This window comes from Terasakiispira papahanaumokuakeensis, from assembly GCF_001709345.1.
GTDB classification, from domain to species: domain Bacteria; phylum Pseudomonadota; class Gammaproteobacteria; order Pseudomonadales; family Halomonadaceae; genus Terasakiispira; species Terasakiispira papahanaumokuakeensis.
In genome coordinates, this window is the sequence record NZ_MDTQ01000001.1 from 3,715,694 (window position 1) to 3,831,036 (window position 115,343).

97 protein-coding genes, 2 tRNA genes and 1 other RNA gene (2 of these 100 running past the window's edge) are annotated in these 115,343 nt (G+C 53.6%); 47 read left to right on the forward strand and 53 right to left on the reverse strand.

The genetic code is table 11. The features are described 5' to 3' along the window. On the forward strand, positions 1-3,097 hold the 3' portion of the coding sequence (locus BFW38_RS16230) for a beta strand repeat-containing protein (RefSeq protein WP_068999831.1). Its footprint begins 1,667 nt before the window's first position; the window shows 3,097 of its 4,764 coding nt (coding positions 1,668-4,764); its start codon lies off the left edge, out of view; it ends in the stop codon at positions 3,095-3,097. Between the two features lie 113 nt (positions 3,098-3,210). Here BFW38_RS16230 and BFW38_RS16235 read toward each other — a convergent pair whose 3' ends face one another. Beyond that, complete coding sequence (locus BFW38_RS16235; RefSeq protein WP_068999832.1) at positions 3,211-4,014, reverse strand: SapC family protein; 804 nt, start codon at positions 4,012-4,014, stop codon at positions 3,211-3,213. Between the two features lie 81 nt (positions 4,015-4,095). Next, positions 4,096-5,232 carry an acyltransferase family protein gene (locus BFW38_RS16240; protein WP_175401004.1) on the reverse strand — a complete coding sequence of 379 codons (1,137 nt, stop codon included), beginning with the start codon at positions 5,230-5,232 and terminating at the stop codon, positions 4,096-4,098. Between the two features lie 228 nt (positions 5,233-5,460). On the opposite strand from BFW38_RS16240, the gene BFW38_RS16245 reads away from it, so the two are divergent. The 3 genes from BFW38_RS16245 (at position 5,461) to BFW38_RS16255 (ending at position 8,535) form a co-directional block, all read left to right on the forward strand. After that, positions 5,461-7,101, forward strand: a complete 1,641-nt coding sequence (locus BFW38_RS16245) for a hypothetical protein (RefSeq protein ID WP_068999834.1) — start codon at positions 5,461-5,463, stop codon at positions 7,099-7,101. Continuing rightward, a complete protein-coding gene (locus tag BFW38_RS16250; protein WP_068999835.1) occupies positions 7,101-7,466 on the forward strand; it encodes a DMT family transporter in 366 nt (121 codons plus the stop codon). The genes BFW38_RS16245 and BFW38_RS16250 overlap by 1 nt, the downstream gene beginning before the upstream one ends. A gap of 82 nt (positions 7,467-7,548) precedes the next feature. Further along, a complete protein-coding gene (locus tag BFW38_RS16255; RefSeq protein WP_068999836.1) occupies positions 7,549-8,535 on the forward strand; it encodes a glycosyltransferase in 987 nt (328 codons plus the stop codon). A 24-nt stretch (positions 8,536-8,559) separates the two neighbouring features. Here BFW38_RS16255 and BFW38_RS16260 read toward each other — a convergent pair whose 3' ends face one another. Next, positions 8,560-10,077: a choice-of-anchor L domain-containing protein gene (locus BFW38_RS16260; protein WP_068999837.1), complete on the reverse strand. Its 1,518-nt coding sequence runs from the start codon at positions 10,075-10,077 to the stop codon at positions 8,560-8,562. A gap of 289 nt (positions 10,078-10,366) precedes the next feature. On the opposite strand from BFW38_RS16260, the gene hemE reads away from it, so the two are divergent. Beyond that, positions 10,367-11,431: a uroporphyrinogen decarboxylase gene (hemE, locus tag BFW38_RS16265; protein ID WP_068999838.1), complete on the forward strand. Its 1,065-nt coding sequence runs from the start codon at positions 10,367-10,369 to the stop codon at positions 11,429-11,431. Between the two features lie 78 nt (positions 11,432-11,509). Here hemE and yhbY read toward each other — a convergent pair whose 3' ends face one another. Further along, on the reverse strand, positions 11,510-11,824 hold the full coding sequence (gene yhbY / locus BFW38_RS16270; RefSeq protein WP_068999839.1) for a ribosome assembly RNA-binding protein YhbY: 315 nt from the start codon (positions 11,822-11,824) through the stop codon (positions 11,510-11,512). A gap of 196 nt (positions 11,825-12,020) precedes the next feature. Here yhbY and rlmE point away from each other — a divergent pair, with 196 nt between their 5' ends. The 15 genes from rlmE (at position 12,021) to pnp (ending at position 28,269) form a co-directional block, all read left to right on the forward strand. Continuing rightward, positions 12,021-12,641: a 23S rRNA (uridine(2552)-2'-O)-methyltransferase RlmE gene (gene rlmE, locus BFW38_RS16275; protein WP_069000554.1), complete on the forward strand. Its 621-nt coding sequence runs from the start codon at positions 12,021-12,023 to the stop codon at positions 12,639-12,641. 124 nt (positions 12,642-12,765) lie between these two features. Further along, a complete protein-coding gene (gene ftsH, locus BFW38_RS16280; protein WP_068999840.1) occupies positions 12,766-14,745 on the forward strand; it encodes an ATP-dependent zinc metalloprotease FtsH in 1,980 nt (659 codons plus the stop codon). Positions 14,746-14,920: 175 nt separating this feature from the next. Then, a complete protein-coding gene (folP, locus tag BFW38_RS16285) occupies positions 14,921-15,790 on the forward strand; it encodes a dihydropteroate synthase (RefSeq protein WP_068999841.1) in 870 nt (289 codons plus the stop codon). 106 nt (positions 15,791-15,896) lie between these two features. After that, positions 15,897-17,237 (forward strand): phosphoglucosamine mutase, encoded by a 1,341-nt coding sequence (gene glmM, locus BFW38_RS16290; protein ID WP_068999842.1) that lies wholly within the window; start codon positions 15,897-15,899, stop codon positions 17,235-17,237. A gap of 68 nt (positions 17,238-17,305) precedes the next feature. After that, the gene (gene tpiA / locus BFW38_RS16295) at positions 17,306-18,052 is read left to right on the forward strand and encodes a triose-phosphate isomerase (protein WP_068999843.1); all 747 of its coding nucleotides are present in this window, start codon (positions 17,306-17,308) and stop codon (positions 18,050-18,052) included. Positions 18,053-18,057: 5 nt separating this feature from the next. Continuing rightward, on the forward strand, positions 18,058-18,609 hold the full coding sequence (secG, locus tag BFW38_RS18400; protein WP_068999844.1) for a preprotein translocase subunit SecG: 552 nt from the start codon (positions 18,058-18,060) through the stop codon (positions 18,607-18,609). A 161-nt stretch (positions 18,610-18,770) separates the two neighbouring features. Next, a tRNA-Leu gene (locus BFW38_RS16305) sits at positions 18,771-18,857 on the forward strand. 199 nt (positions 18,858-19,056) lie between these two features. Beyond that, positions 19,057-19,133 (forward strand) — tRNA-Met (locus BFW38_RS16310). 81 nt (positions 19,134-19,214) lie between these two features. Next, entirely contained in the window at positions 19,215-19,703 is a 489-nt protein-coding gene (gene rimP / locus BFW38_RS16315; RefSeq protein ID WP_068999845.1) for a ribosome maturation factor RimP, read from the forward strand. Next, positions 19,700-21,187, forward strand: coding sequence for a transcription termination factor NusA (gene nusA / locus BFW38_RS16320; RefSeq protein ID WP_068999846.1), 1,488 nt, complete (start codon positions 19,700-19,702; stop codon positions 21,185-21,187). The genes rimP and nusA overlap by 4 nt, the downstream gene beginning before the upstream one ends. A gap of 98 nt (positions 21,188-21,285) precedes the next feature. Further along, positions 21,286-24,072 carry a translation initiation factor IF-2 gene (infB, locus tag BFW38_RS16325; protein ID WP_068999847.1) on the forward strand — a complete coding sequence of 929 codons (2,787 nt, stop codon included), beginning with the start codon at positions 21,286-21,288 and terminating at the stop codon, positions 24,070-24,072. A 15-nt stretch (positions 24,073-24,087) separates the two neighbouring features. Continuing rightward, positions 24,088-24,498: a 30S ribosome-binding factor RbfA gene (gene rbfA / locus BFW38_RS16330; RefSeq protein WP_068999848.1), complete on the forward strand. Its 411-nt coding sequence runs from the start codon at positions 24,088-24,090 to the stop codon at positions 24,496-24,498. Further along, the gene (truB, locus tag BFW38_RS16335; protein ID WP_068999849.1) at positions 24,491-25,486 is read left to right on the forward strand and encodes a tRNA pseudouridine(55) synthase TruB; all 996 of its coding nucleotides are present in this window, start codon (positions 24,491-24,493) and stop codon (positions 25,484-25,486) included. The genes rbfA and truB overlap by 8 nt, the downstream gene beginning before the upstream one ends. 145 nt (positions 25,487-25,631) lie before the next feature. Further along, positions 25,632-25,901, forward strand: coding sequence for a 30S ribosomal protein S15 (rpsO, locus tag BFW38_RS16340; RefSeq protein ID WP_068999850.1), 270 nt, complete (start codon positions 25,632-25,634; stop codon positions 25,899-25,901). Positions 25,902-26,148: 247 nt separating this feature from the next. Beyond that, entirely contained in the window at positions 26,149-28,269 is a 2,121-nt protein-coding gene (gene pnp / locus BFW38_RS16345) for a polyribonucleotide nucleotidyltransferase (RefSeq protein WP_068999851.1), read from the forward strand. 189 nt (positions 28,270-28,458) lie between these two features. Here the strand turns inward: pnp and BFW38_RS16350 are convergent, their stop codons facing one another. The 4 genes from BFW38_RS16350 to BFW38_RS16365 form a co-directional block, all read right to left on the reverse strand. Beyond that, positions 28,459-29,637 (reverse strand): acetyl-CoA C-acetyltransferase, encoded by a 1,179-nt coding sequence (locus BFW38_RS16350; RefSeq protein ID WP_068999852.1) that lies wholly within the window; start codon positions 29,635-29,637, stop codon positions 28,459-28,461. A 177-nt stretch (positions 29,638-29,814) separates the two neighbouring features. Continuing rightward, on the reverse strand, positions 29,815-32,985 hold the full coding sequence (locus BFW38_RS16355) for an efflux RND transporter permease subunit (protein ID WP_068999853.1): 3,171 nt from the start codon (positions 32,983-32,985) through the stop codon (positions 29,815-29,817). Continuing rightward, positions 32,982-34,184 carry an efflux RND transporter periplasmic adaptor subunit gene (locus BFW38_RS16360; protein ID WP_068999854.1) on the reverse strand — a complete coding sequence of 401 codons (1,203 nt, stop codon included), beginning with the start codon at positions 34,182-34,184 and terminating at the stop codon, positions 32,982-32,984. Before BFW38_RS16360 ends, BFW38_RS16355 begins: the two co-directional genes overlap by 4 nt. 147 nt (positions 34,185-34,331) lie before the next feature. Next, the gene (locus BFW38_RS16365; protein ID WP_084004724.1) at positions 34,332-35,381 is read right to left on the reverse strand and encodes a lipid A deacylase LpxR family protein; all 1,050 of its coding nucleotides are present in this window, start codon (positions 35,379-35,381) and stop codon (positions 34,332-34,334) included. Between the two features lie 335 nt (positions 35,382-35,716). On the opposite strand from BFW38_RS16365, the gene purE reads away from it, so the two are divergent. Both purE and BFW38_RS16375 read left to right on the forward strand, forming a co-directional pair. Continuing rightward, positions 35,717-36,208, forward strand: coding sequence for a 5-(carboxyamino)imidazole ribonucleotide mutase (gene purE / locus BFW38_RS16370; RefSeq protein ID WP_068999855.1), 492 nt, complete (start codon positions 35,717-35,719; stop codon positions 36,206-36,208). A 148-nt stretch (positions 36,209-36,356) separates the two neighbouring features. Then, positions 36,357-37,490 carry a 5-(carboxyamino)imidazole ribonucleotide synthase gene (locus BFW38_RS16375; RefSeq protein ID WP_069000556.1) on the forward strand — a complete coding sequence of 378 codons (1,134 nt, stop codon included), beginning with the start codon at positions 36,357-36,359 and terminating at the stop codon, positions 37,488-37,490. A 150-nt stretch (positions 37,491-37,640) separates the two neighbouring features. Here BFW38_RS16375 and BFW38_RS16380 read toward each other — a convergent pair whose 3' ends face one another. Both BFW38_RS16380 and crcB read right to left on the reverse strand, forming a co-directional pair. After that, positions 37,641-38,057, reverse strand: coding sequence for a CoA-binding protein (locus tag BFW38_RS16380; protein WP_068999856.1), 417 nt, complete (start codon positions 38,055-38,057; stop codon positions 37,641-37,643). Positions 38,058-38,215: 158 nt separating this feature from the next. Continuing rightward, positions 38,216-38,605, reverse strand: coding sequence for a fluoride efflux transporter CrcB (gene crcB / locus BFW38_RS16385; protein ID WP_068999857.1), 390 nt, complete (start codon positions 38,603-38,605; stop codon positions 38,216-38,218). A gap of 300 nt (positions 38,606-38,905) precedes the next feature. Between crcB and ligB the strand changes: the two genes are divergently transcribed. The 8 genes from ligB to BFW38_RS16425 all read left to right on the forward strand — a co-directional run bounded on the left by ligB (position 38,906) and on the right by BFW38_RS16425 (position 49,325). Beyond that, complete coding sequence (ligB, locus tag BFW38_RS16390; protein WP_068999858.1) at positions 38,906-40,735, forward strand: NAD-dependent DNA ligase LigB; 1,830 nt, start codon at positions 38,906-38,908, stop codon at positions 40,733-40,735. Positions 40,736-40,973: 238 nt separating this feature from the next. Beyond that, positions 40,974-42,464, forward strand: a complete 1,491-nt coding sequence (locus tag BFW38_RS16395) for a DASS family sodium-coupled anion symporter (protein WP_218186440.1) — start codon at positions 40,974-40,976, stop codon at positions 42,462-42,464. A 91-nt stretch (positions 42,465-42,555) separates the two neighbouring features. Beyond that, complete coding sequence (gene bfr / locus BFW38_RS16400) at positions 42,556-43,023, forward strand: bacterioferritin (protein ID WP_068999859.1); 468 nt, start codon at positions 42,556-42,558, stop codon at positions 43,021-43,023. 50 nt (positions 43,024-43,073) lie between these two features. Then, entirely contained in the window at positions 43,074-43,949 is an 876-nt protein-coding gene (locus BFW38_RS16405; protein ID WP_069000558.1) for a diacylglycerol/lipid kinase family protein, read from the forward strand. A 239-nt stretch (positions 43,950-44,188) separates the two neighbouring features. Beyond that, a complete protein-coding gene (locus tag BFW38_RS16410; RefSeq protein ID WP_068999860.1) occupies positions 44,189-45,619 on the forward strand; it encodes an amino acid permease in 1,431 nt (476 codons plus the stop codon). After that, the gene (mmuM, locus tag BFW38_RS16415) at positions 45,616-46,581 is read left to right on the forward strand and encodes a homocysteine S-methyltransferase (RefSeq protein WP_068999861.1); all 966 of its coding nucleotides are present in this window, start codon (positions 45,616-45,618) and stop codon (positions 46,579-46,581) included. Before BFW38_RS16410 ends, mmuM begins: the two co-directional genes overlap by 4 nt. 374 nt (positions 46,582-46,955) lie before the next feature. Then, the gene (gene eat / locus BFW38_RS16420; protein ID WP_068999862.1) at positions 46,956-48,323 is read left to right on the forward strand and encodes an ethanolamine permease; all 1,368 of its coding nucleotides are present in this window, start codon (positions 46,956-46,958) and stop codon (positions 48,321-48,323) included. Between the two features lie 156 nt (positions 48,324-48,479). Next, complete coding sequence (locus BFW38_RS16425; protein ID WP_245686179.1) at positions 48,480-49,325, forward strand: prepilin peptidase; 846 nt, start codon at positions 48,480-48,482, stop codon at positions 49,323-49,325. Positions 49,326-49,342: 17 nt separating this feature from the next. Here BFW38_RS16425 and fhuB read toward each other — a convergent pair whose 3' ends face one another. From fhuB to BFW38_RS16505, 16 genes are all read right to left on the reverse strand, one after another. Next, entirely contained in the window at positions 49,343-51,325 is a 1,983-nt protein-coding gene (gene fhuB, locus BFW38_RS16430; protein WP_068999864.1) for a Fe(3+)-hydroxamate ABC transporter permease FhuB, read from the reverse strand. Further along, positions 51,322-52,242, reverse strand: a complete 921-nt coding sequence (locus BFW38_RS16435) for an ABC transporter substrate-binding protein (protein WP_175401005.1) — start codon at positions 52,240-52,242, stop codon at positions 51,322-51,324. Before BFW38_RS16435 ends, fhuB begins: the two co-directional genes overlap by 4 nt. A gap of 244 nt (positions 52,243-52,486) precedes the next feature. After that, positions 52,487-54,223: an alkaline phosphatase D family protein gene (locus BFW38_RS16440; RefSeq protein WP_068999866.1), complete on the reverse strand. Its 1,737-nt coding sequence runs from the start codon at positions 54,221-54,223 to the stop codon at positions 52,487-52,489. Positions 54,224-54,415: 192 nt separating this feature from the next. Then, a complete protein-coding gene (locus BFW38_RS16445) occupies positions 54,416-55,135 on the reverse strand; it encodes a hypothetical protein (RefSeq protein WP_068999867.1) in 720 nt (239 codons plus the stop codon). Beyond that, positions 55,135-55,686, reverse strand: a complete 552-nt coding sequence (locus BFW38_RS16450; RefSeq protein WP_068999868.1) for a hypothetical protein — start codon at positions 55,684-55,686, stop codon at positions 55,135-55,137. Before BFW38_RS16450 ends, BFW38_RS16445 begins: the two co-directional genes overlap by 1 nt. After that, a complete protein-coding gene (locus BFW38_RS16455; RefSeq protein WP_068999869.1) occupies positions 55,683-57,077 on the reverse strand; it encodes a hypothetical protein in 1,395 nt (464 codons plus the stop codon). The genes BFW38_RS16450 and BFW38_RS16455 overlap by 4 nt, the downstream gene beginning before the upstream one ends. Further along, a complete protein-coding gene (gene gspK / locus BFW38_RS16460; RefSeq protein WP_068999870.1) occupies positions 57,074-58,216 on the reverse strand; it encodes a type II secretion system minor pseudopilin GspK in 1,143 nt (380 codons plus the stop codon). Before gspK ends, BFW38_RS16455 begins: the two co-directional genes overlap by 4 nt. A gap of 11 nt (positions 58,217-58,227) precedes the next feature. Beyond that, positions 58,228-58,905 (reverse strand): PulJ/GspJ family protein, encoded by a 678-nt coding sequence (locus tag BFW38_RS16465; RefSeq protein WP_175401006.1) that lies wholly within the window; start codon positions 58,903-58,905, stop codon positions 58,228-58,230. 11 nt (positions 58,906-58,916) lie between these two features. Continuing rightward, positions 58,917-59,315, reverse strand: a complete 399-nt coding sequence (locus BFW38_RS16470; RefSeq protein ID WP_068999872.1) for a type II secretion system protein GspI — start codon at positions 59,313-59,315, stop codon at positions 58,917-58,919. A gap of 18 nt (positions 59,316-59,333) precedes the next feature. Next, positions 59,334-59,846 (reverse strand): prepilin-type N-terminal cleavage/methylation domain-containing protein, encoded by a 513-nt coding sequence (locus tag BFW38_RS16475; RefSeq protein ID WP_068999873.1) that lies wholly within the window; start codon positions 59,844-59,846, stop codon positions 59,334-59,336. 2 nt (positions 59,847-59,848) lie between these two features. Continuing rightward, entirely contained in the window at positions 59,849-60,313 is a 465-nt protein-coding gene (gspG, locus tag BFW38_RS16480) for a type II secretion system major pseudopilin GspG (RefSeq protein ID WP_218186441.1), read from the reverse strand. A gap of 67 nt (positions 60,314-60,380) precedes the next feature. Further along, entirely contained in the window at positions 60,381-61,586 is a 1,206-nt protein-coding gene (gene gspF, locus BFW38_RS16485; protein ID WP_068999874.1) for a type II secretion system inner membrane protein GspF, read from the reverse strand. 111 nt (positions 61,587-61,697) lie between these two features. Beyond that, positions 61,698-63,176, reverse strand: a complete 1,479-nt coding sequence (gspE, locus tag BFW38_RS16490) for a type II secretion system ATPase GspE (protein WP_084004728.1) — start codon at positions 63,174-63,176, stop codon at positions 61,698-61,700. Further along, complete coding sequence (gene gspD, locus BFW38_RS16495; protein ID WP_245686180.1) at positions 63,173-65,260, reverse strand: type II secretion system secretin GspD; 2,088 nt, start codon at positions 65,258-65,260, stop codon at positions 63,173-63,175. Before gspD ends, gspE begins: the two co-directional genes overlap by 4 nt. Beyond that, a complete protein-coding gene (locus tag BFW38_RS16500) occupies positions 65,257-65,610 on the reverse strand; it encodes a type II secretion system protein N (protein WP_175401007.1) in 354 nt (117 codons plus the stop codon). The genes gspD and BFW38_RS16500 overlap by 4 nt, the downstream gene beginning before the upstream one ends. 93 nt (positions 65,611-65,703) lie before the next feature. Beyond that, positions 65,704-67,467 carry a bifunctional UDP-sugar hydrolase/5'-nucleotidase gene (locus BFW38_RS16505; RefSeq protein ID WP_068999876.1) on the reverse strand — a complete coding sequence of 588 codons (1,764 nt, stop codon included), beginning with the start codon at positions 67,465-67,467 and terminating at the stop codon, positions 65,704-65,706. Between the two features lie 261 nt (positions 67,468-67,728). On the opposite strand from BFW38_RS16505, the gene BFW38_RS16510 reads away from it, so the two are divergent. Next, positions 67,729-69,867 (forward strand): PhoX family protein, encoded by a 2,139-nt coding sequence (locus BFW38_RS16510; protein ID WP_069000562.1) that lies wholly within the window; start codon positions 67,729-67,731, stop codon positions 69,865-69,867. A gap of 97 nt (positions 69,868-69,964) precedes the next feature. Here BFW38_RS16510 and pyrC read toward each other — a convergent pair whose 3' ends face one another. The 5 genes from pyrC to smpB form a co-directional block, all read right to left on the reverse strand. Then, positions 69,965-71,008, reverse strand: a complete 1,044-nt coding sequence (gene pyrC / locus BFW38_RS16515; RefSeq protein WP_069000563.1) for a dihydroorotase — start codon at positions 71,006-71,008, stop codon at positions 69,965-69,967. Between the two features lie 99 nt (positions 71,009-71,107). Beyond that, positions 71,108-73,264: a putative bifunctional diguanylate cyclase/phosphodiesterase gene (locus BFW38_RS16520; protein WP_068999877.1), complete on the reverse strand. Its 2,157-nt coding sequence runs from the start codon at positions 73,262-73,264 to the stop codon at positions 71,108-71,110. Positions 73,265-73,424: 160 nt separating this feature from the next. Then, positions 73,425-77,183 (reverse strand): ATP-binding protein, encoded by a 3,759-nt coding sequence (locus BFW38_RS17865; RefSeq protein WP_068999878.1) that lies wholly within the window; start codon positions 77,181-77,183, stop codon positions 73,425-73,427. A gap of 132 nt (positions 77,184-77,315) precedes the next feature. Further along, positions 77,316-77,676, reverse strand: a transfer-messenger RNA (tmRNA) gene (gene ssrA / locus BFW38_RS16530). 116 nt (positions 77,677-77,792) lie between these two features. Beyond that, positions 77,793-78,278 carry an SsrA-binding protein SmpB gene (gene smpB, locus BFW38_RS16535; protein ID WP_068999879.1) on the reverse strand — a complete coding sequence of 162 codons (486 nt, stop codon included), beginning with the start codon at positions 78,276-78,278 and terminating at the stop codon, positions 77,793-77,795. A 76-nt stretch (positions 78,279-78,354) separates the two neighbouring features. Here smpB and BFW38_RS16540 point away from each other — a divergent pair, with 76 nt between their 5' ends. Both BFW38_RS16540 and BFW38_RS16545 read left to right on the forward strand, forming a co-directional pair. Next, positions 78,355-78,792, forward strand: coding sequence for a type II toxin-antitoxin system RatA family toxin (locus tag BFW38_RS16540; RefSeq protein ID WP_068999880.1), 438 nt, complete (start codon positions 78,355-78,357; stop codon positions 78,790-78,792). Between the two features lie 58 nt (positions 78,793-78,850). After that, complete coding sequence (locus tag BFW38_RS16545) at positions 78,851-79,144, forward strand: RnfH family protein (RefSeq protein ID WP_068999881.1); 294 nt, start codon at positions 78,851-78,853, stop codon at positions 79,142-79,144. A 9-nt stretch (positions 79,145-79,153) separates the two neighbouring features. Here BFW38_RS16545 and BFW38_RS16550 read toward each other — a convergent pair whose 3' ends face one another. Next, positions 79,154-79,588, reverse strand: coding sequence for an outer membrane protein assembly factor BamE (locus tag BFW38_RS16550; protein ID WP_068999882.1), 435 nt, complete (start codon positions 79,586-79,588; stop codon positions 79,154-79,156). A 96-nt stretch (positions 79,589-79,684) separates the two neighbouring features. Between BFW38_RS16550 and fur the strand changes: the two genes are divergently transcribed. Beyond that, complete coding sequence (fur, locus tag BFW38_RS16555) at positions 79,685-80,098, forward strand: ferric iron uptake transcriptional regulator (RefSeq protein ID WP_068999883.1); 414 nt, start codon at positions 79,685-79,687, stop codon at positions 80,096-80,098. Between the two features lie 179 nt (positions 80,099-80,277). On the opposite strand, the gene recN is transcribed toward fur, so the two are convergent. Further along, entirely contained in the window at positions 80,278-81,945 is a 1,668-nt protein-coding gene (recN, locus tag BFW38_RS16560; protein WP_068999884.1) for a DNA repair protein RecN, read from the reverse strand. 221 nt (positions 81,946-82,166) lie between these two features. On the opposite strand from recN, the gene grpE reads away from it, so the two are divergent. From grpE to dnaJ, 3 genes are all read left to right on the forward strand, one after another. Continuing rightward, positions 82,167-82,742, forward strand: coding sequence for a nucleotide exchange factor GrpE (grpE, locus tag BFW38_RS16565; protein WP_068999885.1), 576 nt, complete (start codon positions 82,167-82,169; stop codon positions 82,740-82,742). Positions 82,743-83,038: 296 nt separating this feature from the next. Continuing rightward, complete coding sequence (gene dnaK / locus BFW38_RS16570; protein ID WP_068999886.1) at positions 83,039-84,979, forward strand: molecular chaperone DnaK; 1,941 nt, start codon at positions 83,039-83,041, stop codon at positions 84,977-84,979. Between the two features lie 163 nt (positions 84,980-85,142). Continuing rightward, positions 85,143-86,282, forward strand: a complete 1,140-nt coding sequence (gene dnaJ / locus BFW38_RS16575) for a molecular chaperone DnaJ (RefSeq protein ID WP_068999887.1) — start codon at positions 85,143-85,145, stop codon at positions 86,280-86,282. Positions 86,283-86,376: 94 nt separating this feature from the next. Here dnaJ and BFW38_RS16580 read toward each other — a convergent pair whose 3' ends face one another. The 6 genes from BFW38_RS16580 to BFW38_RS16605 form a co-directional block, all read right to left on the reverse strand. Beyond that, the gene (locus BFW38_RS16580) at positions 86,377-86,817 is read right to left on the reverse strand and encodes a universal stress protein (RefSeq protein ID WP_068999888.1); all 441 of its coding nucleotides are present in this window, start codon (positions 86,815-86,817) and stop codon (positions 86,377-86,379) included. Positions 86,818-86,947: 130 nt separating this feature from the next. Next, on the reverse strand, positions 86,948-88,231 hold the full coding sequence (locus BFW38_RS16585; protein ID WP_068999889.1) for a TRAP transporter large permease: 1,284 nt from the start codon (positions 88,229-88,231) through the stop codon (positions 86,948-86,950). Positions 88,232-88,336: 105 nt separating this feature from the next. Further along, entirely contained in the window at positions 88,337-88,915 is a 579-nt protein-coding gene (locus BFW38_RS16590) for a TRAP transporter small permease (protein WP_068999890.1), read from the reverse strand. Positions 88,916-89,153: 238 nt separating this feature from the next. Continuing rightward, positions 89,154-90,173: a TRAP transporter substrate-binding protein gene (locus BFW38_RS16595; RefSeq protein WP_068999891.1), complete on the reverse strand. Its 1,020-nt coding sequence runs from the start codon at positions 90,171-90,173 to the stop codon at positions 89,154-89,156. A gap of 495 nt (positions 90,174-90,668) precedes the next feature. Further along, the gene (gene bamJ, locus BFW38_RS16600; protein WP_084004730.1) at positions 90,669-91,388 is read right to left on the reverse strand and encodes a BamJ family beta-barrel-assembly machinery protein; all 720 of its coding nucleotides are present in this window, start codon (positions 91,386-91,388) and stop codon (positions 90,669-90,671) included. 120 nt (positions 91,389-91,508) lie between these two features. Next, positions 91,509-92,081, reverse strand: coding sequence for a TIGR02444 family protein (locus BFW38_RS16605; protein WP_068999892.1), 573 nt, complete (start codon positions 92,079-92,081; stop codon positions 91,509-91,511). 73 nt (positions 92,082-92,154) lie between these two features. Here BFW38_RS16605 and BFW38_RS16610 point away from each other — a divergent pair, with 73 nt between their 5' ends. Further along, positions 92,155-94,086, forward strand: coding sequence for an ABC-F family ATP-binding cassette domain-containing protein (locus BFW38_RS16610; protein WP_068999893.1), 1,932 nt, complete (start codon positions 92,155-92,157; stop codon positions 94,084-94,086). 38 nt (positions 94,087-94,124) lie between these two features. On the opposite strand, the gene BFW38_RS16615 is transcribed toward BFW38_RS16610, so the two are convergent. Both BFW38_RS16615 and dtd read right to left on the reverse strand, forming a co-directional pair. Beyond that, positions 94,125-94,904, reverse strand: coding sequence for a glucose 1-dehydrogenase (locus BFW38_RS16615; RefSeq protein ID WP_068999894.1), 780 nt, complete (start codon positions 94,902-94,904; stop codon positions 94,125-94,127). Beyond that, on the reverse strand, positions 94,901-95,353 hold the full coding sequence (dtd, locus tag BFW38_RS16620; protein ID WP_068999895.1) for a D-aminoacyl-tRNA deacylase: 453 nt from the start codon (positions 95,351-95,353) through the stop codon (positions 94,901-94,903). Before dtd ends, BFW38_RS16615 begins: the two co-directional genes overlap by 4 nt. Before the next feature lie 280 nt (positions 95,354-95,633). On the opposite strand from dtd, the gene BFW38_RS18380 reads away from it, so the two are divergent. From BFW38_RS18380 to BFW38_RS16640, 5 genes are all read left to right on the forward strand, one after another. Beyond that, positions 95,634-95,759, forward strand: coding sequence for a hypothetical protein (locus BFW38_RS18380; protein WP_281180436.1), 126 nt, complete (start codon positions 95,634-95,636; stop codon positions 95,757-95,759). Between the two features lie 8 nt (positions 95,760-95,767). Further along, positions 95,768-96,511, forward strand: a complete 744-nt coding sequence (locus BFW38_RS16625) for a metal ABC transporter ATP-binding protein (RefSeq protein ID WP_245686181.1) — start codon at positions 95,768-95,770, stop codon at positions 96,509-96,511. After that, positions 96,508-97,380: a metal ABC transporter permease gene (locus BFW38_RS16630; RefSeq protein ID WP_068999897.1), complete on the forward strand. Its 873-nt coding sequence runs from the start codon at positions 96,508-96,510 to the stop codon at positions 97,378-97,380. Before BFW38_RS16625 ends, BFW38_RS16630 begins: the two co-directional genes overlap by 4 nt. Before the next feature lie 16 nt (positions 97,381-97,396). Further along, on the forward strand, positions 97,397-98,296 hold the full coding sequence (locus BFW38_RS16635; protein WP_068999898.1) for a metal ABC transporter solute-binding protein, Zn/Mn family: 900 nt from the start codon (positions 97,397-97,399) through the stop codon (positions 98,294-98,296). Positions 98,297-98,545: 249 nt separating this feature from the next. Further along, positions 98,546-100,282 (forward strand): potassium/proton antiporter, encoded by a 1,737-nt coding sequence (locus tag BFW38_RS16640; RefSeq protein WP_068999899.1) that lies wholly within the window; start codon positions 98,546-98,548, stop codon positions 100,280-100,282. On the opposite strand, the gene BFW38_RS16645 is transcribed toward BFW38_RS16640, so the two are convergent. Then, positions 100,236-101,231, reverse strand: coding sequence for a helix-turn-helix transcriptional regulator (locus BFW38_RS16645; RefSeq protein WP_068999900.1), 996 nt, complete (start codon positions 101,229-101,231; stop codon positions 100,236-100,238). The genes BFW38_RS16640 and BFW38_RS16645 overlap by 47 nt on opposite strands. A gap of 238 nt (positions 101,232-101,469) precedes the next feature. On the opposite strand from BFW38_RS16645, the gene BFW38_RS16650 reads away from it, so the two are divergent. Together BFW38_RS16650 and BFW38_RS16655 are read left to right on the forward strand one after the other, a co-directional pair. Next, a complete protein-coding gene (locus tag BFW38_RS16650; RefSeq protein ID WP_245686182.1) occupies positions 101,470-103,617 on the forward strand; it encodes a TonB-dependent siderophore receptor in 2,148 nt (715 codons plus the stop codon). 75 nt (positions 103,618-103,692) lie between these two features. Further along, a complete protein-coding gene (locus tag BFW38_RS16655) occupies positions 103,693-104,673 on the forward strand; it encodes an alpha/beta hydrolase (RefSeq protein WP_068999902.1) in 981 nt (326 codons plus the stop codon). Here BFW38_RS16655 and BFW38_RS16660 read toward each other — a convergent pair. From BFW38_RS16660 to thiD, 3 genes are all read right to left on the reverse strand, one after another. Beyond that, on the reverse strand, positions 104,670-105,278 hold the full coding sequence (locus BFW38_RS16660; RefSeq protein WP_068999903.1) for a chalcone isomerase family protein: 609 nt from the start codon (positions 105,276-105,278) through the stop codon (positions 104,670-104,672). The two genes, BFW38_RS16655 and BFW38_RS16660, sit on opposite strands and share 4 nt — an antisense overlap. A gap of 189 nt (positions 105,279-105,467) precedes the next feature. Further along, entirely contained in the window at positions 105,468-106,418 is a 951-nt protein-coding gene (locus BFW38_RS16665) for a hypothetical protein (protein WP_139116656.1), read from the reverse strand. A gap of 161 nt (positions 106,419-106,579) precedes the next feature. After that, positions 106,580-107,383 (reverse strand): bifunctional hydroxymethylpyrimidine kinase/phosphomethylpyrimidine kinase, encoded by an 804-nt coding sequence (gene thiD / locus BFW38_RS16670; protein ID WP_068999905.1) that lies wholly within the window; start codon positions 107,381-107,383, stop codon positions 106,580-106,582. A gap of 50 nt (positions 107,384-107,433) precedes the next feature. Here thiD and BFW38_RS16675 point away from each other — a divergent pair, with 50 nt between their 5' ends. Beyond that, positions 107,434-107,886, forward strand: coding sequence for a YqaA family protein (locus BFW38_RS16675; protein ID WP_068999906.1), 453 nt, complete (start codon positions 107,434-107,436; stop codon positions 107,884-107,886). A 70-nt stretch (positions 107,887-107,956) separates the two neighbouring features. Here the strand turns inward: BFW38_RS16675 and BFW38_RS16680 are convergent, their stop codons facing one another. From BFW38_RS16680 to BFW38_RS16695, 4 genes are all read right to left on the reverse strand, one after another. After that, entirely contained in the window at positions 107,957-109,081 is a 1,125-nt protein-coding gene (locus BFW38_RS16680; protein ID WP_068999907.1) for a TRAP transporter substrate-binding protein, read from the reverse strand. Between the two features lie 246 nt (positions 109,082-109,327). Next, positions 109,328-110,041, reverse strand: coding sequence for an endonuclease/exonuclease/phosphatase family protein (locus BFW38_RS16685; RefSeq protein ID WP_245686183.1), 714 nt, complete (start codon positions 110,039-110,041; stop codon positions 109,328-109,330). 100 nt (positions 110,042-110,141) lie between these two features. After that, positions 110,142-110,765 carry a thiol:disulfide interchange protein DsbA/DsbL gene (locus BFW38_RS16690; protein ID WP_068999909.1) on the reverse strand — a complete coding sequence of 208 codons (624 nt, stop codon included), beginning with the start codon at positions 110,763-110,765 and terminating at the stop codon, positions 110,142-110,144. Between the two features lie 287 nt (positions 110,766-111,052). After that, positions 111,053-111,667: a c-type cytochrome gene (locus BFW38_RS16695; RefSeq protein WP_068999910.1), complete on the reverse strand. Its 615-nt coding sequence runs from the start codon at positions 111,665-111,667 to the stop codon at positions 111,053-111,055. A 302-nt stretch (positions 111,668-111,969) separates the two neighbouring features. On the opposite strand from BFW38_RS16695, the gene yihA reads away from it, so the two are divergent. Then, positions 111,970-112,758 carry a ribosome biogenesis GTP-binding protein YihA/YsxC gene (gene yihA / locus BFW38_RS16700; protein ID WP_068999911.1) on the forward strand — a complete coding sequence of 263 codons (789 nt, stop codon included), beginning with the start codon at positions 111,970-111,972 and terminating at the stop codon, positions 112,756-112,758. Here the strand turns inward: yihA and BFW38_RS16705 are convergent. The 4 genes in view from BFW38_RS16705 to dapF are tightly spaced (at most 8 nt apart) and all read right to left on the reverse strand, a layout consistent with a single transcriptional unit that may run on beyond the window. Then, positions 112,745-113,440: an HAD family hydrolase gene (locus tag BFW38_RS16705; protein WP_068999913.1), complete on the reverse strand. Its 696-nt coding sequence runs from the start codon at positions 113,438-113,440 to the stop codon at positions 112,745-112,747. The genes yihA and BFW38_RS16705 overlap by 14 nt on opposite strands. Beyond that, positions 113,425-114,339 (reverse strand): tyrosine recombinase XerC, encoded by a 915-nt coding sequence (locus tag BFW38_RS16710; protein WP_068999915.1) that lies wholly within the window; start codon positions 114,337-114,339, stop codon positions 113,425-113,427. The genes BFW38_RS16705 and BFW38_RS16710 overlap by 16 nt, the downstream gene beginning before the upstream one ends. A 4-nt stretch (positions 114,340-114,343) precedes the next feature. Next, on the reverse strand, positions 114,344-115,030 hold the full coding sequence (locus BFW38_RS16715; protein WP_068999917.1) for a DUF484 family protein: 687 nt from the start codon (positions 115,028-115,030) through the stop codon (positions 114,344-114,346). Positions 115,031-115,038: 8 nt separating this feature from the next. Continuing rightward, positions 115,039-115,343, reverse strand: partial view of a diaminopimelate epimerase gene (gene dapF / locus BFW38_RS16720; protein WP_068999918.1) — the 3' end only. Its footprint extends 526 nt past the window's final position; 305 of the gene's 831 nt are visible here — the last part of the coding sequence; its start codon lies off the right edge, out of view — the gene reads right to left on this strand; the stop codon is at positions 115,039-115,041.

Below are 115,343 nucleotides of genomic sequence, written 5' to 3' on the forward strand. Positions count from 1 at the left end.
TGACTACAAGCTGGGCGCCAACAACAACAACCTGACTCTGAATGTGGCTCAGGAAGCCGTCGGTCATGACGACTTCAACCTGAACATCACCGGTACAGGTAACAACGCCATTGTGGTTGACGTGGCCGATAACGGTTACAACACCCACAATGTGAACTGGTACAACAACCAGTCCAACCTGGATAACATCAACGTTAACACTGGCTCTGGCTCAGACTTCGTTTGGACCCAAGGTTGGGGCGATGCCAACATCAGCACTGGTGCGGGTAACGACACTATCGTCACCGATAACACCGGTGAAAAAGCGACCTGGATCTTCAATGGCACAGGTGCACCGGAAGATGTGAATGGCAACCCGACTGGTTTTGGTTTTGCTTACACCAACAATGGCGTAACAAACTCAATTGTCTACAAAGGGTCTGTCACCGTCACCTTGTCTGACGATGCGGCCGCTGCCCTAGGTGACGAAGGCTTTGAAGCCACCGTTCAACTGGATGACAGCATCATCTTCGGTAGCGCCAAAGCGCTGAACGATGCGATCAAAGAAGCGATCAACACGCCGACCCTGAACGGTGAGCGTAATGAGCTGAGCAGCCTGCTGACCGCAGAAGACGGCCCGAATGGCAGCTTGATCATTCGTTCCAACATCGATGGTCAGGTGGTGAATGAGAACCTGCAAGTCGCCTTCACGCCGGTCGACACGACTGATGCGACCGCTTGGAACTCCAGCAATGCCTCCACTTTGACCAATGCGATTGCTGAAGCGACCCGTCAGTCTGATTATGCGCTGCCTAACAACCTGGAGACTGTCCTGGGTGATCCGGCCACACCCACTGCGTTTTCAACTGATCCAAACACCGGTCAGCAGAGACTGGCCAATGCCGGTACTGACAGCACCGCGGTCAGCAGCAACGTGGTGAATGCCGGAGCAGGTGATGACCTGATCGTACTGGGGTCAGGCAACGGTGCCGACACTCTCGTGATCGACGGCACTCACCTGGGTCAGAACACCATCGTCAACTTCAATGCGGCGCAAGACAAAGTTGATCTGAGTGCTTACCTGGTTGACCGTCAAGAAGGCACTTCCGGCTCTGACATCTCTTCAACAGTGATTCCGGTGAATACCACGACGGCCAATACGGTTGATCTCATCAATAACTTTGTCGATGCGGCCAATGGTCAGACGTGGCAGGCCCTGGATTCCGCTTCTGTGAAGGCCCATCTGGATGGGTCGCAACCTTACACTGGATTCCCGACACCGACGATTACCACTGCACCGAATAACCTGCACAACAGCAATAACACCCATCACGTGATTGCTGTTGAAAACCCGGACAACGACGGCGAGTACAAGTTCTTCCAGATTGTGGTTGATCACACTGATGACACCCCAGCGGGTCGTGGTTACAGCGTCTCTGAAATCGGCACCTTCGATTTCGGTGATACGATGACGGTCACTGACCTGCTGGACGGTGATTATACCGTGACGACGAACACGCCGAGCCCCTCTTCTGTCTTCACTTTAGAAGAAGCCAATGGCCAGCTGCTGGATAGCACGGCTCAGGATCTGGACATCACGGTGGGTCGTGATGCCGACCTGACTCAGGAATACTTCCTGCGTCTGGTTGACAGCAGCATCACCTTCAGCTTCGCCAGCGAAGCCCAGACCGTTGTCCTGTCTCAGAACAGCTATATCGACACCAATGCTACCGGTACGCTGACGATTGACGGCGGTATACTGGATGCCTCCAATCTGCGTCCGTCTCAGTTTCTGCCGAGCGCCGGTGGCCAGACAGGGGTTGTGCTGAACTCGACCTTGATACTGTCGCAGGCTCAGGCGGCTGCGATGGTGGCTGATGGCACGCTGTTCTACTCCAACTCGACAACGAACAGCCAGATCATTGTTGAGCTGGATAACGGTACAGACAATGTGATTACCCTGGAACCTGGTGATCAGAGCAACAATGATCGTGCGATCACGTTGGCACTGACGGGTGCTAATCCTGCCGATGGCTTTCAAGGCTCGACGCCGGTATCTATCCCGACTGACGACATCCCGGACGACAACAACGGTGGCCAGACGCCGACTCCGGGGACTGACTACACTGTTCATGCGTTCAAGAATGAAACGCCTGCGCCGACTCAGTACACCATCACTGATGGCCCGACTGCGATTGTGTCTGAAGCCACTACTGGTGGTGATGGCAGTGCTATTCTGGCTAACGCTACGAGCGTTGCCCTCAAACTGTTTGCGGGTGATAAAACTGTAGCGCTGACTGACCTGACTAATTCAACTGACGCCACGGCCATCGACTTCACTGATAATGCGGCTACGCTGACTTCTTCTGAGCTGACCACTATCACTGGTAGCCTGAGCCTGACTGAGGCTGATGCCATCACTGTTACTGGTGTGGCTGCTGGTGATGTTGTGACTGTTGACGGTGTGCTGAGCGACAACGACACCATTGAAGTCGCTGATAATGGAGTGATTAGCTTGTCAGCTGCTGCACTGGGCAGCTTGAATGCTACTCTGGCCGTAACAACGCCTGGCACTGGTAATGATGCTACTGTAACTGTCAACACGCTGAGTGGTCAGACGGTTAAAACCACAAGCTTCGCGGATACTTTCCAGTTTGCAGATGGTGATACGGATGTTGGTATCAACAATTTTGTCATAGGTACTGATAAGTTGGATTTCTCCCAGCTTTCAGTACAGGGGACTTTGGCTGCTGAAAATTACGCCAACGGTACTCGCGATAGTGGTATCACGTTGGATAATACGAACAGCAAAGTCTACATCATTGACAATGATACATTCGATCTAGGAGGCGCGAATAATAGCGCTGCTCCGATCGGCTCATTTAGCAATTTGTCTGATGTGGCTGGTTTTCTTAATACCGGTGTGACATTCACTGCCCACGCAGATCAGACGAATTTCTTTATCATCCGTGATGCGAGCTCGACGAATGACTTACACCATATATATGCCTTCACCGACTCCGGTAACGATACCCACATTGATGTGAATGAGTTGACGCATGTTGGTTCTGTGACGGCTAACGCGACCCTTCTGACAACTGACTTATTGCTGGCTTAACCGACTAAGGTTTGCCAAACGACCCCCCCTTCTTCGGAAGGTGGGGGTTTTTTATTGGGAACCTTCTGTAGGCGCTTGCTTGCAAGCGAATTTTGAATTAAACGAATTGTTAATTAAAAACGAAAGAGACTGTCGTCGTTTTCACCGAACATGTCGTCCAGGTCGATGTCTTCTGGCGTCGCTGAGGGGGCGGGTTGTTGTTTTGCCAGGGTTTGATGCAGTTGAGCCAACACTTGGGTGCGTTTCATTGATAACAACTGGCCATAGGCAATCGCCAGGGCATCGGCTTGCATCAGCGCTTGTATGGCCTCAACGTCGAGTTGGCGCAGGGCTTCGTCATCAATGCGATAGACCCCGTTTAAGGGAATCACTTCACCGGCTTTGTTTTTGGTTTTCAGCGCCCAAGGGGTGAACAGTTGTTGCGCGGCAAGGGCATCCGTGGCTTTTTGCGTGGCGATCCGGTTTTGTTCGGCGTGTTTGAGCTGCGCCACAATGGGTTTGAGGGCGTCACTGTGGGTGCCAGATTCATAAAAGGGGTGAACGCCAAGTTCATCAGTACTCTCGACCAAGCCGCTGTCGCGATCAATGCAGAGGGCGCGTTTGTCGGGCTGGCCTTCTACCGGCAGCATGGCGAAGGGGTAGGTCCGAAATTGTAAGGGCGTATAACCGGCGATCCATTTGTGGGATTGCGGGTGAACAAACACATTTTGTCCGGGAACGAGCGTCAGTAATGCCACCAGTTGAAAGCGCTCTTCAGCCGTTTTGACCCAAGCAATGGGCATAGTGGCTAAGGTGTCGGCCAGTTCTGCTGCCACAATCGGCACCACACTATGCTGGGCGGCAAAGGCGTAATGGGCTGCTGGGCGCCAGCCGGTGTTTTGGTGGGCTTGGCTATCCAGTGCCATAAAGTCAGCCATGATGATCTCCTGTAGTCTTCATGAATCTTGAATGTGAGACGTGTCAGTGAGTCTCGCGGGGTTTTCGATCATGTTGTCACGTTAGATATCTTCGGGGCTAATGGGGCGCCGGGCATGCCAGCGCCGTGACAGGTGTCGACCCCATAAACGGGCCGGCTCTTCGATTAAACGATGCATCAGCCCCGCCAATACCAGGGTCAGCACTAAGGCGCTTAAGGCCAGTGTCGGGCCGCTGAGGCTGGGCCAGAGCTTTTGCAGCATCACCGGGGTGGCATTGTGCATGAGGTAGATCGAATAGCTAAGACTGCCTAATAGCAGGCTGATTCGATAACCCCATGCCTGAGTCGTGCGACCTGAGGGGTGATGGCGGGCGTCGGTGCTGGACGACTGGGTGATGAGGATTAAAGGCGCTAAGACCAAGGCATAACCCAGGGCACAGAGGACGCCAAAATAGGCCCTGAGTAAGGGGTGTTGAGCAAAACCGGCATCCCCTTGGGTGACAAAAAAGTCAGCCAGACCGCCCAGTAGCAGTAACCCACCGACCATGCTCAGGCCTGTATAGCGGCGTTTAATCCGCTGAGGTGCCCGCGCCAGCGCTTGCACCAGGGGGTAGAGCCCCACGCCGATCAGAAACTCCGGCAGAATCCCGGTGATATGCACGCTCAAGAAGAACCAAAGGCTTTCGCTTTCCGGCGGGCTTTGCAGCATGATCACACCGCGCACCAACAGGCTGACCAGGGCCGTGAGCCAAAGAGCATGACGCCAGCGAAACAGCCAGGTGAGCCAAGGGATGAGTAAATAAAATTCAACCTCGACCGGTAGGCTCCAAAAAGCCGGATTGAGATAAAAGGCTTCGGCCCGGCTGTGGGTGGTGTGCAGCATGGCGAGATGATCGAACAGTAGGCTGATCCCCTGTGGCGGTGTCGGCCAGAGCCACCAGTAAGTGAGCACCGCCAGGCAATAAAGGGGGTATAGCCGGAAAAAGCGGCGGATAAAAAAGGGCATGGGGCTGACTTGCCCACTCAGCAGCAGTCGCGCAAAAACAAAACCGCTGATGACAAAAAACAGGTCAACACCGGTCCAGAAGAAATTGAGCAGTGTGGGGCCATCGGTGAGCCAATGCGCATAGTGCGATAGCAGCACCATCAGCGCGGCGACACCCCGGGCCAGCTCAATACCGTAGAACATATCGGATTCCTTTTCTCCTGCTGCGATCATGATGGGGCCATGCCACCTGGGCGGTACATTGTACATCCAACGATGAGTGCTGCCTAAAGGCCATTTCAGCCGTCTGCTTGGCCGAGATCACCCGGTAGCGGCACAAGGGGCTCGATCTTCTCAAGGGGCACCAGTAAACTGCATGCCTTCAGTGGTCATCGTTCGGGTCGATGGCGCTGGCTGATGATTGATGATCTCTGTTGAGGTGAGGCGAGGATGCAGGTGTCGATGCGGTGGTTGAAGGAGCATCCCAATGTCACGCTATGGGGCGTGGTGGTCGTGGTGATGGCGCTACTGGCTTCATCCACGGGCTGGGTGGTGTTCAGTGATGATGATAGTCATTTATTGCAGCTGGCGACCCGGCTGGATGGGTTCTCGCATTATTATGTGCCTGAGCGTTATCAATTGCTGTCGATCGTGCATTTTACGCCGGTGGCGATTTCGCTGTATCAGACGATCTTGGCCTGGTTTGGCCCGCATCCGGAAGCCTTTATGGGGGTGCAGTGGCTGCTGTGTGGGCTGCTGGTGGGGTCGTTGGCCGTGAGTGTGCGTTATCGCACCCAGCGGCTGGAGGCGGGTGTGTTGTTTATCGCGCTGGCGTTGCTGGTGCTCTCCATGGGCCCGATGCTGACACGCTTTTATACCTTGCATTATGTCTTCGGGGGCGTTTGTGCGGCGTTGATTGCGTTGGGGCTGAGTCAAGGGACTCGCCCTTCGTGGGGGCGTTTAGCGGTGGGCAGTGCCTTGCTGGCGCTGGCGCTGCTCAGTAAAGAGATCTATTTGATGTTGGTGCCGTTGCTGTTGGCTTATGGCATCCGGCGTCGCCATTGGCCCTTGATCGCTGCGGTGTTACTGGTGACCTTGGCTTATATGGCACTGCGTATCGACATCCTTGGGGTCTCGGATGAAGGGCGCAATGGTGAAAACTTTCTCACCGACTTGCTTGAAGTGACTTGGCCGCAGTGGCGTCATTTCTTGGTCTGGTATGGCAAGACCCATGCGCTGTTATTCCTGGCGTCTTTGTGGGCCTTGTGGTGTGCACCGAAACAGTTTGTCATCCGGCTGTTCTGGGCCAGTTGGTTGGTGGCCCCGGTGTTGGCCGCGCCACATGGGTTCCGGTGGCCTGAATTGCATGCCGATCGGTTATTCTTTGCGTTTGATCTGGCCTGGGCGGGGGTGATTGCGTGGACGCTGTCGGCGCATTGGCCTTCGGGGCGCCAAGGGCGCTTTGCGGTTGTGGCGTTACTGGCGTTGGCGGTGGGGCTGCAATGGCATGCGCTCACCCAGCGCCGTGAGGATATCGTCCCTTCTATGGCCTATCAGGTGACGCAATCACTGCTGGGATTGGCTCAGCGGGCACCCGTTTGGGTGGTGGTGCCGCCAGCGTATTATTGGGGGGCGGTCACCGCGCCGATGCAAGGGGTGACGGCAACGCCGGATTGTCAGCAGGGGTTGGCCTGGGCGGATGAGCACCCCGATGCTTGGGTGGCGTTGGATACGGCCGGCCAGTCCATCTCTAAGGCGCAGCTGGCTGAGCAGTGCCAGCCGTTTGCGGTACCGCCTGAGGTGGAGGTCTTGCAGCCGGTGTCCTTTAAGCAAGGGGTCTTGTCTTGGCGTTTAAAAGGCCCTGACGGTATGCAGGTGGGGGTCGTGTTGCCTGGACACCATATGCTGATTCCTGCACCAGAGATGTATCAACGGATTGTGCGGCCTTATCCCAATGAATTTTATCGCGTCTTTGCCCATCAGGGTGATCGCTGGTGGTTTTCAGCCCTGCGGCCTATCGAAGGGGTCAGCGTGCCTGCCGAGACCGACTCGCCGGGAACCTCGCCGACCGGTCAGACTCATACTGAATCAGGAGCGCACTAGTGGCTTGGGGGCTGATTGTTTTAGGCGCGATTTGTAATAATCTCGCTTTGGTGATGCTGAAGCTGGCAGGGCCGGGGATTCGCTGGACCGATGGCCAGTTGATTTTCACCTTGCCCGGTTTGGCATGCTTGGTGGGGAGCATTGCGGCTTATGGTCTGGCCTTTTTATTGACCCTTAAGATTTTTGCCATTTTCCAATTTTCTGTGGCCGTGCCGGTGTTTATCGGGTTTCAGTTTGTGCTGACGGCGCTGATGGGCTATTGGGTCTTTCATGAGTCCATCAATGGTGTGACCTGGCTGGGCATGGCCGTGATTTTGCTTGGGGTGGTGCTGGTGGCGGTGGGCCGCTCAGCAGCCAGTGCCTAGCCGCCTGATGGGCGCAGTGAGTATGAGATCAGTAAAGTGCTCATATGAATGAGAAGTGCTTATATGAATGAGAAGTGCTTATATGAATGAAGTGACACCCTCTTCAGGGCCATCCGCATCGCGACCTCGGGTGTCGATTATTTGCCCGGCCTATAACGAGGCGGCGGGCATTCTGAATTTCTTGCATCAATTAGATGTCACGTTGGCCCCTTGGGAAGCGCAGTATCGCTTCAAAGTGGCGGTGGTGGATGATGGCTCGGGCGACGATACGGCTGAGCAGGCCGCAGGCTATAATCCCGCTGCGTTTGAGTTGGTGGTCTGTCGGTTGACCCGTAATTTTGGCAAAGAAGGGGCGATGCAGGCCGGGCTTGAGCGCTATGCCGGTGAGGCCTCGATTGTGGTGGACACGGATTTACAGCATCCGCTGCATTTGATTCCCGAGATGTTGCGACATTGGCAAGCCGGGGCCAAGGTGGTGGAGTCAGTCAAAACGGACCGCGGTCGAGAAGCGCGTTGGTACCAGTGGGCCAGTGATTGTTTTTACCGTGGGCTGCGCCGGTTAAGTGGTTTAGAGCTGGCGGATCATAGTGACTTTAAGCTGCTCGATGCTGAGGTGGTCGCCACCTTGTGTGCGTTACCGGAAAAAACACGGTTTTTCCGCGGGTTAGTGCAGTGGACCGGCTATGCCAGTGTGCAGTTGCCCTTTGAAGTACAGGATCGAGCGGAAGGCGAATCTTCCTGGGGGTTCTGGACTTTACTGCGCTACTCGATTCACAACCTCACCTCCTTTTCTTCCGCCCCTTTGTATTTGATTACCTTGATTGGGGCCTTGATGTTAGCCGTGAGCGCGGTGCTCGGCTCTGTGTCCTTGTATCAGTGGAGTCAGGGCATTGCGGTCACGGGGTTCACCACGGTGATTCTATTGCTGCTGTTTATTGGCAGCATGTTGATGGTGAGTCTCGGTATTATCGGGCTTTACATCTCACGTATTTATGATGAGCTGAAGCAACGGCCGGTTTATTTGGTGGCCTCTGAGACCGTTAAAGCGCCCAGCCCGTTGGCGGGCTAGGCGCGTTTAAGATCATGCCGTGAATCAGGCAAAAAAGTCAGGATTCAACAGTTGAATGCTGCCGACGAGGCCTGTATCGGCAACGGCTTGCTGATTGACGTCATGTGTGGCCGCAAAGTTGAGTAAGTCCCCCTGGGTTTCGAAGACATTCCCTTCGCCGACGAGGCTGGTGAGCAGGGCGGTGGCCTCGGCGGGGGCGCTTTCATGGACGAGGTTTTGATACAGTAATCCCGCTAATGCTGAGGTCTCAATGCCTTGTCCAGCCGTGTAATAGTCGATCATTTGATTCGCGAGATCGGTGTTGTTGGCTGCATTGTTGGCCTTATCGACCCAAAGGCTGAGTGTGTCCGTATCCGGTGCTGCACCGAGCGCCGCATTCAGTAAGGAAAAGGCTTCATAAGTCTTGCCGCCGGACTGGGTGTCAAGCGCGGCATAGACATCACTCAATTTGATCTGGTCAAGCCCTTCGAATGTTTTGGTACCAAATGCTGTGTCCAAACTGAGTACTTGCGCTTGTGCATCATAGTCAATATGAGCGAGTTCGCCGGCCGCGATGGGTAAGATTGCTTGTAGGAATGCCGATTGAGCTTCAATAAGGTCATTCCCCATTTTGGTCGGGTCAAAGATGAGCTGGCCGCTATAGCCTTCGGGTAACTGAAACACCTGATCGCCGCTAATGTCTTCAATGACCGTGCTTTCCGGTTGCGGTTGGATCACCGTCGCAAGCCCTGAGCCGCTATAAGGTGTGCTGTGAAGGTTAGAGAAGAAGAGCGCCGAGTCATAGATCTGATCGCCGGTGTCGGCAATGGCGATTTCGACGGTGTTGAGCCCTTGTTGCACTGGGGCGGTGATACGCAGTAAGGGTGAGAAGCCGTCATATTCAATCGGATACACGCCTTCGGTATTATCAATAAAATTACCGGCTTCAATATTATCGCCCAGAATACTTAACGGCTGCTGAGGGTCGCCATTAAATAACCCATAGTTTTGGCCGTTGACAAAAATGCCCCCGATATCCACATAGTCACTATCGGCAAATTCCGGGTATTCCTCGGAGCCAAACACTGCATCAAACTGAATGCCTTTAATACTGGGATCGGTAATGTTGAAGGTAAAGGTCAATGATGTTGTATCGGTCAGTTCACGGGTTTCGAAAGCCTCTTCCAGTGCGTTTTGCAGCGCTTCATGAGGGGCTTCATTGCCGAAAGTGGTGTCAAAGGGCTCGCCTGAGCTAGACGAGGTGTTCTCTTCTGCAGGCGTGGCAGTGCCTGTGGAGATCAAAAGCCCGGCCCCGATGTTCAAAGCAGATAGACTGCCGTCATAAAAGCTAATACTGGATGAGCGGGATTCGTTCATCACCGGCAGGCCATTGTCATCAAAGACGAAACTGCCATCTTCGTTTTGAACAAAATCCAGAAAATGACGGACTTCGCCGTAGCGATACTGGATCGGGGCTGACAAGGTGAGCCCGTTAGAGATCACGGCATCGGCAATGTGCTGATCATTATGTTGGGTTGAATCGTATGCAGTAAACGTGGCCATGAGGGTCTCGATGTATAAGGCGTGGAGGGTTTCAATTCACTAACAGCCTTTAATAAAGGGAGATGCCGTTATATGCAATTGTGCTTTTATACAAGGATTTATAGATGCTTCTTTAAGCCGGGTCGACAAGGATTGAATTCACATGGCGTGACGCTGGAAAATAAGCCGGGTGGTTAACACCCACGACGTTGATCTGAGTAAAGCCATCGGTCTGCGCAGGGCGGCATCGTCAGGTTACAATAGCCGCTGAATTTCGCTTTGTGATGACCCTGTTTAGGTGCCTGTATCCATGACTGTATTGAAAAATGATCGTTTTCTCCGTGCGCTGGCGCGTCAGCCGGTGGATGTCACGCCGGTGTGGATGATGCGCCAAGCCGGTCGTTATTTGCCCGAATATCGTGCCACCCGTGAGCAGGCGGGTTCGTTTATGGATTTATGCCGTAATGCGGAGTTGGCCTGTGAAGTCACATTGCAACCCTTGGAACGGTTTGATCTGGATGCGGCGATTTTGTTTTCCGATATTCTGACCGTGCCCGATGCCATGGGGTTAGGGCTCTATTTTGAGACCGGGGAAGGGCCCAAGTTTCGCAAAACGGTGCGTACCGAGGCGGAAGTACAGGCATTGCCGGAGTTGAGTGTTGAGCAGGATCTGGATTATGTGATGCGTGCGGTCAGCACCATTCGTCGAGAGTTGAATGGCCGGGTGCCTTTGATTGGCTTCTCGGGGAGCCCCTGGACATTGGCCACTTATATGGTTGAAGGCGGTTCCTCGCGGGAGTTTAGCCATATTAAAAGCATGCTCTATGGTCAGCCGGATACGCTCCACCAGTTGCTGGATAAACTGGCCCATGCGGTGACGGATTATCTGAATGCGCAGATTCGGGCTGGGGCTCAAGCGGTGCAGATCTTTGACTCTTGGGGCGGCGCGTTATCGACACCGGCCTATATGGAGTTCTCGCTGCGTTATATGGAGCAGATTCTGCATGGCTTGATTCGTGAGCATGAAGGGCGGCAAGTGCCGGTCATTCTGTTTACTAAAGGTGGTGGTCAGTGGTTGGAAGCCATGGCCTCGACTGGGGCCGATGCGTTGGGCCTGGACTGGACCACTGAAATGCAAGAAGCCCGTGCCCGTGTCGGTCACCGCGTGGCGCTACAGGGTAACTTCGACCCCTCCGCCCTCTTTGCCACCCCGGCAGGCATTCGTGCCGAAGCGGGCCGGATTCTCGATAGCTTTGGTATGGGCAGCGGCCATGTGTTTAACCTCGGGCATGGGATTAACCAACACGTCCCCCCCGAGCATGCCAAAGCCTTAATTGACGCCGTACATGAACTCAGCGCTCGTTATCACGATTGATTATCGACTTCGTTGATGATGGATGTAAGCGCCTATCGTTCGTTATTGAACACGTTAGGCGCTTGCTGAGCATGATGCTCAGAATTCTGAGTAGCGGACGAGGTTCGACAGTTTTTTGTTCTGTTCTTTAGCACGGCGCAGGTAGAGGGCGATTTTGCCTATCGTCTGTACCACTTCAGCGCCGACTTCTTCAGCCAGTGCGGTCATGATTTCGCGGCGTTCTTCGCGGTCCATTAAGGCGAATTTCACTTTGATCAGTTCATGATCATTCAGGGCGCGATTCAGTTCTTTGACCAGGCCTTCAGACACCCCATTTTCTGAGACGGTGACGACAGGTTCCAGGTGATGGCCTATGCTGCGATAGCGTTTCTTTTGTGCGGTATTCAGGGTCATGGTAATGTACAGGCGCTCAAGCGAAAGAAAAGGGCCGCTCGGCGGTTGAACGCCGAAGGTGTGGCTCGATGTCGACGATGGCGAGTTTGATGGCTCAGCCATGCTGTCGATGGGGATGTATTGTAGCCTGTGTGGTGGCTTGGGTCATCCTGTTCTCTTTCGGCGGGTCAATCGAACGCAAGATGAGAGGTTTTGTGTGGCAAGATCCAAATCCAGTGCCAACTGGTTAAAGGAACATTTTGACGATCAGTATGTGCGGCGTTCTAAAGAGGACGGCTACCGTTCGCGTGCAAGCTATAAGTTGCTTGAAATTGATCGCAAGGATAAGCTGCTGGCGCCCGGTATGACGGTGATTGATTTGGGCGCGGCCCCGGGTGGATGGACGCAGGTCGTCAGTGATAAGGTCGGCGATAGGGGGACCATTATTGCGTCTGATATCCTGCCGATGGATCCGGTGCCGGATGTCACCTTTATTCAGGGTGATTTTACCGAGGAGGCGGTATTGAATGAGATTCTGGCGGCGATGTCGGATCGTCAGGCAGATCTTGTAATTTCGGATATGGCCCCCAACATGAGTGGTATGAATGCGATTGACCAGCCTCGAGCGATGTATTTGGTCGAGCTGGCAGTCGATCTGGCGCGTCAGGTGTTGCGTCGAGATGGACATTTCCTGGCCAAGGTCTTCCAAGGCGAGGGGTTTGACGAGTATCTTCGGGATCTGCGAAGTAGTTTTCGACAGGTTATGACACGTAAGCCGGAGGCTTCGCGCGCACGTTCGCGAGAAGTGTATATTCTGGCCAAAGGATATATCGGCTAAAGATCACGGACTGAGTAATCCACGGACTTAATCAATCAACGGGTAGTCGGGAACACCCGGGTGGCATTTCAGGTCTTACTTTTTTGGCCAGCTTTCAGCAGCGACCGGCAAGAGGGGGATACCCTTGAACGATATGGCAAAGAATCTCATTCTCTGGTTGATCATCGCGGCAGTATTACTGACGGTGTTCAACAATTTTAGTGTGGATACTTCTACGAACGGGATGAATTATTCCCAGTTTGTGAAGGAAGTCCAGCAAGAGCAGGTGCGTCAGGTCACCATTGATGGGTATACCATCAAAGGTGAGCGTAATGACGGGTCTCGCTTTGAAACTGTGCGTCCGGCGGCTGAAGATCCCAAGTTGATTGATGATCTGTTGACTCACAACGTGGTGATCAAAGGGCAGAAGCCGGAGCAGCAAAGCTTGTGGTCTCGTTTGCTTGTGGCCAGCTTCCCGATTTTGCTGATTATGGCTATCTTCCTGTTCTTTATGCGTCAGATGCAGGGCGGCGCTGGGGGCAAAGGTGGCCCTATGAGCTTTGGTAAATCCAAAGCGAAGCTGCTGTCGCCGGATCAGGTGAAAACAACCTTCTCCGATGTGGCCGGTTGTGATGAAGCTAAAGATGACGTTCAGGAAATGGTCGATTTCCTGCGTGATCCGGGCAAATTCCAGCGCCTAGGTGGGAAGATCCCGCGCGGTGTGCTGATGGCCGGCCCGCCCGGAACCGGTAAAACCCTGTTGGCTAAGGCCATCGCCGGTGAGGCGAAAGTCCCCTTCTTCTCGATTTCGGGTTCCGATTTCGTCGAGATGTTTGTCGGGGTGGGGGCGTCACGTGTCCGTGATATGTTTGAGCAGGCGAAGAAGCAATCCCCCTGCATTATCTTTATTGATGAGATTGATGCGGTCGGTCGCCACCGTGGTGCGGGTATGGGGGGCGGTCATGATGAACGTGAGCAAACCCTGAACCAGCTGTTGGTCGAGATGGATGGTTTTGAGGCCAATGATGGCATTATCGTGATTGCGGCGACCAACCGTCCTGATGTACTGGATCAGGCCCTCTTGCGTCCGGGCCGTTTTGACCGCCAAGTGGTGGTACCGCTGCCGGATATCCGCGGCCGTGAACAGATCCTGAAAGTCCATATGCGTAAAGTGCCGATGAGTGATGGGGTTGAGCCGTCATTGATTGCACGCGGGACACCGGGCTTTTCTGGGGCCGATCTGGCCAACTTAGTGAACGAAGCGGCGCTGTTTGCGGCCCGTCGTAATCGTCGCTTGGTCGGGATGCAAGAGTTTGAAGACGCGAAAGACAAAATCATGATGGGCGCTGAGCGCAAGAGCATGGTGATGTCTGAGCGGGATAAAGAGATGACCGCCTATCACGAATCGGGCCATGCGATTCTGGGGCGTTTATTACCCGCGCATGACCCGGTTTATAAAGTCACGATTATTCCGCGTGGCCGCGCACTGGGGGTCACGATGTTCCTGCCGGAGGAAGACAAGGTGTCTTACTCCAAACGCTATCTGCTCAGCCGGATTACCTCCGCGTATGGTGGGCGTATTGCGGAAGATATGTTCTACGGCAGTGAGTGGGTCTCGACTGGCGCACAGAATGATATCCAGCAGGCCACCAATATGGCCCGTAATATGGTCATTAAGTGGGGGCTGTCAGATAAAGCGGGCCCAGTACTCTATGGCGAAGATGAAAACGAAAGTTATGGCCGTGGTGGCAGTCAGCTGAATGCCAGTGGCGAAACCGCCAAGATGATTGATGCGGAAGTACGCAAAATTCTTGACGATTGCTATGAAGAAGCCACGCAGTTGTTGGAAGCCAACCGCGATAAAATGGAATTGATGAAAGATGCGTTGATGGAATATGAAACCATCGATGCCAAACAAATCGATGCCATTATGCAAGGGCGTCCGCCTGAACCGCCTGAGGATTGGGATAAGCCGTCAGGGGGTGATCCGGTGGCCAGTGATGAGGCTGAGCAGCAAGACGCTTCAACCTCGTCTGCGGATGACACTGCGGATGATGCGTCTTCTGATGATGAGACGCCCAATCGTCGTCCTCAAGACCCGCTGGGTGGCTCGCCGAATCATTAATCATACTGGATTGATGGCGAGTTGCTGATGCCATTACCCTTGTGAAGGCGCTGAGGCCCCGCTTATGCGGGGCCTTTTTATAAGTACCGTTGATAAGTACCGTTGATAAGTACCGTTGATAAGTACCGTTGATAAGCGCTGTTGATAAGTACAGGTCATAGAGACAGGACTCCTCATGCTAAACGATGACACTCGATCTTTTATCCAGGCGTTGCCCGTATTGCGTTGTGGGTCGCACTCGCTTGATCTGTCGCAACCGCAGGTGATGGGGATTTTGAACGTGACCCCGGACTCTTTCTCCGATGGGGGGCGTTTCAATGAGCGAGATCAGGCGCTGCGACATGCCGAGCAGATGCTGCGTGATGGCGCGGCGATGATTGATGTGGGCGGTGAATCCACTCGCCCTGGCGCGGCGCCCGTCTCGGAGCAACAGGAGTTGGATCGTGTCCTGCCTGTGCTGGAGTGTCTGGTGAAGGAGTTAGGGGCTTTGGTGTCGCTGGATACCAGTACGCCAGCGGTGATGCGTGAGGGGGCTCGTTTGGGCGCTGGGTTGATTAATGATGTGCGCTCCCTGCGTCGTGACGGTGCGCTGGAGGCTGCGGCCGAGACGGGGCTTCCGGTGTGTTTGATGCATATGCAGGGGGAGCCCGGTCATATGCAGACCTTGGCCGATTATGATGATGTCGTGACGGCAGTGACGGCGTTTCTGACCGAGCGGATTCAGGCCTGTGAGCGCGCCGGTATTGCGCGGCATCAGTTAATCCTGGATCCGGGTTTTGGTTTTGCCAAGACGCTGGCGCATAATCTCTCGCTATTGAATCATCTGGAGGCTTTGCAGTCTTTCCAGTTGCCGATATTAGCGGGCATGTCCCGTAAACGCATGTTGGGTGAGGTGACGGGGCGTGAAACCGCTGAGCGTCTTCCAGCGGGTTTAGCGGCTCACTTGCTGGCTTTATCCAAAGGCGCGACGATTCTGCGGGTGCATGATGTCCGTGAAATGGCCGATGCGGTGGCCTTGGCCTCTGCGGTATGGCAGGCGTCTTAGGCGGGCGCTCACGCTCTGAATCATCAAGGTGTTAAGTGTTTTAAATCATCAATGTTTTGATCGATCAATTTTTTAGACATGAATGGTAAGGTGAAGGTCAACCAGCATGGGACGACGTTATTTCGGTACTGATGGCATTCGTGGGCGTGTAGGTGAGACGCCCATTACGGCTGATTTTATGCTCCATTTGGGGTGGGCGGCAGGTAAGGTCTTTGCGCGGCAAGGTAAGCGCCACATTCTGATCGGTAAAGATACGCGCTTGTCGGGCTATATGTTTGAATCAGCGTTAGAAGCTGGGCTTTCTGCCGCGGGTGTGGATGTCAGCTTGGTCGGCCCGATGCCCACACCGGCGATTGCCTATTTAACCCAGACGTTCCATGCCGATGCGGGGATTGTGATCAGCGCCTCGCATAATCCCTTTGAAGATAATGGTATCAAGTTCTTTTCCGGGCAGGGCGAGAAGCTGGCGGATGAGATCGAAGCTGAGATTGAGCGTTGGCTGGATACGCCCATGGAAACAGTGGCGCCTGCGCAGTTAGGTAAAGCGCGGCGTATTGCTGATGCCGCTGGGCGTTATATCGAGTTTTGTAAGAATACCCTGGCGTTTCATACCAGCCTGAAAGGGCTGCATATCGTGCTCGACTGCGCTCATGGGGCGACTTATCACATTGCGCCGGCGGTATTCTCTGAGCTCGGGGCGCAAGTCTCAGTGATCGGTAATCAACCCGATGGGTTGAATATCAATAAAGGGGTGGGGTCGACTCACCCGGAAGCGCTGCAGGCTAAAGTGGTCGAGTTGGGTGCTGACCTTGGCATTGCGTTTGATGGTGATGGCGACCGCGTGATGATGGTGAATCATACGGGACGCCTGATCGATGGTGATGACATTCTCTATATCATTGCGCGATACCTGCTGGATAAGGATCGCCTCAAGGGGGGCGTGGTCGGCACGCTAATGAGCAACTTTGGGTTGGAAATGGCCTTTAAAGCGCTGGATGTGCCTTTTGTGCGAGCCCAGGTGGGCGATCGCTATGTGATGGCAGAGTTGCAGGCGCAGGATTGGTTGTTAGGCGGGGAGACGTCTGGCCATATCGTGTGTCGTCATGTACAGAGCACCGGTGATGGGATTGTGTCCGCCCTTCAGGTGGTGGCCGCGATGGCGCGTAGCGGTAGCTCCTTGGACAGTTTGCTAGAAGGTTTGAAGAAATTACCGCAAAGCTTGGTCAATGTGCGGGTGACGGGGGATAAAACCCTGGTGATGCGCCACCCTCAGGTGGTGGCTGCTGTCGCCGATGTCGACGCTCAGTTTGCCGGGCGCGGCCGTGTTTTGCTGCGCCCTTCGGGGACTGAACCTTTGCTGCGGGTGATGGTGGAAGGTGAGGATAGTGAAGAGGTTCAGCAGGCCGCTGAGCAGATTGCCCGTGTGATTAATGAGGTTGTGGCTTGAGTCGTTGCGCTGCATTCCCTAAACTACGCCGTTCTCGCTTTTTGGGCGCCCGACGATAGGATCTGAGTATGCGACAGCCCTTGATAGCCGGTAATTGGAAATTAAATGGTCGGCTGGAAGACAATCAGCGTCTGCTGGAAGCGTTGCGTGGCGCGTCTTCACTGCGGTGTGAAGTGGCGGTGTGTCCGCCCTTTGTCTATTTGCCTCAGGCGCGCGATCTGTTGGCAGGGTATGATGTGGCGCTGGGGGCACAGGATGTGTCTCGGTTTGAAGCTGGGGCCTATACCGGTGAAGTCTCGGCGGCCATGTTGGCTGAATTCGATATTCGATATGCGTTAGTCGGCCATTCGGAGCGACGTCGCTTGTTGGCAGAGCATGATGAGATGGTGGCGGAAAAGGCCAAACGATTAGTGATGGCGGGGATTCGCCCCATTGTCTGTGTTGGTGAAACGCTGGATGAGCGGGATGCCCATCGTACTGAGGCGGTGGTGCTGGCACAGATGGAAGCGGTATTGAATGCGGTGCCCGAAGCTTATTGGCCAATGTTGGTGCTGGCTTATGAGCCGGTTTGGGCGATTGGTACCGGTTTGACCGCGTCACCGCAGCAGGCGCAGGCCGTGCATGCGGTGTTGCGCGAGCGTGTGGCTGAGCGTAGCCCTGAGGTGGCTGCAGCCATTCGCATTCTTTATGGCGGTAGTATGAAACCCGACAATGCTCGGGATCTGTTGGCAATGCCCGATGTAGATGGTGGCCTGATTGGAGGCGCCTCTTTGAAGGCTGAGCAATTTTTGGCCATTTGTGAAGCAGCGAGTTGAGTAACATGATTACCATAATTTTGGTTGTACACGTGGTCTTGGCGCTAGGGCTGATCGCGTTGGTATTGATGCAGCAGGGGAAAGGGGCTGAAGCCGGTGCTGCCTTTGGTGGCGGCTCTTCTCAGACGATGTTCGGTAGCCGTGGCAGTGCCAGCTTTTTTGGCAAACTGACGGCCTGGCTGGCGGCTGGGTTTTTCCTGACCAGCTTAGGGATGGCCTGGTATGCGGCGCATGAATATGCCCCCGATAGTGGTGTGCCGGATACACAGTTGATCGAGGAGCATAACCGCGCCTTGCCGAATCTGGACGAGACCGACGATGCGGCCCCGAGTGGGGATCAGTCTGCGGCTCAATCGGCTACCGATGAGGCTGTGGATTCGCCTATTGCGCTGCCTGATGAGGGCGCGGCGAAGACGGCAGACGGGGCCCAAGGCGAAGCCGTTGAAGACGGTCACGCGTCTGGGTCCACCGGTCACACAGGCGATAGTGCTTTGCCGGCGTTAGAGACCGGTGCTGCGGAAGATCAAAACGCGCCCCAGAGCGGGCAGGCCCAGTAATTCAAAGGGCGAGAGCGTGTCGGGTTTGAGGCCCGGCAATGGCTTCGTAAGCCGCTGTTTCGCAATGCTTTCGCGGTGATGTGATCTTTATTGCAGAATATTGCATTAAGGGCTTGCCAAGTGACTGTTGGCCCGCTAGTATTGCGGGCCTCAACTCAAGAGCCGAAGTGGTGGAACTGGTAGACACGCTATCTTGAGGGGGTAGTGGCCGTATGGCCGTGCGGGTTCGAGTCCCGCCTTCGGCACCATCGTCGCAGATCCGTTAGATTGATCTGTATCGATTAGCTCCGACTGGAAGACGAGCCAGTCAATCATCGTGGGTTATCGTGACTGTTGTTATGACAGTGACTCGCTTTTAAAACCCATGATGTGGAGTGTCCTACCGGCACATTAACAGGTGCCACCTTGACCACAAGACGACACGCGTCTATAATCCGTGACCTCTGATGCGGGGTGGAGCAGCCTGGTAGCTCGTCGGGCTCATAACCCGAAGGTCGTCGGTTCAAATCCGGCCCCCGCTACCAAGTTTTTTTCGAAAGGCCCCTTTTTATAAGGGGCTTTTTGTTAGCCGCTCGATAGACCCGGGCGGACAGTGGAGCCTACCCGTGGCAAGTAAAGAGTCGCTATTGCAGCAACTGATACAACCGGTAGTCGAATCTCTTGGGTTCGAACTGTGGGGTATCGAGTTCTTTTCTCAGGGTCGACATACCCAGCTTCGTATTTATATCGATCGCGAAGCCGGTGTGCACGTGGATGATTGCGCTAAAGTCAGTCACCAGGTGAGCGCCATTATGGATGTCGAAGACCCGATTTCCGGCGAATATACGCTGGAAGTTTCCTCTCCTGGCATGGACCGACCGTTGTTCTCCTTGGCGCACTATGAGCGTCTGGCGGGCGAGCGGATTCAGTTAAAGTTACGTGTCCCCTTTGAAGGGCGTCGTAAGTACACCGGTTTGCTTAAAGGTGTTGAAGCTGATGAAGTCATTCTGCAGGTTGAGGATGAGGAGTACTGTTTTCCTTTCGATTCCATTGATCAGGCTCGGGTGATTCCGAATTTCGATGGACCGGACAGTTTTCGTGAGGCCAAGGCATGAGTAAAGAGATTCTGCTGGTGGTGGATGCCGTTTCCAATGAGAAAGGCGTACCTAAAGACACCATCTTTGAGGCCATTGAGGCAGCGCTTGCCAGTGCGACACGTAAGCGTTTTGACGAAGATAGTAAGGCGGATGTCCGCGTCAGTATCGATCGTCAAACAGGCGATTATGACAGTTTCCGTCGCTGGACCGTGGTGGATGATGTCGACTTCGCTGAGCCGGACCGTGAACTGCCGTTGTCTGAAGTGGAAGACCAGGGCCTAAAAGTCGGTGATGTACGCGAAGAAGAGATCGAATCTATCGCTTTTGGTCGAATTGCCGCACAAACCGCTAAGCAAGTGATTGTACAGAAGGTGCGTGAAGCTGAGCGTGCCGAAGTGGTGCGTCAATACATTGAACGCGAAGGCGAGCTGGTCTCTGGTGTGGTGAAGAAAACCACCCGTGACGGCGTGATTGTCGATCTTGGGGCCAATGCTGAGGCGTATTTATCGCGCTATGAGATGATCCCCGGTGAAAAATTCCGCATGAACGACCGTGTTCGTGCCGTGCTTTATGAAGTGAATCCGGAAGCCCGTGGGCCGCAGTTGCTGTTATCGCGGACACGTCCCGAGATGCTGATTGAGCTGTTCAAAATCGAAGTGCCGGAGATTGCCGAGCAGCTGATCGAGATTCGGGGGGCTGCGCGTGACCCAGGCGCTCGGGCCAAGATTGCGGTGAAAACCAATGATCGCCGGATCGACCCGGTCGGTGCCTGTGTCGGGATGCGGGGCTCGCGCGTACAAGCGGTCTCCACGGAATTACGCAATGAGCGTATTGATATTGTGCTGTGGGATGACAACCCCGCGCAGTTGGTTATCAATGCGATGGCACCTGCGGATGTGGCTTCCATCATCGTTGATGAAGACAGTGGCTCAATGGATGTGGCAGTCGCTGAAGATAATTTGGCTCAGGCCATTGGCCGTAATGGCCAGAACGTTAAACTGGCACGCGAGTTGACCGGTTGGCGTTTAAATGTAATGACCGAGCAAGAAGCCGATAGCAAGCAAGAGGAGGAAATGGATTCCCTCATGCAAATGTTCATTCAGAGGCTGGATGTCGACGAAGATGTCGCCCAGGTTCTGGTGGAAGAAGGCTTTACCAGTCTCGAGGAAGTGGCTTATGTGCCCTTTGACGAAATGCTTGAGATTGACGGCTTTGATGAAGACTTGGTCGAAGAACTGCGTCGCCGTGCGAAAGATGAACTGCTGACTCAGGCCATTGCCTCAGAGGAAGCTTTGTCGGAAACCGAGGAAGCTCTGCTTGAGCTTGACGGCATGACGCGCGAGTTGGCTACTGAACTGGCCAAAATAGGTATTACCACCCTGGACGACCTGGCTGAGCAGGCCATCGATGACCTGGCGGATGTTTCCGGTATGACCGAGAAACTGGCCGGTGAGTTGATTATGGCCGCTCGTGCCAGCTGGTTTGAAGACACTGACGACTAAGTTGCAATAGCCCCGACACTGGTTCGGGGTTTTGCGTTAAGTCGAAGTAATCATTGATAGACATTGCGTCCGGGGTTAGGGCACAGGAGATTCGGTAAATGGCAGAAACTACAGTCAAAGATTTCGCTGAGGCGATCGGACGTGACGTCGACCGTCTGCTGGAACAGATGAAAGAGGCAGGCCTGCCGCACACCGCTGCCAAGCAGTCTGTGTCCGAGCAGGATAAAGAAACCTTGCTGGCGTACCTGAAGCGTTCGTCTGGCACCAAAAGCTCGCCGACTAAAATCACTATGAACCGCCGAGAACGTCACCAACTGAAAACCGATGGCAAAAAAAGTGTCAAGGTTGAGGTGCGCAAGAAACGTACTTTCGTTAAAAAACGCGATCTGAGCACCAACGAGCCGGAAGCCAATGAAACGGCTGCATCTGCCGCGCCTGAATCAGCAGCAGCGGCACCGGTGGAGGCCGCTCCGGCCGAAACGACACAAGCTCAAACCGCAGCACCTGAGCAGGCCACAGCGCCTGTCGCTGAAAAAGCCGTCGCTGATCAAGCCCCTGTTGAAGATCAGGCCGCATTAGCGAAAGAAGACGCTGAGCGCAAAGCACAGGAAGAAGCGGCATTGCGTAAAGCTGAAGCTGAGCTGGAAGCGAAGCGTAAAGAAACCGAAGTGACGCGTCGTGAAGCTGAAGAAGCGGCGCGTCGCCAGCTCGAAGCGGAAGAGGCTGAACGTAAGGCGGCGAAGCAGAAAGCCTCTTCTGAAACAGCAGAGCAGACTGCTCAGCGTGAAAAAGACGAAGCGGCTAAAGAACGTCGTCGCCAGGAAGAGAAGCGTCGTGCCGATAAAGCACGCCGTGAGCGCGCCAATCCGATCGTGATTACCACGGTGGATGAAGTGGCGCAGGCTGATCCGGAAGAAGAAGCCGCCGAAAGCGCTCGGGTGAAAGTCGATAAAGATGAAAAGCCTCGGGGTAAGGGCACTGGCCGTAAATCAGCCGGTGGTCGTCGTGGCGGCAAGCGTAATGATGACTATGAAGAGCGTGGTCGTCGGGGTGATCGCCGTAAGGGCCGGGGTAAAGGCGCTCAATCAGGCGCGCCTCGCCAGCATGGCTTTGAGAAGCCGACGGCACCGATCAAGCGTGAAGTCAGTATTCCTGAGTCCATCACTGTGGCCGATCTGGCTGACAAGATGGCGGTGAAAGGCCCTGAAGTCATTAAAATGATGTTCAAAATGGGCGCCATGGCGACGATCAATCAGGTGATTGATCAGGACACGGCGGCGATTTTGGTCGAAGAAATGGGCCATACACCCAAGCTGCTCAAAGAAAATGCCCTTGAAACTGAGGTCATGGAGAGTGTGCAGTATGACGGGCAAGAAGTGGATCGTGCGCCGGTTGTGACCGTTATGGGTCACGTTGACCATGGTAAAACATCGCTGCTGGACTATATCCGTCGTGCCAAGGTGGCAACGGGGGAGGCCGGTGGGATTACCCAGCATATCGGGGCTTACCATGTACAGACCGATAGTGGCATGGTGACCTTCCTGGATACGCCTGGACACGCTGCCTTTACGGCGATGCGTGCCCGCGGCGCTCAGGCCACTGACGTGGTTATCCTGGTCGTCGCTGCGGATGATGGGGTGATGCCTCAAACCATCGAAGCGGTGCAGCACGCCAAAGCGGCGGGTGTCCCGATCGTTGTGGCCGTCAACAAGATTGATAAGCCTGAAGCTGATCCTGATCGTGTCAAAAACGAACTGGCGCAGTATGAAGTCATTCCTGAAGACTGGGGTGGCGATACGCAGTTTGTCCACGTCTCAGCGAAAAGCGGTGAAGGCATCGATGCCTTGCTGGAAGCGGTCTTGCTACAGTCTGAAATCCTTGAGCTGAAAGCCATGGAAGACGTGCCGGCCAAAGGTGTTGTGGTGGAGTCGCGCTTGGATCGTGGTCGTGGTTCCGTGGCCACTATTCTGGTTCAAAGCGGTACGCTGCGTAAGGGCGATATCGTGTTGGCTGGCCTGCATTATGGTCGCGTTCGTGCGCTGATTGATGAAAATGGACAGCCGGTTGAGAGTGCCGGCCCCTCCATCCCTGCAGAGATTCTGGGGCTGGATGGCACGCCGGAAGCTGGGGATGAATTCCTGGTGGTGGCGGATGAGAAGAAGGCGCGTGAAGTGGCCTTGTTCCGTCAGGGTAAATTCCGTGAAGTGAAGCTGGCCCGTCAGCAGAAAGCGAAGCTGGAAAATGTCTTCAACAATATGGGTCAGGATGAAGCGGCCACCGTCAATCTCGTACTGAAAGCTGATGTGCGCGGTTCTTTGGAAGCCATTATCGGAGCCCTGAAAGATCTTGAAACCGATGAAGTGAAGGTCGCGGTCGTGTCTTCCGGTGTCGGTGGGATTACCGAAACGGATGCCAACTTGGCGCTGGCGTCTGAAGCCATTGTCATCGGCTTTAACGTCCGTGCAGATGCCGCTGCTCGTCAGGTCATTGAGCGTGAAGAGCTGGAGCTGCGTTACTACAGCGTCATTTATGAGCTGATTGACCAAGTGAAGCAGGCCATGTCCGGTAAGTTGGCGCCTGACTTCAAAGAAGAAATCGTCGGTGTCGCTGAGGTGCGTGATGTCTTCCGGTCACCGAAATTCGGGGCTGTTGCGGGCTGTATGGTGGTTGAAGGCAATGTCCATCGCCATAAGAAAATCCGTGTATTGCGTGACAACGTGGTGATCTATGAAGGCGAGCTGGAGTCACTGCGCCGCTTCAAAGACGATGTCAACGAAGTGCGTAACGGCATGGAATGTGGTATCGGCGTGAAGAACTACAATGACGTCAAAGTCGGTGACAAGATCGAAGTCTTCGACAAAGTCAAAGTGGAACGTAGCCTGTAAGGCTGAGGTCAGCGCATGCGAGAGTTTAGCCGTACTGATCGGGTGGCCGATCAAATCCAGCGTGAGCTGGCCCAGATGATCCAGCGCGAGATCAAAGATCCGCGCCTGGATGCCATGATTACGATCAGTGGTGTCACGGTCAGTCGTGACCTGGGTTATGCCGATATCTATGTGACGATTTTGGGCAAAGAAGATCGCCCTGAATTAGTCCAAGATAATCTTGATATTCTGAAACATGCGGCCGGTTTCATGCGGTCGCAACTGAGTCGTCGGATCAAGTTGCGGATCGTGCCGCACTTACGCTTTCATTATGATGAATCTGTCGTCCGTGGACGTGAGTTATCCAACTTGATTGAGCAAGCGGTGACTGAAGACCGTGATCGCCATCATGAGGATGACGAGGACACAGGGTCTCAGCATGGCTAGACGGCCCAAGGGCCGCTCGGTGTCAGGTGTGCTGTTACTGGATAAGCCTCAGGGCTTGTCCAGTAATCAGGCCTTACAACGCGTGCGGTGGATGTTGAATGCGGCGAAAGCCGGCCATACGGGCAATCTTGATCCTATGGCGACGGGGGTGTTACCCATTTGTCTTGGGGAAGCCACTAAGTTTGCTCAGTTAGGGCTGGATGCGGATAAAACCTATCTGGCGCAAGTTCAATTAGGGGCGTGTACCGATACTGGTGATGCTGATGGACAAGTCACCACGGTGCGACCAGTGCCCGCATTGACACCGGAGTTACTGGAAGCCGCTTTGGCGCCTTTGCGTGGCGATATTATGCAAGTGCCGCCGATGTACTCAGCCCTGAAGCAGGATGGTCGTAAACTTTATGAGCTGGCGAGAGCCGGTCAAGAAGTGGAACGCCCCCCTCGGCCGGTGACCATTTATGCCCTCGATCTACTTGACCATACGGATGATCAGCTGACTATCCGGGTGGCCTGCTCAAAAGGCACTTATATTCGTGTGCTGGGGGAGTCCATCGGTGAGCATTTAGGTTGCGGTGCGCATTTGACTGGGTTGCGCCGTTTACGCTCGGGGCAGTTTGATGCTCAGTCTGTGGTGTCGTTAGAGACGTTGCAGCAGCATGTGGACCAAGCGGGTGATCGAGAAGCTGCGGCGCCTGAACTGGATGCTTATTTATTACCCGTTGATGTGTTGCTCACCGATTATCCGGCGTTAACACTGGATGCCACTCAGGCCAAAGCGATTCGCTACGGTCAGAAGGCGTTAGACGTAGACGTCAAGGCCGCAATCGGTGACAATGTGCGCCTTTATGCTCAGGCGCAAGATATACAGTCCCTGGAAACACAGACCCAAGAAACACCGGCTCAGATATTCTTGGGGCTGGGGCGTGTCGATCAGCGACGTGATGGGGGGCAAGTGATTGCACCCGCGCGGTTGTTGAATACGGGTTAGTCTTTTGCTCCGATGAGATGCTTCATCTGGGTCTTGAATTCGGCCTGAAAAGGCCAGCCGAGGGCCGCTGTAACATCGCACGGCGGTGCCGGGATGATGTCGAAAGGCATCTTATCTTTTAAGCGATTGTCATATTGAGAGGCATATTATGCTGACAGCTGAACAGAAAGCGCAGATCGTCACTGATTTTGGTCGTGGTGCTAACGATACGGGTTCCCCTGAAGTCCAGATCGCACTGCTGACTCACGATATCAATGGTCTGCAGGATCACTTCAAGGTCAACAAAAAAGATCACCACAGCCGTCGTGGTCTGATTCGCAAAGTTAACCAGCGTCGTAAACTGCTGGATTACCTGAAAGCGAAAGACATGAGCCGTTACGCTGAAATCATCAAGCGTCTGGGCCTGCGTCGTTAATCACGACGATGTTTGGGTCATTCGACTTGAAGATCTCACGACCCCGCTTCGGCGGGGTCGTGTTCGTTTTGGCCTCAGTGCATTCTGTCTCCAGTGTATCTATCCCCAGTGCATTCTGTCCCCCTTTGATGTTGATTTGAGTCGGTGATCGTTCCGTCACAGCTATCATTGTCATGGTGCTCGGCGTATGATATGAGCACCAAAAAATGAAATATGAACGCACAAGCAAACGTAAAGGTAGTCATTCGTGAATCCAGTCATTAAGACCTTCGACTTCGGCGGTCAGACCGTCACTTTAGAAACAGGACGAATTGCCCGTCAGGCGACAGGCGCCGTGCTCGCGACAATGGGCGGCACTAGCGTATTGTGTACCGTGGTGGCTAAGAAAGATGTCAACCCGACACAGTCCTTTTTCCCGCTCTCAGTGCACTATCAGGAGAAGACCTACGCAGCAGGTCGGATTCCGGGTGGCTTCTTTAAACGTGAAGGACGCCCCACTGAGCGGGAAACACTGACTTCTCGTCTGATTGACCGTCCGATTCGCCCGCTTTTCCCTGATGGCTTCATGAATGAAGTTCAGGTCATTTGCCAGGTGATGTCGGCTGAGCCTAGTGTTGATCCGGATATCCTGGCGATGATCGGGACTTCGGCAGCGCTCTGCATCTCTGGCGTGCCTTTCCATGGCCCCATTGGTGCCGCTCGTGTGGGCTACAATGATGAGCAAGGCTACCTCTTAAACCCGACTCAAGAAACGCTGGCCAGCTCGCGCCTGGATATGGTGGTCGCCGGGACTGAAGCGGCGGTGCTGATGGTTGAGTCTGAGGCTGAAGAGCTGACCGAAGATCAGATGCTGGGTGCCGTACTGTTTGCCCATGATGCGATGCAAAACACGATTAATGCCATTCGTGCATTAACCGATGAAGCCGGTAAAGCCCGTTGGGATTGGCAGCCTGCCACCCCCGATACGGCATTGTTTGAGCAAGTGAAGCAGCAGGTTGGCAATCAAATTGCGGAAGCCTATCGCATTACTGATAAGTTAGCCCGTTATCAGCGCCTAGACGAACTGCGTCAACAGGTGATTGACGCGCTGGTGACTGATGCTGACGATGCGCCTGCAGCGGATGATGTGAAAGCCCAGTTTGGTAAGCTGGAAAAACAAACGGTGCGTGAATCTGTACTCAATGGTGAGCCCCGAATTGATGGCCGTGACCATCGCACCGTGCGTCCGTTAAGCATTGAGACTGGGGTACTTCCCCGTACGCATGGCTCAGCGCTGTTTACCCGCGGTGAGACCCAGGCCATTGTCACGACTACCTTGGGTACCGTGCGTGATGCGCAGTTGATTGAAACGCTGGCCGGTGAGCACAAGGATTCCTTCTTGTTCCACTACAACTTCCCGCCTTTCTGTGTTGGCGAAGCGGGGTTCATGGGTGGGCCTAAGCGTCGTGAAATTGGTCATGGTCGCCTGGCGCGCCGTGGTGTTCAGGCGATGATGCCGAGCGTTGACGAATTCCCCTACACCGTGCGTGTGGTCTCTGAGATCACTGAATCGAACGGTTCTAGTTCTATGGCCTCCGTCTGTGGTGCTTCTTTGGCGCTGATGGATGCGGGTGTGCCGGTCAAGGCGCCGGTTGCCGGGATCGCGATGGGTCTGGTCAAAGATGGCGATCGTTTTGCTGTTTTGACTGATATCTTGGGTGATGAAGACCACTTGGGTGATATGGACTTTAAAGTGGCCGGAACCACTGACGGGGTGACGGCCCTGCAGATGGATATCAAAATTGAAGGCATCAACGAAGAAATCATGGAGCAGGCGCTAGAGCAGGCATTAGAAGCCCGTTTGAACATCCTGCAACAGATGAATGCGGTGTTGCCCTCTGCACGTGCTGAGCTGTCTGAAAATGCACCTTCCATGATGACCATGAAAATTGATCCGGATAAGATCCGTGATGTCATCGGTAAAGGCGGTGCGACGATTCGTGGCATCACTGAAGCCACGGGTGCGACAGTGGATATCGATGATACCGGCGCTATTCGTATTTATGCCGAGGATCGTAAAGCGGCTCAGGCGGCGATTGATATGATTGTGGGCCTGACCGCTGAAGCCGAGATCGGTCGCAGCTACAAAGGTAAGGTCGCGCGTATCGCTGATTTCGGGGCTTTTGTCACCTTCCTGCCGGGTCAGGATGGCTTGGTCCATATCAGTCAGATTGATGATAAGCGCGTTGAATCTGTGCGTGACTATCTGTCTGAAGGCCAGGAAGTGGTCGTCAAAGTCATTGATATCGATAACCGTAATCGCGTGAAGCTGTCGATTAAAGAAGTGACTGATGAAGATCGTGCTAGCGTGGCCGCTGAAGAGGCCTAAGCTTAATCGCTCGTCATCGCTGTGTGGTATTAAAAACCGGCTCCAAGTGAGCCGGTTTTTTTATAGCGCCTATTGAGTGGATCGAGCGCTGTGATGCCTAGAACGCTGTGAAACCTAGAACACTGTGATGCCCAGGGCGCGCCATCTGTGATGGCGGCACCCATTCAGGGTGGCTTAGCGCTCAATAGCTTAGCGCTCAATGGCTAAGGCAACCCCTTGACCGCCACCGATACATAAGGTGGTCAGCCCTTTTTTGGCATCACGTTTTTGCATTTCATGGACCAGTGACACCAGTACACGACAGCCGGAGGCGCCAATCGGGTGGCCCAGTGCAATGGCACCGCCATTGACGTTCACCTTGTCGGTATCCCATCCCAGCTCACGGTTGACGCATAGCGCCTGGGCAGCAAAGGCCTCATTAGCTTCGACCAGCTCAAGCTCATCCAGTGACCAGCCTGCTTTTTCGAGGCATTGGCGCGTCGCTGGAATGGGACCCGTGCCCATGATTTTCGGGTCAACCCCTGCTGAAGCATAGGCTTTAATCCGGGCCAGTACCGGCAGCCCTAGCGCTTCTGCTTTGGCGGCTGAGCAGAGAATAACGGCAGCGGCTCCATCGTTAATCGATGAGGCATTACCCGCGGTGACTGTGCCTTCTTTATCAAAAGCTGCACGCATACCGGCGAGTTTCTCAGCGGTGGTACCCGCCCGAGGATTTTCGTCTGTATCAAAAATGACGGGATCGCCCTTACGCTGCGGAATCGCGACTGGAATGATTTCGTCTTTAAAGCGGCCTGATTCAATCGCCGTGAGCGCCTTTTGCTGTGAGGCTGCGGCAAAGGCATCCTGATCTTCACGGCTGATGCCGAATTGCTTGGCAATATTTTCTGCGGTCACGCCCATATGGATATCGTTGAAGGCATCCCATAGGCCATCGACGATCATGCTGTCCTGTGCCGTCCATGGGCCCATGCGTTGTCCATTACGCGAGTTGGGCAGCAGGTGGGGAGAGAGGCTCATGTTCTCCTGGCCGCCGGCAATGATGATGTCAGCATCGCCCAGACGGATCGCCTGAGTGGCAAGGTGGAGTGCCTTTAAGCCTGAGCCGCAGACTTTGTTGATCGTCATGGCTGGGGTCGTGTCGTTCAGCCCTGCGGCAATGGCGCTTTGACGGGCGGGGTTCTGCCCACTACCGGCAGCCAACACTTGGCCTAAAATCACCTCATCGACCTGATCAGCGTTCAGGCCTGCCTTTTCCATCAGGCTTTTAATCACGGTAGCCCCTAACTGATGGGCTGGCAGAGTAGACAGTGAACCACCGAAACTGCCGATGGCGGTACGGCCTGCTGCAACAATGACGACGTCTTGCATGTGAAAACCTCCTGTTGGTGATCATTTCAGCATAGCGGGTTGTTGCCGTGCAGCAAATGTTATTCGATATTGGGGGAGGCGATGATCAGGAATTGTGACTTGTCAGTCATTGGCTAGGCCTAGGGCCAAGACCAAACATCCCCGCACAAGGCGGGGATGTTAAGGCGTGGATGACGTTTATTGCGTGTCTTTCGGTGCTTCACCATGGGCATGATTGCGTTTGCTTTTGATCCAATCGGACACTTGGGCAATCATGGCATAGAAAGTGGGCACGAAGCTGCTCGACAGCATGGCCACGGAGGCCATCCCGATGGATACGGCGGTCCCGATATGGTGACTGCTGGTATCACTGGCGCCGGTGGCGATGGCTAACGGCAGGGTCCCCAGGATAAATGCGAAAGAGGTCATCACAATGGGGCGGAAGCGAAGCTCAGCAGCGTGAACGGCCGCCTCTTGGATCGATTTGCCCAGCTCCCGGCGTTGTAATTCCGCAAATTCGACAATCAGGATCGCATTTTTTGCGGCCAGGCCAATCACCACCAAGGTGCCGATTTGGACATAGACACTGGTGTCCAAGCCGCGCAGTGCAATCCCACCAATGGCGCCAAAGAAGGCAAAGGGCGTTGCCGTGAGTACGGCCAGCGGCAGCGACCAACTTTCGTATTGCGCCGCTAAGATCAGGAAGACCATCAGGATCCCAAAGACAATCGCCAGAGAGGCTGCGCTGCCCATATTCGTTTCTTGGTAGGCGGTGCCTGTCCAGCCCATGCCCCAATCTTTACCCAGCTGCTCTTGAACCACTTTTTGCATGGCTTCAATGGCTTGGGTGGAGCTATAGCCTGGAGCGGGTTGCCCTTGGAACTGGGCGCCGAGATAAACGCCAAAGCGTGAGACAACGGCCGGGCCGACTTGGCGCTTGAGCGTGACAAACTCTGATAAGGGAATCCGTTGCCCTTCACGGTTGCGTACGTAAATATGCTTGAGGTCGTCAGGCGTTTTACGGTACTCATCTTCATTTTGTAAATACACCTGGAAGTTGCGGTTTTGGTAATTGAAGTAATTGACAAAACCGTTGCCCAAGGTGTTCGAGATCGTATTGTTGAGATCGGTTAAATTAATGCCATAGCTCAGCGCTTTCTGCTGGTCGATCTCGGCACGGTAAGACGGCACATTGGTATTAAACGTTGTGAATACACGGTTCAGTACCGGGTTCTGATTGGCCGCTTGCATGACTTTCAACGAAGCCTGATACAGTTCTTTCGGTGTCGCGCCATTATAGGAAATCAAGTAGCCCGTGAAGCCCCCAGTGGTCGATAGTCCCATGATCGGTGGCATGTTAAAGGCCATGGCGCTACCGCCTGGGACTTGATGGCCGAGTTGCATCACTTTTCCGACCAGTTGGTCGGCACTGATCTCTCGTTGATCCCAGGACTTCATATTGATAAAGATGACGCCTCGGGCTGTATTCACAGCGCTGGAGAGCAGATCATAACCGGCGACCATGGTGGAGTATTCTACCCCTGGGATCTCTTCGATCTTTTGGCTTAGCCGAGACATGTAATCCGCCGTCCGATCCAGCGATGAAGCATCGGGCATGGTGACGCTGGCCAGTACAATCCCCTGATCCGTTTCTGGAACCAGTGTCGAGGGCGTATGTTCATACATCCACCAGGCCCCTGCACTGACGGCGGCCGCGAGCAGCAGTGCGATCACGCGAAAGCGAATGAGGAACTTAACACTGTGTACATAGAGCTTGGTGACCGCATCAAAGAAACGATCAAAGAGGCGTAACGGCGCTCTCAATGCGCGCATCACCGGCCCTTCTTTGACGTGGGCATTGTGCTTGATGAAAATCGCTGAAAGGGCCGGCGTGAACGTCAAAGCCATCAGGGCTGAGAAGGCAACGGAGATGGCAATGGTCAGGGCGAACTGTTGATAAATTTGCCCGGTGAATCCGCCTAGGAAGGCCACAGGAATAAACACGGCCGCCATGATCAATGAGGTCGCAATGACCGGGCCGCCCACTTCTTTCATGGCATGCGCTGTGGCTTCTCTCACCGACATGCTCTCATCTTCACTGAGTACCCGCTCCACGTTTTCGACCACCAATATGGCGTCGTCCACCACGATCCCGATGGCCAGCACCATGGCAAACAGTGTCAGCAGGTTGATGGAAAAGCCAAACAGGTAAAAGCCCGCAAAGGTGGCCACCACTGAAACCGGTACGACCGACATCGCAATGACGGTAAAGCGCCAGTTTTGCAGGAAAATAAACAGGATCACACCGACAATAATGAAGGCTTCAATGAAGGTGTGTTTCACTGTTTCAACCGACGCATCGATAAATAGCGTGGTGTCATAAGGCACCACATATTCAAGCCCCGGGGGGAAGCGACCTTTGAGTTCTTTGAGCTTCGCTTTGACGGCTTTCGCCGTTTCTAGGGCATTAGCACCAGGCTGTTGGTTGATAATGATCGGGGTCATGGTGGCATTATTCAGGCGCGCATCAATGCCATAAAATGACGCCCCCAGCTCGATACGCGCCACATCTTTCAGGTAGAGCGACGAGCCATCTGGGTTGGTGCGTAGGAAGATATTACGGAAATCATCGGCGCTGTTTAAACGCCCACCTGCGGTGATGGTATAGGTGTAAGCTTGGGGATCACTCTGCGGCGTTCCGGCGAGACTGCCGGCTGGAATTTCCGTGTTTTGGGCCCGAATCGCTGCGGCGACTTCGGTCGGGGTCAGGTCATACTGGGCCAGCTTATCCGGGTCCATCCAGACCCGCATGGCGAATTCACCTCCCCCTAAGACTTCTGCATTCCCTACCCCGGGCACCTGACGAAGTTCATCCAATAAGTTGAGGGTGGCGTAGTTCTGCATGAAGATATTGTTGTAATCCCCCTGCGGTGAGGTCAGTGCAACCAGCATTAGAATGGTGCTGGAGCGCAGCTCAACCGTGACCCCTTGAGCCTGTACGGCTTCCGGAAGTCGAGAGAGGGCGCCTTGAACTCGGTTGTTCACATTGATGGTATTGATGTCGCCATCGGTGCCGATGTTAAAAGCGACATTCATTTGCATCAGGCCGTTATCGGCACTGGTCGAGGTCATATAAAGCATATCCTCGACGCCGTTAATGGCCTCTGCCAGCGGCGCGGCGACGGTTTGAGCCACGGTTTCGGCATTCGCACCGGGGAATTGCGCCTGGACCGATACGCTAGGCGGGACAACGCTGGGATACTGCTCAATAGGCAATACCCGCATACTCAACAGCCCCATGAGCGTCAGAATGATCGCTAAGACGGTTGCGAATATGGGTCGTTTGATAAAAAAGTCAGAGAAATTCATGCGTCCCCTGCCTGCTTAGCCTTATTCGGTTGAGCGGATGAGTCCTGGGATTCTGCCTTAGATGTGTCACTCTTGGGGGTATAGGCTTGTGGCTCAATAGTCGTCCCGGGCTCAATAGCCGCAATATCCCCTGCCAGCACGCGATCGCCTTCTTTTAATCCCTCCACAATAATTTGCTGGTGTCCTGCCAGATCGCCCAGCTGTACGGTGCGGGCACGGGCCTTGTTCTCGTCATCCAGTACATAGACTTGTGGCCCCATAAGCCCTTGAGTGATGGCATCTTCGGGAACAGCGATGACATTAAAGCGCTTGAGGTTTTGAACGCTCACGCGCACAAATTGGCCCGGCAAGAAGGTGGCTTCAGGGTTATCAAAAATGGCGGAGGCTTGAACGGTACTGGTGCCTTCATTGACGCGGCTACCCAGGAACTTCAGGTGGCCGTCAAGGTGGCGTTGGCTGTCACGGCTATTCAGGCGTGTTTTGATTTCGGAAACGGCTTGGTCATTACCGAGTTGATGGCGTAATTCAAAAGCATCCTTCTGAGGCAGTTGAAAACGGACTTCCAGAGGATTGAGGGGGGTAATCGTGGCCAGTTCATCACCACTATTCACCAAGTTGCCGAGGTTGACTTCACTCAGGCTGATGCGGCCCCCCACAGGGGCAGTGACCGAAGCATACTCCAGATCCAATTGGGCGCTGGCTAACGCCGCTTCGGCTTGTGATACCTTGGCCGCTGCGGTTCTGCGGTCTGCTTCAGCTTGGTCATAATCCTGGCGACTGACTGAATTTTGACTCAGTAGGCGTTTGAAGCGCTCTGCATCTCTTTGTGCACGATAGAGTTCTGCCTTGGCACTTTCGATATCGGCCTCACGCTCGTGTACCGTGGCCTGATAGCGATCAGGCTCAATGGAATAAAGGAGCTGACCTTTTGCGACGATATCACCCGGCTCGAAATGACGTGCTTCCAAGGTACCGACGACACGTGAGACCAAAGTGACTTCTTCATCGCTGCGCAATTTAGAGGCATAGGTGCGATTCAGTGGAATATCTTTTTTCTGAATCGTCATCACCGGCATCGGGCGTGGTGGGGCTTCGCTTTTCTGGGCTTGAGTATTTTGGGCCCCATCATCTCCACTGCAGGCACTGAGTGTGGCCACAAGTAAAGCTGACATGATCAGTGGCGTGATTCGACACATCATGATTCGGTCATCCTGTTCCAAGGCTAATTAAGGTGAAAATGAAAAAATTTAAATCAGTCATTCTAAATCAACCATGATCGGTTTAAATCGTGGCCGGTTTAAGTCGTTGTGTTAAGCGCTGATGAGCCAGGCTGCGTGATCCTGGTTTTATAGCCAAAAAGATAAAGTGATGGAGCCAAACTGATCATTATCCTCTTGTGTTTCAAACTCTTTGGTACGCCATATATAGGTATAAGAGAGTTGTGCGCTTTTCCACATCATTGCGGCACCTAAGGTGATGTCACCGACCCACGGCTTGCGATCAACACTGTGGCTGTTTTCAAACGTATTCCCATCAAGAAGCAAGTTGCGGGCCATATAACGACCTTCCAGCCCGGCAAAGACATACCAGCCATTACTGGCGCCGGGTAAAAAGCCTGATTGGCCACTTTCAGCAGGTGGCACGGCGGGTATACCAAAACTTCGGTCTAAGTTCTGTCCCATTCTGATGGTGCCGCCTGCCGCGCCATAAGTATATAAGTTGCCTAGTGCAAACCCGGCATGGGGGCCATATTCGACTGCCATATTGCCTAGATGAGCGGGGGCTAGCCAGGCTCGGCGATAGGTCATATTCAAAATGGGCTCATTATGGAGCTGATGAGACCAACCGTGAGGGCGGTTAGAGCCAATCAGTTTGTGAAACTCGCGCTGAATGGGCTTGCCTCCGGCGCCGGGCCCGACAAGCCCAATGTTAAACGCCAATGTTTGTGCCGTGCGTTGACCATTGGTTCGAGGCGTATCTGACAATAAGGTTAACCCTGTGAGTAAAACGCCGGCATAGGGCCGATCATCCTCGATCAAGTCACGTCGAGAAATTTGGTTGGGTGTAAACATTTGGTGAGCCAAGCTGTAGCTGGCGCCACTGAGGGTGTCCTTTTGCCATCCAGGGATGTAATCCGCTACATCACGTGTCCAATGATCCGCCTCGGGCACAAAGCCCCAGCTTATTTCGGCGCCATTAGTGTAATGGCCATCATCGCCGCTGGAGTAGAGGTCATTATCGCTGGTCAGACTTAAAAGCCCTGATGCGGCGGTTGTTCCCGACAGGGCCAGTAGCACCAGCGTCATCAGGTAGGCCGGTTTACGCACGCTGCCTGCGCTGGAGTGAGTGGCATTCAGGGAAGGACTGTCTTGGAATCGCGCACCAGATCGGGACATGAAAGTGTCTCTTGTAGGCAGGCTATAGGGATTTGGATCAGTGTAGGGTAATTATATACATTCATTGATGTATGTAAATCTTTTACGGACTTATGCACGCTTATGTTGTGTGTTTGACATAACGCAAACCTTTTGCCTGTCACAGGATCAAGGTATCCTTACCGGTTTTCCGACGTGTCAGCATGTCTTGTCGATTCATTCGCCTTGGTGAGGGCTTCGGAAGACATGGCAGACATGGCGGGTGCCTATTGGCGATTGTTTTGAATATTGAATACAAGTGCGGTTAACAACGTGCTTGGCGTCGATTAATCGAATCACGATACAGGAGTCTGCTCATGCCACCACGTGTGGGGGTTATCATGGGGTCTAAGTCTGACTGGCCGGTGATGGAACATGCCGTCAAAATGCTCGAACGCCTAGGCGTGGCTTATGAAACCCGAGTGGTCTCAGCGCATCGTACGCCTGACTTACTCTTTGACTATGCCAAAACCGCGGCCGATCGTGGACTGTCGGTGATTATCGCCGGTGCCGGCGGCGCGGCGCATTTACCCGGTATGGTGGCGTCGCAGACGGCTTTGCCCGTGCTGGGGGTGCCCGTGGAGTCTAAGGCATTGAAAGGGCTAGACTCTTTACTGTCAATCGCACAAATGCCGGGTGGGGTTGCTGTCGGCACTTTAGCGATTGGTAAAGCCGGTGCAACCAATGCGGGCCTTTTGGCGGCTCAAATCCTGGGGACGACGGATACAGCGATCCGAGCGGCGGTTGAAACTTTCCGGGCAGAACAGACTCAGCAGGTGTTAGATCACCCTGATCCTGCGGAAGATTGAGTCCGTGTTGTTTTTTTAACGTCTGACTGTTTTTAAACGTTTGGCTGTTTTTAAACGTTTGGCTGTTTTTAAATATTTGAGTGTTGTTTAAATATTGAATTGTTTTTAAACGCCTGACCATGCGACGGCTTGTTGAGGACCTTTAATGATGCGAATTGGTATTCTAGGGGCGGGCCAACTGGGACAAATGTTGGCACTGGCCGGATATCCACTGGGCAATCGGTTTGTCTTTCACGACTTATCGGGTAGCCCCAGTGCGGATATTGGTGAAACCCTTGTGGATACGGCGCAAGAACGATTGGAAGACTTCCTCGCGCGCGTGGATGTGGTGACTTACGAATTTGAACACTTGCCGGTGGCGCTGGTGGAGCGACTCGCGCGGGACAAGCCCGTATTCCCCAGTGCACAGGCTTTAGCCGTGTGTCAGAACCGAGCCGAAGAAAAAGGGCTGTTTACTCGATTAGGTATTCCAACGCCGGAATATCGCTTGGTCAATTCAGCTGCAGCGCTTGAAGTGGCGGCTCGTGAATTGGGTGGACGCAGCGGTAAGCCCGTGGTCGCCAAGTCGATTACGGAAGGATACGACGGCAAAGGGCAAGCGGTGTTGCGTCATCCGGACGAAGCGGCGGATGCCTGGGCGGCGATTGGTCATCACCAGCTGATAGTGGAAGCCTTCGTTGAGTTTGTTCGCGAGGTGTCCATTATTGCGGTGCGTGATCAGCATGGCGAGGTGGTTTTTTATCCCATGGCTGAAAATCAGCATGTGGATGGGATCCTGCGGTATTCCCTGGCCCCCATGCCAGATTTAGACGCTCAAGTGCAGGCGAGGGCTGAAGGCTATATCAAGATGTTGCTGGATGAGCTGGATTATGTGGGGGTGCTCACGCTCGAGCTGTTCCAGACGGCGGATGGCTTGCTGTTAGCCAATGAGATGGCGCCGCGCGTTCACAACTCGGGCCATTGGACGATGAATGGAGCCGTGACCAGCCAGTTTGAGAACCACTTAAGAGCGATCCAAGGCTTGCCTTTGGGTCGTACCGAAGCGCGTCACCCGACCTGTATGATCAATTTAATCGGTCAGCAGGGTAAGCGGGAGGCGTTGCTCTCTGAACCCGACAGTCATTTGCATTTGTATGGTAAAGGTGAACGACCCGGTCGCAAGCTGGGGCATGTGAATATCATCGCCCCAGATCATGCCACCTTGCTGGCGCGGGTGAAGGCCACTGCGGCCCAAGTCCCCGAGGCGCCACCGGTGAAGTTCAGTTTTGACCCAGATGCATGATAATGAATCTTTAAAAACCGGCTTTAAGGCCGGTTTTTAGGGTCTGCGTTTAGCGGTTGAGCCTCCAATGGCGTTCAAGCTTCAAGAGCCCGATGTGTCATATGGTGATCTCAAGCGTCGAGGTGACGCCATTATCCTAAGACGGATGCTTTAAGCCTGATGGCACAATCTGTCATGCTCAATTTTGATGCAACGGTCCTCGACATAGGTCAGCCCCGCCGCTTCTGCGGCGTTTCGACAGCTTGCAGACTGTATCCCCAGTTGTAACCAAATTGCTGGGATCTTCAGCGAGATGGCTTCTTCGACAATCGGCAAACAGTCCTCCGCACGTCGGAAAATATCCACAAGATCCGGTTGTTGCGGTAGATGCATCAGGTCGGGATAACAAGGAAGCCCCAAAACCTCGTCCAGCTTCGGATTCACAGGCATGAGCTGATAGCCTTGCTGCTGTAAATAGAGTGCAACCCGGTAACTGGCACGATCAGGATTATTAGATAACCCCACGATCGCAATACGGCGGCTGTGTTGCAGCAGTGATTTCAAAGCGGTATCGGTGATCACTTCCATGAGGCAAACTCCTGTAGCGGTTGACTGTGCTTGTTAACTGTACGTGTTGGCTGTACGTGTTGACTGTACTTGTTGAGAGCGCAATCAGGTTAGATGAGCATCAGGTGGCATCTTTTCCGTTTCATCTTGCCCGTTTCATCTTGTCTGCTTCATTATGCTTAGCCGCCAGCCAGAGTGTCGTAGCACCAGAAACCTGCCAGCGTGAGCATCACCGAGCCGGCTAAATGAAGGCCGATCGTGAGTGCGGCATCGGTCAGACGTCCCTGTTGTAGCATATTGGCCACTTCGGCAGAAAAGGTCGAGAAGGTGGTGAGGGCACCGAGCAATCCCGTGACTAAAAACAATCGCCAGAAATCGGGTAATTCGGGGTGATTCGTGAGCCAGCCCAGGGCAATGCCAATGAGCCAAGCACCGGTGAGATTGGCGACCAAGGTCCCCAGGGGAAAGTGGCTGAGCACAGCATTCAAACGTAGTGATAGCCACCAGCGAGTACTGGCACCAATGCCGGCCCCTGCGGTAATGGCCAGTAAACTGGCGGGTAAGTTCATGGAATGGCTCCTCATTGACAGCGCTTTCAAATGAGTGATGATGGTCTGTTCGATGTGTTCGGTATCGCTGAGTGGTTAATGCTGTATAGGCCACTCTGCAGCCGTCCATTGGGCCGTGGTAGACCATTGAATCGCCGATGACATGGAGACTATCGGCACTCTTTTTATCGCGTACTCGTTTTATCGCGTACTCGTTTTATCGCGTACTCGTTTTATCGCGTACTCGTTTTATAACGTGCTCGCTTTATAACGTACTAGTGTTCACGATTAACTCGCTGATTTCCACAAGGATGTGACATCATGCAGACGGATTGTTTCCTTGCCTTGGGCGCTCGACCCCAAGTCGTGTTCAGTCGATGGTTACAACGACCACGTCGCTTTTTCAGCTGTTGGCTATTGATCTTCTCTTGGGTCATCGCGCAGGAGGCGATGGCGGCCCCTACTGAGCCCTGCCCTGATTGGCCTGAGCCTGAAGCGGCGCGGGAGTTGCAACGATTAACGCAGCAGCTGGCGCTTTGGCATCAGGATTACCGACACCAGGGGGCTTCGGGCGTGAGTGATGCGACCTGGGACTATTTGCAGCGTCAGCGCCAACACTGGGTTGACTGTTATCCGCAATTGTCGCGCCATTTGCAGATTCAAGACACGACCGCTGCCACCGACGCCATGGAGGCGGCGCGCTCAGATGAGACGGTCGCCTTACCGTTTATTCATACCGGGCTGAACAAATTAGCCGATTTGAGCGCTTTGACCGACTGGATGGCGCAACATCAAGACCGGGCTTTGTGGGTTCAACCTAAGATTGATGGTGTCGCTGTGACGCTGGTTTATCAGCAGGGTCAGTTGGTACAGGCCATCAGCCGAGGGGATGGCCGACGAGGACAAGACTGGACTACTGCGGTGCAGGCTCTGCCCCTGGTGCCTCAGCAGTTGACCGAGCCTCGAAGCCTTGTGCTGCAAGGCGAGCTCTATTGGCAGCAATCAGGCCGTATTGAAGCCGAAACTCAGCAGCCTTCGGGACGCGCTAGGGTGATGGGCATATTGCGCCAAGGCCTCTCCGATGAGATTCAACAGCAACCGATCGCTTTTTTTCCATGGGCCTGGCCCGATGGCCCGGCCACGATGCAAAGTCGTTTACGTCAGTTACAAGCCCTTGGGTTTCCGCTGCCATCCCAGTGGTCGCGTCGGGTCGATCGTGCTGAGGTGGTTGAACAATGGCGCTTACGTTGGAGTGAAAGCCCTTTACCTTTTGCGACCGATGGCGTCGTGATCAAAGTGGATCGGCGTCCGCCGGGGCGAGATTGGCAAGTGGGCGATGAATACTGGGCGGCAGCGTGGAAGCACCCCGCTAAAGTGGGGTTGACTCAAGTACGCGAGGTCACGTTTTCCATTGGTCGTACGGGGCATATCACACCGGTGGTGACGTTAGTGCCGGTTGAGATCGGTGGACGACGGTTATCGCGAGTGAGCCTTGGCAGTTTGGCCCGCTGGCGTGAATTGGATGTGCGGCCCGAAGACCAGGTGCTGATCGCCTTAGCAGGAAGCGTCATTCCACGCTTGGATCAAGTGGTGTGGGCGCATCAACCGAGGCGTCCGGTGCAAGTCCCTGATGCTGCTCGATATCACCATGACAGTTGCTGGCATCCCGCCCCCGATTGCGACTCTCAATTTATTGCGCGTTTAACCTGGCTAAGCAGTGATGAGGGACTGAATCTGCCCGGTGTGGCGGCCGGTCGTTGGTCGCAGTTGATCCATGCAGAGGCGGTCCAAGGGCTATTGGACTGGTGGCATTGGACGCCCGAACAGATCAATGCGCTACCAGGCTTTGGGCCTCGGCGTACCCAGCAATGGCTGGCTTGGCGTGAGCGGGTGACGCGGTTGCCACTGAATCGCTGGCTGGTCGCCTTGGGGGCTCCCGCGCGTGAGACCGAATTCCATCGCTGGGGGCCGGCAAAGGCTCGGCTCGCGTTTTGGTTAGGGCTGAATCATGAGCAGTGGCAACAATTGCCTGGTGTCGGCCCGGCGCGTGCGAGTCAATTGCATCGGTTTATGCGGCGTATTGAGGAGGAAGGCTGGGTGCCCCTGCTGAGCACATTACCCCCTCATAGGCTGTCCAGTGCCGCCCGCTAATTGATCTCTCAATATCAGGTTGATCGTCGTCAACTTGTTGTTCATCAAGGCCTGTCCTCTTTGCGGCGGGTATGATGAAAGCTGACTTTATCACGGTAATGTCTCATTTTTTCATAGATAAGATCTATATAAGGTAACGGCTTGATCAAGGTGTTATCGCGATATTGCCATAACGCCTCACTATGATCGTTAGGCGCAACCATTGAGTCACACCCAATTCAGAAAAGGAGCACACACCATGATGCAGTGGGGGACGTTGAGAGAGCGCCTGCTGGCCAGGCATATTCCGGGTCCTGGCGTCTGGTTAGCCTGTCTCGTGTTGGTGGCCGTTTTAGCATTGCCGACGCCGGATAACCTGCCTCTGGCTGGGCATCGTGTTTTGGCCATTTTGGCTTTTGCCGTCACGCTATGGCTGACCCAGGCGGTCAGTTATGAGGTCAGTGCGGTGATGATTGTGGCTTTGATTGCCTTTGGCGTGGGGTTGTCGCCTTCGTTATCGCAGCCCGATCAGATGATGGGGACCAGTACGGCCCTGAAGTTGGCCATGAGTGGGTTTACCAGTGGCGGCACGGTATTAGTTGCCGCCGCCTTGTTTATTTCTGTGGCGATGACCCTCACGGGATTGGATAAGCGGATTGCCATGCTGATTCTCTCTTGGATTGGGGTGGGATATGGCCGTATTTTGATCAGCACGCTGTTGGTCACGGTAGTGCTCAGCTTATTCGTGCCCAGCGCGACAGCCCGTGTCGCCTGTGTTGTGCCGATCATGATGGGGATGATCGCGGCTTTTGGTGAAGAGCGCGACTCTCCTTTTGCGGCGGGTGTCATGATCATGGTGGCGCAGGCGACGAGTGTTTGGAATGTGGGGATCCAAACGGCAGGGGCGCAAAACCTGCTTACCACGAGTTTTATTCAGCGCGTCAGCGGCGAAAGCCTCGATTGGTTGACATGGTTTGTGGCTGGGGCGCCGTGGAGTTTGATCATGTCTGTGGTGCTGTTCTTTGTTGTGCGTTGGGCGATGCCGGCTCATGCGCATGGTATTGAGGGCGGGCGCGAGCGCTTAAAAGCGCAGTTAGCGGAACTCGGCCCCATGTCCCGGAATGAAAAGATGCTGTTGTGGGTCGTGCTGGGCTTATTGGTGATGTGGGCCACTGGCGGCAAGCTGCACCCCTTTGATACGGCGTCAGTCACCGTCGTGGGCTTAGCGGTTTTACTGCTACCGGGGATCGGCGTGATGGACTGGAAGCAAGTACAGTCACGCATACCTTGGGGGACGCTGGTAGTCTTTGGTGTCGGTATTTCGTTGGGCTCGGCCCTGTTGGCGACGCAAGCGGGTCAATGGCTGGGCAATACGGTGGTGCAGGGGCTGGGGCTGGATGATGTGGCGCCTTTCTGGTTATTGGCCGCTCTGAGTCTATTTTTGATTGTGATTCACCTTGGCTTTGCCAGTGCAACAGCGCTGACATCCACCATGATGCCGATTATGCTGGCCTTATTGGTCGCCCTGGATCAGGTTCAGAATGTCCCTGGGCTGGCGATGCTACTTGGGTTCGCCATTAGTTTTGGTTTCATCCTACCGATTAATGCGCCGCAAAATATGGTATGTATCGGTACACATACATTCACCAGTGGGCAGTTTGCCAAAGTGGGGGTCCCGGTCACGCTGATAGGTTATGGCCTGATGTTGCTAATGGCCGCCACTTGGTGGCATTGGTTGGGCTTGTTATAACGTCAGCAGATGACGTGAATGGCGACCCCAGTGTACTGACTTTACGACATAGGCCATGGCGATGGCCGTAACAAACACAAGGAGTTCATCAATGAAAGGTGATCATCGCGTTATCGACGCATTAAATGAGCTACTGGCCATGGAGCTGGCAGCGATGGATCAGTACTTTGTTCACTCGCGGATGTACGCGGATTGGGGGTTGAATCAACTGTATGAGCGCATCAACCACGAAGTGGAGGATGAGAAAGGTCATGCGGCGGTGTTGATTGAGCGCATCCTGTTTTTGGAAGGTACGCCGGATATGACTCAGCGGACTGGGTTTAAAGTCGGCACGGATGTGAAGAGCATGCTGGAAAGCGATTTACAGCTAGAATATACCGTGCGGGCAGGCTTGCAAAAAACGATTCAGTTATGTGAGCAGTTACAGGACTATCAGACCCGTACCGCCCTGATGCCGTTATTGGAAGATACCGAAATCGATCATACCCATTGGCTTGAGCAGCAATTGAAACTGATTGATCGTGTCGGTATGGAAAATTATCAGCAGTCGAAAATGTAAATGATGGGCTCGCGGTGATTCCTGAGGCCCGCACTTAAGGAGTGGTGCGTTTGAAGCATTGGTTGATGGCGAACCCTAAAGCGGGTCGGAATGAGCGTGGCACTGACTTTTGGCAGCGCCACCTGTCGGCGGCCGGGATTACGGATGTGCAGGTGTGTACGATTGATGACGATCGTTGGCCTGCGCAACTGCAATCTGGAGATCGCTTATTGGTCGCTGGTGGTGATGGTTCGGTGAACTTTGCCGCCCATCTTTGCATGCGTTCCGGCGCGGTGTTGGGCGTCTTACCTTCGGGAACGGCCAATGATTTTGCGCGTAATTTGAATTTGCCCCAGAGCCCGGCCCAACTGTGCCGTTTAATGGCGGAAGCGCCGCTACAGCAAGTCGATGTCGCGGTGTTATCGGATGACCAACTTTTTCTGAATGTGGCGCATGTGGGGCTGGGCACCTTGCCTTCCCGTCAGGCGGAAGGCGAGAGTAAACGCTGGTTGGGGCGTTATAGCTATATTGCGCAGTTGATCCGACGGTTTCGCAGTCGCCGCGGGTTGAAAGCCCATTTGCAACTGGATGATCGAGCCCTACGGGGACGCTGGTTAACGATTGCGGTGGCTTCCGGGGCCTTCTTTGGGGGTGGGAGTGAGATTCCTCAGACCTGTGTGAATGATGGCCAGTTAACGGTCATGGCGGTGAGGGCAAGGCCGTTGTGGTCATTGATAAAAGCTTTTGTTGTGCTGCGCCTTAAGCGGACACGGACTCACCGTGGTCATGTGGTGGAATATCACAAGAGTCAATCTTGCCAGATTCAGTGTTCGCGTCCGCATACGTTTACCGCGGATGGCGAAGTGATGGGTAAGACCCCTTTGAGCATTACGCTAAAACCCAAGGCATTGACGGTGATCGCTCGACAGGTTGTGACCACAGACTGACGACGTTTGCCCTTCCGTTCAATCCATCGGGTCGATCAATCGGCGCCGCCTATCCCGTACAGACGACCTTATATTCCCAATATGAATATAAGGTATTATTTTTTATTCTTTTTTTGATGGGTTGATGTGCCCTAAAATAGCGCTTTTCTAAAAGAGTGCTTTTCTACAATAGTGCTTTTAACGCATAGGCTGGCCGCAGGCCAAAGCTGACATCACAGACCCATGATCAGGACAGCGTCATGACGGAACAATCTAATGCCCATTTCCAACGCAGTATGCAGACGCGCCATTTAGTCATGCTGTCATTGGGTGGGGTGATCGGGACCGGTTTATTTTTGAGTTCGGGTTATACCGTTCAACAGGCCGGGCCTATTGGCGCGGTTTTAGCTTATCTCGTTGGGGGCATTGTCGCTTGGTTAGTGATGATGTGCTTGGGTGAGTTAGCGGTTCACATGCCTGATTCGGGGGCCTTTAGTGCTCATGCCAGCCGTTATATCGGCCCCGGCACGGGGTATGTCGTGGCTTGGCTCTATTGGCTGACTTGGACGGTGGCCTTGGGCTCTGAATTCACCGCAGCCGCGGTCTTTATGGGGCGTTGGTTTCCTGATATTCCAGGCTGGTATTGGAGTGCCTTGTTTGCCGCGATTGTGTTTGCGGTGAACGCGCTGACGTCACGTTTTTTTGCGGAATCCGAGTTTTGGCTGTCACTGATTAAAGTGATCGCGGTGGTGGTCTTTGTCTTGGTCGGCGCAGCGGCCATTATCGGCTGGGTGCCATTGCATAATGTGCAAGGGGCGGAAGTCGCTTCGCCAGGTTTGTCCGCGTTATGGGGCGAAGGAGCGATGCCGCCGAGCCTGCTGGCGATTGGTACGACACTGCTCGCGGTGATGTTCGCCTTTTCCGGTACCGAGCTGATTGGTATTGCCGCAGGCGAAACAGTGGACCCCGCACGCAATGTGCCCAAAGCCATTCGCGCCACCTTATGGCGACTGATGTTATTTTTCGTTGGCACTATCGTGGTGATTGCGGCCTTGTTGCCTCAGGATCAAGCCGGGCTCAGTGAAAGCCCTTTTGTCGCGGTCTTCCAGCGACTGGGGGTTCCTGGGGCGGCTGATTTGATGAACTTTGTCATCATTACGGCGCTGTTGTCAGCGGCTAACTCAGGGCTTTATGCCTCAGCCCGTATGCTGTGGACCCTGGCGGATCAAGGGACGCTGCCCAAATCCCTCGGGCGCCTCAATAAACGGGGCATTCCAATGAATGCCTTGTTATTGAGTATGATCGGGGGCCTGGGGGCTTTATTTTCCAGTGTGTATGCCGCTGAAACCGTTTATTTAGCGCTGGTGTCCATTTCCGGATTAGCGGTGGTGGTGGTATGGATGGCGATTGCACTCAGTCAGTTTAACTTCCGCCGTCAATATCTACGCCAAGGGGGGCGCTTAGAGGATTTGGTATACCGCACGCCAGGCTATCCCTGGGTGCCATTGCTGGCGTTTGCGTCCTGTTTAGCGGCCTGTATCGGGATTGCCTTTGATCCACAACAGCGGGTGGCTTTGTATTTCGGCGTGCCTTTTATTGGCTTGTGTTACTTGGTCCATTTTGTTCGCCATCGTCAGGCTGATGCTCACGCTTCTTCCTCTCTCGCGGCTTATCAGGAGCCTATTGAATGACGACATCAAACCCGATTCAGACGCTATTACAACAAACGCCTTTTATGTTGATTGATGGCGCGCTGGCGACAGAATTAGAAGTCTTGGGCTGTGACCTTAATGATGCGCTTTGGTCGGCGCGATTACTGGCAGAAGCGCCTGAGAAAATTCGCCAAGTTCATCAGGCCTACTTTGAGGCCGGAGCCGATTGCACCATTACCGCCAGTTATCAGGCCACGGTGCCTGGGTTTATGCAGGCGGGTATGAGCGCCAGTGAAGCCCGCGCTTTGATCCAGCGTTCGGTGACGTTGGCCCAAGAAGCTCGCGATGCGGTCTGGCAGCCCGATCAATTGGATCGCCCGCGCCCGCTGATCGCTGCTTCAGTGGGGCCTTATGGGGCCTACCTCGCGGATGGCAGTGAGTACCGCGGGGGGTATGACCTGGATCGAGCCGGCTTGGTTGAATTCCACCGGGAACGCTTGGCGTTGTTGTTAGCCGCCGGGGCGGATCTGCTGGCGGTCGAAACCTTACCGTCATTGGATGAGGCGCTCGCGATTACCGATTTACTGGCCACTCACCCTGAAGCTCAGGCTTGGATCACCTTCTCTGCTCGGGATGGAGACTCGATCAGTGATGGCACCCCCATTGCTGAATGTGCGGCGGCGTTGGCGTCATGCCCAGGCGTGGCGGCCATTGGCGTCAACTGCACCGCGCTTCCCCATATTGAGTCATTAATCCGGGCGATACGAGGAGCCTGTGACCTGCCTATCCTGGTCTATCCCAACTCAGGAGAAACCTATGATCCGGTGAGTAAAACTTGGCACCCGGCGGCTTGCTCTGATCATGCCGATGGGCCGTCGGGGTTGCGGCAAGGCGCACCTCTGTGGCTGGCGGCCGGGGCGGCGGGCATTGGCGGTTGTTGTCGAACCGGGCCGGAGGATATCCGTGCGTTGGCTCAGTGGCGTCATGAGCTTTGTGAGTAGAATCGAATCACCTCAACTTTTTTATATTGCACTGTCATGGTGCGACTCAAGGTATCGGGCATAGTCGTGTGGGCGATAGGTGTGTGGGCGATAGGGCCATGGGATGACCACAAAAGCGCGCCCACGGTGGGGCCATTATGATACGTTGAGTGAGTCAGTTGTTGCCTATGATCAGGGAGGAGAATGGGTTGGCCTGTAATTTGCTTTTGCCATAGCGCGAAGCATGGTTCGTAACAGGCCTCACTTCGCCTGATCCAGGCATTGTCGCATGATGTTAATGCTCGGTCGTTAAACTACTGCTGATGTTTCTGGAGCGAGCCCTCGCACAATAAAACAGGCTGGATACCGGATGTATCCAAGTTGAGGATAGTGCAATGAACAATAATCAATTGAAGCCCACGCTCGGCACACTGCATCTTTGGGGGATTGCCGTCGGTCTGGTGATTTCTGGCGAGTATTTTGGTTGGAGTTATGGTTGGGGAATTGCCGGGACTTTGGGCTTTCTGGTGACCACTTTGTTGATCGCCACCATGTATACGTCATTTATCTTTAGTTTTACCGAGTTAACTACTGCCATTCCTCATGCGGGGGGGCCTTTTGCCTACAGTCGCCGCGCTTTTGGTGAAACCGGCGGTTTGATCGCCGGTATGGCGACCCTGATCGAATTTGTGTTTGCGCCTCCGGCGATTGCGATGGCGATCGGCGCCTACCTGAATGTTCAATATCCCCAGTTGGATCCTAAATATGCGGCAGTAGGCGCCTATCTGGTGTTTATGACGCTCAATATTTTGGGGGTCAAAATTGCGGCCATGTTTGAGTTGTGCGTTACCTTGTTGGCTGTTTTTGAGCTACTGGTGTTTATGGGCGTCGTGTCGCCGGGGTTCAGTTTTAGCAACTTTGTGGCGAATGGTTGGGCCGGTCATGATGAGTTTGATGGTGCTGCCATCACCGGTATCTTTGCCGCTATTCCTTTTGCGATCTGGTTTTTTCTGGCTATTGAAGGTGCCGCTATGGCAGCGGAAGAAGCCAAAGATCCGAAGCGTACGATTCCGAAAGCCTATGTCGCTGGTATTTTGACCTTGGTCTTTTTGGCCCTCGGTGTGATGGTGATGGCCGGTGGCGTCGGAGATTGGCGCACCCTGTCTGATATTAATGATCCATTACCGCAGGCCATGAAAATGGTCGTGGGCGAGCACTCAAACTGGATGCATATGTTGGTCTGGATTGGCCTTTTCGGCCTGATTGCCAGTTTTCACGGGATTATTCTGGGCTATTCGCGCCAGTTTTTTGCGCTGGCCCGTGCCGGTTACTTGCCCCAATCTTTGGCAAAACTTTCACGCTTTCAAACGCCCCATCGCGCCGTGATTGCCGGTGGGGTGATCGGTATGCTGGCGGTACTCAGTGATGGCCTGTTTGACTTGCAAGGCATGAGTTTAACCGCCGCCATGATCACCATGGCGGTGTTCGGGGCGATCGTGATGTATATCATGAGTATGTTGAGCTTATTCCGTTTACGCCGCACTGAGCCGCACCTGGATCGCACTTATCGTGCGCCGGGTTATCCGCTGATTCCGGCGGTGGCGCTGGCATTATCGTTGGTTTGTTTAGTGGCGATGGTGTGGTTCAATCCCGTGATCGCGACCCTTTTTGTACTGTTGATGATGATCGGTTATCTCTATTTCATCATGACCAAGACGCAGCGCGAGAATGCCCCGCAGGATGCGCTGCTCAATAGCGATTGACCGAGATTATCGCGCTTAGCATGATGTGACTTCGCCCCCTCGACATCCTCTGGCGTCGAGGGGGCGGTTTATTTGAGCGTACCGATAAGCCGCCGTGAGGTGACCCTGGGGACATCGCCATGGCGCATGTCTTCTGAAAGCGTGGAGTGAGTGCTGTTGGATAGTTTTTGGATCGGTGGTCTGTGGGGCATCTTGGGCCTTTGTTTGGGCTCTTTCCTGAATGTGGTGGTGGCGCGGTTGCCCGTGATGATGGCCCAGCGCTGGCATGCGGAGGCGTGTGAGGCATTGTCGATGCCTGAAGAGGCGCCCACGGAGCCCTTTAACCTAGCGGTGCCCGCTTCCCATTGCCCTCATTGTCAAACCCCTTTGCGCTGGCATGACAACCTGCCATTAATCGGCTATCTCAAGCGCCGTGGGCGTTGTGCTCATTGTCAGGGGCCCATCAGCATGCAGTATCCGTTGGTTGAGTTGGCCGGAGGGTTACTGGGCTTAGTGGTGTGGTGGTGGCAGGGCAGTCACTTGATGTCGTTGGCTTTATTCGGCGCTTGCTTAGCTTTGCTGGCGCTGGCATTGATTGATGCCAGAACTCAACTACTCCCTGATGCCTTGACCTTGCCCCTGCTTTGGGCTGGACTGCTGTTTCAATTGTGTTTTCAGCCGTGGCAACTGAGTACCGCCGTCATCGGGGCCATGTCGGGCTATCTCTCCTTATGGAGCCTTTATTGGGCGTTCCGTCTGTTGACGGGGAAGGAAGGATTAGGCTACGGCGACTTTAAATTATTAGCCGCGCTGGGCGCCTGGCTCGGCTGGCAAGTATTGCCCCTGTTATTACTGTGGGCTGCGGCTGCCGGTATTGTGATCGGTGGTTTATGGCAATGGCGGCATCCTGACCAACGCGGTCAACATCTGCCTTTTGGGCCTTATTTGGCGGGGGCCGGGATTCTTTTTCTGATCACCGGTGATGCGATCATGCAAAGCTATGCCCGCTGGATCTTCGGTTGATGCCCCCGAAAGCGGCATTACATCCGCCTCAGCCCCCAGATAAAATAAGCCCCCCCGATCAGTGCGGCGACTAACCCGGCGGGGAGGTCATGCGGAAAGAGTAATTGGCGTCCTAATGCATCTGCCAGGACCATCAACAAGGTGCCCAAAAGCCCCGCCCCCAACAGTTGCCAGCGGGCACGGACCAACCCCATCAAACGCGCCAGGTGCGGTGCCAGCAAACCGACAAAAGATAAAGGGCCGACAATCAGTGTTGCCCCTGCCGTTAGCACGGCGACGACCAGTAACAGTAGCAGTCTGGCCTGGTTGAGTGGGACACCCAGTGCACGGCTGGAGGCCGAGCCCAGGGGGAGTAGATCAAGCCAACGCTGCAGCGGCCAGACGATGGCGACCATGACCAATGCCAATCCCGCAGCACCTAACGCCATCGATGCCGTGACGTAGTAAGTGGAGCCCGTCATCCAGGCCAACGCTTCTTGAGCTCTTGGATCACCTGAGGCCAGGATCATCCGCACTAAGGCATCCATCACGGCCCCCATGGCCACCCCAGCCAATAGCATGCGTTCAGGCGCAAATTGATGGCGCCGAGTCAGCGCTAAAATGAGCCCTAACGTCAATAGTCCGCCACCGGCTCCGATCGCAATACGGCCTAAGCTATGTTCACTGGGCAGGACAAATAGGCTGAGTAACAGGGCAATGGCACAGCCACTGCTAATCCCCAACACTTCGGGGCTGGCCATCGGATTACCGGATAAACGCTGCAAGAGTGTCCCCGCCAGAGCCAGCATTAAACCGCTGGCCGCTGCAGCGATGACACGAGGCCAGCGCCACTCCAGCAGTGATAACTCTTTGAGCCAATACCAGCCTTCAATATCTTGTCCGCAAAAGAGTGCCAGTAAGATCAAGCCCAGCAAGCTGCCTGCCATGACCAGGACGAGGCGTTGCGGTGCCGGGTGTCGGTAGGTGGTCGGGCTTAGATGGTGCTGTGGGGGGCTATCCGTTAATGAGAGCTTGGGAATGAGCCACAGCAGCAGCGGGGCTCCGAGGGCACCGGCAACCGCGCCAGTGGGAATAATCACCGGCAGTAACCCCGTAAGTGACTGAACGAACCAATCCGTGGCGACCAGTAATCCTCCTCCCAGTAAAGCCGATCCGATCAGCCGGGAACTCAGTGAGCGGATACCTGCAAGCCGCACAATATTCGGCGCGGCTAACCCAATAAACCCAATGATGCCGACGAAACTGACCAGCGTCGCGGTGATCCAGACGGCGATGGCTAAGCCACCTAAACGCAGCGTGCGCACCGAAATGCCCAGGCTGCGAGCACTGGCGTCATCCAGTTCCAACAAGCGTAAAGGGCGTAACAACAGGAGCGCCGCCAGCACACCCAAGGCCAGGCGCCAGCTGACACTGACCGTATCGGCCCAGCCATTTTGGGCCAGCGATCCTGCCGCCCAGACTAATAACCCACTCATGGCATCCTGGTTGAACAGCAGTAACGCGGTGGAGAGGGCGCCCAGATACAGATTGACCACCAGCCCGGCCAGCACCACCACAATCGGGGCCAGTGAACGCCGCCAAGAGAGCGCCATCACAATAGCGACGGCCAAGCCACCGCCGACCAACGCGACCCATTCGCGGCCCAAACTGAGTAGCCCTGGTGCCCACAAGGTTGCCATTGTTAGGGCTAAATTGGCGCCTGTGCTGACCCCCAAAGTGGTGGGTGAGGCGAGTGGATTACGCAGCAGTTGTTGCATCAATACGCCCGCGATCCCCAATCCCGCCCCGGCTAACAGGGCCATGGCCAGCCGAGGCCACCACACATAGTGAGCCAGTAATTGCTGGGGCTGATCGATACCGGGGGCAATCAAGCCCTGCCAAAGCACGCCCGAGCCCCCTTGTTGAGGCAGCTGCCAGGAGAATAAGGCGATCAGTGCCAATATCAGGACCACGGGGATGAAGGGCAAACGGCGGACATAGGCCAGTGCGGATGAACTCATTCGGTGGCCTCTTCTGATCTCTGGTTCATGGCTTTTGAGGGGCGTTTGAGGGCTTGAACTAAACCTGTTGCGAAACGTTGCGCCGATGGGAGTCCGCCCCATGACCAGAAATTAATCGGCACGACGCGATGATCACCCCGTTGAGCACTGGCCCAGTATTGCCACACCCCTTGGGATAACAGCTGCTGTTGCAACCCCGTTTCAACATAAGGGCTTTCCAGCAGAATTAAGCGGGCATTGAGCTGAAAAACCTGATCAGCGGTGGTCTGCACAAAGCCCCAGCGACCGAGAGGTTTTGTCCACGCATTGGTGAGCCCTAGGCGTTTGAGCACCATGCCCTCCAGACTGCCGGGGCCGAAAATACGCAGGTGGCGCTCGTCAATCAGCCTGACCAGCAGCAGCGGCGACTTCACCGCCGCGACCTGAGCTTTCAGCTGGTCCATCTGTTGTTGCGTTTGCATGATCAACTGTTGCGCCGCGTGTGGATCTTGCACACGGCGCCCCAGTGCACGGGTCATATTTTCTATGGTGAGCCAGTCGTCTGGGGCGGTTTCGGCAAAGTGATAGAGGCGGAACGTCTCTACTGGGGCAATAGGCGTCAGCTTAGGAATTAAGTTCGTGTGGGCGGGGGGCGAGATGAGAATCGCATCGGGTTTTTGACTGGCCAGATACTCGAAATTGGGTTGAAAACGCCCCCCCAAATTGGCGGTCTCGGGAGGGAATATGCCGGTTTGCCGAGCGTAATGCTGGTAACCGTCCAATCCGGCTTGGGCCACAGGGGGATGCCCTAATGCATTTAATGTCTCGCCTAAAGCGAAATCAAAAGTGGCTAACCGCGGGGCCGCCACTGATGATAGCGCCCATCCGCTTGCTGCCAAGCCTAATAAAAGCCCCAATAATGTGGCGATACGCCTCATCGCTTGATGCATCCTTTCCATTGTGATGATGGTCTTATGCGTTGCGAAATGGTCTTATCCTCGTAACGCGATTTTGATGTATTTGAAAATGAGAAATCCTAGCATTAAATCAAGTCAGGCGTAATGGTGTTGGGTAAACGGGCGGGCTGTTATGTGAGGGTTCTGGCGGGCTTTAGGGCAAGGCATGCCGACTCACCCCTTGGCGGGGGAGTCGGGCTTGCGGTGAAGGCGTGTGTTTGAGGGGTTAGGCCGGGGTCAGGGTGTTGCTGCCCGCTTGACTTTGCCAGCTGGGGCCTTGGGTCAGGGTGTAGTTGCGGTTGGCGATGTTGTCGATAAAGTACCAAGTGCCTTGGGCACGGGTCTCATTAAAGTCGACCAGCAAGAAGCCGCGATGGCTAAGGTCGGCATAGCGCAAATCATCGACCAGCAATGCCATGGCTTGGGCCAGCATTTGACTGTCGACCCCTTGTAGATACACTTCTAACCCGGGTGAGCTGACTGAACTGGTGGCCATTTCGACCCCGACGGGGGTGCCGTCTTGTAAAGTCATTTGTGAAGCCCAGGCATTGTGCGTATCACCGGCGAGCACGACCAGGTTACTCTTTTGGGCATTAAACAAGTTGAGCACTCGTTCCCGCGCGACGGCGTAACCATCCCAGGCGTCTAAGTTGTAGGGAAGTTGTGTATTTAAGCGCGCCTGTTCTTCGGCCGTTAAAGTCTCGCCTTGTTGTTGGCGTTGTTTTAATGCGACCAGTGTTTGCAGCAGCGCTTCCATGTCGGTGGGTTGGGCTTGTCCGCTATACACCGCTTGCAGCTGGAAGAGTAATTCGACCGGTAATGTCATGCGAGCCATCAGGACTTGCTGCCCCAAGACCTGCCAGCGTGAATTTGCGCTTTGCATGAGCGCACTGCTGAGCCAGTTCAGCTGCTCTGTACCGACCAGTTGGCGGCTACTGTCGGTCAGTGCGGCGGCTAGCGCGGCCTGGTCAATGGCGCCGTTATTGCTCATGAAATCGCTATAACTGAGTTGTTCGTCGCGGGCGATAATGCGCGTATCGAGCATTTGCAGCGCGACCAGGTCACCGTATTGGAAGCTGCGATAGATAATGGTGTCATCGTCTTCGTGGGCGGGGCGAATCGGTAGCCACTCGAAGTAGGCCTGAAGCGCCGCGGCTTTTCGGGTATCAAAATCGCCCTCGCCTGGATTATGGTTCTCTGCCCCTTCTTTCCAGGTATCGTTCGCCACTTCATGGTCATCCCAGATCACAATCCAGGGCAGCCGCGCATGCAAATCCTGTAAGTCAGCATCCGTATGGTAGAGCGCGTAGCGTTGACGATAGTCGCTGAGCGTCAAGAGCTCGGTATCTTGTCCAGCCGGTAGTGCCCGGTGTTCGGTGAGACCGCTATAGCCACCCGTGCCATATTCGTAAATATAATCGCCCAGGTGCACCAGTGCATCCAGCGACTGCTCATCGGCGATCTTCTGAATCGCGTTATAGACGTTGAAATAACCTGCTGGATAATTGGAGCAGCTGACCACGGCCAAGCGGACTTGATCGGTGACCGTCGGTAGCGTGCGGGTGATGCCGGTGGGAGAAACCGTACCGCCGACCTTGAAACGATAAAAATAGACGCTATCGCTACTGAGATTGCGGACATCGACCTTGAGCGTAAAGTCGTGATCTGCTGTGGCCTGCATTTCACCATTATGAGTCAGCTGGGTGAACCCGGCATCTTTGGCCACTTCCCATTGCAGTGTGACCGATGTCTGTCCGACTTCTGGGGTGACGCGAGTCCAGATGATCACGCCATCAATTAAGGGGTCACCACTGGCAACGCCATGACGGAAGCTGACATTCTGATCATCGCCATCTGAATGACTATCGTGGTCACTGCAGCCGGCGATGCCTAATGAAAGGGTGAATGCGCCTGCGGTCAGTGCAGACGCTTTTAGAAAGTCGCGACGAGACAGTTGTGGCATGACAAGGTCCTCTAACGAATGCGTCGATTCGAGCCTCGGGCGTCAGGAGGTGGGCTCCAATCTGGGTGGTCGTAATCTGAACGGGATAAAGAAGATGGCATGCTACTGAGTGATCATGTCGGTAACATGACCGTTTGATGCTGCGAGGTCATGGCGCCAGTGTGTCCTGTACTGGCCCCAACTTGTTCCCCATTACCAGTGCAGTTTTTGATCAATGTGACGGGGATCGAGTTGTGCATTGGCCAGTTTAATCAGGGCGGCCAGAGGATGGCCGGGCGCGATATGGCCATTGATTTGGCCTTCTCCGCCTTGAGGTTGAAGGCTCAGTTGCCCATTCAGTTCGATCGTCGGTGGGGTGGCCAGCTGTAGGCTGAAGGTGAGTGGGGCCGGGTTATCTTCGGTGGCCTGGCAGCTGACGCTGAGGCGACTCTGTGCCAGCTGCACGGGCTCGGGCAGATGTAAGGTGATGTCGTGGCTGCTGAGCCCCCCTGAGGCTTCGAGGCAGCGTAACCCTCGTGTCCGGATCTGCATGCGCCCGCCCCAATCCCCGGTGACTTGCATTGGCCAGCGATGCATATCGACGGCGGCCATTTCTCCGCCGACCAGCTGCCATTCAAAGGTCCAGCCCTTTCTCATCAGGCTGAGCTGCCAATCCTGTCCGAGCCGGATATGGCTGGGCGTCAGCAGGTTGAGTTGCCACTGAATCGGCCCTAACGCTAAAGGCCAGCCTTGACGGGGCTTGATCTTAAGCTGCTGGACTTGTCCATCGAGCAAACGCCCACTGACATGATTCAGCTCGATCTGTGGTGGCAGTAAGGCGGTCCAATAGTGGAGGGGGCTATTGAGTATCAGCGTGACGATAAAGACCAGCGCGGTGGCGATGATCATGATCCCTTGCCCTACATAGCGCATCACTGTGGCTCCTGCTCTGACGGTTTCGGAAGGGGGGCCTTATCTTGAGTCTTCATTGTTTGACGAGCCGTTTTTTGACGAGCCGTTTTTTGACGAGCCATTGTTTGACGAGCGATGGCCTGAAGATTCATAAACTGTGCTTGCCAGTGCCAACCCTCGGCTTCACGACTGAGTTGGTAGGTATAAGGCCAAAGTCCTTGTTGTGCTGCCCAGCGGCTGAGTTGTTGAAAGTCTCCAGGTTGGCTGAGCAGTCCGCTTAATTGCCAGCCGTCAGGCGTGGTCTCAAGGCGTTGAATCACCACACCCTGACGTGAGGCGGCGGTTCGCCAATCGGGAGAAGTGAGTTTGGGTTGTGGCGGCAGCCGCGTAAGGGCTTGCTCGATCAGCGCGGTTGATGGGCTCGCTTGGCCTACGCTGCGGTTGGGCCAATGATCAACTAACAGATAGCCGCCGAGCAGCACGATAAGGCTCAGTCCCAACAGCAGACGGCGGCGTTCACTGGTGGGGCGGGCCTGCCAGGTTTGGCGTAATGATGAGATGTGGGCGTTCATGGTGATGCCTTCCCCATTGTGTTGTCCGTGCCAAGGTCCGTTGTTGTGGCGGTGTCTGTTGTTGTGGCGGTATCCGCTGATGGGGCTGGTGTCAGTGGGCGCTGTAGGCTAACGGTCGTCGGCGAGACGGCTAAAGTGCCCAGCTGTGCCATGGTGGCCTGTGTTTCGGCCGATAGGGGCTTGTCTTGTGGCCACGTTAAGGTGATGTGATCGGTGTCGACGGAGAGTTGAGCCAACGGCGGCCAGGATGCAGGCAGCTGGGCTCGAATCTCGTTGAGTGAGGCATCGATCTGTTGCTGGCGTTGTTGTTGAGCCGCCAGCGCGGCTAAGCGTTGGCGAATGGCGCGAGCGCTCTGCTGTGAGGGAATGTCGCGCTCAGCCAGCGCCAAGGTGCGCTGTTCAGCGCTGCTGTGATCGTTTTGCCACTGCTGTGCACTACTGAGCCCCCAGTGACTCAGGCCGAGTAATGCGACCGCCAGCAGGCTCCGCCTGAATGGTTGGTATCCTGGCCGGTCGGAACACTTCAATTGTTGCTGCCAACGGCGTAGTGATGACATGCCAGGCTGGTGGAGGGGGGCAAGGCGTGGACAATCACAGGGCAGTTGTTGCGCCATCAGTGCTAACCATTGGCTGATCGACTGTTGTTTGTCCTGATAGGGGCCGTCCTGATCGGGGCCGTCCCCATGTTGACTGTCCCAATGAATGCGCCAAGTTTGATCATGCCATTGCGGCGGCAGCTGGGCTTCAAGTGCACGGGGCCAGCACAGCCACTGTGTGGGCGATTTGATCAGCCAATAGTCGGGATGCCCGGTGACGCTGAGCGTGCCGGTGGTTTCGGGGTAGGGCTGTAGCTGGAGGGGGCTACTCCAATGGTGGAGCCGAATATTGAGCGATTGCGCCCAGCCTTGCCAGGCGGCCAAGCGATCTCGTTCGGTGACTAATAGCGATAAGGGTCTGGACTTGACTGCATCGCTGTCCTGTTCAAGGGCGTCATCGTGTTTGGGGGCATCATCGCTTTTAAGGGCGGCGATAACCAAGTTGTCAGGGTCTTCTGGAGTGACGTCTTCTAAGAGTAGAGGCCATTCCTTGGGCTTGATCCCTTTGGGGGCGGTGACCTTAAAAAAACTGACGTGTTGGGCCGGTAATAATAAGACCGTGCGAGATTGTTGACTCAGCTGCGCCAAGGCGTGCCAATCGCGCTCTGCACTGTGTGGATCAAGTTGGCCCCATTTTATTAAGGATGACGATGACCCCGGTTGGCATTGCCCCCAATAGAGTGACGCTCGCCCTTCGGGCGCTTCAGATTCAACCGGTAGTATCAGCAGCCAGGGTTTCACCGGCTTTTGTTTGATCGCGCGGAGGCTTATCCGCAGGGGCTTGAGTCGAATCATGGTGTCTTCTCTTCTGGTACCTGTTCTTGTCGTGCTTTCGCTGGTCGCATCTGCTTTTGTGATGAGCCCTCTTGTGGCGGCGTCATCCAAGCGCTGACATCCCCTTCATGGCGCGCCAGTATGCGCACTCGGGCGGCGGGCATTTTGGGGGCCCAGGCGCTCACTCCTTCGGCTTGCATCAGGCGGGTGAAATTGAATGTTGAGGGGCCGAGGGTGAGGCGAATGTGCAAACGAATGTAGTCGGGGGTGAGGGTGAGACGGCCGCCTTTTTCCGTGAGCCATTGATCATCACTGCCTAGGGCCGATTTCACTTCATCAAGGTTGTTGTAACCCGTGGCCGGACGGGCGTTAATCAGCCGGATCAAGGTGCTTTGTGCCACTTCGCCGTTAAACAGCGCATTCATCAGGGGAAGGTCGTCCAGCGTGACGCTATTGAGGTTGAGGCGCCAAGCACTGGTCTCTGGCAACACACATAATTGGGGGAGTTGTAAAAAACGTTGTGTGTCCAGTGGCGCAATCCAGTTCAGTTCGCTGATATCGGCCATGAGTGTATCGCCCGTGACCCTAGGGGGCTCTTGCCGTGTGTAATCGGTGCCTTCCAGGCTATTCGAACGGGCTTGGCTATCGGCATCGACCCAGTCAGCGATGCGTGCGGCTAATGTGTCAGCGCTTAATGGGCCAATGCCCTGGGGGTAGGTATCGTTCAACAGTTGTCGCAGTTGGCTGAACGCTAGATCATGTTGCCGACCGGCGAGGGTGTTGAGGTTAAAGCAGGTTCGCATGTCCTCAATGACCATCTTGATCTCACCTTCATCGGTGGGATAGTCAATCGGCCGCCCACGCAAGGTCTGCCACCATAAACTGGCTTGCCGAACGGCGGCGTCAGTCAGTGCACGCTGGGCAATGATCTCGGCACCATTGGCATAAAATTGCGCTTGAGTTTCGGCCTGTAGCAGGCTTAACCGCTCAATATCACGGCGGCCGTCGAGGGACATTTGAGCCAGTAAAGTGCTGACCAGTGCGAGGCACATCAATACCATCAAGAGGGCAACGCCGCCTTGACTGCGGAGATGGCGCGGATGCGTTTGGCCTAGGGCACGAGCCCTCATCGCGCTGGTTGTTTGGGGAGCGGCTTTCATAGGATTGATCCTCATGGCGCGGTATCCGGAAGCCGTACCAGCATTACTTGATCTTGGCCCGCTCGACGCCAATTGAGACGGACGCCTTGCGTTGTGGCCGAAGGCGTCGGTCGCCAGCGGGCGCCATCATAAAACGCGATATCAAATTGGGTGACGTGTTCGAGCTGGGCCACGGTTTGCCATTGCAATGGATTGATCGCATCCAATAGGCCATTACTACTGAGCACCAGTCGTTGTTGTCGGGCTTGCCAATGGAGTTGTTGACGGCGTAAACGGGTGTAGTGATCGCCGACTGGCAATGGCCAATCATCAGCACTGACCCAGCTTAATCGGTGTGGCGACGGTTCATAGTCGAGTGCTTGGTTCAGTTGGGCTTGGCCTTGAATGTGTAGCGCCCGTGGGGTGAGTCCTGCTAGACGCCTTGAGAGCAGCCGCATAAAGCGGCTATCACTGACGTGTGGCTGGCTGCGGGCCAATTGGTCACGACTGTCCACCAGTTGGCTGACCAAGGCGGCTACGGCGATCCCAATCAGGGCGGTCAGAGCAATCGCAATGACGACCTCTAGTAAGGTAAAGCCTTGCTGACACCTTCGTCGCGCGCCTTTGTATTGAAGGCGCTGGCCGCGGATGACCGATGCAGGACGGAGGGGGATATGGCCGGTGTTGATCACCCTGGGTATGCGGATCATGGGGATGCGGATCATCGTGCAGGCGCTAAAAAGAGCGTGAATGACACCACCGGGTTAAGGCGTTCCGGTTCGGCAAACAGGGTGAGTTTGCCGCGGCGTAATCGTTTGACCGGGGTATTGCTGACTTTCAAGCGCCAATAGCAGGGCACTCGTTGGCCGCCGGTTTTTTGACCTTCATGACGCCCCGTTGAGGGCCAGTAATGGGTCAGTTGAAATTCTGTTTCCAATGCCCGGGCGCACTGAATCAGCGGTAGTCGCTGGCGTTCGGTCAGCGCGATTTCGGTGCGCTGATGTAAGGTTTGGCTGACGATCGTAGCGATCAATGCCAGTATCAGCAGCGCTAACATGACTTCAAGCAAAGTGAATCCTGCCTGGTGGGCGTGAGATGACGGTGCCCATAAGGTTTTCATCGGTCTCATCCGCGGGCCTCAGGAGGGGCTATTCTGAAGATGAATCCCCAGCCCATCGATCCGCCATTGCTGGCGCAATGATGCGGTGTCGCGAGCGGGTATTTTGAGGGTCACTGTGGCGCTCAGGACCTCACCGTTCGGCCACCAGATTAACCAAGGCGTACTGTTTGCTGAATCTTGTGATGGGGCCAGCGGCATGGCGGGGGTGCGGGTGAGCAGCACGGGTTGAGACCATTGCCGGGCTGGCAGCTGTCGGCCCTGAAGCGGTTGCCACTGGCCTTGTCCGGGTTGAGCGGGGTCGACCGCCCAGACCACAAACCGATAGCCTTGAGCCGAGACTTGCCAGCCGATGATCTGTTGCTCTCCCATCGCCATATCGGCCGCTAAGCGCCAATCACTTTCGAGTTGCTTCAGCTGCGTTTGTGCCTGCTGCGACTCACTGCCTGCCAACCAGGCCACACTGAAACTGGCGGCCAAGCCCATAATCACGAGCACGACCATCAGTTCCAGTAAGGTGAAGCCGCGTTGCATGGTCATAGCATCCAGTTACCGATGTCGGCATCTAAGTCTTCGCCGCCAGGCTGGCCATCTGCGCCCAGCGAATAAATATCCAGACGACCGTGTTCGCCGGGGCTGCGATAGTGATAGGGATTGCCCCAAGGATCATCGGGTAAACGGCGGATATAGCCTTCGCGGTCATAGTTTTGAGGCTCTGGCGCACGGCTCGGTTTACTGACCAGTGCCGCCAAGCCTTGATCGGTGGTGGGATAGCGATAGTTATCCAGACGATAGCGATCCAACGCCTGCTCTAGGTTGGCAATATCCGTGCGCACCTTTTGCTGCATGGCATCGTCTTGGCTGCTGAGGACGTTCGGGGCAACGATCGCCACCAGCAGCCCCATAATGAAGATGACGACCATAATCTCCAGCAGGGTAAACCCTTGTTGGTCTTGGCCGAGGCGACGGGGCTGTGGTCGAGTGAATCGGGGTTGCATCATGGTCTGATCTCACTTGGTCTGTCGGTGAAAGCGCTTATGGCGGTATGGGGTTGTGAATATGAATCGGCTACATATGCATGGCGCCATTGAGGCGCATAATGGGCAGCAGGATGGACAGTACGATGGTCAGGACAATCCCGCCCATGGTCAGAATCAGTAACGGCTCAAACAGGGCGAGCGCGGTGTCGACGCGACGGTTAAAGGTGGTTTCTTGGGCGACGGCAATGCGCTCTAGCATGGTGTCGAGTTGGCCACTGGCTTCGCCGCTGGCAATCATATGGCGCAAGGTGGGGGAAAAATAACCGGTTTGCGCGATCGCTTTGTTGAGTGCTACGCCGGTTGCCACTTGATCTCGAATCTGTTCGACCGCCGTGCGCATACACTGATTGCCTAAGGTATCGCGACTGACTTTCAAGGCTTCGAGTAGATCAATGCCGCTGCGGGTTAAAATGGCCAGGGTCCGTGTTAGCCGGGCGGTATCCAGCAATTTGAGTAATTCGCCTAATCGCGGCAAACGTAAGAGTTGCTGATCCCAGCGGGCCCGCACGGTCGGGTATTGCAGCGCCTTGCGGCCGATCAGTCCCATGATCAGTAGGACAATCACCAGTGCTGGCCCCCAATGCTGGAGCCCTTTAGAGAGGCTGATCATGCACTGGGTCAGCATGGGTAACGCCATATCCGAGCGTTCGAACTGGGCGGCCAGCTTCGGGACCACATAAGTCATCAGGCCGATCACCACGGCAATACACACGCAGATCAGCACCAGCGGGTAAATCAGTGCGGTGCGCGCTTTTTGACGTTGCTGCTGATTGCGTTCTAAGTGATCCGCTAACCGTTCCAGTACTTGGGCCAGTCGTCCGGCTTTTTCCCCCGCGGCCACCAGGGCGCAATACAATGGGCTGAAAGTGCTGGGATGAGCTTTCAAACTATCGGCCAAGCTATACCCCTCTCGTACGCGCTCGACAATGGCGATCATCAGTGAGCGGGTGGACGTTTTGTCCGCCTGTTCGGCCAGTGCATTTAAGGCATCGCCCAAGGGAATGCCTGCTTCGACCAAGGTCGCCAGCTGTCGCGTCAGCAGTGACAGTTGTTCTGTGCTGATTTTCGTTTTGCGCGAGGAGCGCGTGTTTTGCGCGGTCACCGGCGTCAGCTGGCGAGGAAACAAGCCAAGATCACGTAATTGCTGCCGGGCTTGGCGCTCACTCTCGGCCTGAAGCATGTCGCGCCGTTTTTGCCCATCAGGTGTGAGCGCGAGATAGCGATAAGTGGGCATTAGTCATGACCTCTCAGTGTGGTCTGGCGGAGGGCCTGTTTCATCATGGTCTGTGTCATTGATATACAGTCATTGATATACAGTCATTGATATACAGTCATTGATAGACCCTCATTGGTAGACCGCCCGCAGCACTTCATCGATGCTGGTTTTCCCGTGCAGCACTTCTCGGGTCGCGGCATCCATGAGGCTGTCATGGTGTTGAAAGGCGTAGCGGGCGAGCTCTGCCTCCGATGCGCCATCGTGAATGAGTCCGGCCAAGGTATCGTCGATGGCAATAAACTCGTAAAGACCGAGGCGGCCTTTATAGCCGGTGTTATCGCACTGTTCGCAACCTTGGGCGTCGGCAATGTCATGGTCGGGTCCCAGGCCGGGCATCTGGTTGCATTCTGTGGCGGTGGGGCGACGCCAGTGATAACAGGCCGGGCAGAGTCGCCGTACGAGCCGTTGTGCCATGACGCCCTTAAGGCTGGTGGCCAGCAGAAAAGGCTCAATCCCCATATCGCGTAATCGAGAGATCGCCCCCAGTGCGCTATTGGTATGCAGTGTTGAGAGCACTAAATGCCCGGTAAGGCTCGATTGCACCGCAATGGAGGCGGTTTCCAAATCACGAATTTCCCCGATCATGATGACATCGGGGTCTTGCCGGAGAATGGCGCGCAGGCCACGCGCAAAGGTCAGCCCCGCATGGGGGTTGACCGGCGTTTGACCAATGCCGGGGAGGGCATATTCAACCGGGTCTTCCACCGTCAGAATATTGCGCTGTTGATCATTGAGGCTGATCAAACTGGCATAAAGGGTGGTGGTTTTACCGGAGCCGGTCGGGCCGGTGTTCAATAAAATGCCATTAGGGCGTTGCAGCGCGGTTTTGTAAGCCTTTAAAACGGCCGGTGGCATGCCAATGTGATCCAGCTCAAGCAGGGCGGCTTGTTTATCCAGTAATCGCATCACCACCCGTTCGCCATGGATACCCGGCAGGGTCGAGACACGAATATCAACCCCGCGACCTGCTGTGCGCACGGTGATACGGCCATCTTGTGGTTGGCGTTTTTCGGCAATATCCAGTTTCGCCATGACCTTGATGCGAGAAATCAGCATTGGCGCCAACAGTCGTGGCGGACGTAAAGCTTCACGGAGACGGCCATCGACCCGCAGCCGCACCACCAAGGCTTCTTCGAAGGGTTCCACATGGATATCCGAGGCCCCAAGGCGCAAAGCTTCTGAGAAAACACCATTGATCAGGCGAATCACCGGGGCTTCATTTTCGCTGTCGAGGAGGTCTTCGCTACTGGGAAGGGCCTCCATTAAGCTGTCGAGGTCGACGTGATCGGCCAGATCCGCCATAAGCGTTTCTGCGCTCGCCCGAGCCGCATCGTAATGGCGGCCTAAACGCCGTTCAAAATGGCTGGGGCTGAGCCACTCACAGGCCAACGGAGCCCCCAGTCGACGCTGAATATCCTGCAGGATGTTGAGATCCGCATCATCACGGCAGTAAAGCTGATAGCCATTGGCCTGAGGTTCGATTAAGAGACCCGCTTTGAGCGCCATACGATACGGCAGTGCGGCCTGCGCCATCGCGCCTGTGTTCATGGCGCCAGACTCCCTAACCGTTGACGGGCATTCGGATACAGTGACTGCCAATCCACCGACTGCTGGGCTGACCACTCGGGCAACACATAAGACCCTTCGATGCCACTGAGGAGTTGTTGCGCTCGCATATAACGATATTTTTCACCGGTGGCTTGATCCAGACTTTCGGCATCACGCAGCACGCGCGCTCGGATAAAGACCATCAGGTTTTGTTTGTCGCGGCTATTATCGGTATAGCGAAAGAGGCTGCCGATCAAGGGAATGTCGCCCAAAATCGGCACCTTCTGCTGGGCCCGACTGCTGTTATCGCTCATCAAGCCGCCGAGTACGATAATGCCGCCATCTTGCGCCAGTACGGTGGTTTCAATTTCGCGTTTATTGGTGACCACATCGCTGGCGGTGACGTTGTCGGCAATGGAAGAGACCTCCTGGGTGATCTCCATCCGGATCGTGTTGTCAGCACTGATGGTGGGTTTGATATTCAGGCTGACCCCGACATTTTGGCGTTCAATGGTCTGATAAGGGTTGGCGTTATTGACCGTCGTTGAGCCGGTCACAAACGGCACCTCTTGACCGACCAGAATATGCGCTTCGGCGTTATCCAATGTGGTTAACGAGGGGGTTGATAACAGGTTGGTTTCGGTATCACTGCGCAGGGCATTGAGTAGCATGGCAAAGCTGATGCCGCTATCACTGATGCGGCCGACTCCGGCAGTCAGGCCATTCAGCTTGCCCAGTAAGCTGCCCAGTGCGGAGTTGTCTTTGTTCGCTGCGGCGGCGGCAATCTGCGCAATCCCAGGTTGGCCGGAGGTGGGCATATTGATGCCACCCACAGGAATGGTGCCTTTCCCACTGGTATCGGCGAAGAGCCACTGTACACCCAGCTGGCGCGCTCGACTTTCGCTGATTTCGGCAATAATGGCTTCGACAGCCACTTGGGCTCGGCGGATATCAAGCTGTTTGATAATGCTTTGATAGCGATCCAGATCAGCGCCTGGCCCGGTCAAAATCAACGCATTGGTGCCCGGATGCACCGCCAGTGAGACGCCATCACGTTGAAAGCCGCTACTGGTGGCGGGGGCGGTGTCTTGGGGATCGTCACTGTTGCGGGCCGCACCTGAGGAGATGCTGGCGCCGAGTGAGGCGTCACTGTTGTCGCCTGATTGCAAGTTGTGAAGCACGTCCAAGACTTCACTGGCATCGGCATGACTGAGGTAGATGACTCGCGTATTGGTGTCTTGTCGCTGGGGGGTGTCTAAAGCGGTGACTAACGACTTCACGCGCGCTCGGCCGTTGTCACTGCCTAAGACCACTAGGGTATTGGTGCGCTCATCGGCCACCAGTTGCACATTGAAGCGCCCTTGACGGCTTAGCAGCTGAGTCAGGGTTTCTGTCATATTTTTGGCGTTGGCATGGGCCAGCGGCAAAATATCGACCTGGGGTTCACGATGGCGATCAATCAGTTGGGCCAATCGGCTTAAACGGTCGAGATTATCCTGCCAGTCGGTCATGATCAGCAGGTGGCTATCCGGATAGGGGGTGAGTGTACCGACACGAGTATCGACCAGCGGCTGTAATAACGCGGCCAGTTGCCCGGCCTCCAGGTAGCGAGTTTCGATCACACGGGTGGCGATCACTTGCCCTTGATTGTGTGCCTGATCGCCCACTGGTAACGGTTGCGTGCGAGCGATTTGATCCGGTACCACTTTTAAGCTGCCATCGGGGAGCGCCACCGTGGCAAAGCCGTTGACCTGGAGCGTATTTTGAAACACCCGATACAGTTCTTCGGCGGTCAGGCGGCGCTGACTTTTTAGGGTGATCTGGCCTCTGACTCGGGGGTCGATAATAAAGCGCTTATGGGTAATACGGCCGACGCTATGGACGAACTCAGGGATCTCGACTTGATTGAAATCCAGCGTATAGCGTTGTTCGGCGTTAGGTTCTGCTGTCTTGTCCGTTGCGGCTTCTGCCTCAGCGGCTTCCACTCCAGTGGTTTCTGCCCAAGCCATTGAGGTCCAAAAGATTGAGACCCCGCTGATGCTGATCCCGCAGGCCAACACTAACGATGAGAGGATCGCTTTCATAGCGTGGGCTCCGTTTGGGTCATGGTCTCGGGCCAGGGCAGGCGTTCTTGTTGGTTTTGGTGATTCAGAATCAAACCCTGTGAGGTGATGTCTTCTAGGGTGACTTGCGGCATCAGGAGGTCACCGGTCATGGCTGTGATTTGTCCTTCAGGTGTGCTCAGTACAACCAGCGATTGGTTGAGTTGAGGGGCTTGAACCATGCCCTGAAGGGTGAGGGGCAACTGTGTCAGCGGCAGTTGCTGGCGCGGCGCCTGTTTCGATTCCGACCAGAAGGCGAATGCGACAGGTGGCATGGATTCGGTCGTGAACGGGCGCTCAATGACGTGCACCGGTTGCGTGGGTTCGGACATAAGATGGGCGATATCCGCAATGACATGGGCGCTGAGCCAAGCGATGAGGAGCCATAATAGGCCCCTTAGTCGAGGATATAGACGGGCCATTGATTAGGCCTCCGGCCGCCATTGGGGATGCCAACCCGGATGACCACTGACAAATGACAAGGTGGGCTGCGGGGCTGACCAGCGCGGGCCCGAGGGTGCGCCATCAAGCTCACTGAGGTAGCGCTCTAAAATCTGCCATAACGGCATGCCTTGGCGGCCATGTAAGTTGAAGCTGGTCCAGTCTGAAGGGGCCTCATCAATGGAGACCCGAGGGCCTTGCTGGGTGTAACGGCAATGCCACTGAGCACCGCTGAGGCGGGGTAGATCGTGTCCATTATCCAATAGGCCAGGGCTGCCAACATATTGGTCGGTCGCGCGTTCCAGTAACTGCGTCAGCTGTGGTGAGTCCAAGCTGAGTGTGACGACGGGGGCGGCATGTCCACCGGTTAAACTGAGCAGGTGATCGCGGGTGATGGTTTGCCCAGGCGCTAGCCAGCGGTCATAGCGCAGCCCTGGGGCTAAAGCGCCCGTGGTCTGCCCTTGTGCCTGTAATGCCGCGAGAATGAGACCGTCCCAACTGCCCCCCGTCGCATCTTGGCGCCATAGCCACTGTGGTGTGACGGCGATCGGCTGCTGCAGCCAGTCGTGATAAGGGGTATAGCGCTGTTCAAATAGCGGTTGCAACCGCCTGTAGTGGCTTTGGGTGATGGCATCCCACTGGTTCGGGTCGGCCGCATGGAAGCGGGCTTTAAACTGCCAACCTTCAGGCTGGGCGAGACACTCCAGTGCCCAAGCACCAACCCCACGGCTCCCTGGAAATATAACCGGTACGGATTGGCCATGTCGGCTTTGCACCTGCACTGGCTCGGGCCAGAATATCTGGCTGCGAGCGGCCAGTAGGAGGTCAATATCCAGGCGTTCCGCTAGCCAGTGGACGACGCCCGCACCGGTATCGGCCATTAAGACGACGAGATGGGCTTGTTGTCGGGCCTCTTGAGTGGCCTGCTGCAGTGCTTCAAACCAAACCTCCAGCGAGGCTTTTTCATCCGGTGCATAAGGGTCGCTGGCACCGATGACGGCGATTTGAACCCCCTGACGTTCGACGTAACTGACTCGTTTGAGTCGATGAGCCGTCGACGTGTTGTGTCGATTCGCAGTCTCTGGGTTCGAGGTCTTTGGGCCTGAGGCCTTTGAATTCGAAGCGTTTTTGACGGGCCCCCCAATGACCGTGCCATCAAAGGCTTGGTAATGCTGGCTGATTTGATCAGGCCACTGCCAACGCTCATCACTGCTCAGGCGAATCTCTGCACCCAGCAGCTGGCTGGTTTCTGGGCCTGCTCGTCCCTGTGTCAGCAGGCTAAAACCTGCGCCGTTCCAGCATTGCCCATTTTCCAGTGTCAGGGTGCTGTGCTGAGGACGTTGTTGGCGAATGCCATGCAAGCACGCGGCCAGAGCGGCGGCGCCACCTAATCGCTGTTGGCGTGCATGGATTGGACTGACCAGGGCGCGTAGACGCGGGTCGAGTGAGTGTTTGAGTAATGTGCTGCCTGTCGCCCAGGGCGCTTGCCCTAGTTGTGTGACCGGTCCTAACCGAGTGGCTGCGACAATGGGGTCATCAGGCTGCTGTGCATCCAAGAGATCGGCATAATAAATTAAACTAAAACGGGCCCCAGGACGTGGCTTGTTTTGACTGCTAAAGCCACCTGCACACCCTCCTAGACTGGCGGTCATCAAGCTGGCTCCCGCCAGTTGTAACCAGCGGCGACGTTCAGTCGAACGGGGGTAGGGAGGCGGTAAGTCTTGATGAGTTTCTGGGTGATTAATCATAGAAAACGCAGCTCACGGATGACGATGAGGCTTTCACCGCCTTGCATAGTCAAGGGGCTGTCATACTATGAAAGTTACCGTGACGGTTTTGTGACAATCGCTCGCTTACAACAAGTTGTCTTATCCTAGTCACCTGCTTGTCATTTATTCCCCTTACGTTGTGTTGCGCATTAAAAAAATGACGCAGCGCTTTTGCTGCACCTGACTGACGACTGTATGCGATATAACTCACCTGCTATTCAGGTGACAAGCGAGGGGACCATGAGTAAAGAAATCGAAGAACATCGCAACCTGAATCACAGTGGTAATGAGCCATTTTCTTCCGTATTAGAGAAGCATATTTCGCGTCGCAGCATCATGCGGGGTGGCTTGGGAATGGCTGCGCTGACTGTGTTTGGTGGCTTTGGTCTTGCCGGTTGTAGTGACAATGACGACGATGACGATGACGCCCCGGTTAAAAATGCCCTGACACTGGCTTTTGAAGCGATTGCGGGATCTAAAACGGATGCCTTTGCCGTGGCGGCTGGTTATACCGCCCAAGTATTGATCCCATGGGGGACGCCACTGAATAATGCGGCACCGGCTTGGCGCGAGGATCTCGGTTTTACGCCGGAGATCCAGCTCAATAGCGTGGGGATGCACCATGATGGTATGGCGCCTTTCCCGCTGGATGAAGCCAATGCTGCGAATCACTTCATTCTGGCATTGAACAATGAATATATTGACCAGGGTGCACTGTGGGCGCCGCAGGGCGGGCCGACCAATAAAAATGAAGGCGCACGCCCGGCGGATGAAGTGCGTACTGAAATCAATGCCCACGGGGTGACCTTGGTTGAGGTGCGTAAGGCTGCCAATGGCCAGTGGGAGCATGTGCTGAACTCTCAGTACAACCGCCGTTATACCAGTGCGACAGAGTTTGCATTATCCGGCCCGGTGGCTGGCACTGATTATGTGAAAACCAAATTCTCACCTACTGGCTTAGTCACACGGGGCACCAATAACAACTGTGCCAATGGTTACACGCCTTGGGGCACTTACCTGACCTGTGAAGAAAACTGGCCGGGCTATTTTGTCAAAGATAGCGGCCGTGAAATCGATGACGATCGTTTGGGCATTGAAACCGGTCGGGGCCGTTATGGTTGGGAAACTGCAGCTGGTGATGCCTCTGAGCAAAATGATGAGTTTGCGCGTTTTAATGCCACGCCGACCGGTGCGAATGCGACTGAAGACTATCGCAATGAGCCACGCACCTTTGGCTATATTGTTGAAATTGACCCTTACACCGGTGACCGAGTGAAGCGTACTCACTTGGGACGTTTCCGTCACGAAGGGTGCTGGCCGGGTAAATTAGTGGCCGGTGAACCTGTGGTGTTCTATACCGGTCATGATTCCCGCAACGAGTACATCTACAAGTTCGTGTCTGATGCGGTATGGGATCCGGCTGATCAGTTAGCTGCTGGTTCAGCTGCTGACCGTTTGGCCATTGGGGCTAAATACATGGACAAAGGCACACTCTATGTGGCCCAGTTCAATGCCGATGGATCGGGTCAGTGGTTACCGTTGACGCCGGAGTCGACGACTCAGGATGGCCGTCGTTTATCGACCGCTTTAGGGCTGGCGAATAATGATTTAGCCGGGGTGATTATCCACACCTGTGATGCGGCTGACCTGATGGGGGCGACCCCGATGGACCGTCCGGAATGGGGCGCGGTTGACCCTGTCTCGGGTGAAGTTTACATGACGCTGACGAATAACTATAAGCGGACCGAAGCGGGTACGGCGCCCACTTTCACCAATGATGGTTCTGCTGTTGAAGACTTAGGTGTTGGCTATAATTATGCGCCGGTGAATGGGCCTAACCCGCGGGCAGATAATGAAGGCGGTCAGGTCATCCGCTGGCGTGAGCCGTCTGTGGGCGCGACCACTTTCGAATGGGACATCTTTGTCTGTGGGGCGGCCGCTTCGGATGCAAATAACTTGTCAGGTTTGACGGAGCTGAACCAGTTTGCCAGTCCAGATGGTCTTTTCTTCGATGCTCGTGAAGATGGCCAGGGGATTCTGTGGATTGAGACTGACAATGGCTATGATGCGGTGACCGATTACACCAATGATCAGGTGTTGGCTGTGGTGCCCGCGAATGTCAAAAAAGCCGACGGTGATATCACCGTAGTTGGGGCGGCTGATCAGGCGCAATTGAAGCGTTTTGCGGTTGGCCCGAATGGCTGTGAGGTTACTGGGATTTTCACCAATGCCGATAAAACAGCGTTGTTTGTCAATATTCAGCATCCAGGGAACTGGCCTTCAACAACCGATGCCACGGTAGTGACCAGCGGTACTGTTCGCCCGCGTGCTTCGACGGTTGTTATTCAGAAAGTCGATGGTGGGAAAATCGGGGTATAACCCGATGATTTGAATCGTACTAAGTCCTACAAAACGCTGCCTGTTCAGGCAGCGTTTTCTTTTTAAACCGGAATGTCTTTGGGGCTGTATTGTGCGCTCAGCTCACCGTCCAACTGAGCGTTTCACCGGCTTTATAGGGCACAAATGACATCTCGCCTTGGCCAATGCGTTCAGGCATTGTTGAGGGCGTGCGTGTCAGCGTTACCTGCCCTTCGTTTAAGGGAAGGCCATAGAAGTTGGGCCCGTTTTCAGAACAAAAGGCTTCAAAGTGAGCCAGTGCATTCTCTTGCTCAAACACCTCAGCATAAACCGATAAAGCGGCGCTGGTGTTAAAGACGCCAGCACAGCCACAGCCACATTCTTTCGCTGCCGCAACGTGAGGTGCTGAATCGGTTCCTAGGAAAAAGCGCGGGTGTCCGCTGGTCGCCGCTTGACGCAAGGCTCGTTGATGTTCGCTGCGTTTGAGTACCGGTAAACAATACAGGTGAGGACGAATACCGCCGACCAACATATCGTTTCGATTTTGCGCCAGGTGTTGAGGTGTCAGCGTTGCGCCCAGATAGTCATCACCCTCCAAGACCAGTTGGGCCGCTTCTTTAGTGGTAATGTGTTCGAAGACAATTTTCAGCGCCGGGAACTGGCGGCGAATATCCAGCATCACTTCATCAATAAAGTATTTCTCTCGATCAAAGATATCCACTTCGCCCCGCGTAACCTCGCCATGAATCAGCAGCGGCATACCAATGGCTTGCATTGTCTCTAACAGGGGGTAAACATCCTGGATCTGTTTGACCCCATGTTGAGAATTGGTGGTGGCATTAGCGGGATAGAGTTTAGCGGCGGTTAGCAGGCCATCGGCGTGACCAATTTTTAAGGTTTCTTGAGTGACGCTCTCATTGAGGTAGCAGGTCATCAAGGGGGTGAAATCATGAGCTTCGGGGGTCGCCGCTAAAATACGCTGGCGATAGTCCTGCGCCATCTCCAGTGTTGTGATCGGAGGCATCAGGTTGGGCATGATGATCGCCCGAGCAAAGGTCTGGCTGGTGTAAGGCAGTACGGTCTTGAGGGCTTCACCATCACGCAAATGGAGGTGCCAGTCATCAGGGCGACGAATCGTTAGCATATCAGGTGTGGCGCTCATGGATGCTCCCAGGCTCAGATTAAGGTCATCAGGAGGCGCTATCATACCAAAGCCCCTGAGCCATCGCATGGGCGCCTGAGCAAGAGACTATAACGCCCTTTATGTTGAGCTTAATAATGCTTGCTGCGTCAGTTGATCCAAGATCTGTTGAATCGGTTGTGGGCGTGAATAGAAAAAGCCTTGATGCAACATATTGGGGAAACGTTCACTCAGGAAATTAACATGTTCTTGTGTTTCGACACCTTCAGCTACGGTTCTGAGGTTCAGGAAATCGGCCATTTTATGGATCATCGCGACAATTTCGGCATCGACCGCGTCGTTGGGAGCGGAGGCGATAAAGGAACGATCAATTTTGACTTCGGCGATAGGGAGCTTCCGGAGGTAAACCAAAGAGGAATAGCCGGTGCCGAAGTCATCAATAGAGAACTGGATGCCTATTTGGGTGAGCACATCCATCTTCTCGACGACAGCCTCCAGGTTTTCGATGACCAGGCTCTCAGTGATTTCCAGCACCAATAGGCCTGGGTTGGCCTGGGTTTCAGACAATAATTCGCTGATGGTGGCAATAAAGTCTTCTGTTGCAAAATGCTTAGCGCTGATATTTACGGATATCGGATAGTGCGCTTGAGGGGAGCTCATTTGCTGTTGTGCCATCAGCGCCTGTTTTAAGACCCAGCGCTCCAAATCAATAATGAGTCCCGATTGTTCGGCGATCGGAATGAAGCGGCCTGGCAGCAAGAGTCCTTGCTCCGGATGCTGCCAACGAACGAGCGCTTCAAAGCCTGTAATCTGGCACTGATTATCGTACTGTGGCTGCAGATAAAGTCGCAGCTGCTCGTTATGAATAGCCGTCTGTAAAGCGGTTTCTAGGGCAAACCGCTCACGCGCCTGGCGGCCAATCTTATCGTTAAAAAACAGCGTTTTGAGGCCTTGGTTTTTGGCCTGGTGATGGGCGGTGTCGGCATGTTGCAGTATGCTGTGTGCATGCTCCGTTTCTTCTGCTGAAGGGAAGAGCACGATGCCGATTGTACAGCTCAGTGTCATCGGCGGTTCATGATTCACGCTGAATGGGGTCTGCATATTTTCGTGAATCTGCTCGACGATTTCGGACGCGCGTCTTGATGATGCCGCAATGTCATGAGCACTGGGTGAGAGCAATAGTGCGAATTCATCACTGCCGAGGCGGGCTAAGGTGTCGTCTTCGGCGAGCAGGCGACTAATACGTTCCGCCATCTGCTGCAACACATGATCACCAACGGTGGTGCCTTTGCTGTCATTGATCATTTTGAAGTTCTTAATATCAATGACCATCAAGCTGGTCAGCATTTGGTGTCGTGTGCAGTAACGTAAGGTGCTTTCCAAGCGCTCAAGCAGGAGTGTGCGGTTGGGTAAATCGGTGAGGGCATCATGCCAGGTCAGGTGTTCAATCTTGGCTTGATTCTGCTTGAGGGTGGTGATGTCGTTAATGACGATGACGTAGCTGAGCAGCTCGCCATCAGTATCATGCACGGCACTGATGGTTCTCAGCTCTGGATAGATTTTGCCATCTTTACGTCGGCTATAGAGCTCGCCAGACCAATAGCCTTCTAGCTTGGCTTTGCGCAGGGTTTCATGAAGAAAATCTGGAGAAGCCTCAATATCCAATAGATTGATATGACGATGCTGAGCCTCATCGATTGAGTAACCCGTAATCCGTTTAAAAGCGTCATTTGTGAGCGTAATCAAGCCTTCTGGATCGGTGATCACGATACCTTCAGAGGCATTACTGAAAATTTTCTGATAAATATCAAGATCAGATTGGGCCGAAGTGCCTACGCTTTGGTGCTGAATATCCGCGATGCGTTTTTGCTGTGTCCGTGAGATGGCCGTCATTTTCTCAAATGAAGCCTGCCAGTGGAGGTGCGCTTGAATGCGCGCTCTCACGCTGGAAAGTTTAAACGGTTTGTTAATATAGTCGACAGCACCGATGGACAAGCCGTGACTTTCGTAATCGGAGTCGGTTAAGGCACTGATGAAAATGACGGGTGTGCTGGCCAGATGCTCAAATTGATGAATGCGCTGGCATAAATCAAAACCATTGATGCCGGGCATCATGACATCAAGCAAGATGAGATCAGGGGTTTCACCTTCCTGGATTAAGTTGAGTGCGGTCTCCCCATCCAATGCGACAATCAGTTCATATTCTGACTTCAGTGCCTCTGTCAGCACATGCATGTTATGGGGATCATCATCTACGATCATGATGACTGGTTGCATGGGCTAAACCTCATCCTTTAGTAACGGCATGTCCCTGCTCCCTTTTTGTACAGTCTCTTCTGTACAACCTCTGCAGTTTATTTAGGCCGATTGTTGACGGTCTCACAGGACGCTTGGAATGTATGTTCATTGGGCTTCTTATTGTTGTGATCGTGCCTCTTTAAGCATTCAATATTTTCAGAATAGTCTGGATGTTTGATCTTGCGAGTGAATAATTAAATTGCTGGATCGAGTGCTCTAACTCATCGCTAAGTTGCATGAGCTGTGTGGCATCGTTGTCAGTGAAGGTTGAGTTATGATCAGCCATTGACTTTAACGTCTGGCTGATCGAAGGGAGGTCTTCTTGGTTGATCGCCCGGTGGTGGGAGAGCTGGTCATCGAGCTGTTGAAGCTGCTGCTTGAGTTCTTGATGACTCAATGTGTCGGTGATCTCTGAGGTGGACGATGTGGCATAAGGCTTTAAGACTTTAATATGCTGGCATAGCAGTATTCTCAATGGCGACCAGTTGCTCTCGGACAGGCCTGATGCCAATGAATGTTCAAATGATTGGGCCGCTGCTTTTAATGATAAGGCCGCGATATTGCCTGAGATACCTTTCAGGCGGTGGGCTAATAGTGCCATTTTATCTGTGTCATGGTCTTCATAAGCCTCTTCCATAGTGATCGCGATGTCTTCAAGCGTGAGATAACCTTGTTTCAAGTAAGCGTCGACCAGCTCAGCATCGTTACCCACCTGCTTGTTCAGCTGTTCAAAATCGATCAAGCCTGAGGGGTCTGAAACCGGTAGCGGTTCTGGAGTGGCCTCAGAAGGCGCACTGCTTTCGAAGGTGACGTCTAAGTGCTCTGCTAGGAGTTGTTTGATTGCATCCGGCATTAACGGTTTGGTCAGGTAAGCATTCATGCCAACCGCTTGAGCACGCGCTTGATCTTGTTCGGTAGCCGATGCTGTCAGCGCGATTAATAGGGTGTCTTGATTGGGGCCGGCTGTTTTTCGAAGTGTTTTCGCTAGCTCAAACCCACTGAGTTCTGCCATATGAAGATCAATCAGGATGGCATCATAATGTGCTTCCTCTAATCTTGAGAGTGCATCTTTGGGGCTGCTCTCAGTATCGCAGTTCAGGCCTATTCGGCTGAGGAGGTTATGAGCAACCTCCAGATTAATATCAACATCATCAATCACTAAAACTTTGAGGGACGGGCCCTGTATTTTGCCCATTTTGGGCCGCTCAGATGCTGGCGTGGGGCTTGGCCGCGCCTCAGAATGCAGGGCGATATTGGCAATTGCATCATAAAGTCGTGAGGGTGTCGGCGGCTTGACGATCGGAATCGCACCTTCGTTGATCAGGGGCTCAATCCCTTCGGGAACATGAGTGGCGGGCATCAGTAGGATGACACCGCAATGGTTGAGTTGAGGGCTGTGGGTTTTCAACCATTGAACCAGGGCTTGGATTAACGACTCGGGAATCGTCTGGGTGCTGTCGAGTAGAATAATCTGGTTAACGGATCCTTCTTCTTTTGAAGGCGTGAGGTGCGCTAACAATCGTTCAATCGATTCGTCTGTTTGTGGCTCAGGCAATGGGTAGCTTGGAATGCCCCAGCTTCTGGCATGTTCTTCGATCAATGGCCATAGTTTTTGCTGATTCACACGATGGAACAGCACGGTATTGTCCAGTGAAAGATCATGATAAGGCGCTGTGGTCTCAGGGATTTTGAGTTTGAGTTTGAGGGTAAAGGTGCTGCCGTTGTTGAGTTCGCTCTCAACGGTCAGCTCGCCTTCCATTAACTCTGCCAATTGGTGGCTAATGGCGAGGCCCAGGCCGCTGCCCCCGTATTGCCGCGTGGTTGAGTCATCAGCCTGAGAGAATTTATCGAACACAATCGATTGCGTCTCTTTGGACATCCCCACACCGGTGTCGATCACCATAAACTCGACGATCACGCTGTCAGCATGTGCAGTGCGCGCTTGGATGTCGAGGGTGATACTGCCTTGCTCGGTAAACTTAATCGCATTACCGATCAGGTTAGAGAGAATTTGGCTAATACGAAAAGCATCACCATAAAGATGCTGGGGCATTTTAGGGTCGACGCGTACATTTAACGTCAGCCCTTTACCTTCTGCTGCCACCGCGAAGAGGTCGACGGAGCGTTGTATCAGGTCTTCGGTTTCAAAAATACGTTGTTCAATGTGGAGCTTATGTTCATCCAGTTTACTCAGATCGAGAATATCATTGAGTATGGATAAAAGTGCACTGGAAGCGTTGAAAGCCTTATCGGCAAAGTTGCGTTGGCGTAAATCCAGCGGAGTATCTTTCAGCAGGGTGAGCATGCCGATAATGGCATTCATCGGCGTGCGTATTTCATGGCTCATATTGGCCAAAAAGTTGCTTTTGGCTATTGTGGCGCGCTCGGCTTCCTGGCTTCTTTTGATCAGCTCCTGTTCTCTTTCGTAGGCTTCGGTGATGTCATCGCTGACAGAAATAAAGCCCTTTTGCTCATTATCCAGTATGACCGGGATATAAATGACTTTCAGCAAGCACAGATGCTGGTCTTCGTAACGGGTGTACCAGAGCGTATTGCTCAGGGTTTCCCCCTTGAGCGCCCGGCGATAAATGTCGAATCGTTCAGTGAATAAGGTTTCGCCTAAAATGTCGGCTAAATGCTGACCAATGGCTTCAGACTTTTTGATGCCCATCCAGCGATACGATGACGCATTGATAAAGCGGCAATAAAAGTCACTATCCCAGTAAGCGATGGTGGCCGGTAAGTGGTCTGTTAGACGCTCTATAAACGTCAGCATATGGGCGATTTCTTGGGTTTTTTCTGCGACTTTGTGCTCCAACTGCTGGGTTAATCGGTACCTAATCTCATCTTCTCGACGCATGGCCTCATCTTCAATATAGCGCTCGCGCCTTTTCTTTAAAGTAGTAAAAGCAATCCAGGCGCTGATGATCATCAGTCCAATTATGGCCAGGAGCACATAGCGATGTTGGCCTTGGATCCTGAGCGCGATTTGTTGTGGGCCTGCATGGCGAAGGAGTGTGAGATGTTCTGGCGTGGTGATGGGAAGGTCTATTGAGTTGCTCAGTTTGATGGCGTGGCTGAACCAGTAGCCCCCATCTTGACCTTTTAGTGCGTCTTGGGTGGTCTCTTGATGGACGGCATCAAAGTGCCTCGGTGCTGCCGGGTAGTCTTGGAAGCGTTTGGGCTGATCGAACATGAACCCCCATTCCATCGACTCGGAAGGCCCGACTAACCAGTCCCCCTGGCGGTTGATCAAGTAGGTAATTTGACCCAACCCATTCGGTTGATGGAGCGGCTTGAGAAGTTGGTCACCGTTTAGATTGAGTATTAAAAAACCTGACTTGCCTGCATGATGAACCGCAATGGCAAAGCGTAGCGTCGGGACAATCGGGCGTTCAATAAAACCCTGCTCAATATTTAAATCGAACCGTGATAAATAAATGGTGTTATCCGCTAAATCGAGGATATCGCGCATGTAATCCCGGTAGGTCTTATTTTCCAGCGCTGCGGGCACGACCGGTGTGATGGCCTGTGTGTCTTTGTCGCGGATAAGTTTAATGCGCTCTTGCCCTGAGGCTTCGATATAACGGGCCTGAGTATAATTCGGATTGCTGAGCATGATGAGCATCAGCGTGTTTTGAAAGTTGTCAGTCTCTGCGTCGGCAGGGCGCTGCTCAAATGCATCTCTAAGCCCAATGAGATCCTCCATTGGATATTTGAGTGACGTCTCTACGGCCGCCGCCTGCATCGACAGTAACGACATTTCTTCTGTAGAGAACTGTGCTAGCCCCGCATTTTTCTGGGTGTGATTTAAAATCAGTAACCCGATGATAAATAGGATGGCAATAGGCCATACCCACCATTCGTAACGCGGGGGCGTCGAGTATTTTTCAGGCACTGAGGAGCCTCCTCCATGAGATGCATCGTTTGAGCTTAGCAACTCTGCGGGGATCTGCCTGAATGGTGGTTGGGAAAGTACAGACATAAAAAAAGACGCCATCGGCGCCTTTTTTTGTGGTGCTACGGTATTTGGTGGAGGCGGGGGGAGTCGAACCCCCGTCCGCCGGCACTCCGCCCTCAGATCTACATGCTTAGAGGCGTCTTTTAATTTAGCCATAACGTCTCCGACGTTCAGGATACGTTACAGCGATCTCTCGATTTAAGTTTAACGGCGCCGACGAGAGCAATCTTTGCCGCGAGCCTATCTGGCTGCGCTCAGATCTCCATCCACCAGCGATAGGCAACTAGGCTTCAGGAGTAGCATTAAGCTGCTAGAGCGTAAGAGTCGTCGTTTGCGACTATAATAATTGAAGCGATTTATTTACGAGAGCCACTTCACTCTCGGCATGCACCTCGGGGTTCGCTACCGGCGTCGAAACCGTATCGCCCCCTCAACGACGGGCTAGTCTAACATAGCCGTGTGACAATGTAATGAGGGTGAGACGCTTTATTTTGGGTAACACCTTTTTAATTATGTTGCCTTTTCAACACTTTGATCTGCTGTCTATTAGACGGCTTTACGCATGATACGCGCTTTATCTCGTTGCCAGTCTCGATTTTTCTCGGTGGCACGTTTGTCATGCAACTGTTTGCCTTTGACCAATGCAATCTCGCATTTAACGCGGTTATGCTTCCAATACATACGTAAAGGGACACAGGTGTACCCTTTTTGTTGTGTATGGCCGATGATCTTATCAATCTCGCGCCGGTGCATGAGCAGCTTGCGTGTCCGCGTGGGGTCGGCAATCACATGGGTTGACGCCGTGTTCAGTGGCTGTATGGTTGAGCCCAGCAACCAGGCTTCACCCTCTTTCAGTAAGATGTAGGTATCTGCAATCTGGCATTTACCTGCGCGTAAACTTTTGACTTCCCAGCCTGTCAAGACCAGTCCGGCTTCGAATGATTCTTCAATGAAGTATTCGTGTCGGGCTTTTCGGTTGACGGCAATAGTGGCCGGGCCCAATTTGTCTTTTTTGCCTTTACTTTTGGCCATGATGCTCCTTCGTGCCTTAAAGCCGATAAGGGACGTGTTAAAATACCACCTGATACGAATTTAGCTGGAGTCCGCAATGAGCCGAGTCAGCCGTTCCGCGCTTGTGATGCATTCTGCACAAGCGATGTTCGATCTGGTGAATGACTGTGAATCTTACCCGAAATTTCTGCCGGGTTGCAGCGATGCTCGTTTGATTTATCAGGACGATGAGGTTCTGATCGGCGAGCTGGAAGTGTCCAAAGCGGGCATGAGCTATCGATTTACAACGCGTAACTACTTACATGCTCCTGAGCGCATTGAGTTGACGCTGGAAGAAGGCCCTTTTCGCAAATTAGAAGGGCAGTGGCACTTTCAACCGCTGTCAGAGACGGCCTGTAAGGTCAGCTTAGAGATGGAATTTGAAGTGGCGGGTAAAGTGGTGGGGGCCGCTTTAGGTGCCGTGTTCAGTCAAATGGCGAATAAGCTGGTCGAGGCTTTCGTTAAGCGAGCCGATCAAGTGTATGGCAAACAGTGAACCAGTGACATGATATCGCCTTCCCTTCTGCCTAGTGCCTCTGTCCTGGAGATTGATCATGCCTAATGTCGAGGTGGTGTATGCCTTGCCAGAACAGCAATACCTGCTTAGCCTGACGGTGCCTGAGGGCGCCACGGTGCGTGATGTTGCTTTGGCTTCAGGGTTAGATCAATATGTCCCGACATTGAATTTGCACACCATTAAGCTGGGTATCTTTGGGCAGCAAGTGACTGAGCCTGAGACGCACACTGTGCGTGAGGGTGATCGTGTTGAGTTGTATCGCCCCTTGCAGGCTGACCCCAAGGCTGCTCGTGCAAGACGAGCGGCCCGGCATTCACGTCATGAGACTTGAGGTCAGGGCTCAGCTGGCGGTATTCTGATCAGATTGAGCTTTTTGTGAGGGCTGATCGTTTTCTAAATGCTGGATACGGGTCAAGGTGTTGCCGTTGAACCATAACGATATACCATGACGCTCCAGCAAGCGGTGGCCCTGACGTACTTGGTACACATAGTCCCAACGGTCAGTCGCCAGTGGGTCAGGTAGCAAGGGCGTGCCAATTAAATAAATGACCTGCTCGCGCGTCATGCCTGTGTGTAGTTGATTCACCGTTTCTTCTTCAAGAATGTTGCCCTGTTGCACTTTGGGTTGATAAACCTCAAACCAGCTGCAGCCGCTGAGCCAGACGCTGATGAGGACAAAGGTGAGTAATTTAGTCAGTCTTTGCAATCGCATATAGGTTTCACTAGTGTTCAGTTCACGGAATAATACGTGACAGTACGCTGAATCAGAAGCCATGTAATGGCCAGGTCTCCTAAAGTGGAATACTGAATGAGCCTGTGCTGAGTTAAACATGGTATCCATTGAACTGCCGAGTCGTATAGAGACAAGCCAATGGCCGAAGAAAATCACGAACTGCGTAAAGTAGGACTCAAAGTCACTTTGCCGCGCATCAAGATCCTACAGGTTCTAGAGCGTAACTACGAAGCCCACTTGAGTGCAGAGGATGTTTATAAAACTTTGCTGGACTCAGGTGAAGACGTCGGGCTGGCAACCGTTTACCGGGTATTAACCCAGTTTGAAGCGGCTGGCCTGGTTGAAAAACATAACTTTGATGGTGGGCATGCTGTTTTTGAGCTGGCCAAAGATGACCATCATGACCATATGGTGGATATGGACACCAATGAAGTGATCGAGTTCTTTGATCATGAGATTGAACAGCGTCAGCGTGAGGTTGCAGAAGCGCATGGCTATGACATTGTTGACCATTCGCTGGTGATCTATGTAAGAAAGAAGCTCGACAAATAATGTCGTAAAGGGCAGGCGGTGAAAAGGCGCCTGTCCTGATTGCCTTATCTCCCGCCTTCTTTTTTAGCCATTTGTTTGAATCTGCGGGCCTGCTAGGCTCGTTCTCTGCTTCTTGTTTATTGATATTGTTTGTCCGCGCCTGAAATGCGGTGATTGGCGTTGATTCGGTGATTCGGTGATTAGTGCTGACTTTGATGCAGCATCTCCCGAGCATGGGCCAGTGTTTGTTCCGATAGGTTAACGCCTCCCAACATGCGTGCCAGCTCGCTGACACGCCCTGCATCGTCGAGAAATCCCATCCGGGTATTGGTCTTATCGCCTTGGGCGTGCTTATGAATATGCAGGTGTTGATGCCCTTGAGCTGCGACTTGCGGTAGGTGTGTGACGCAGAGAATTTGACCGCGATCTGAAAGCTGGCGCAGTAATCGGCCGACAATTTCTGCGGTTGCTCCGGAAATCCCGACATCGACTTCGTCAAAGACCAGCGTCGGGACTGTCGTCGTTTGAGCGGTCACCACTTGTATGGCGAGGCTGATGCGTGACAGCTCACCCCCTGAGGCAATACGAATCAGGGGCTTGGCCGGTTGGCCTGGGTTCGGTGCAATGCAAAATTCAATCTCATCCTGCCCTTCGGCTTGAAAGTGCTCCAAGGTTTTCAGATGCACCTCGAAGCTACTGGATTGCATACCTAAATAGGCCAACTGCTGGTTCACCTGCTGTGCCAAGGTGAGGCTGGCATCTCGCCGAGCCTTGGTCAGGTTGTCTGCTTCCCGGCGCAGTGTCTGAGTTAAGGCTTCTTGTTGCTCTGCTAATGCCTCTAGATCAGTATCGCTACCGGTGAGCTCATTCAGCTGGGCTTGCAGTTGTTGATGATGATCGGCTAACTCTTCTGGCAACACATGATGCTTACGCGCAGTCTGATAAATCAATGACAGTCGTTGCTCCACTTGCATCAAACGTTCCGGGTCCAGCTCGATGGCGCTCGTCCAATGTTGAAGTTCTGCTGAGGCTTCTTGCAGTTGGATTTGAGCGTCATTCAGCATGTTGCGGATGTTATCCAGACTTTCCATCGAAAGCCCTTCCAGTAATTGCAACGCTCGGGTGACTTGCTGAAGGGCGGCGCCGTCTTCATGGTCGCACAGGGCTTGGGCTTGCTCGCTGTCACGAATCATTTGCTCGGCATTGGCCAGCGCATGCTGTTCAGCTTCGAGGTCGGCTAACTCATCTGGTTTGAGGGCCAATTGGTCCAGTTCTTCAACTTGATAACGTAGTAGCTGCAGTTGTGCTTGTTGGGAATCGTGATTCTCTTTGAGCTGTTTCAGTTGACGGCGGACCTGATGCCACTGACGGAATTGCTGCTGGTAATGCTCGACGCGAGACTCTAGGCCTGCGAAAGCATCCAGTAACTGAAGGTGGGTCTCTTTGCGTAACAGTGATTGATGGGCATGCTGGCCATGGATATCAATCAGGTGCTGACCGAGGAGCTTGAGCTGAGTGACCGCACAGGCATGACCGTTGATATAGGCTCTTGAGCGTCCATTGGCCATAACAACCCGACGCAGTAAGCACTCATTAGGCTCATCATCATTGTTCAGTGACTGTTCATTCAACCACTGGCGGGCTTGGGGCATATGCTTGAGATCAAAGCGAGCACTGACTTCGGCTTTAGTGGCGCCATGGCGGACACTGTCGCTATCAGCTCGGTCGCCTAATGCCAGGGCCAGAGCACTCAGCAAAATAGACTTGCCGGCCCCTGTTTCCCCAGTAATGACCGTCATGCCGTGATAAAAATCAAGCTCTAGATGATCCACAATAGCCAGTTGGCGAATACTTAGCCAGGTCAGCATGCCCCACCTCCGCGACACTTACGGCATTGAATACATGTATTTTTACATGTGATTTTATACAGTTATATGGTTTATAACCTACCCCTAAGCTTCCAGCAAGCCAATTTCTCTGATTTTTCCGCGAAAAGCGCAGTTTTAAGCCTTGAAAGCCTTGCTCACATCCCCATATAGGGTGTGGGTTAATTGAGATGGCGGCCGCGCCGCCCTGACGGGAGTGAAATATGAGTCAAGACGAACAGCTCCAGCAGACGGCCGCTGAGACGGCGGCAGAGCAGTCAGCACCTCAGGCTGAGCAGACGTCTGCAGATAATGAAGCCCTGGTCGCTCAGGTTGAGAGCCTTGAGCAAGCCTTGAGCGAGGCTAAAGAGCAGTCACTGCGTGCGGCGGCTGAGGCACAGAATATTCGTCGTCGCAGCGAACAGGATGTTGAGAAGGCCCATAAGTTTGCCTTGGAGAAGTTTGCTCGCGAACTGTTGCCGGTCGTCGACAGCTTGGAAAAAGCAGTGGATGCGCTCGGTGAAGTCAGTGATGCGCAGCGCGAGGGGGTCGAAATGACCTTCAAACTGCTAATGGATAGCCTGCAGAAATTTAATATCGAGCAGGTCGATCCCCGCAATGAGACGTTTGATCCTCAGTTGCACGAAGCCATGACGATGGTGCCTAACCCGGATCTACCCAACAACACGGTGATGGATGTGCTGCAAAAAGGCTTTACGCTGAATGGCCGTTTGTTACGTCCGGCAATGGTTGTGGTATCGACCGGCGGTGCTGCGAAAAAGATTGACGAGAAGGCTTGAAAAAACGCCATTAGCGCCAATCTCTGAAAACAAGCAGAGACAAACCGAAGTCGCGCATCCAGTACGATTGATGTGGCTTCGATTTGATCCTGGCCCGGCTGAACCTCAAGGTGGTATGGAGACGTCGAGGTTCACACGCAATTGACCAAAACACAGCTTACCGAATCCGGCAGCTGCACATGATCAACCAAGATGATCATTGATTGCACATTGGGTCGGACCGGGATTTTAACGAAAAGTTTTGCATCGCGAAGATAATTTGCTTTTGCATCGACAGTAAGATTTGGAGAGACATCATGGGTCGCATCATTGGTATCGATCTCGGGACCACTAACTCGTGTGTTGCCATTCTCGATGGTGACAAACCGAAAGTCATTGAAAACGCGGAAGGGGCACGTACAACGCCTTCCATCATTGCTTATACCGAAGACGGTGAAACGCTGGTCGGTCAAAGTGCCAAACGACAGGCTGTGACTAACCCGCAAAATACACTGTATGCGGTGAAACGTTTGATTGGCCGTCGCTTCAGTGAAGATGTTGTACAAAAAGACATCAAATTGGTGCCCTACCAAATCATCGAAGCCAATAACGGCGATGCCTGGGTTGAGGTCAAAGGCGACAAAATGGCGCCGCCGCAGATCTCAGCTGAAGTGCTGAAAAAGATGAAGAAAACGGCCGAAGATTATCTCGGCGAAGCGGTGACTGAAGCGGTCATTACTGTGCCCGCTTACTTCAATGATAGTCAGCGTCAGGCCACTAAAGATGCGGGTAAAATTGCGGGTCTGGACGTTAAACGTATCATTAACGAGCCGACAGCCGCAGCGCTGGCCTACGGGATGGATAAGTCTCGTGGTGATAAGACGGTTGCCGTTTATGACTTGGGTGGCGGTACTTTCGATATTTCTATCATCGAAGTGGCGGATGTCGATGGCGAGACTCAGTTTGAAGTCTTGGCGACTAATGGTGACACCTTCCTCGGTGGTGAGGATTTTGATAACCGATTGATCGACTATTTAGTCGATGAGTTCAAGAAAGAGTCTGGCATTGATCTGTCGGGCGATTCTTTGGCCATGCAGCGTCTGAAAGAAGCCGCTGAGAAGGCTAAGATTGAGCTGTCCAGCGCGCAACAAACGGATGTTAATCTGCCTTATATCACCGCGGATAACACCGGGCCTAAGCACCTGAATGTGAAGGTCACTCGCGCTAAACTGGAAGCGTTGGTTGAAGAATTGGTTGAGCGCTCTCTCGCGCCTTGCCGTACTGCCCTGTCCGATTCGGGTCTGTCGGCTTCTGACATCGATGACGTTATTCTGGTCGGTGGTCAGACCCGTATGCCGCAGGTACAGGCTAAAGTGGCTGAGTTCTTTGGGAAAGACGCGCGTAAAGATGTCAACCCGGATGAGGCGGTCGCGGTTGGTGCGGCAATCCAAGGCGCTGTGTTGTCAGGTGATGTCAAAGACGTCCTGCTGCTGGATGTGACGCCGTTGACCCTGGGCATCGAGACCATGGGCGGCGTGATGACGGCGCTGATTGAGAAAAACACCACGATTCCGACGAAGAAATCGCAGGTGTTCTCAACCGCTGAAGATAATCAGAATGCGGTAACGATTCACGTCTTGCAGGGTGAGCGTAAGCAAGCGGGGCAGAATAAATCTCTGGGCCGTTTCGATTTGGCCGATATTCCGCCTGCTCCGCGCGGTGTACCGCAAATCGAAGTCACTTTTGACATCGACGCTAACGGTATTCTGAACGTATCCGCTAAAGATAAAGCGACGGGTAAAGAACAGTCGATCGTGATCAAAGCATCGTCCGGTCTGAATGATGATGAAATCGATCAAATGGTGCGTGATGCCGAGGCCCATGCCGCAGAGGACGAGAAGTTCGAAGCGCTGGTGCAGGCACGTAACCAGGCCGATGGCATGATCCACGCAACACGTAAAACCCTGAGCGATCTGGGTGATGACAAAGTTGAAGCCAGTGAGAAAGAAGCGATCGAGTCGGCCATCAACGAGTTGGAAGAAGCGCTGAAAGGGGATGATAAAGACGCGATCGAAAGCAAAACTCAAGCACTGGCTGAAGCTTCTGGTGGATTGGCGCAGAAGTTATACGCTCAGCAGTCTGAAGGTGGTGCTGAGGGGGCTCAGGCCGAAGGTCAGGCTGATGCGAATGCTCAGCAGGGGCAGGCAGATGATGCCGTCGATGCCGAGTTCGAAGAAGTGAAGGACGACAAGAAGTAAGTCCTTAAGATGAACCCGGCAGAAGGTCACTGGGTTGATCCGTGGCCTTACCGCTCGGTCTGATACGCTGAGCAAGACCTGACGCGGGAGTGGCCGAACACTACTCCCGCGTTGGCGTTTTCGGACTGACCATTGCCAGCCTGATGAATTCGGTGAAGAAATCATGGCCAAACGAGATTACTACGAAGTACTGGGCATTGATCGCGATGCCGATGATAAAGCGATTAAAAAGGCTTATCGTCGGCTGGCGATGAAATACCATCCGGACCGAAACCCGGATGACCCGGCTGCTGATGAGAAGTTTAAAGAAGCCACCGAAGCCTATGAAGTGCTCTCGGATGAAGATAAGCGTGCTGCGTATGATCGCTTCGGCCACGATGGGGTCGACCCCAGTATGGGAGGGGCTGGCGGCTTTAGTGGTGGTGGCGCCAGCTTCCAGGATATTTTTGGTGACGTCTTCGGTGACATCTTTGGTGGTGGTGCTGGTGGCGGCGGCCGTGGGGGTGCGAATAGCCCGCAGCGCGGTGCTGACCTGCGCTACCAGCTCGATCTAGATCTTGAAGATGCTGTTCGCGGCACTTCTGTCAAAATCAAAGTGCCGACCCTGACCGAGTGTGAACATTGTGAGGGTTCTGGCTCTGAAGATGGTAAAACGGAAACCTGCTCAACCTGTAATGGGATGGGGCAGGTGCGGATGCAGCAAGGCTTCTTTGCGATTCAGCAGACTTGTCCGACCTGTCACGGGCAGGGCACTATTATTCGTAACCCTTGCCACAAGTGTCACGGCCAGGGGCGTGTCCGCGAACATAAAACACTGGATGTAAAAATTCCGGCCGGTGTGGATAATGGCGATCGCATTCGCCTTGGCGGTGAAGGCGAAGCGGGCATGCGTGGTGGCCCGGCAGGTGATCTATATGTGCAGATCAATGTTCGCCCGCACCCCATCTTTGAGCGTGATGGCGCTAACTTATATTGCGAAGTGCCGATTAGCTTTGTTGATGCGACCCTGGGCGGTGAGTTGGAAGTGCCGACACTGGATGGTCGTGTGAAGCTGAAAATCCCCCCTGAAACACAAACAGGCAAGCTATTCCGTCTACGGGGTAAAGGGGTGAAGCCTGTGCGTGGTGGCATGACAGGGGATTTGATGTGCCGTGTTGTCGTTGAAACGCCGGTGAACCTCTCTGAGGATCAGAAGAATATTCTGCGTGAGTTCCACGAAGGGTTGAGTTCTACCAAACACTCACCCAAGAAAACGGGTTTCTTTGATGGCGTGAAGAAGTTCTTTGATGAGATGAAGTTCTAGTCGCTTGATCGACACCTGATCAAAAAACCGCCTGTTCTTTCGAATAGGCGGTTTTTTGTTGGGCCTGACTCATACTAAACGGGGTGAATCAGCGCTAGACCACTAGCACCGGGCATTTGGCGCGGCTGGCGACGCGTTGAGAGACACTCCCTAAAAACATACCATCCACGTCACCGGTGGTCCCGCGACTTCCCATCACAATTAAATCGATTTCCTGCTTTTGGGCAAACTTGGTGATGGTACTGGAGGGGCGGCCGCTCTTTACAAACCCTCTGACTTGTTCTGAGCCCATCGCTTTAGCATGATCCTTGGCTTGGGTCACAATCTCACGGGCATACTCTCGCAAGGATTGATCAGGGATTTGGACATCCTCTGGTCGAACCATCGATAGCGAGGCTTCAAACAGGCTATGGTGTTTGTAGACGTAGAGCAGGATTAACTCCGCATGAGTCAGTTGCTGTAACTCTACGGCTTTATCCAGTGCTTCAATGGATAGCTTCGAGCCATCGACCGGCACCAGTATCTTTTTGAACATCGAATCCTTCCTCTGTGACAAACCCCACCTTTTCAGGTCGGGTCGCGCTTCAGGGAACGCTGGGTTCAGGTGACATCAGGTCAAAGGTGTCCTCCATGCTGACCTGAGGCCAGCATTGATTGAAGAGGGGTTATCTAAAGGCCAGATCTCGTAGGAATAGCGCAATCTCAGGGAAGGCCACTAATAACCCTGCTGCGACCATGAGCATCAAGATAAAGGGAGGCGTTCCTTTAATGACGTCCAGGTAGGGACGTTTGAAAATGGCGATGGCGGTGAAAATGTCGCAGCCAAACGGCGGGGTGGCGGAACCGATGGCCACCTGTAGGGTGATCATTGTTCCGACCAGCACGGGATCCAGCCCTGTGCTCTCGACGACGGGCGAGAAAATGGGCACCAGGACGAGAATGACGACAATGGGGTCGACAAACATGCAGCCAATAAAGAAGGCGATCGCAATGGTGATGAGGACGCCATTCGGCCCCATATCGGCAATGCCAATGGCATTCAATAGGATCTCAGGGACCTGAGCAAACGAAATGATCCAGGAGAAACTGTTGCCGACGGCGACCAGAATAAAGACAACCGCTGTAATCAGGCCGGTGGACTTAGCAATGGCAAAGATATCCCGGGCATTCAAGGCGCGGAAAACACCGAACTCCAGAATAATGGCATAAAGCACACAAGCGGCCGCCGCTTCGGTTGGGCTGAAGATACCACCATAGATGCCACCCACGATGATCACTGGAAACCCCAGCGGCCACAAGGCCTGACGAACAGCGACAAAACGTTCAGACCAGCTGGCTTTAGGCTCAGTGGGCACATCTTTGACAATGGCGTAAATCACACAATAGACCGAGAACATCGCGAGGATGAGTAATCCAGGGCCGATCCCGGCGATAAAAAGCTCCCCGATTGAGGTACCTGAAATCACGCCGTAAATAATCATGCCAATGCTGGGCGGGATCAAAAAGGCAATGTCGCTGGCATTAATGATCAGCGCCAGGCTGAACGCATCAGAGTAACCGGCTTTAAGCATGCGAGGGCGAAGCGGGGAGCCGACGGCAACGACAGTCGCTTGAGTTGACCCGGAAACGGCACCAAACAAGGTACAAGAGGCGGCAGTACTGACCGCTAAGCCGCCACGAATATGGCCAATAAAGGTCATGACCATATTGATTAACCGCTCGGCGGACTGGCCTCGGGTCATAATATCGGCGGCTAGAATAAACATCGGCACGGCGATCAATGAAGCGGGACGGATACCCGCCATCAATTGCTGAATCAGCGTCTCCATCTGGCCAAACCCATTGAAGGTCATGACAAAGCCGATGATGGATGCGGTAATCAGCGGGATCATCATAGGAAAGCCCAGCAGTAGCAGGACAATCATGGTGACCACCATTATTGTAATCATATGAGGTTCCTCCGCACCATGCCGCCGTTACCCACGAAACGAATGTTGATCACGCGAGTATTGATCAAATAAGCGTTTTTAAAACAGTGGCTTGCTAAGCAGGGGTTAGACTTCAGTTTCTGTGTCGTCATAGCTATCGAGCACCCCTGTTGAGATATAAACATCCCGTGATGTTAGATTCTTGATGGCGGTCAGCAGGTATTGGATACCGGTAATCAGAAAGCCAACGGGTACCCACAGATAAATCCAAAAGATGGGGAAGCCTAACGCGGGTAATACACGGCCCTTGCCATATAAATCCACAATGTAAAAGCAGGCGTAATACAGTAAGAAGAACATGATGGCCGCAGTGAATAATGAAATCGTCACCATGAGTATTTTTCGGCCTGTGGCGGGCAGGGCGTCATAGACGGCGGACATCCGGATATGGCGGCCATGGCGGGCAGCATAGCCGATACCAGCAAAAGTGATCATGATGATCAAAATACGGTTGATTTCACCAGAAAAGAAAATGCTTTCTCCAATGGCAAAGCGGCCCACCACATTGGCGACAGTATTGAGCGCCATCAGTAAAACGCCAAGCGCTAGGATAACGGCTTCAACCTTACTGATCAGTGTATCTAGTGTCCCTAGAATGCCAGGAAGGCCGGATGTGTAATGAATTTCAGACTCGTCTTCGGTCATGACCCTTAATCCCATTCGAAGGGATGCCTTTCACAAAAGTCTATTTCAATACCTGCGCAATGTGCGTGTTGATGAAGTTCCGCTAATGCATCCAGGTGCTGTTTAGACCGCTTGTTTATCGCCGCCTTATCCACCACTTAGGCTTCTCATCGCCATGAGCAAACGGGTATTGAGCTATCTTCTGAGGCAACCATGATCAAAAGAACCGGCCCTCACTTGGAGGGCCGGTTCGATAGGCTTATTGTTGCTCGACGTTTTTCAGGTCCTGCTTGAACTGTTTCAGCAGTTTTTTCCCGTTATCGCCAGTCATTTCCAGGAATTTCTCTTCAACCTGGGGAGCGCGTTCTTTAAAAGCTTCAATCTCTTTATCGGTCAGGCGAGTGACTGTCACCTCATCGGAAGCTTGTTGAATTTTCTCCAGTGAGCGTTCTGCAAGCCCTTGAATGTGTTCCATGGTGTGGCTATAAGCCGCTTCAGAGGCATCCTGGACCAACTGTTTGTCGTTATCCGACAGGTCATTATAGAAATCTTGGTTGGCCATGACCGCGGTGGTGAACCAGCCGTGCCCGGTAAAGGTCAGGTTGGGAGAGACTTCGTATAGCCCCCCAGACTCAATCCAGAAAATGGGGTTCTCTTGGCCATCAAGAATCCCAGTTTGGAGTGCACCATAAACCTCACCCCACGGCAGTGGAGTGGGGGTTGCACCGAACGCACGATAGGTCTCAGACAGCAACGGGTTGGTCATGACCCGGATCTTTTTATTATTAAAATCTGCCGGGGAATGAATAGGCTCATCGGCGGTGACGACCATTTCCCCTTCCGGGAACATTTTTAAGAGCTCTAGGCCGTGCTCAGCATAGAGTTTGGGGAACATCTCGTTAATCGCTTTCGATTCATCGAAGAACTTCAGCACGGTCTGCTCATCAGTAGGCAGCAGGTAGGGGATAAAGAAGATTTGAGCGGAAGGAATTAAAGCGCCGGTAAAGCCTGGGGACTGGTCAACAAACTGCAGAATACCATTTTGAGTTTGTTCCATAATGTCGTTGGATTCGCCTAACTCACCGAATCGATAAACCTGAACATTATGGTCGGAATTGTTTTCAATGTATTTTTTGAAGGCTTGAGCATACACATCCTGAACGTCGCCTTGATATTCTTCATGCGCATAGCGCCAAGTATCGGCCAGTGCGGCAGCTGACATCCCCGTCGCAGCCAGGGCCAAAGCGGTTGCACTGGCTATCTTGCTCAATGTTTTCATTATCATTCTCCATTTAGATCCAGTCGCCGGATTGAGATCTGCCTTGTGCGCCTTCTTGTGGGGCGACGTATCGAATAAAAGCTAGCCAATGTGGACTTCCCCGCACTAAGGCAAGCGGCAGATACACATAAGCCCTAAATAGCATTGCAAACATAAAATTATCTTTCAATAGGATAATGAAAATAATTTTTTATGGTTGGTGGGTTGAACAAGAGCCCCAGGTATCGTGACACCCGGAAAAGCGGCTATGGAAATACGCCGCGGGCAAGCATGCGAATCAAGTCTTTTGATGTGTTAAAAGACTTCTCAGTACGTTGAGTCTAGGCAAAGAAATGCTCATCGTTCAAATAACGCTTGTCAGAGAGATGCCTATTGGGCTCAACAGCGGTTTCTCAGCGGAAGGTCGATATATCGATAAAAGGCCCCGTGATGGGGCCTTGAGAAGGACTGGCTGGGTATACGGATTGAGTGGAGTGAAGACTTATCGCCTAGTGCTTATTGAGCATCGGCTTGAGTGTCTTTACCCTCTTCAATGCTGAGAAGCTCAACTTTGAAATGTAGGGTTTCATTGGGGCCGATCTTGCCACCTGCGCCGGCTGGGCCATAGGCGAGATTGGCCGGAATGTAGAGTTCATATTCACTGCCGACAGGCATTAACTGCAGCGCTTCCTGCCATCCTGGAATGACCTGGTTGACTTGAAAGCTGACGGGCTCACCGCGTTGATAGGAGCTGTCAAATACCGTGCCATCCAGCAGCTTACCTTCATAGTTCACTTTGACGGTATCGTCCGCTTCGGGGGTCTCGCCATCACCCTTGCGAATAACCTTGTATTGCAGGCCCGAGTCGGTGACTTTAACTCCATCTTTGTCGGCATTGTCGGCGAGGAAGGCATCGCCTTTGGCTTTGTTTTCGGAGGCTTGTTGCTGTTGTTTAGCTTGAGCCTTGGCCATCATCTCTTGCTGGAATTGCTTGAGTGTATTTTGAATCTCATCCTGGCTCATTTGCAGGTCTTGATTATTCAATACATCGCGAATGGCTTGGGCGTAGCTGTCGACATCCAGTGAGTCGATACCGCTTTGTTGTAACTGCTTCGCGGTCACAACACCAATGGCATATCCCGTTTTGGCATCCGGTGTGCTGGGGGCCGCTGCCTGGGCCATCATCGGAAGGGCCATGCTGGTGGTGATCACCAGTGCACCAAATCGTTTAAGCATTATATCTCCTTGGGTTAAGGTGCTGAAAAACAACGTGAGATGGCATCAGGCACAATCTCAGTTAACGGTTGGGCTCTGCAATACCTCATGAGTTCCGTATCAGGGCGATATTACCTGAGATCAAGGGGCCTCGGGGCGAGCATGAGCCAGAAATTCGATAATCCGCATGCTGGCCTCGGCGGCCTCGGCGTCATCCAATACCACTGTGAGCAGGATGTGTAGTGTCTCTGGATCGGGACTGCTATCCGCTGCCAAACAACGAGCGAGGTTTTCGATCAGCGCCGCTTGGCGGTCTTCGCAAGGGGTTAACCCTTGACGCTGACGGTAATGAAAATACAACATCGCCTGCTCTTGTTTTTCAGACAGGAGTTCAGCCTCAGCGATCAGCTGTTTCATTTGGTGTAACAGGCCCTCTTTTTCGTCGGGCTCGCCTTTATCTGCCAATACTTTCAGTTGGCGTCGCTGACGCCGCAAAATACAAGTGTAATCCTGGTGCCAGGCTTCCAATTGAGGTTGTTGGTGGGCTCGGTCAGGAAGAAAGCGTAAATGTTGCTGAGCCGCCCAGATGGCAAATAACAACAGGTTCACATTAGCCTGACACTCATCCTGTAGGCGTAGGCAGGCATGCTTAATACGTTCAATGCCGTACAGGCGCAGGGAGAAACGCCAGAATGGGTTATCATGCTCCAGCATCGTTTTATGACCTCTTACGCCCCGGTTCCGACCGCGCCGGTGGCGACCGAATTGCAAGCGGAGCAAATATAGCATGATGACATTTAGAGGCTTGACCCTGCAACGTGGGGATCAGCAACTGCTGGAGAACTGTAACCTAAGCTTGCACGCGGGCTGGAAAGTCGGTCTGACAGGCGCGAATGGGGCGGGGAAGTCGTCTTTATTTAAGGCCTTTCTTGGTGAGCTGATCCCCGATGCGGGTGATTTGGAGATGCCTGCCAGTTGGCGAATTGCCCATATGGCCCAAGAGGTCAGTGCATTGGCGCGCCCAGCCATTGACTATGTGATGGATGGCGACCAAGTGCTGCGCGGCATCGAACAAGGGCTGCGTGAGGCTGAATCTGCGGACGATCATCATCGTATGGCCGAGCTGCATGGTCAGTATGATGCCATTCAGGGCTATGCCAAACGTTCTGAGGCTGAGCAGTTACTGGCTGGGCTTGGGTTTGCCGAGGATGAGTTCGAGGCGCCTGTCAGTCATTTTTCTGGTGGTTGGCGCATTCGCTTGAACTTGGCCCGCACGCTGTTTCAACCTTCAGATTTACTGTTGTTGGATGAGCCGACCAACCACTTGGATTTGGATACGACGCTGTGGTTGGAGCAATGGTTGCGTCAATACCCCGGCACCTTAGTGATGATCTCACACGACCGTGATGTACTGGATCATGTGGTCGATCACATTCTGCATATCGAGCGTCAGCAATTGACGCTTTACCGGGGGGGCTACTCTGACTTTGAGCGTCAGCGTGCCGAGCAGCTGGCGCAGCAACAAGCGGCGCATGAAAAGCAGCAATCTGAAATTGCCCATATGCAACGCTTTATTGATCGCTTTAAAGCCAAGGCGACCAAAGCCAAAGCGGCGCAAAGCCGAATGAAGGCGTTAGAGCGCATGGAGCTGATTGCTCCGGCTCATGTCGACTCCCCTTTTAGCTTCACTTTTCCCGCATCGGATAAAACGTCCAACCCCTTACTTGTGTTGCGTGATGCGCAGTTGGGATATTCGACAGATCAACCGATTCTCAAGCAGATGAGCCAAACGCTATTGCCTGGCCAAAGAATCGGCTTGTTGGGCCCCAATGGCGCGGGTAAATCCACATTGATTAAATCATTAGTGGGTGATCTGCCGTTGTTGTCCGGTATGAGAACGGCAGGTGAGAATCTGTCGGTCGGTTATTTTGCGCAGCATCAGCTTGAAGCGTTAGATGTTCAGGCCTCTGCCGCGATGCATATTCAACGTCTATCCCCCAAGGCCAGCGAACAGAGTATCCGTAACTTTTTGGGCGGTTTTGGTTTTCATGGCGATGAGACGCAAAACCCTGTCGCCCGTTTCTCCGGCGGAGAAAAAGCCCGTTTGGCGTTGGCGTTAATTGCTTGGCAGAAGCCTAACCTGTTGCTTTTGGATGAGCCGACCAACCATTTGGATTTGGAAATGCGTCACGCGCTGACGGTCGCCCTGCAGGATTTCGAAGGTGCTGTCATGGTGGTCTCGCATGATCGCTATTTGCTCAAAAGCACGGTCGATGCCTATTGGCTGGTGGCGGATGGTCAGGTGGCGTCTTTTGACGGTGACTTGGATGATTACGAGCAGTGGTTACGTCAGCGTAATGTGCAGGCTCGGCGTGAAGCCAAAGCGGCCCCTTCAGTCTCCAGTCAGACGCAGACACAAAAGCAAGAGCGTAAGCTTGACCGTAAAGCCGCGGCACAATTAAGGGCTCAGTTGAAGCCTTGGAAGCAAGCGGTTGATCAGGCTGAAAAGCAGCTTGAACAAGCACAGCAGCAGTTAGCGGACATCGAATCGCAGTTGGGAGATGCTGCGCTTTATACGGATGATACGCGTAAAAGCGAGCTCCAGGCGTTGTTGCAGTCGGAAGGTCAGGTGCGTCAGGCGGTTGAAGACGCGGAACTGGAATGGCTGGAAGCCAGTGAAGCCTTGGAAGAGAAGGAGGCTGAGTTACAAGCCTCCTAAAAACGCATCATAGACCCCGTGAGCGGTGTGGCATCGATTTAATCACCGACGTAAATCATCTTACGGGTCATGCCGCCATCAACGACAAAGTTCTGGCCCGTGATAAAGCTGGCTTCGGGTGATGCCAGCCAGCTGACCAAGCTGGCTACGTCATCAGGCTTACCGACGCGGCCGACGGGGTGTTGCGCCTTATCTTCTTCGGAATGATAGGGCTCATAACGGGAGCTGGTTTTTTGCCAGTCACTGACTTCAATCCAGCCTGGGCTGATAGCGTTAACGCGAATATCCGGCCCCAAACTGATGGCCAGTGCCTGAGTGAGGGCCACAATACCGCCTTTACTGGCGCTGTAGGCCTCAGTGTCAGGCTCGGCTTGTTGTGCCCGGGTAGACGCCATATTGATGATGCAACCACCGCTGTCCCGTAAATAGGGGACAGCGTGCTTGCAACACAGAAAAGTACCGGTCAAATTGACGTTTAAAACACGCTGCCAACGGTCCAGATCTAAATCTTCTATCGGGCCATTAAACGGATTGGAAAGGGCCGCATTATTCACCAGTAAATCAAGCCGCCCGAAAGTTTCCAGCGTATGCTCAAACAGGGCCGCGACAGCGGCTTCATTACTGATATCGGTGGCTTGAAAGGCCACGGGGCCTAACGCATCAAATAAGTGGATCGCTTCTGTTCCCGCTTCTCCGTCCAGATCAGCAATCATGACCTTCCAGCCACGTTGTAACAAGTGGCCCACAAGTGCGCGGCCAATGCCCTGAGCGCCGCCGGTAATCAGAGCCACAGGGGGGGTGGGGGAAGGGGTGTTCATGCCGCATCTCCTTGGGTTTCCAATAAGAAAGTCACCGGACCATCATTGACAAGGCTCACCTGCATATTGGCACCAAATTGGCCGGTGGCCACTTGATGATGGCGTGCGCGAGCCTGTTCCACAAAATACTGATAGTAGTGCTGTCCCTTTTCGGGGGAGGCTGCGGTTGAGAAGCCAGGCCGTAGCCCTTTTCGAGTATCCGCGGATAACGTGAACTGAGAAACGACCAATAAGCCGCCTTGGGTCTCCGTTAAACTCAAATTCATTTTACCTTGAGGGTCAGCAAAGAGGCGGTAGCGTAGCACCTTATCGAGCAGCCGTTCAGTACTGCTTTTGTCATCATGTTGATCAACACCGAGTAAAACCAGTAATCCTGCGCCAATCGAGCCAACCGACTGATTCTCTACCGTGACTTCGGCACGACTGACTCGTTGTAATAATGCCCTCATGATGCTGGCCTGCTCCTTTTGGTTGGATGATGCTTAGGACGATCGAATGAGATGAAGTGCATCGCCATATTGATTATATGAAGGGACGAGGTGTGATGCACATCGGTACGATTCTGGTCGCGCCATCGTCGGTGCCGATATTTGACATCAAGCCGCGACATCATTAGCATGCGATCATGTTTTTGTTATGTTATAACGTATCTTTAATGCTTGCGGGAAACTGCACTCCAATATTTATATATCGATGCACCTTTTCAATGCGTCTTTGTGGAGCCCTGTTGTGAAGCGTCGTGATCCATTACTTGATTCGTTAATTGCTCAAACCTCGCTACGCCGGTTGGTTCGCGTGATGGTTATTTTAATGGCGCTATGGCTGGCCATTTTTTGGGCGGTAGCACTGCCATGAGTATGCCTATGATTACTTTGGATAATGTGACGGTCACCTACAACCGGCATCCAGCAGTACATCATGTCTCAGGTTGTTTTGAACCGGGTAGCCTGACGGCGATTGCGGGTTCTAATGGTGCGGGCAAATCCACACTGTTGAAAGCCATGATGGGGGAGCTCTCTAGTGTTGAGGGCACTATTGATCGTGGTGATTTATTGGTACGTGATTTCGGGTACTTACCTCAGGCGGCTGATATCGATCGGCATTTTCCGTTGAGCGTAGCCGATACGGTCATGCTCGGCGCTTGGCGTGAAGTGGGCGCTTTTGGCGGTGCCACACGCGCAGTTGTGGACCGCGCTCGACAAGCACTTGTTGCGGTGGGGCTGGCGGGTTTTGAAAAGCGTGATATTGGCTCCCTGTCTGTTGGCCAGTTCCAGCGTGTGCTCTTTGCCCGGTTACTGCTTCAGGATGCCAAGGTCATTATTCTGGATGAGCCTTTTACTGCGATCGATGCGCGAACGACCCATGACTTATTAGCGATTATTCGGCGCTGGCACCAAGAAGCCCGTACGGTGATTGCTGTTTTGCATGATTTTGATCAGGTGAGAGCTTATTTTCCACAAACGTTGCTGCTGGCGCGCAAAGTGATTGGTTGGGGGCCTACTGAAGAAGTTTTGACAAAGGAGAATTTGCTACACGCAAAAGCGATGACCGAAGACTGGGATGATCAGGCGGGTGTGTGTGAAGCGCCTGTTCTGGAGGGGTCATGAGTCTTTATGCTTCGATGATCGCCCCCTTTGTGGATTATGGCTTTATGCGTCGAGCTTTGGTCGCTTCAATGGCCTTAGGCCTGGGGGCTGGGCCGGTGGGTGTCCTTTTAATGCTTAGACGTATGAGCTTGGTGGGGGATGCCATGAGTCATGCCGTGTTACCTGGCGCGGCGATTGGCTTTTTGATTGCTGGCGGCTTGTCTCTACCTGCAATGGGACTTGGAGGCGTGGTCGCCGGGTTAAGTGTGGCGTTGTTCTCTGGTGTGGTAAGTCGAACCACAGTGCTTAAAGAAGATGCCAGCTTTGCCACTTTTTATCTGGCTTCACTGGCGCTGGGTGTACTGATTGTGTCGTTGCGAGGGTCGAATATTGATCTCTTGCATGTGCTTTTTGGCACTATTCTCGCGATTGATCCGCTGGCACTTTATTTGGTGGGGGCCATTGCCTCTTTGACATTGCTCGCACTAGCCTTGGTTTATCGACCTTTGATTGCGGAGTGTTTTGATCCGGGTTTCCTTCGAGCGGTCGGCGGGTTTGGGCCTCTTTATCATTTTTTATTCCTGCTGCTTGTGGTCATCAATTTAGTCGCGGGTTTTCAGACACTCGGGACATTAATGGCGGTGGGCATGATGATGCTGCCGGCGGCGATTGCCCAACTATGGGCTCGTACTTTGCCTCGGATGTTTGTGATGGCCTCCTTCAGTGCTGTTTTTTCGGGCTTCGTGGGGTTGCTGGTGTCATACCACCTAGGGTTTGCTTCTGGGCCGACCATCATTTTAACCGCCACGACGCTCTATCTGATTTCGCTTCTGATTGCGCCTGAAGGCGCGTTGAGGCGCCTCATTAAACGTCCGCATTTAGCGGGCTGATACTAAGGAGACTTTTATGAAGGCCAAACCCCTTTGGCTCGCATTGGCGGGTTCGCTGGTTCTGAGTTTAGGCTGTGTTGGAACGGCATCAGCCAAAACGATCGATGTTGTGACAAGCTTCACGGTGTTGTCTGATGTGGTTCAGCATGTTGGCGGTGAGCATGTGAATGTGAAGAGTTTGGTGCCGCCCAATGGAGACCCTCATGCATTTGAACCTTCACCCGAAGATGCTAAGGCCTTGGGGTCGGCTGCAGTGAGTTTTATCAGTGGGGAAGGGCTGGAAAATTGGTTTCAGCGTCTTGCTACAGCGTCAGGGGCTCACATTGATCCTGTCGTGGTTTCAAAAGGTATCCAAACCCATACTTTCGAAGACGAGGGGCATGCTGTAACGGATCCCCATGTCTGGAACAGTATTCCGAATGTGTTGATATGGGTGGATAATATTGAGCAAGCGCTGATTGCCGCTGACCCCGAAGATGCCGATGCGTTCAAAGACAATGCTGATGCATACCGTCAGTCACTGCGCACCTTAAATGAACAGATCCATCAGCAGATTAATGCGGTCCCGAAAGCGCAGCGCAAGGTTCTGACCAGTCATGATGCTTTTGGTTACTATGGTGAGGAATATGGCGTTACCTTCTTGTCACCACTGGGGATGTCAACCGAAACTGAAGCTTCGGCTGCAGATGTCGCGCAGCTTATTGACCAGATTAAAGCGCAGCATATCAAGGTTTATTTTATTGAGAACTCCAATGATGCGCGCTTGATCAAACAAATTGCAAAAGCTACGAATGCTCGGCCTGGAGGTGAGTTATATCCCGAAGCCTTATCTGAGGCTGATGGGCCTGCCCCTACTTATGAGGCCTTGATGCGTTACAACACGGATCAAATTGTGCGAGCCATCACCTCGGAGTGACTGTCAGCTCTAATCCGTTCCATTCTGATACGCTCACTGGCTGCCTTTGTGGCCAGTGAGTTTTTTTATTGGGGGTTAGCTTAATCCGTTGAAGCCCATTAACGACATCCGCGACAGCGCTTATATTTATGTCAGAATAAAGAAGTGCGTTATCCGTAGGGGAGGCGCCTTGACGAATGGAATGTTTGCCTGGCTGGATTTTTGTCTTGCCGATCACATGCTGGCAACCTCAAGTTGGATATTGGATGCATGAGCTTTGAAACTGTTTTCTTGCTAGCCGGTGTTCTGCTGACGCTGAGTATTATGGCCAGTGTGGTGTCGAGTCGTATTGGCATGCCACTACTCTTTCTATTTTTGGGCATTGGCATGCTGGCCGGAGAGGATGGACCGGGCGGTATTCCTTTCCATGATTATTCAGTTGCTTATGTGGTGGGTTATCTGGCATTGGCCGTCATCTTGCTTGATGGTGGCTTGCGGACTCGCCTTGAAACCTTTCGGGTAGGGCTTAAACCCGCCTTATCTCTCGCCACGATTGGCGTTCTGCTCACCAGTGGCCTAACGGGCCTGATCGCAATGTGGGCCTTTGATCTGTCGTTATTACAGGGCTTATTGGTCGGCGCGATTGTGGGATCGACTGATGCGGCTGCGGTTTTTGCCATGCTCGGCGGCAGTGGTGTTCATTTGAACCAACGGGTCAGTGCGACACTGGAGATTGAGTCCGGCACCAACGATCCCATGGCGATTTTCATCACGATCACACTGATTGAGTTGCTGAAGCATCAGGTTGACAGCTTGTGGGGGGCTGGGCTGGTGTTTGTGGCTCAGTTTGGGATCGCACTGCCGATGGGGGTGTTGGGCGGCTGGCTTATTGTGCGGATGTTGAAGCGTCTGAATCTGGCTTCGGGCCTTTATCCGCTGCTGGTCACCGGGGCCGGTGTGGCGCTATTTGCACTGACCAATATCCTCGGAGGTAGCGGTTTCCTAGCGATCTATCTGGCGGGGATGGTCATCGGCAATAGCCGTGTGCGTCAGCTCGAGCATGTGCTCCCCATGCATGATGGCTTGGCCTGGTTTAGCCAAATCAGTCTGTTTTTAATTCTCGGGCTGCTGGTGACGCCTCACGAGATGGTGAAAGTCGGTCTCTCGGGGACGTTAGTCGCCTTAGGGCTGATTTTTGTCGCTCGACCGCTGGCCGTGCTGTTAGCACTGGGGCCCTTCTTCCGTTTCAAGTGGCGTGAGTTGGGGTTTATTGCCTGGGTCGGCCTGCGCGGTGCAGTGCCGATTGTGTTGGCGATTTTCCCGATGATGTCGGATTTGGAAGGCGCAACCTTGTATTTCAATATTGCGTTTTATGTGGTGTTGATGTCTCTACTGCTGCAAGGGATGTCGCTGCCTTGGATGGCGCGCTGGTTGAAGGTGCAAGTGCCGCCGCTGCCTAAACCGGTCAGGCGTGAGAATTTGGGGATTTATAGTGAAGATGACTATGAGCTGTATGTCTTCGAAGTGAAAACCGACACTTTAGACGAGGTGCCGTTAAGACAATTGCGGTTTCCATCTGATGCCAGGGTCGCGGCACTGTTTCGTGGGCGCCAGCTGATCCATCCTTCTGGAAGCACTCTCTTGTGCCAGGGGGATATGCTGTGTGTTATTGGACGAGAAGCGGATTTGACCGTGCTGGGTAAATTATTCAGTGGGGATGCGGCACCGACACTGAATCGTAGCTTCTTTGGGGACTTCACTTTGGAAGCCGAGGCGCCCCTAAAAGATGTTGCTGAGCTTTATGGTCTGACGCTGAGTCAAGGGCAGCAGGATATGACGCTGGGCGCCTTTATTGTGCAACGCCTAGGAGGCCAGGCCGTTGTGGGGGACCAAACGGATTGGCATGGCATTCGTTGGGTTGTGGCTGAGATGAGCGGTGGTCGGGTGACCAAAGTGGGTCTTATGCCTTGTGAAGTGGATCGTGGTTCTGGCAATCCCTCGGATTAAGCCCAAATGTCTTTTTGAATGCAGTCGCAAAATTGGCGGCGCTGGTGTAACCGGCTAGCGCCGCCGCTTCATCAATCGTGGTTTGACCTTGTGATAGGCTTTGTTGGGCGCGCTTGAGTCGGCGGTGACGCAGATAATGGCCCAATGTTTCCCCAGTATGGCGGCGAAACTGTCGTTGTAATGCACTTAAGCTCATATTCAGTTGGGTGGCCAGTGTTTCTTGTGACTGCATTAATCCTTGCCCTGCATCCAATTGACGCAGCAGCCGCGCAATGCGGGGGTCTGTCTGGGCTTGAGTGTAGCGTGGTCTTCGGTAATGCTCAGGCAATGCCATAAAGTCGAGCGCTTCACCGGCCAAGGCCAGTGCGTAGCCCGTGATTTGTAACCGCTGGGCTTCATGCGTTGTACTGCCCAGCTGTGGTGAAAATAAAGCGGTTAATGCTTGTCTTAAAGCGATTGATGGCTGCCATGGTTGTAACCTCGCCTCATTGAAGGTGTTGCGTAAATAGAGCCAATCGATTCCGCTATTTTGTAACCACTCCGGCATCATGGTGAGTGTGAGCGTACGTTCGTAACGTCCGGCATAGCCATATCGGGAAAACGCCGCTGTTTTCGGCAGTGTGACAATCACTCCGCCGGCATCAGGGGCGCGCAGTTGAATGACTTGTTGATCGAAAGCGACCTCGGCTTGGCCTTCCAGTACTAATGAGATTTTGATACCAGGGTGGAGTTGTGCCTGGCTGAGTAGGTCATATCGGTCGTACACATCAACGCGTCGTAATAATAGCCCTGGTTGAATTTCAAACACGCTCATTTGGCCGTTAAGTAAAGGCTCGCGTGGTGTCCATTGCGGGGCTTCAAACGCTTGGTTGTGAGCCAACACTTGAGAAATCTCGCGTAACTGCTGGGCATATACGACGTGTTGGCAAGATGTTGATGGTGTCGACATGGGTCTTTCAGTTCTCAATAGCCTTGATGTGATCTCTGAGCCGATGTGGACCTGAAATGCATCATTGGCCGTTTATGCAAAGTAAGCTGCCGCAAGCGCAAAGGCGCAACTGTGTGAAGTGATGGAATAATGCGATTCATTAATACGAATTGCAATAATTCTCAATAAAGTCATTGTTGACGAATGTGTGCGTCTCTACATGGCCTCTCAGTAGGCCATGATCATTCGGGAGTCTTGCGTGAATACTGGATCCTTTATGCGTTATACCGGGTGCCTGTTAGGCAGTAGCTTATTATTCGTGGGTTCTGCTTGGGCGGTAGAGCCTCAGGCTTCTACAGAGGGGGAGCGACTTGAAACGCTCACTGTAGAAGGCAATCGTTTATATGACATGGCATCTTCAGAAGATGCGGGGGGCTATACCACGGATGCCGCGACAGTGGGCACGAAAACCCCGGCGTCTCTTCGGGATATTCCTCAGTCGATTAGTGTGGTGACTCGGGAAGCCATGGATGATCAGAACTTCAACACGCTGGATGAGCTGGCCCGTCGAACGCCAGGTATGCGAGTGCTTAATAATGATAATGGCCGTTCTTCTATTTATGCGCGTGGCTATGAATACGATGAGGCCAGCATTGATGGCTTACCCGCCCCGATGCAGAGCATCAATGGGACGGTGCCACCTCTGTCGATGTTTGACCGGGTTGAAGTCATGCGCGGCCCTTCTGGTTTATTCAATAGCACCAGTGAAATGGGGGGGATCGTCAATTTGGTCCGAAAGCGCCCGACGGCAGACTTTGCCGGTCATCTTATGGGCCGTGCTGGGGCGCATGAGCAGCATGTGTTGGAAGGCGATATCCGAGGGGCTTTGGATCAAGAAGGTCATGTGCGAGGGCGTTTGATTGCCAATCAGACCCAGCATCCTGAATTTGTCGATCATAACGACAACCAGCAGCAGAATGTCTACTTAGCGCTGGACATGGATTTGAATGCCAGCACGATGTTATCCGTGGCGTGGCTTCATGATAAGAAATCAATCACGGTGAATAATGGTTTACCGGTAGGGCCTGAAGGGCACCTATTAGATTTACCTCGTTCCCGTTTTGTCGGCGCGACATGGAATGATTTCGATAGTCAGACCGATGATGGCATTGTGGAATTGACTCACCGGTTTGCTCATGGGGGCTATGGGCGTGTCGCTGCGCGTTATTCTGACCGCTCGGCTGATTACAATTACGCTTTTGGCGGCAGTGCATTGGCCGATGATGGGACCTTGTCTGTGGCGGGTACCGCTGGCGATATTGATCAACGAGCTTTGGCGTTAGATGCGAGTTACAGCCAGCCTTTTGAAGCTTTAGGGCAAGTGAGTGAGTTTGTGGTCGGTACAGATTACAAACACTTCAGAACCGATTCTTTTACGGGCCGTACTCGTGGCTTGGGCACGACCACACTGGCCGGTATCGAGGATATTGCGTATGTCGACATCCTTCATGATACCTCTGTACGAGTTAGTCGTGCGAACACTCGTGAGACACAAGAAGAATTAGGGGTTTATTCAAAGCTGACGTTTCGTCCCATTGAGGACTTGGCACTGATCGTGGGTGGGCGTTTAAGTGATTATGAGGTTAAGTATGAAGAGCGGTTGAATGATGCCGAAGACCAGCGAGACGGACACCCGTTCACAGGTTATGCCGGTGCCGTGTATGACCTCAACGCTCAGCATTCTCTTTATGCCAGTTACGCTGAAGTGTTCAAGCCGCAGACGGCTCAAGATGCTTCTGGTCAGCTATTAAAGCCGCGTGAAGGCGAGCAACAAGAAGTCGGGCTGAAAGGCAGCTATTTGGATGGACGTTTGAACATGCGCGTCAGTGCCTTTCGCTTGCAAGATCACCACCGTGCGGCCGCTCCGGAAGACACCACGGCGAATTATAACGTCAGCAAAGGTAAGGTCCGTATTCAAGGCGGAGAGTTTGAGCTATCTGGCAACTTAACGCCTCAATGGGCTGTTATTGCGGGTTATACCTATATCGATACTCAAGTGAAAGTCGCCTCTACGTCCAGAGATGATGGCATCTTTATGTTGATGCCTCACCACAGTGTGAATCTGTGGACTCAATATCAGTTTGATCGAGGCTTGCTCCAAGGCTTTGAAATGGGCGCCGGTGTGACCGCACTTAGCGATATTGAATCGAGTCAGGGAGTGCATGCCGGTGGTTACGCTGTGGTTGATGCGATGTTGGGTTATACCTTTGACGAACATCTCAGTACCCAGCTCAACGTGCGTAACTTGTTTGATCGTGACTATTATGCGCGTGTCGGCGGTCAGAATACTTTTAATATGTTAGGCGAGCCCATGACGGTTGAAGCGACGGTGCGTTATGACTGGTAACGATCTATTGCAAAGACCTTTCGAAGCCATGATACGGGCGGCAACTTGGATCATGACATACAGAGTGAAGTGCTAATGCGATGGGCGACCTATTTCAAGCGCTGCATGCTCCTGGCCTTGGCCGGGAGCCTTATTGCTTGTACGGCCAGTCATCAACGGGCTCAAGATGGAGTGACGATGAGCGACAGTGCGGTAAAGCTCAAACAAAGTGTGCAATGGTTGATGTCTCCTCAGGATGGCTCTGCGCCTTTCTTGATCCAGGTCTCTCAGCCATCAGGCCCCGTGCCGGAACAAGGCTATGCTGTCCTTTATGTGTTGGATGGTAATGCCCGCTTCCCCCTGATGGTCGCAGCACGCGATACGTTGATGCGTAAAGGGCCTGAAGATCCCGGGTTACCGCTATTGATTGTCGGAGTGGGCTATCCAGAGACTGATGATTTTAACTTCGAACGTCGGGCGGCGGATTATTTGCCTGCGATGGAGTCTGCAGATACTGGTACCTCATTAATGCCTGGGGCTGTGTCAGAATCGTCACAAGGTGCTGCACGATTCCTTACTTTTATTCAGTCGACATTGAAACCGGCCATTGAGCAACAGTATCCAGTTAATCATGCTCAGGAGACGCTCTTTGGTCACTCCTATGGTGGCTTGTTTACGCTTTATACGTTGCTGAATCAGCCGGATAGTTTTGATCATTACATGGCCTTAAGCCCCTCATTATGGTGGCATCAGGGTGTTTTGAAGCAAGATATTGAGGCATTTCAAGCCGACCGTTTCAAACCTGATGTCTTTATCGGTGTGGGCGCGCTGGAGCAAATGCCTCATCAAGAGGTTGACGCTGTGCGTGCAGCGCGAATGGCCGACTATGCGATGGTGGATAATGCGCGTTGGGCCGCCCAGCAATTACAACAGTCTGGACTCACGTCTGTTCAGTTCCGACGTTATGCCGGAGCGAGTCATGGCAGTGTGTTATGGCCTGGAGCTCAAAGCTTGATGTTGTGGTTGCAATCATTTGATGCGCCTCCCCTAACAGATACGCATCTATCGGGGCGTTAGTTGTCTTTTCCTAGCAACTCAGCTTTTAAGTCTTCATCCACTGGGTCGGGGCCGAGCCAGATCGCAAACAGCGCCATGGCCAGTTTTTGATCCATCAGTTGCCCGAGTGCGTGGTTATTCAGGCGTAGTGTGATGCCCTGGCTGGGTATATAGTCGAGGGTATATCGATCGCCGGGTTTGACGTCTTGATAGAGTCGATTGAATTGAGCCACTCGGTTTTTCAATTGAGCAAAGGCTTGTGCCGAAAGATTTTGCTCAACGCCTTTGAGCGTTGCTTCGGCAAAGTCCTCAGCGGCGATATCATGAAAGTATTCAATGGTCAGGCGTCGAGCGATGGTGGGATCATCTGGCGCGGCATTCGGGTCACTCTGATAAAAAGCAGCCACATACGCCTTGATGACCCATCGATAACGCAATAGCCCTGCACCGACAAGCGAAAGACGTGGCTCGGTGTCCAGGTGCTGGGGGAAATGAACCCCCTCAACTTCAACGTCAGTTTGGGTTTGGGATGCCTGTCCAGAGAGTGGTGTTAATAACCCTATCAGACATAGTGCGACCCAGCATAGTGCGACCCAAACGTGACGATGTAATCTCGATACCTGCATATGCCAGCGCCTCCTGCTGCAATTCGGTATTGTCGTGATCGTTAAATCCGACCACGGTATGTTGAATTGGTTGCATGGGATTTGGGTGTGGGCCGGTTATTTTCAAGCCTTCAGTTCAACTGAGATGATCCCATAAAAAAAGACCAAAGAGGAGAAGCTCTTTGGTCTTTAGGGGATTTATGATCTTAATTAACGTATTTCTTGGTCTTTGTCGGCCGAATCATCTTGTGCTGTCGGTGAATGTTCGTCCTCAGTGACAAAAAGCGTCGGGTCAGGTTTCGCGGCCTCTTCTTCTTCCGCAGAGCTGACCTGACGCAGGCGTGCTGCATCTTCATCACTGAGTAGGTCCGGGTCAAAGTCCATTGACTCGACAAACGCATCCTCTTTTTCCTGCTGTAGTAGCTCTTGATAGCCCTTCAGGGCTTCTACCAGATACTCATGATAATTGGCCGTATCTTGCAGGGTTCTTAGGTTCGACAGGAGCGTGTGTTCTTTCGACATCAGAGCCAGGCGCCTGAATTTACGAGCCCCAAGACGAGCGTTATAACGCGCCAAAGGGTAAATTCGATGGATAAACCCTTGTCGACCTTCAATATTCCGGATGTACTCAATCAGCTCACGCTTGAGCTTTTTACGCTTGGCGATTAACTCTGTGTATAAGGTCAGGCTTGGGAATAGCGACAACATGCCTGAGCCATGCGTGAGCCATAGAACGAAAGCAATCCCGCCGGCAATTCCGCCCAACCAGGGGCCAACTAAACTTAGCAGACTGGCTAGAAACAAGAACACGGCCCCACCAAGACCAATGAACCAAATCACGCGGGAACGCCGTGCGGACTCGACTTCATAGTCGGTGGGATATTCGTTGAGAGCCAGCAGATCAAAATCAATCCCTTCCAGCTCGGTATACAAGGCTCGACGCTCGGCCTCGAGACGTTCTTGCTCGGCCTTGCGACGTTCTTCGATCTTGCGGCGACGTTCTTCGTCTTCCCACGCTAGGCGCTCGCGTTCGCGAGCCTGCTTTTCCGATCTTGTTGATGGTTCATCCGCATTATGTTCGGTAACCATCTGGCCCGGCGTGAGAGGCGCATTGTCACCCAGACCGGCAATATCATGGGACTGGGAGGAGAGTCTTTTCACTGTTTGAGCTCGGAAGACTTATTTATGTGTTGTCACCCATATTAGCGGGCCTTTCCATATGGTTCAGTTTCATGCTGTAAAGCTGTGTGGCGGTCTGCTATAGGACATCATCACTTGCTTTACGCTGGGAATCAAATAAATAGCCTTATTGCGAGTGCCGATCAGCGTGGCCACCATTGATGAAAGTGATGAACTGGACCGCCTTTTTCAACCAAGTGTAGAGCATTCGATTGTTGCAGCGCACCACCCAGCCAGGTTTTAGCCTTTTGGATGGCCAAGTCAAGAGACTGCGTTTGAGGATACAAGGCTGCAATCGCTGAAGACAAGGTACATCCTGTACCGTGAAGATGCGAAGTGTTAACCCTAGGGGCTTCAAAGCACTCTGGACCATGACCTCGGTCAAGCCAATCAGGACAAGTCGCTCCTTCCAGGTGGCCGCCTTTGAGTAATACGCTCCCCGCACCAAGCGCCTTGAGTTTGGGTAATAGCGTCAGCGCGGTTTCTGCATCCCTTGGATAATCACAGCCTAATAAGACGCCGGCTTCGGGTAAGTTGGGGGTGACTAGGTCGGCGATGGGCAGCAGATAGTGGCGTACGGCATCCAGTGCTTCATCATCGACTAAGCGCGCACCATTTTTGGCGACCATTACGGGATCTAACACCACGAACAGATCGTTACGATTGCGCAATTGCTGATGAATGATTCTGGCCACTTCAGGATCGGCGACCATGCCAATTTTGATACTGTTGAGCGGTAGGTCTTCAAGCACGACATCGAGTTGCTGGTTGACGAAGTCAGCTGAAACAGGCATCACGCCCGCGACCCTTTGTGGGCTTTGAGCAGTAAGCGCGGTGATGACGCTGGCCCCATAGACCCCCAGTGCTGAAAAGGTTTTAAGGTCTGCCTGAATGCCTGCGCCGCCACTACTGTCTGAGCCTGCGATCGTTAGTGCATGATAAGCCATAGGCTGTCTCCTAGTAGGGCGAAGTTGAAATTCAATGAATAGGATACTGTATGAGCGTGATCTTATCAGCGCTTGGTGTGGCGAGTTTTTTAGCCGCGACACTTTTGCCCGGCGGGTCAGAAGTGCTGTTGGTCACCTTACAATGCCAACAAAGCGCTCCTTTGTGGGCGCTCTGGGCGGTGGCGACCTGTGGTAATGTCGCCGGTAGCCTTGTGAACTGGGCGATAGGTCGGGGGGTGGCACGTATCCCCGCAACGGATTCAGGGCGCTTGGGGCGTTATCATCGATTGGCAGAAGCGCTTTTTGAACGTTGGGGGGCCGTGGTTCTATTGTTGGCTTGGGTGCCGGTGATTGGCGATCCATTGACGGCGGTTGCCGGATGGGCAAAGCTCCCTGTCGGGCGTTTTTTATTTTGGGTCGGAATTGGAAAGGCCGCACGTTATGGCATCATTATGGCCATTGCCATTGAAGCCGGGTGTGGTGTGGGGATGGGTGTCCAGTGAGATTGAACGCCCAGATTTGATGGCCATGAGTCAGCTATGGCGGTGGTGTTTGATGTCGGTTGATCGCGTGTTATGGCGATAAGGGGGCTCTTGCGTTCAGCATGGGTTTTTCAGAAATATTATGCCAACGCACCACCTTGTTCATAAAGGTCATGTAAGACATATAGACTTGGTGACTGAGCTCATCTTCCTTTGATGCTTCCTCAATGACTTGTCGAGAGGTCTCACGTAATTTGTCGAGCACCGCTTTAGGGAAGGGACGTAATTCAACGCCATACTCATGGACCAGAATGTTGAGCGCATCATTATTGCGAGCCGTGTACTCATTCAGTACATCTTGGTTAACCGCTTGTGCCGCAGTTTTCAGGATCGCTTGTAAGTCTTGGGGCAGGGCCTCAAAAGCGGATTGGTTGACGAGAAACTCAAATGTTGCATTGGGTTCGTGCCAACCGGGATAGTAATAATACTGGCCCGCTTGGTATAAACCTAAGGCCAAATCATTGTAAGGGCCGACCCATTCTGCGGCATCTAGCTGATTAGACTGTAGCGCCTGAAAAATTTCGCTAGCGGGCAGGTTGACGGGCTGCGCACCCAGTCGCCTCATCACTTCTGCTCCATTGCCCGGGATGCGGATTCTTAGGCCCTTTAAATCATCCACTGTATTGATCTGTAGATTAAACCAGCCCCCCATCTGCACACCGCTAGCCCCGCCTGCCATGGGGATCACGCCATAGGGGCGATAGGCCTTTTCCCATAATGCCATTCCCCCGCCATAGTTCAGCCAAGCGTTGGTTTCCTGTGCGGTCATACCAAAAGGCACGGCGGCAAAAAAGGGCGAAGCGGGAATCGTATCATGCCAGTAATAACTGGCCGAGTGAGCCATTTCGATACGCCCTTCAGACACGGCATTAAACACATCCAGGCTAGGCATTTTTTCACCGGCACCAAAGACACGGATTTTCAAGCGACCATTGGACATTTCACTAACCAGGTCGGCCAGCTTTTCGGGCCCTTGCCCTGCCCCTGGAAAGTTTTTGGGCCAAGCGGTGGCGAGTTGCCACTCAAACTCAGGTTGTGTGGACGCGTCAGCCGGGGGGCGGAATCCGAACAAGCCGTAAATAGGGGGACTACTGCGATTAAGAGCAGCGCAAGACGCTGATGTTTGAGCCGCATGGTTTACCCTCGGTGGCCTCATGCCAAGCCTTATGATGACGTCTCCTAAGCGTTATGCCTAGTGGCTTTGGGTCGTCTTAGTGTCACGGCCAGTGAATATGTTGAACAGGTTTTGACATACCTCATTGGAGGTCATGGTGCTTATCATCGACATCCCATCAATTGATCCTCATGAGTACTGTAGACCAATGATTGAAATCTCGGGATTGGCCATTAGTTTGTAGGCTGAGGAGGTGAGTCGAGTGTGATCGGGTGAGCTCCTTTTCGCTTAGGTGGGTCGAGGCAACCAAATATCCAATGGTAAGTGATCAGAGAATAAAGGTGGGAGTAGCTTGACCTGGGCGCCAGCCAGCTGTGGGCTGACCAGCACATGATCTAAACCCTTGAGAGGTCGCCAGCTGGGGTATGAGGGATGATTCAATGTCAGTAACTGTAGCCCTGTTTCGCGCAGCCTTGGGTGGGCTAATAGCGCCTGAGCACTGCAGTTAAAATCTCCCATGACAATACAGGGCTGGTGTTGAGGCACCTGTTGGGCGATAAAATCCAGTTGTTGCCTTTGAGCCTTAGCGCCGAGAGCCAAGTGGGCGCTAATGATATGGAGCATTTGCCCATGGGGCCACTCAAGCTGAGCGGCTAAAGCCCCGCGGCCGGGCAGCCAACCAGGGAGTACATGTGTTTCGATCGCTGCAAATGCTGGTCGTGAGAGCAATCCATTACTGTGTTGCGCCAGAGCACCCAAGTTACGATTCAGTTGCTGCACATGATGTGGAAACTGGGCGTGTTGAGCCAAATATTCTACTTGGTTTACTCGACCACTCCGAAAACTCCCGCCATCCGCTTCTTGCAAGGCGACAACATCATAGTCCTCGAAGACTCGGGCCATCAATTGCAGGTGGTTGTTACGTTGGGCATAAGGCAATAAGTGCTGCCAGCAACGGGTGACGTAGTGATGATAGCGCTGGGTTTGTATACCCACTTGCATATTAAAGCAGAGCAGCCTGAGGCCGCTCTGGATGTCATGATGTGGTGTCGTGATATGTCCTGCCTGATGCATAAGATGAACGGTTTGAGTCAGAAAACGGTTATTGGCGATCTTGGCGTACCTTGTCGATCAGCTTATTGGCGACTGAGAGCATATTTTGCAGGCTGCCTGCTGTGCGGCCATCAATCACATAGCGGCCATCGACAACTAACGCCGGTACACCGGTTACCTGGTAGCCACGCAACCGAGACATATCTTGTTTAAGCTGGGCATTCACCCCAAAACTATTGTACAAACTCTTCACTTTTGCAGGGTCGGCCCCGAATTGACTGAAGAATTCAGCGACTGAGTCGGCATCATTCAGGCGTTTTCCCTGCTGATGGATGGCATCAAACGTGGCCTGATGCGTTTTGCTCAATAAGCCCAGTGATTCTGCAATATAGTAGATTCGAGCGTGATGTTCCCAGGTATTGTTAAAAGCGGCCGGTAACCGTTCAACGGCGACATCATCGGGTAATTTTTTAACCCAAGCTTCAAAAGAAGGCTCGAACTCATAGCAGTGTGGGCAGCCATACCAGAAAATTTCTGTGACTTCGATTTTCCCAGGCGGGGCTTGAACCGGAACCGGGTCCGTCAATTCACGATAGTCTGCTGCATGAGCAATGCCCAGGCCCAGCACGAGTAGTGCCGCTGCGCGGCGGAAAAAAGTAAGTACAGGTGTCATTCCATGTCCTCGTCTGACATCTCATTCGTGATAAATCGTCGGTCTATGCTGTCTTAAAGACCACACAGAAGTCCAGATGTTCATATGTGAGTACTTCTGCCTTATGGACATGACGTAATGGTCATAACGTAAAAGAGAGGCCGTAGCCTCTCTTTGTCAGTAGCGCTTTGTCATTAACACTTTGTCATTAACACTTTGTGGTTAACGCATTGCCAGTAGCGCCTTATCAGTAGTTAACCATGAGTCAGTGACTTTTCTCCCTGACTCATGATCACATGCTGATAATACTATTCGCTTTTGCCATGCAAGCCGGAAACAAAGTCTGCAACGGCTTCCATTTCACTGTCACTCATTTTATTGGCGATAATGCGCATCATGTTATTCGGGTCATTGCTGCGCTCACCGCTGCGAAAGTTCTTCAGCTGAGTGACGGTGTAAGCCGGGTGTTGTCCAGAGAGCGCAGGGTAAGCGGCGGGTGCATTCCCTTGACCTGTCGGGGAGTGGCAAGCGGTGCAGGCCGGAATCCCTTTGGCCAGATCGCCTGCACGGTAAAGGTTGCGACCTTTTTCGGCCAGTGCCGGGTCAGCTTGGCCCAGGTTGGCCGGGAGCTGTGAAAAGTAAGCGGCAACGTCCAGTGCATCCTGATCACTGAAGTGATCTACCATGCCTGCCATTTGTGGCACGCTTCGAACACCATCGCGAATTTCACGAATTTGTTTGGCTAGATAGCTGGCGTTTTGGCCCGCTAGGTTAGGAAATGTCGGAGCAATACCGACACCATTGCCACCATGACAGGCTGCACACACCTGTGCTTTTGCCTGCCCTGCATTAGGGTCGCCCGCCGCATGAGCCATAGCCACGGCGCCAAGAGAGATTGTCAGGCCTACCAAAAATTTCTTCATCGCTCATCCAGTCTCATTCTTTGCTAGTCGTTGAATGGCCGCTCTATCCTTAGCGGGCACTGCGCCTTAGCTGGTATTACGACGTTATCGATCTGTTGGATCGGGTCTGAAACCAGCCACGCGCCTATGAGCGTCGCTTCAGCGGACACACGGTGATACACTTATTGATATCTGAGGATCAATTCAGTGGGCTTTATCTTGCCCTGTATTGAATTACCCTAGAAATTTTCGGGCATTATATCCACCCCCTTCGGGAACTGGAATGCTGCCACCCTTTCCCTTCGGCGCTAGATTCATCCCCTATGTCTCAGGTCAAAAAATCTTCCAAAAAAGCTGCGTCTTCTAACAAAACCCGTCAGCCCGAAAAGGTCAATGATCGAGGTCAAGCTAAGTTGCAATCGCGCTTACCTTTTCGTCAGGCGGATTACTTGAAAAGTGCACCTGGCTTAGCTCAGTGCCCGCCAGATATTGGCCGAGAAGTGGCATTTGCGGGCCGTTCCAATGCCGGAAAGTCCAGTGCTTTGAACACCTTGACGCATAAAAGTCTGGCCCGTACCAGTAAAACGCCTGGGCGGACGCAGTTGATTAATTTTTTCAGTTTGGGTGAGCAGACCCGACTGGTCGACTTACCCGGTTATGGCTTTGCCAAAGTACCCGAGAAAATGCGCCAGGAATGGGGGCGCCACATGGGTGACTATATCATGCGGCGTCAGTCTCTGGTGGGGCTGGTGGTGGTGATGGATATGCGTCATCCACTGACCGAGTTCGATCAAATGATGATTGATGCGGCGTTAGCCCGTGATCTACCTGTGCATTTGCTTTTGACTAAAGCCGATAAGCTCAAGCGTGGTCCTGCCAAGGCGCAGTTGCTCAAGGTGCGCCGAGAGCTCCGAGAAGTGGGCGTTGAGGTGACGGCGCAGTTATTCTCAGCGCTGAAGCAAGAAGGCGTACAGGAAGCCTGGCGCCAGCTGGAGTCTTGGTTGTTAGAGGATGACGTTGATGCTGAAACCTCGGTTGCGGAGGCGGAACGCGATTCATCGCAGAATGAGAGCTCAGCGGTGACAGGCGCCATTGAGATTAAGCGGGGCTAAGCAGTTGTTCTGCTAACTGATGTAAGTCCTCACAGGCCCAGGTGGCTTGATGGGGCACTGTGGCATCGGCGTCACGATAAATCCAGGCGGTCATCAGGCCACAATTGGCGGCGGACTCAATATCATGTTGTAAGTGATCGCCAACATAGAGTACGGCTTCTGGGGGAAGGTGGTGTTCGGCCAGGGCTCGACGAAAAAACTCTGGGTCCGGCTTCGCTGCGCCTAACACTTCCGCTCGGGTGATATGACTGAAGTGATGGGCTAGCCCAATAGTGCTTAAGTCGGCGTTACCGTTCGACCAAGCGGCCAAGGGGAAGTGCTGGCCGAGGCGTTTGAGAGCCTTCTCGGTATCGGTAAATGGCGTCACCCTTTGGCGCGCCTGCCAAAATTGTTGGAAAACTTGATCGGCCAGTTGTTGGCGGTCGGCTTCGTTGTCTACCCATGGTGTGAGCAGCTGAACAATACTCTCTCGGCGTAAATCAGAGATTCGACGGTAGTAGCTCGGATCGGCTTCGAGTAAGGCCAGTCGCGGTGCCGACATCTCGGCTTGTGAGAGATGCTCGGATAATGCCGGAACTCGCTCACATAGCGCCCGATACTGTGCGGCTTCAGCCGCTTGCATGACATCCCGATTGGGCCAGAGGGTGTCATCTAAATCAAAGGCGATTAACTGGGGTCGCATGGGTCTTCTCCTGTCACTAATGGGCTGTGCTCGTCCCGATGAGCCCGGGGATGGGCTTGATCGTAGACTCGCGCTAAGTGTTGGAAGTCCAGTGCCGTATAGACTTGGGTAGAGCTTAGACTGGCATGCCCCAGGAGTTCTTGAACACCGCGCAAATCGCCGCTCGAAGCCAGTAGGTGGCTGGCAAAAGCATGGCGTAACCGGTGGGGGTGTAAGTGTTCTGGCAATCCTCGCTCAATCGCCAATTGCTGCAGTTGACGCCGTGCTGTTCGGGGGTTAAGGCGTCGTCCCTGTTGACCAAGAAATAATGCGTTTTCTTCAGCATCGCGACACCATAGGGCGCGACATTGATACCAAGCGGTCATCGCGGTTTGACAGCGTCGGCCGATGGGGACTTGTCGCTGGCGCTGACCCTTGCCCTGCACGATGAGTCGGTCTCGGCCAGGGTGCCAATCACTGGTGTTGAGTGCAATCAGCTCTCCGAGGCGCAGGCCGCTGCCATAGAGGAGTTCCAGTAATGCTTGGTCACGGCTTTGTTGGGGGTCGTCAGGATCCCAGGGGGCATCTAAGAAGGCCTGCAAACGCTCAATATCGATAGAGCGTGGCAGTAGGCGTGGTGCTTTAGGCGCTCTTAAATGCAAGCTTGGGTCTTGCTCAATCACTCCGGTCTGGACTAAATATTGACAGAAGCGGCGGATTGCAATGCGGAGTCTTTGTAAGCTGCGCGGGGCGAGGCCTGCCTTGTGGCGCTGGGCTAAAAACTGTTGTAACTCTGTCGCCGTAGGGGCCGCCTTGAGCTGCTGCACCAACGGCGTTAAATCTCGACGATAAGCGGCCAGTGTATGCGGTGAATAGGCACTGGCCTGAGCGTCGAGAAACTGCGCCAAGTGCTCAGCCATAGACTCAGCGATGTCGACCTTCCTGTTGCCGATAAAGCAACCGGTGGATGATATGGCCGAGATACTCGACAAACAGCGTATCTTGTTGATGATTGAACTGGTGCGGTCGTGGATGCGCCAAAATCAGCATGCCCAAAGCCGGTTCGCCCAATCGACACATTAAGGCGGATCCGCCTGCCAATTGGGTCATGTCTAACAGGGGCGCATTGAATTCATCCAGTGCGATACTGCTGGCTTCGTTGGTGCCAAGCAGTGCCAGTTGAGCGCCCGCGCTACGTTCATCTAGTTGCGGGAGCCCTGGAATCGGCTGATAAGTGAACAGCCGAGTTTCGGGAATTCTGAAGTCATCCCGGAGCGAAGCCTGCAAGGCTTGGAACAGTTCACACGGATCAGGGGTATCCAGCAAGGCCAGTACCAGGCGCTCAACCCGACGCAAACGATGTTCGTTGTCTCGTGCCGTATTGAGCAGCTGGCGATACTGTTTGCGCTGTTCAGCCTGCTCCTGACGCAACAGGCGGAGTTGATACAGCAGCAGCGATTCAGCATCTCCGCAGGGGTGATCCAGCTGCATTTCTGCCAGCAGACTTTCCCGGCCTTTAAAAAACGCGGGGTGCTCGGTCAGCCAGGCTTCAACGGCTTCAGCCGTTAGCCATGCGGGTGCTGAATGAGCAGAAGTTTGTGAGTCACTCATAAGTTTTCTCAGATCAGAATCTGACCATCAAAGACGCGAACAGCTGGGCCTGTCATCATGACTGGGTGGCCTGGGCCAGCCCACTCAATCTCCAATGTGCCGCCACGTAAGTGTAGGGTTACCGTTGTATCAAACCAGTTGCGCAATACCCCTGAGACCATCGCCGCGCAAGCGCCGGTGCCGCAAGCGAGAGTTTCTCCGCTACCTCGCTCAAAGACTCTAAGTCGGCCTTCGGTACGACTGATCACTTCCAAAAAGCCAACATTCACGCCTTGGGGAAAGTCTGGGTGATGCTCAATTTTGGGCCCCAACG

What these genes read in the sequence shown, in the direction of transcription:
- BFW38_RS16545 (WP_068999881.1), top strand. Translation starts at nt 78,851, where the DNA reads ATGCCTAATGTCGAGGTGGTGTATGCCTTGCCAGAACAGCAATACCTG.
- bfr (WP_068999859.1), top strand. Translation starts at nt 42,556, where the DNA reads ATGAAAGGTGATCATCGCGTTATCGACGCATTAAATGAGCTACTGGCC.
- BFW38_RS16640 (WP_068999899.1), top strand. Translation starts at nt 98,546, where the DNA reads ATGAGCTTTGAAACTGTTTTCTTGCTAGCCGGTGTTCTGCTGACGCTG.
- BFW38_RS16680 (WP_068999907.1), bottom strand. Translation starts at nt 109,081, where the DNA reads ATGAGGCCACCGAGGGTAAACCATGCGGCTCAAACATCAGCGTCTTGC.
- yihA (WP_068999911.1), top strand. Translation starts at nt 111,970, where the DNA reads ATGTCTCAGGTCAAAAAATCTTCCAAAAAAGCTGCGTCTTCTAACAAA.
- smpB (WP_068999879.1), bottom strand. Translation starts at nt 78,278, where the DNA reads ATGGCCAAAAGTAAAGGCAAAAAAGACAAATTGGGCCCGGCCACTATT.
- fur (WP_068999883.1), top strand. Translation starts at nt 79,685, where the DNA reads ATGGCCGAAGAAAATCACGAACTGCGTAAAGTAGGACTCAAAGTCACT.
- BFW38_RS16630 (WP_068999897.1), top strand. Translation starts at nt 96,508, where the DNA reads ATGAGTCTTTATGCTTCGATGATCGCCCCCTTTGTGGATTATGGCTTT.
- purE (WP_068999855.1), top strand. Translation starts at nt 35,717, where the DNA reads ATGCCACCACGTGTGGGGGTTATCATGGGGTCTAAGTCTGACTGGCCG.
- BFW38_RS16675 (WP_068999906.1), top strand. Translation starts at nt 107,434, where the DNA reads ATGAGCGTGATCTTATCAGCGCTTGGTGTGGCGAGTTTTTTAGCCGCG.
- infB (WP_068999847.1), top strand. Translation starts at nt 21,286, where the DNA reads ATGGCAGAAACTACAGTCAAAGATTTCGCTGAGGCGATCGGACGTGAC.
- bamJ (WP_084004730.1), bottom strand. Translation starts at nt 91,388, where the DNA reads ATGCTTAAACGATTTGGTGCACTGGTGATCACCACCAGCATGGCCCTT.
- mmuM (WP_068999861.1), top strand. Translation starts at nt 45,616, where the DNA reads ATGACGACATCAAACCCGATTCAGACGCTATTACAACAAACGCCTTTT.
- BFW38_RS16475 (WP_068999873.1), bottom strand. Translation starts at nt 59,846, where the DNA reads ATGCAACGCGGCTTCACCTTACTGGAACTGATGGTCGTGCTCGTGATT.
- BFW38_RS16615 (WP_068999894.1), bottom strand. Translation starts at nt 94,904, where the DNA reads ATGAACACCCCTTCCCCCACCCCCCCTGTGGCTCTGATTACCGGCGGC.
- BFW38_RS16710 (WP_068999915.1), bottom strand. Translation starts at nt 114,339, where the DNA reads ATGGCTGAGCACTTGGCGCAGTTTCTCGACGCTCAGGCCAGTGCCTAT.
- BFW38_RS16470 (WP_068999872.1), bottom strand. Translation starts at nt 59,315, where the DNA reads ATGAAAACCTTATGGGCACCGTCATCTCACGCCCACCAGGCAGGATTC.
- nusA (WP_068999846.1), top strand. Translation starts at nt 19,700, where the DNA reads ATGAGTAAAGAGATTCTGCTGGTGGTGGATGCCGTTTCCAATGAGAAA.
- BFW38_RS16255 (WP_068999836.1), top strand. Translation starts at nt 7,549, where the DNA reads ATGAATGAAGTGACACCCTCTTCAGGGCCATCCGCATCGCGACCTCGG.
- BFW38_RS16610 (WP_068999893.1), top strand. Translation starts at nt 92,155, where the DNA reads ATGATGACATTTAGAGGCTTGACCCTGCAACGTGGGGATCAGCAACTG.
- BFW38_RS16500 (WP_175401007.1), bottom strand. Translation starts at nt 65,610, where the DNA reads ATGTCCGAACCCACGCAACCGGTGCACGTCATTGAGCGCCCGTTCACG.
- pyrC (WP_069000563.1), bottom strand. Translation starts at nt 71,008, where the DNA reads ATGAGCGCCACACCTGATATGCTAACGATTCGTCGCCCTGATGACTGG.
- BFW38_RS16690 (WP_068999909.1), bottom strand. Translation starts at nt 110,765, where the DNA reads ATGACACCTGTACTTACTTTTTTCCGCCGCGCAGCGGCACTACTCGTG.
- BFW38_RS16450 (WP_068999868.1), bottom strand. Translation starts at nt 55,686, where the DNA reads ATGAACGCCCACATCTCATCATTACGCCAAACCTGGCAGGCCCGCCCC.
- BFW38_RS16365 (WP_084004724.1), bottom strand. Translation starts at nt 35,381, where the DNA reads ATGTCCCGATCTGGTGCGCGATTCCAAGACAGTCCTTCCCTGAATGCC.
- BFW38_RS16660 (WP_068999903.1), bottom strand. Translation starts at nt 105,278, where the DNA reads ATGCAGGTATCGAGATTACATCGTCACGTTTGGGTCGCACTATGCTGG.
- crcB (WP_068999857.1), bottom strand. Translation starts at nt 38,605, where the DNA reads ATGAACTTACCCGCCAGTTTACTGGCCATTACCGCAGGGGCCGGCATT.
- BFW38_RS16590 (WP_068999890.1), bottom strand. Translation starts at nt 88,915, where the DNA reads ATGACCGAAGACGAGTCTGAAATTCATTACACATCCGGCCTTCCTGGC.
- BFW38_RS16605 (WP_068999892.1), bottom strand. Translation starts at nt 92,081, where the DNA reads ATGCTGGAGCATGATAACCCATTCTGGCGTTTCTCCCTGCGCCTGTAC.
- BFW38_RS16410 (WP_068999860.1), top strand. Translation starts at nt 44,189, where the DNA reads ATGACGGAACAATCTAATGCCCATTTCCAACGCAGTATGCAGACGCGC.
- BFW38_RS16245 (WP_068999834.1), top strand. Translation starts at nt 5,461, where the DNA reads ATGCGGTGGTTGAAGGAGCATCCCAATGTCACGCTATGGGGCGTGGTG.
- BFW38_RS16395 (WP_218186440.1), top strand. Translation starts at nt 40,974, where the DNA reads ATGATGCAGTGGGGGACGTTGAGAGAGCGCCTGCTGGCCAGGCATATT.
- BFW38_RS16520 (WP_068999877.1), bottom strand. Translation starts at nt 73,264, where the DNA reads ATGCAACCAGTCATCATGATCGTAGATGATGATCCCCATAACATGCAT.
- BFW38_RS16445 (WP_068999867.1), bottom strand. Translation starts at nt 55,135, where the DNA reads ATGCGCTATGTAGGGCAAGGGATCATGATCATCGCCACCGCGCTGGTC.
- gspF (WP_068999874.1), bottom strand. Translation starts at nt 61,586, where the DNA reads ATGCCCACTTATCGCTATCTCGCGCTCACACCTGATGGGCAAAAACGG.
- recN (WP_068999884.1), bottom strand. Translation starts at nt 81,945, where the DNA reads ATGCTGACCTGGCTAAGTATTCGCCAACTGGCTATTGTGGATCATCTA.
- BFW38_RS16455 (WP_068999869.1), bottom strand. Translation starts at nt 57,077, where the DNA reads ATGATTCGACTCAAGCCCCTGCGGATAAGCCTCCGCGCGATCAAACAA.
- BFW38_RS16260 (WP_068999837.1), bottom strand. Translation starts at nt 10,077, where the DNA reads ATGGCCACGTTTACTGCATACGATTCAACCCAACATAATGATCAGCAC.
- truB (WP_068999849.1), top strand. Translation starts at nt 24,491, where the DNA reads ATGGCTAGACGGCCCAAGGGCCGCTCGGTGTCAGGTGTGCTGTTACTG.
- BFW38_RS16380 (WP_068999856.1), bottom strand. Translation starts at nt 38,057, where the DNA reads ATGGAAGTGATCACCGATACCGCTTTGAAATCACTGCTGCAACACAGC.
- BFW38_RS16550 (WP_068999882.1), bottom strand. Translation starts at nt 79,588, where the DNA reads ATGGCTTCTGATTCAGCGTACTGTCACGTATTATTCCGTGAACTGAAC.
- BFW38_RS16540 (WP_068999880.1), top strand. Translation starts at nt 78,355, where the DNA reads ATGAGCCGAGTCAGCCGTTCCGCGCTTGTGATGCATTCTGCACAAGCG.
- thiD (WP_068999905.1), bottom strand. Translation starts at nt 107,383, where the DNA reads ATGGCTTATCATGCACTAACGATCGCAGGCTCAGACAGTAGTGGCGGC.
- BFW38_RS16435 (WP_175401005.1), bottom strand. Translation starts at nt 52,242, where the DNA reads ATGAGGCGTATCGCCACATTATTGGGGCTTTTATTAGGCTTGGCAGCA.
- gspE (WP_084004728.1), bottom strand. Translation starts at nt 63,176, where the DNA reads ATGAACACAGGCGCGATGGCGCAGGCCGCACTGCCGTATCGTATGGCG.
- tpiA (WP_068999843.1), top strand. Translation starts at nt 17,306, where the DNA reads ATGCGACAGCCCTTGATAGCCGGTAATTGGAAATTAAATGGTCGGCTG.
- BFW38_RS16715 (WP_068999917.1), bottom strand. Translation starts at nt 115,030, where the DNA reads ATGAGTGACTCACAAACTTCTGCTCATTCAGCACCCGCATGGCTAACG.
- BFW38_RS16465 (WP_175401006.1), bottom strand. Translation starts at nt 58,905, where the DNA reads ATGATCCGCATACCCAGGGTGATCAACACCGGCCATATCCCCCTCCGT.
- ligB (WP_068999858.1), top strand. Translation starts at nt 38,906, where the DNA reads ATGCAGACGGATTGTTTCCTTGCCTTGGGCGCTCGACCCCAAGTCGTG.
- dnaJ (WP_068999887.1), top strand. Translation starts at nt 85,143, where the DNA reads ATGGCCAAACGAGATTACTACGAAGTACTGGGCATTGATCGCGATGCC.
- BFW38_RS16350 (WP_068999852.1), bottom strand. Translation starts at nt 29,637, where the DNA reads ATGCAAGACGTCGTCATTGTTGCAGCAGGCCGTACCGCCATCGGCAGT.
- BFW38_RS16705 (WP_068999913.1), bottom strand. Translation starts at nt 113,440, where the DNA reads ATGCGACCCCAGTTAATCGCCTTTGATTTAGATGACACCCTCTGGCCC.
- BFW38_RS16235 (WP_068999832.1), bottom strand. Translation starts at nt 4,014, where the DNA reads ATGGCTGACTTTATGGCACTGGATAGCCAAGCCCACCAAAACACCGGC.
- BFW38_RS16355 (WP_068999853.1), bottom strand. Translation starts at nt 32,985, where the DNA reads ATGAATTTCTCTGACTTTTTTATCAAACGACCCATATTCGCAACCGTC.
- BFW38_RS16240 (WP_175401004.1), bottom strand. Translation starts at nt 5,232, where the DNA reads ATGATCGCAGCAGGAGAAAAGGAATCCGATATGTTCTACGGTATTGAG.
- BFW38_RS16505 (WP_068999876.1), bottom strand. Translation starts at nt 67,467, where the DNA reads ATGATTAATCACCCAGAAACTCATCAAGACTTACCGCCTCCCTACCCC.
- BFW38_RS16635 (WP_068999898.1), top strand. Translation starts at nt 97,397, where the DNA reads ATGAAGGCCAAACCCCTTTGGCTCGCATTGGCGGGTTCGCTGGTTCTG.
- dnaK (WP_068999886.1), top strand. Translation starts at nt 83,039, where the DNA reads ATGGGTCGCATCATTGGTATCGATCTCGGGACCACTAACTCGTGTGTT.
- glmM (WP_068999842.1), top strand. Translation starts at nt 15,897, where the DNA reads ATGGGACGACGTTATTTCGGTACTGATGGCATTCGTGGGCGTGTAGGT.
- BFW38_RS16655 (WP_068999902.1), top strand. Translation starts at nt 103,693, where the DNA reads ATGCGATGGGCGACCTATTTCAAGCGCTGCATGCTCCTGGCCTTGGCC.
- BFW38_RS16580 (WP_068999888.1), bottom strand. Translation starts at nt 86,817, where the DNA reads ATGTTCAAAAAGATACTGGTGCCGGTCGATGGCTCGAAGCTATCCATT.
- BFW38_RS16645 (WP_068999900.1), bottom strand. Translation starts at nt 101,231, where the DNA reads ATGTCGACACCATCAACATCTTGCCAACACGTCGTATATGCCCAGCAG.
- BFW38_RS16585 (WP_068999889.1), bottom strand. Translation starts at nt 88,231, where the DNA reads ATGATTACAATAATGGTGGTCACCATGATTGTCCTGCTACTGCTGGGC.
- gspD (WP_245686180.1), bottom strand. Translation starts at nt 65,260, where the DNA reads ATGAAAGCGATCCTCTCATCGTTAGTGTTGGCCTGCGGGATCAGCATC.
- fhuB (WP_068999864.1), bottom strand. Translation starts at nt 51,325, where the DNA reads ATGAGTTCATCCGCACTGGCCTATGTCCGCCGTTTGCCCTTCATCCCC.
- grpE (WP_068999885.1), top strand. Translation starts at nt 82,167, where the DNA reads ATGAGTCAAGACGAACAGCTCCAGCAGACGGCCGCTGAGACGGCGGCA.
- BFW38_RS16595 (WP_068999891.1), bottom strand. Translation starts at nt 90,173, where the DNA reads ATGAAAACATTGAGCAAGATAGCCAGTGCAACCGCTTTGGCCCTGGCT.
- folP (WP_068999841.1), top strand. Translation starts at nt 14,921, where the DNA reads ATGCTAAACGATGACACTCGATCTTTTATCCAGGCGTTGCCCGTATTG.
- gspK (WP_068999870.1), bottom strand. Translation starts at nt 58,216, where the DNA reads ATGAAAGCCGCTCCCCAAACAACCAGCGCGATGAGGGCTCGTGCCCTA.
- BFW38_RS16510 (WP_069000562.1), top strand. Translation starts at nt 67,729, where the DNA reads ATGAGTAAAGAAATCGAAGAACATCGCAACCTGAATCACAGTGGTAAT.
- BFW38_RS16440 (WP_068999866.1), bottom strand. Translation starts at nt 54,223, where the DNA reads ATGCCACAACTGTCTCGTCGCGACTTTCTAAAAGCGTCTGCACTGACC.
- BFW38_RS16695 (WP_068999910.1), bottom strand. Translation starts at nt 111,667, where the DNA reads ATGAAGAAATTTTTGGTAGGCCTGACAATCTCTCTTGGCGCCGTGGCT.
- BFW38_RS16360 (WP_068999854.1), bottom strand. Translation starts at nt 34,184, where the DNA reads ATGATGTGTCGAATCACGCCACTGATCATGTCAGCTTTACTTGTGGCC.
- rbfA (WP_068999848.1), top strand. Translation starts at nt 24,088, where the DNA reads ATGCGAGAGTTTAGCCGTACTGATCGGGTGGCCGATCAAATCCAGCGT.
- BFW38_RS16685 (WP_245686183.1), bottom strand. Translation starts at nt 110,041, where the DNA reads ATGCAAGTGGGTATACAAACCCAGCGCTATCATCACTACGTCACCCGT.
- hemE (WP_068999838.1), top strand. Translation starts at nt 10,367, where the DNA reads ATGACTGTATTGAAAAATGATCGTTTTCTCCGTGCGCTGGCGCGTCAG.
- eat (WP_068999862.1), top strand. Translation starts at nt 46,956, where the DNA reads ATGAACAATAATCAATTGAAGCCCACGCTCGGCACACTGCATCTTTGG.
- yhbY (WP_068999839.1), bottom strand. Translation starts at nt 11,824, where the DNA reads ATGACCCTGAATACCGCACAAAAGAAACGCTATCGCAGCATAGGCCAT.
- BFW38_RS16625 (WP_245686181.1), top strand. Translation starts at nt 95,768, where the DNA reads ATGATTACTTTGGATAATGTGACGGTCACCTACAACCGGCATCCAGCA.
- BFW38_RS16375 (WP_069000556.1), top strand. Translation starts at nt 36,357, where the DNA reads ATGCGAATTGGTATTCTAGGGGCGGGCCAACTGGGACAAATGTTGGCA.
- gspG (WP_218186441.1), bottom strand. Translation starts at nt 60,313, where the DNA reads ATGATGCAACCCCGATTCACTCGACCACAGCCCCGTCGCCTCGGCCAA.
- secG (WP_068999844.1), top strand. Translation starts at nt 18,058, where the DNA reads ATGATTACCATAATTTTGGTTGTACACGTGGTCTTGGCGCTAGGGCTG.
- dtd (WP_068999895.1), bottom strand. Translation starts at nt 95,353, where the DNA reads ATGAGGGCATTATTACAACGAGTCAGTCGTGCCGAAGTCACGGTAGAG.